The organism is Streptomyces sp. NPDC047000, from assembly GCF_040644295.1.
Taxonomy (GTDB): Bacteria; Actinomycetota; Actinomycetes; order Streptomycetales; family Streptomycetaceae; genus Streptomyces.
On sequence record NZ_JBEYWE010000001.1, the window covers coordinates 575,475 to 690,817 of the forward strand.

General features: G+C 71.8%; 90 protein-coding genes, 1 tRNA gene and 3 pseudogenes (1 of these 94 only partly in view). 50 read left to right on the plus strand and 44 right to left on the minus strand.

The annotated features are described in order from the left end of the window. A protein-coding gene (locus ABZ862_RS02320; RefSeq protein ID WP_360950809.1) for an AMP-dependent synthetase/ligase crosses the window boundary here: on the minus strand, positions 1–1,720 show its 5' portion. The gene continues 107 nt to the left of window position 1, outside the view; 1,720 of the gene's 1,827 nt are visible here — the first part of the coding sequence; the start codon lies at positions 1,718–1,720; its stop codon lies off the left edge, out of view. Positions 1,721–1,985: 265 nt separating this feature from the next. After that, the gene (locus ABZ862_RS02325; protein WP_360950812.1) at positions 1,986–2,858 is read right to left on the minus strand and encodes a LysR substrate-binding domain-containing protein; all 873 of its coding nucleotides are present in this window, start codon (positions 2,856–2,858) and stop codon (positions 1,986–1,988) included. Between the two features lie 144 nt (positions 2,859–3,002). Between ABZ862_RS02325 and ABZ862_RS02330 the strand changes: the two genes are divergently transcribed. After that, on the plus strand, positions 3,003–4,058 hold the full coding sequence (locus ABZ862_RS02330) for a bile acid:sodium symporter family protein (protein WP_360950815.1): 1,056 nt from the start codon (positions 3,003–3,005) through the stop codon (positions 4,056–4,058). Between the two features lie 45 nt (positions 4,059–4,103). On the opposite strand, the gene ABZ862_RS02335 is transcribed toward ABZ862_RS02330, so the two are convergent. From ABZ862_RS02335 to ABZ862_RS02360, 6 genes are all read right to left on the minus strand, one after another. Continuing rightward, positions 4,104–5,978: an exo-alpha-sialidase gene (locus tag ABZ862_RS02335; protein ID WP_360950817.1), complete on the minus strand. Its 1,875-nt coding sequence runs from the start codon at positions 5,976–5,978 to the stop codon at positions 4,104–4,106. Positions 5,979–6,273: 295 nt separating this feature from the next. Next, a complete protein-coding gene (gene fdhD, locus ABZ862_RS02340; protein ID WP_360950820.1) occupies positions 6,274–7,122 on the minus strand; it encodes a formate dehydrogenase accessory sulfurtransferase FdhD in 849 nt (282 codons plus the stop codon). A 7-nt stretch (positions 7,123–7,129) separates the two neighbouring features. Further along, complete coding sequence (locus tag ABZ862_RS02345) at positions 7,130–7,990, minus strand: 2Fe-2S iron-sulfur cluster-binding protein (protein ID WP_360950823.1); 861 nt, start codon at positions 7,988–7,990, stop codon at positions 7,130–7,132. Positions 7,991–8,039: 49 nt separating this feature from the next. Next, a complete protein-coding gene (locus tag ABZ862_RS02350) occupies positions 8,040–9,872 on the minus strand; it encodes an NAD(P)H-dependent oxidoreductase subunit E (protein ID WP_360951416.1) in 1,833 nt (610 codons plus the stop codon). A 5-nt stretch (positions 9,873–9,877) separates the two neighbouring features. Next, positions 9,878–11,812 carry a molybdopterin-dependent oxidoreductase gene (locus ABZ862_RS02355; RefSeq protein ID WP_360950826.1) on the minus strand — a complete coding sequence of 645 codons (1,935 nt, stop codon included), beginning with the start codon at positions 11,810–11,812 and terminating at the stop codon, positions 9,878–9,880. Then, entirely contained in the window at positions 11,809–12,780 is a 972-nt protein-coding gene (locus tag ABZ862_RS02360; protein ID WP_360950829.1) for a 2-dehydropantoate 2-reductase, read from the minus strand. The genes ABZ862_RS02355 and ABZ862_RS02360 overlap by 4 nt, the downstream gene beginning before the upstream one ends. A gap of 237 nt (positions 12,781–13,017) precedes the next feature. On the opposite strand from ABZ862_RS02360, the gene ABZ862_RS02365 reads away from it, so the two are divergent. The 4 genes from ABZ862_RS02365 (at position 13,018) to ABZ862_RS02380 (ending at position 16,453) form a co-directional block, all read left to right on the plus strand. Continuing rightward, complete coding sequence (locus ABZ862_RS02365; protein ID WP_360950832.1) at positions 13,018–14,358, plus strand: OFA family MFS transporter; 1,341 nt, start codon at positions 13,018–13,020, stop codon at positions 14,356–14,358. Continuing rightward, positions 14,327–14,461 carry a hypothetical protein gene (locus tag ABZ862_RS02370; protein ID WP_360950835.1) on the plus strand — a complete coding sequence of 45 codons (135 nt, stop codon included), beginning with the start codon at positions 14,327–14,329 and terminating at the stop codon, positions 14,459–14,461. The genes ABZ862_RS02365 and ABZ862_RS02370 overlap by 32 nt, the downstream gene beginning before the upstream one ends. Before the next feature lie 159 nt (positions 14,462–14,620). Further along, complete coding sequence (locus ABZ862_RS02375) at positions 14,621–15,568, plus strand: beta-ketoacyl-ACP synthase III (protein WP_360950838.1); 948 nt, start codon at positions 14,621–14,623, stop codon at positions 15,566–15,568. Between the two features lie 207 nt (positions 15,569–15,775). Continuing rightward, positions 15,776–16,453, plus strand: coding sequence for a GntR family transcriptional regulator (locus ABZ862_RS02380; protein WP_360950841.1), 678 nt, complete (start codon positions 15,776–15,778; stop codon positions 16,451–16,453). A gap of 103 nt (positions 16,454–16,556) precedes the next feature. On the opposite strand, the gene ABZ862_RS02385 is transcribed toward ABZ862_RS02380, so the two are convergent. The 4 genes from ABZ862_RS02385 to ABZ862_RS02400 all read right to left on the minus strand — a co-directional run bounded on the left by ABZ862_RS02385 (position 16,557) and on the right by ABZ862_RS02400 (position 23,625). Beyond that, positions 16,557–17,966, minus strand: coding sequence for an OFA family MFS transporter (locus ABZ862_RS02385; protein WP_360950844.1), 1,410 nt, complete (start codon positions 17,964–17,966; stop codon positions 16,557–16,559). 463 nt (positions 17,967–18,429) lie between these two features. After that, positions 18,430–20,586, minus strand: a complete 2,157-nt coding sequence (locus ABZ862_RS02390) for an acetate--CoA ligase family protein (protein WP_360950847.1) — start codon at positions 20,584–20,586, stop codon at positions 18,430–18,432. 4 nt (positions 20,587–20,590) lie between these two features. Then, positions 20,591–21,868, minus strand: a complete 1,278-nt coding sequence (gene frc / locus ABZ862_RS02395) for a formyl-CoA transferase (RefSeq protein ID WP_360950850.1) — start codon at positions 21,866–21,868, stop codon at positions 20,591–20,593. 11 nt (positions 21,869–21,879) lie between these two features. Beyond that, entirely contained in the window at positions 21,880–23,625 is a 1,746-nt protein-coding gene (locus ABZ862_RS02400) for a thiamine pyrophosphate-binding protein (RefSeq protein WP_360950853.1), read from the minus strand. 167 nt (positions 23,626–23,792) lie between these two features. Between ABZ862_RS02400 and sucC the strand changes: the two genes are divergently transcribed. The 4 genes from sucC to ABZ862_RS02420 all read left to right on the plus strand — a co-directional run bounded on the left by sucC (position 23,793) and on the right by ABZ862_RS02420 (position 27,724). Beyond that, positions 23,793–24,923: an ADP-forming succinate--CoA ligase subunit beta gene (gene sucC, locus ABZ862_RS02405; protein WP_360950856.1), complete on the plus strand. Its 1,131-nt coding sequence runs from the start codon at positions 23,793–23,795 to the stop codon at positions 24,921–24,923. A gap of 11 nt (positions 24,924–24,934) precedes the next feature. Next, a complete protein-coding gene (gene sucD / locus ABZ862_RS02410; RefSeq protein ID WP_360950859.1) occupies positions 24,935–25,837 on the plus strand; it encodes a succinate--CoA ligase subunit alpha in 903 nt (300 codons plus the stop codon). A 3-nt stretch (positions 25,838–25,840) separates the two neighbouring features. Further along, complete coding sequence (locus ABZ862_RS02415; protein ID WP_360950862.1) at positions 25,841–27,418, plus strand: aldehyde dehydrogenase family protein; 1,578 nt, start codon at positions 25,841–25,843, stop codon at positions 27,416–27,418. A 218-nt stretch (positions 27,419–27,636) separates the two neighbouring features. Further along, positions 27,637–27,724 (plus strand) — tRNA-Leu (locus ABZ862_RS02420). A 124-nt stretch (positions 27,725–27,848) separates the two neighbouring features. Here the strand turns inward: ABZ862_RS02420 and ABZ862_RS02425 are convergent. The 3 genes from ABZ862_RS02425 to ABZ862_RS02435 form a co-directional block, all read right to left on the minus strand. Then, the gene (locus ABZ862_RS02425) at positions 27,849–28,841 is read right to left on the minus strand and encodes a phospholipase D-like domain-containing protein (protein WP_360950864.1); all 993 of its coding nucleotides are present in this window, start codon (positions 28,839–28,841) and stop codon (positions 27,849–27,851) included. A gap of 260 nt (positions 28,842–29,101) precedes the next feature. Beyond that, positions 29,102–30,178, minus strand: a complete 1,077-nt coding sequence (locus ABZ862_RS02430; protein WP_360950867.1) for a HAMP domain-containing sensor histidine kinase — start codon at positions 30,176–30,178, stop codon at positions 29,102–29,104. Further along, a complete protein-coding gene (locus ABZ862_RS02435) occupies positions 30,168–30,833 on the minus strand; it encodes a response regulator transcription factor (RefSeq protein ID WP_360950870.1) in 666 nt (221 codons plus the stop codon). The genes ABZ862_RS02430 and ABZ862_RS02435 overlap by 11 nt, the downstream gene beginning before the upstream one ends. Positions 30,834–31,278: 445 nt before the next feature. On the opposite strand from ABZ862_RS02435, the gene ABZ862_RS02440 reads away from it, so the two are divergent. After that, positions 31,279–35,499 carry a multicopper oxidase domain-containing protein gene (locus tag ABZ862_RS02440; protein ID WP_360950873.1) on the plus strand — a complete coding sequence of 1,407 codons (4,221 nt, stop codon included), beginning with the start codon at positions 31,279–31,281 and terminating at the stop codon, positions 35,497–35,499. 91 nt (positions 35,500–35,590) lie between these two features. On the opposite strand, the gene ABZ862_RS02445 is transcribed toward ABZ862_RS02440, so the two are convergent. Continuing rightward, entirely contained in the window at positions 35,591–37,189 is a 1,599-nt protein-coding gene (locus ABZ862_RS02445; RefSeq protein WP_360950876.1) for an oleate hydratase, read from the minus strand. Positions 37,190–37,369: 180 nt separating this feature from the next. Between ABZ862_RS02445 and ABZ862_RS02450 the strand changes: the two genes are divergently transcribed. After that, the gene (locus ABZ862_RS02450; RefSeq protein WP_360950879.1) at positions 37,370–38,017 is read left to right on the plus strand and encodes a helix-turn-helix domain-containing protein; all 648 of its coding nucleotides are present in this window, start codon (positions 37,370–37,372) and stop codon (positions 38,015–38,017) included. 62 nt (positions 38,018–38,079) lie between these two features. On the opposite strand, the gene ABZ862_RS02455 is transcribed toward ABZ862_RS02450, so the two are convergent. Genes ABZ862_RS02455 through ABZ862_RS02465 form a run of 3 tightly spaced genes read right to left on the minus strand, consistent with a single transcriptional unit; the run spans position 38,080 to position 43,236 of the window. Continuing rightward, a complete protein-coding gene (locus ABZ862_RS02455; RefSeq protein ID WP_360950882.1) occupies positions 38,080–40,836 on the minus strand; it encodes a bifunctional YncE family protein/alkaline phosphatase family protein in 2,757 nt (918 codons plus the stop codon). 4 nt (positions 40,837–40,840) lie between these two features. Next, positions 40,841–42,226: an ABC transporter permease gene (locus ABZ862_RS02460; protein WP_360950885.1), complete on the minus strand. Its 1,386-nt coding sequence runs from the start codon at positions 42,224–42,226 to the stop codon at positions 40,841–40,843. Further along, on the minus strand, positions 42,223–43,236 hold the full coding sequence (locus ABZ862_RS02465) for an ABC transporter ATP-binding protein (RefSeq protein WP_360950888.1): 1,014 nt from the start codon (positions 43,234–43,236) through the stop codon (positions 42,223–42,225). The genes ABZ862_RS02460 and ABZ862_RS02465 overlap by 4 nt, the downstream gene beginning before the upstream one ends. Before the next feature lie 353 nt (positions 43,237–43,589). Between ABZ862_RS02465 and ABZ862_RS02470 the strand changes: the two genes are divergently transcribed. The 8 genes from ABZ862_RS02470 to ABZ862_RS02505 all read left to right on the plus strand — a co-directional run bounded on the left by ABZ862_RS02470 (position 43,590) and on the right by ABZ862_RS02505 (position 56,784). Further along, positions 43,590–43,967, plus strand: coding sequence for a hypothetical protein (locus ABZ862_RS02470; protein ID WP_360950891.1), 378 nt, complete (start codon positions 43,590–43,592; stop codon positions 43,965–43,967). A 282-nt stretch (positions 43,968–44,249) separates the two neighbouring features. Beyond that, the gene (locus tag ABZ862_RS02475) at positions 44,250–48,266 is read left to right on the plus strand and encodes a helix-turn-helix domain-containing protein (protein ID WP_360950894.1); all 4,017 of its coding nucleotides are present in this window, start codon (positions 44,250–44,252) and stop codon (positions 48,264–48,266) included. A 159-nt stretch (positions 48,267–48,425) separates the two neighbouring features. Further along, positions 48,426–49,295, plus strand: coding sequence for an NlpC/P60 family protein (locus ABZ862_RS02480; RefSeq protein WP_360950897.1), 870 nt, complete (start codon positions 48,426–48,428; stop codon positions 49,293–49,295). 451 nt (positions 49,296–49,746) lie between these two features. Next, positions 49,747–51,849 (plus strand): elongation factor G, encoded by a 2,103-nt coding sequence (fusA, locus tag ABZ862_RS02485; RefSeq protein WP_360950900.1) that lies wholly within the window; start codon positions 49,747–49,749, stop codon positions 51,847–51,849. Between the two features lie 292 nt (positions 51,850–52,141). After that, entirely contained in the window at positions 52,142–53,458 is a 1,317-nt protein-coding gene (locus tag ABZ862_RS02490; protein ID WP_360950903.1) for a sugar ABC transporter substrate-binding protein, read from the plus strand. Between the two features lie 11 nt (positions 53,459–53,469). Further along, complete coding sequence (locus ABZ862_RS02495; protein ID WP_360950906.1) at positions 53,470–54,462, plus strand: sugar ABC transporter permease; 993 nt, start codon at positions 53,470–53,472, stop codon at positions 54,460–54,462. 61 nt (positions 54,463–54,523) lie between these two features. After that, positions 54,524–55,363 (plus strand): carbohydrate ABC transporter permease, encoded by an 840-nt coding sequence (locus tag ABZ862_RS02500; RefSeq protein ID WP_360951419.1) that lies wholly within the window; start codon positions 54,524–54,526, stop codon positions 55,361–55,363. A gap of 53 nt (positions 55,364–55,416) precedes the next feature. Further along, positions 55,417–56,784, plus strand: coding sequence for a GH1 family beta-glucosidase (locus tag ABZ862_RS02505; RefSeq protein ID WP_360950909.1), 1,368 nt, complete (start codon positions 55,417–55,419; stop codon positions 56,782–56,784). Between the two features lie 495 nt (positions 56,785–57,279). Here the strand turns inward: ABZ862_RS02505 and ABZ862_RS02510 are convergent, their stop codons facing one another. After that, positions 57,280–58,083 carry a thioredoxin domain-containing protein gene (locus ABZ862_RS02510; protein WP_360950912.1) on the minus strand — a complete coding sequence of 268 codons (804 nt, stop codon included), beginning with the start codon at positions 58,081–58,083 and terminating at the stop codon, positions 57,280–57,282. A 250-nt stretch (positions 58,084–58,333) separates the two neighbouring features. Here ABZ862_RS02510 and ABZ862_RS02515 point away from each other — a divergent pair, with 250 nt between their 5' ends. From ABZ862_RS02515 to ABZ862_RS02530, 4 genes and pseudogenes are all read left to right on the plus strand, one after another. After that, a complete protein-coding gene (locus ABZ862_RS02515; RefSeq protein ID WP_360950915.1) occupies positions 58,334–59,044 on the plus strand; it encodes a Sua5/YciO/YrdC/YwlC family protein in 711 nt (236 codons plus the stop codon). A gap of 146 nt (positions 59,045–59,190) precedes the next feature. Continuing rightward, positions 59,191–60,186: an aldo/keto reductase gene (locus ABZ862_RS02520; RefSeq protein WP_360950918.1), complete on the plus strand. Its 996-nt coding sequence runs from the start codon at positions 59,191–59,193 to the stop codon at positions 60,184–60,186. Positions 60,187–60,380: 194 nt separating this feature from the next. After that, positions 60,381–60,524, plus strand: a pseudogene (locus ABZ862_RS02525) (IS256 family transposase); the annotation flags it as partial. After that, positions 60,521–61,102 carry a shikimate kinase gene (locus ABZ862_RS02530; protein ID WP_360950921.1) on the plus strand — a complete coding sequence of 194 codons (582 nt, stop codon included), beginning with the start codon at positions 60,521–60,523 and terminating at the stop codon, positions 61,100–61,102. The pseudogene ABZ862_RS02525 and the gene ABZ862_RS02530, both read left to right, overlap by 4 nt. 242 nt (positions 61,103–61,344) lie before the next feature. On the opposite strand, the gene ABZ862_RS02535 is transcribed toward ABZ862_RS02530, so the two are convergent. Further along, positions 61,345–62,154: a DUF6461 domain-containing protein gene (locus tag ABZ862_RS02535; RefSeq protein ID WP_360950924.1), complete on the minus strand. Its 810-nt coding sequence runs from the start codon at positions 62,152–62,154 to the stop codon at positions 61,345–61,347. A gap of 192 nt (positions 62,155–62,346) precedes the next feature. On the opposite strand from ABZ862_RS02535, the gene ABZ862_RS02540 reads away from it, so the two are divergent. Beyond that, positions 62,347–63,333, plus strand: a complete 987-nt coding sequence (locus ABZ862_RS02540) for a hypothetical protein (RefSeq protein ID WP_360950926.1) — start codon at positions 62,347–62,349, stop codon at positions 63,331–63,333. A 99-nt stretch (positions 63,334–63,432) separates the two neighbouring features. Beyond that, a pseudogene (locus ABZ862_RS02545) lies at positions 63,433–63,603 on the plus strand (transcriptional regulator); the annotation flags it as partial. Positions 63,604–63,654: 51 nt separating this feature from the next. On the opposite strand, the gene ABZ862_RS02550 reads toward ABZ862_RS02545, so the two are convergent. The 4 genes from ABZ862_RS02550 to ABZ862_RS02565 form a co-directional block, all read right to left on the minus strand. Then, the gene (locus ABZ862_RS02550) at positions 63,655–64,158 is read right to left on the minus strand and encodes a hypothetical protein (protein ID WP_360950929.1); all 504 of its coding nucleotides are present in this window, start codon (positions 64,156–64,158) and stop codon (positions 63,655–63,657) included. Positions 64,159–64,294: 136 nt separating this feature from the next. After that, positions 64,295–64,690 carry a hypothetical protein gene (locus ABZ862_RS02555; RefSeq protein ID WP_360950932.1) on the minus strand — a complete coding sequence of 132 codons (396 nt, stop codon included), beginning with the start codon at positions 64,688–64,690 and terminating at the stop codon, positions 64,295–64,297. A gap of 204 nt (positions 64,691–64,894) precedes the next feature. After that, positions 64,895–65,212: an Imm51 family immunity protein gene (locus ABZ862_RS02560; protein ID WP_360950935.1), complete on the minus strand. Its 318-nt coding sequence runs from the start codon at positions 65,210–65,212 to the stop codon at positions 64,895–64,897. Then, positions 65,209–65,661, minus strand: coding sequence for a hypothetical protein (locus ABZ862_RS02565; RefSeq protein ID WP_360950938.1), 453 nt, complete (start codon positions 65,659–65,661; stop codon positions 65,209–65,211). The genes ABZ862_RS02560 and ABZ862_RS02565 overlap by 4 nt, the downstream gene beginning before the upstream one ends. 249 nt (positions 65,662–65,910) lie before the next feature. On the opposite strand from ABZ862_RS02565, the gene ABZ862_RS02570 reads away from it, so the two are divergent. The 3 genes from ABZ862_RS02570 to ABZ862_RS02580 all read left to right on the plus strand — a co-directional run bounded on the left by ABZ862_RS02570 (position 65,911) and on the right by ABZ862_RS02580 (position 67,643). Beyond that, positions 65,911–66,786, plus strand: coding sequence for a helix-turn-helix transcriptional regulator (locus ABZ862_RS02570; protein ID WP_360950940.1), 876 nt, complete (start codon positions 65,911–65,913; stop codon positions 66,784–66,786). Further along, positions 66,783–66,968: a DUF397 domain-containing protein gene (locus tag ABZ862_RS02575; RefSeq protein WP_360950943.1), complete on the plus strand. Its 186-nt coding sequence runs from the start codon at positions 66,783–66,785 to the stop codon at positions 66,966–66,968. The genes ABZ862_RS02570 and ABZ862_RS02575 overlap by 4 nt, the downstream gene beginning before the upstream one ends. A 135-nt stretch (positions 66,969–67,103) precedes the next feature. Next, on the plus strand, positions 67,104–67,643 hold the full coding sequence (locus tag ABZ862_RS02580) for a hypothetical protein (protein ID WP_360950946.1): 540 nt from the start codon (positions 67,104–67,106) through the stop codon (positions 67,641–67,643). 19 nt (positions 67,644–67,662) lie between these two features. Here the strand turns inward: ABZ862_RS02580 and ABZ862_RS02585 are convergent, their stop codons facing one another. Both ABZ862_RS02585 and ABZ862_RS02590 read right to left on the minus strand, forming a co-directional pair. Continuing rightward, complete coding sequence (locus ABZ862_RS02585) at positions 67,663–68,055, minus strand: SCO5389 family protein (RefSeq protein WP_360950949.1); 393 nt, start codon at positions 68,053–68,055, stop codon at positions 67,663–67,665. 54 nt (positions 68,056–68,109) lie between these two features. Next, complete coding sequence (locus ABZ862_RS02590; RefSeq protein ID WP_360950952.1) at positions 68,110–69,063, minus strand: ATP-binding protein; 954 nt, start codon at positions 69,061–69,063, stop codon at positions 68,110–68,112. Between the two features lie 169 nt (positions 69,064–69,232). Here ABZ862_RS02590 and ABZ862_RS02595 point away from each other — a divergent pair, with 169 nt between their 5' ends. Beyond that, positions 69,233–69,895, plus strand: coding sequence for a hypothetical protein (locus ABZ862_RS02595; RefSeq protein WP_360950955.1), 663 nt, complete (start codon positions 69,233–69,235; stop codon positions 69,893–69,895). 39 nt (positions 69,896–69,934) lie between these two features. Further along, complete coding sequence (locus ABZ862_RS02600; RefSeq protein ID WP_360950958.1) at positions 69,935–70,723, plus strand: YcnI family protein; 789 nt, start codon at positions 69,935–69,937, stop codon at positions 70,721–70,723. 108 nt (positions 70,724–70,831) lie between these two features. Here ABZ862_RS02600 and ABZ862_RS02605 read toward each other — a convergent pair whose 3' ends face one another. Beyond that, on the minus strand, positions 70,832–71,593 hold the full coding sequence (locus tag ABZ862_RS02605; protein ID WP_360950961.1) for a CDP-alcohol phosphatidyltransferase family protein: 762 nt from the start codon (positions 71,591–71,593) through the stop codon (positions 70,832–70,834). A 120-nt stretch (positions 71,594–71,713) separates the two neighbouring features. Here ABZ862_RS02605 and ABZ862_RS02610 point away from each other — a divergent pair, with 120 nt between their 5' ends. The 5 genes and pseudogenes from ABZ862_RS02610 to ABZ862_RS02630 form a co-directional block, all read left to right on the plus strand. Beyond that, positions 71,714–72,730: a zinc-binding alcohol dehydrogenase gene (locus ABZ862_RS02610; RefSeq protein ID WP_360950964.1), complete on the plus strand. Its 1,017-nt coding sequence runs from the start codon at positions 71,714–71,716 to the stop codon at positions 72,728–72,730. A 207-nt stretch (positions 72,731–72,937) separates the two neighbouring features. Further along, positions 72,938–73,336 (plus strand): 6-carboxytetrahydropterin synthase, encoded by a 399-nt coding sequence (locus tag ABZ862_RS02615; RefSeq protein ID WP_360950967.1) that lies wholly within the window; start codon positions 72,938–72,940, stop codon positions 73,334–73,336. 125 nt (positions 73,337–73,461) lie between these two features. Beyond that, on the plus strand, positions 73,462–74,607 hold the full coding sequence (locus tag ABZ862_RS02620; RefSeq protein ID WP_360951422.1) for a glycosyltransferase family 4 protein: 1,146 nt from the start codon (positions 73,462–73,464) through the stop codon (positions 74,605–74,607). A gap of 29 nt (positions 74,608–74,636) precedes the next feature. After that, positions 74,637–75,665: a hypothetical protein gene (locus ABZ862_RS02625; RefSeq protein ID WP_360951425.1), complete on the plus strand. Its 1,029-nt coding sequence runs from the start codon at positions 74,637–74,639 to the stop codon at positions 75,663–75,665. After that, a pseudogene (locus ABZ862_RS02630) lies at positions 75,662–76,612 on the plus strand (lysylphosphatidylglycerol synthase transmembrane domain-containing protein); the annotation flags it as partial. The gene ABZ862_RS02625 and the pseudogene ABZ862_RS02630, both read left to right, overlap by 4 nt. 206 nt (positions 76,613–76,818) lie before the next feature. Here the strand turns inward: ABZ862_RS02630 and ABZ862_RS02635 are convergent. Continuing rightward, the gene (locus ABZ862_RS02635) at positions 76,819–77,616 is read right to left on the minus strand and encodes a creatininase family protein (RefSeq protein ID WP_360950970.1); all 798 of its coding nucleotides are present in this window, start codon (positions 77,614–77,616) and stop codon (positions 76,819–76,821) included. 38 nt (positions 77,617–77,654) lie between these two features. On the opposite strand from ABZ862_RS02635, the gene ribA reads away from it, so the two are divergent. Further along, positions 77,655–78,332, plus strand: a complete 678-nt coding sequence (gene ribA / locus ABZ862_RS02640) for a GTP cyclohydrolase II (RefSeq protein ID WP_360950973.1) — start codon at positions 77,655–77,657, stop codon at positions 78,330–78,332. Between the two features lie 176 nt (positions 78,333–78,508). Next, positions 78,509–79,561, plus strand: a complete 1,053-nt coding sequence (locus tag ABZ862_RS02645; protein WP_360950976.1) for a saccharopine dehydrogenase — start codon at positions 78,509–78,511, stop codon at positions 79,559–79,561. A 58-nt stretch (positions 79,562–79,619) separates the two neighbouring features. On the opposite strand, the gene ABZ862_RS02650 is transcribed toward ABZ862_RS02645, so the two are convergent. Continuing rightward, positions 79,620–80,852 carry a serine hydrolase domain-containing protein gene (locus tag ABZ862_RS02650; protein ID WP_360950979.1) on the minus strand — a complete coding sequence of 411 codons (1,233 nt, stop codon included), beginning with the start codon at positions 80,850–80,852 and terminating at the stop codon, positions 79,620–79,622. A gap of 236 nt (positions 80,853–81,088) precedes the next feature. On the opposite strand from ABZ862_RS02650, the gene ABZ862_RS02655 reads away from it, so the two are divergent. Then, positions 81,089–81,538, plus strand: a complete 450-nt coding sequence (locus tag ABZ862_RS02655) for a PPOX class F420-dependent oxidoreductase (protein WP_360950982.1) — start codon at positions 81,089–81,091, stop codon at positions 81,536–81,538. Positions 81,539–81,616: 78 nt separating this feature from the next. Here ABZ862_RS02655 and gnd read toward each other — a convergent pair whose 3' ends face one another. From gnd to ABZ862_RS02680, 5 genes are all read right to left on the minus strand, one after another. Next, the gene (gnd, locus tag ABZ862_RS02660; protein WP_360950985.1) at positions 81,617–82,492 is read right to left on the minus strand and encodes a phosphogluconate dehydrogenase (NAD(+)-dependent, decarboxylating); all 876 of its coding nucleotides are present in this window, start codon (positions 82,490–82,492) and stop codon (positions 81,617–81,619) included. 17 nt (positions 82,493–82,509) lie between these two features. Next, positions 82,510–83,442, minus strand: coding sequence for a glucose-6-phosphate dehydrogenase assembly protein OpcA (opcA, locus tag ABZ862_RS02665; protein ID WP_360950988.1), 933 nt, complete (start codon positions 83,440–83,442; stop codon positions 82,510–82,512). After that, entirely contained in the window at positions 83,439–85,064 is a 1,626-nt protein-coding gene (gene zwf, locus ABZ862_RS02670) for a glucose-6-phosphate dehydrogenase (RefSeq protein ID WP_360950991.1), read from the minus strand. The genes opcA and zwf overlap by 4 nt, the downstream gene beginning before the upstream one ends. A gap of 326 nt (positions 85,065–85,390) precedes the next feature. After that, entirely contained in the window at positions 85,391–86,788 is a 1,398-nt protein-coding gene (locus ABZ862_RS02675) for a glycoside hydrolase family 16 protein (protein WP_360950994.1), read from the minus strand. Between the two features lie 196 nt (positions 86,789–86,984). Continuing rightward, a complete protein-coding gene (locus ABZ862_RS02680) occupies positions 86,985–88,259 on the minus strand; it encodes an Ig-like domain-containing protein (RefSeq protein WP_360950997.1) in 1,275 nt (424 codons plus the stop codon). A 234-nt stretch (positions 88,260–88,493) separates the two neighbouring features. Between ABZ862_RS02680 and ABZ862_RS02685 the strand changes: the two genes are divergently transcribed. Next, positions 88,494–89,831 carry a 6-phospho-beta-glucosidase gene (locus ABZ862_RS02685; RefSeq protein WP_360951000.1) on the plus strand — a complete coding sequence of 446 codons (1,338 nt, stop codon included), beginning with the start codon at positions 88,494–88,496 and terminating at the stop codon, positions 89,829–89,831. Positions 89,832–90,151: 320 nt separating this feature from the next. Here ABZ862_RS02685 and ABZ862_RS02690 read toward each other — a convergent pair whose 3' ends face one another. Further along, a complete protein-coding gene (locus ABZ862_RS02690; RefSeq protein ID WP_360951003.1) occupies positions 90,152–91,831 on the minus strand; it encodes a carbohydrate binding domain-containing protein in 1,680 nt (559 codons plus the stop codon). 236 nt (positions 91,832–92,067) lie between these two features. Then, positions 92,068–93,252 (minus strand): ATP-grasp domain-containing protein, encoded by a 1,185-nt coding sequence (locus ABZ862_RS02695; protein WP_360951006.1) that lies wholly within the window; start codon positions 93,250–93,252, stop codon positions 92,068–92,070. Positions 93,253–93,652: 400 nt separating this feature from the next. Here ABZ862_RS02695 and ABZ862_RS02700 point away from each other — a divergent pair, with 400 nt between their 5' ends. The 3 genes from ABZ862_RS02700 (at position 93,653) to ABZ862_RS02710 (ending at position 96,588) form a co-directional block, all read left to right on the plus strand. Further along, positions 93,653–94,561, plus strand: a complete 909-nt coding sequence (locus ABZ862_RS02700) for a metallophosphoesterase (protein ID WP_360951009.1) — start codon at positions 93,653–93,655, stop codon at positions 94,559–94,561. Further along, positions 94,509–95,225, plus strand: coding sequence for a 4'-phosphopantetheinyl transferase superfamily protein (locus tag ABZ862_RS02705; RefSeq protein WP_360951012.1), 717 nt, complete (start codon positions 94,509–94,511; stop codon positions 95,223–95,225). The genes ABZ862_RS02700 and ABZ862_RS02705 overlap by 53 nt, the downstream gene beginning before the upstream one ends. A 340-nt stretch (positions 95,226–95,565) precedes the next feature. Further along, positions 95,566–96,588 carry an alpha/beta fold hydrolase gene (locus ABZ862_RS02710; protein ID WP_360951015.1) on the plus strand — a complete coding sequence of 341 codons (1,023 nt, stop codon included), beginning with the start codon at positions 95,566–95,568 and terminating at the stop codon, positions 96,586–96,588. A gap of 23 nt (positions 96,589–96,611) precedes the next feature. On the opposite strand, the gene ABZ862_RS02715 is transcribed toward ABZ862_RS02710, so the two are convergent. Both ABZ862_RS02715 and ABZ862_RS02720 read right to left on the minus strand, forming a co-directional pair. Then, positions 96,612–97,142 carry a toxin-antitoxin system, toxin component gene (locus ABZ862_RS02715; RefSeq protein ID WP_360951018.1) on the minus strand — a complete coding sequence of 177 codons (531 nt, stop codon included), beginning with the start codon at positions 97,140–97,142 and terminating at the stop codon, positions 96,612–96,614. A 50-nt stretch (positions 97,143–97,192) separates the two neighbouring features. Then, a complete protein-coding gene (locus tag ABZ862_RS02720) occupies positions 97,193–97,846 on the minus strand; it encodes a helix-turn-helix transcriptional regulator (RefSeq protein ID WP_360951021.1) in 654 nt (217 codons plus the stop codon). 223 nt (positions 97,847–98,069) lie between these two features. Here ABZ862_RS02720 and ABZ862_RS02725 point away from each other — a divergent pair, with 223 nt between their 5' ends. From ABZ862_RS02725 to ABZ862_RS02755, 7 genes are all read left to right on the plus strand, one after another. Next, entirely contained in the window at positions 98,070–98,765 is a 696-nt protein-coding gene (locus ABZ862_RS02725; protein WP_360951024.1) for a hypothetical protein, read from the plus strand. Positions 98,766–99,231: 466 nt separating this feature from the next. Then, positions 99,232–100,230 (plus strand): LacI family DNA-binding transcriptional regulator, encoded by a 999-nt coding sequence (locus ABZ862_RS02730; protein WP_360951027.1) that lies wholly within the window; start codon positions 99,232–99,234, stop codon positions 100,228–100,230. A 179-nt stretch (positions 100,231–100,409) separates the two neighbouring features. Beyond that, a complete protein-coding gene (locus tag ABZ862_RS02735) occupies positions 100,410–101,759 on the plus strand; it encodes an extracellular solute-binding protein (protein WP_360951029.1) in 1,350 nt (449 codons plus the stop codon). 5 nt (positions 101,760–101,764) lie between these two features. Beyond that, a complete protein-coding gene (locus ABZ862_RS02740; RefSeq protein WP_360951032.1) occupies positions 101,765–102,724 on the plus strand; it encodes a sugar ABC transporter permease in 960 nt (319 codons plus the stop codon). Further along, a complete protein-coding gene (locus tag ABZ862_RS02745) occupies positions 102,721–103,599 on the plus strand; it encodes a carbohydrate ABC transporter permease (RefSeq protein WP_360951035.1) in 879 nt (292 codons plus the stop codon). The genes ABZ862_RS02740 and ABZ862_RS02745 overlap by 4 nt, the downstream gene beginning before the upstream one ends. A gap of 85 nt (positions 103,600–103,684) precedes the next feature. Next, the gene (locus tag ABZ862_RS02750; RefSeq protein ID WP_360951038.1) at positions 103,685–105,268 is read left to right on the plus strand and encodes a glycoside hydrolase family 13 protein; all 1,584 of its coding nucleotides are present in this window, start codon (positions 103,685–103,687) and stop codon (positions 105,266–105,268) included. 126 nt (positions 105,269–105,394) lie between these two features. After that, positions 105,395–107,557, plus strand: coding sequence for a discoidin domain-containing protein (locus tag ABZ862_RS02755; protein WP_360951041.1), 2,163 nt, complete (start codon positions 105,395–105,397; stop codon positions 107,555–107,557). Here ABZ862_RS02755 and ABZ862_RS02760 read toward each other — a convergent pair. From ABZ862_RS02760 to ABZ862_RS02780, 5 genes are all read right to left on the minus strand, one after another. Then, positions 107,523–108,338 carry an ABC transporter ATP-binding protein gene (locus ABZ862_RS02760; protein WP_360951044.1) on the minus strand — a complete coding sequence of 272 codons (816 nt, stop codon included), beginning with the start codon at positions 108,336–108,338 and terminating at the stop codon, positions 107,523–107,525. The genes ABZ862_RS02755 and ABZ862_RS02760 overlap by 35 nt on opposite strands. Before the next feature lie 23 nt (positions 108,339–108,361). After that, a complete protein-coding gene (locus ABZ862_RS02765) occupies positions 108,362–109,171 on the minus strand; it encodes an ABC transporter permease subunit (RefSeq protein ID WP_360951047.1) in 810 nt (269 codons plus the stop codon). Beyond that, entirely contained in the window at positions 109,168–109,941 is a 774-nt protein-coding gene (locus ABZ862_RS02770) for an ABC transporter permease subunit (RefSeq protein WP_360951050.1), read from the minus strand. Before ABZ862_RS02770 ends, ABZ862_RS02765 begins: the two co-directional genes overlap by 4 nt. After that, the gene (locus tag ABZ862_RS02775; protein ID WP_360951053.1) at positions 109,938–110,915 is read right to left on the minus strand and encodes an ABC transporter substrate-binding protein; all 978 of its coding nucleotides are present in this window, start codon (positions 110,913–110,915) and stop codon (positions 109,938–109,940) included. The genes ABZ862_RS02770 and ABZ862_RS02775 overlap by 4 nt, the downstream gene beginning before the upstream one ends. A gap of 206 nt (positions 110,916–111,121) precedes the next feature. After that, a complete protein-coding gene (locus tag ABZ862_RS02780; protein ID WP_360951056.1) occupies positions 111,122–114,022 on the minus strand; it encodes a BTAD domain-containing putative transcriptional regulator in 2,901 nt (966 codons plus the stop codon). 367 nt (positions 114,023–114,389) lie between these two features. Here ABZ862_RS02780 and ABZ862_RS02785 point away from each other — a divergent pair, with 367 nt between their 5' ends. After that, positions 114,390–115,064, plus strand: coding sequence for a helix-turn-helix domain-containing protein (locus tag ABZ862_RS02785; RefSeq protein ID WP_360951059.1), 675 nt, complete (start codon positions 114,390–114,392; stop codon positions 115,062–115,064). The last annotated feature ends 279 nt before the right edge of the window (positions 115,065–115,343 follow it).

The following is a 115,343-nucleotide window of genomic DNA, read 5'->3' on the forward strand; positions in this document are numbered from 1 at the left end:
GGGCGAGGATACGGAAGGTCCGGATCGACTCGGCCTGGGAGACCAGCGTGTTGGCGGCCACCACCGCACGGCGCACCTCCGCCTCCAGGTCGGGGTCGTGGACCAGCCGGGCCGCCGGCATCGGGCGTTTGCCGCGCATCATCAGCCAGTGCTCGACGGCCTCCTGGTCCAGGGTGACCAGAGCCGCGACATAGGGGCGGTCGTTGCCCACGACGACGCACTGGCCGACCAGCGGATGGTCCCGGACCCGCTCCTCCAGCACCCCGGGCGAGACGCTCTTGCCGCCGGAGGTCACCAGGATCTCCTTCTTGCGGCCGGTGATGGTGAGGTAGCCGTCCTCGTCGAGGGAGCCGATGTCGCCGGTGGCGAGCCAGCCGTCGTGCAGCGTCGCGTCGGTCGCCTTCTGGTTGTGGAGATAGCCCTGGAAGACGTTGGGGCCGCGCAGCCAGATCTCGCCGTCGTCCGCGATGTGCACGGTGATGCCGGGGACGGGCGGTCCCACCGTGCCGTAGCGGGTGCGATCGGGAGGGTTGGCGGTCGCCGCCGCCGTGGACTCGGTCAGGCCGTAACCCTCGTAGATCTGCACGCCCGCGCCGGCGAAGAACAGCCCGAGCCGGCGGTCCATGGCCGAACCGCCCGACATGGCGTTGCGGATCCGGCCGCCCATCGCGGCGCGCAGCTTGGCGTAGACGAGCCTGTCGAAGAACTGGTGCTGCACGCGCAGCCCCGCCGAAGGGCCGGGACCAATACCCCAGGCCCTGGCCTCCACGGCCGCCGCGTAGTCCACCGCCACGTCGACGGCCTTCGCGAACGGCCCCGCCCTGCCCTCCGCCTCGGCCCTGCGGCGGGCCGAGGTGAAGACCTTCTCGAAGATGTACGGCACGGCCAGGATGAACGTCGGCCGGAAGGCGGCCAGGTCGGGCAGCAGGGCCGCCGCGTTCAGCTGCGGCTGGTGGCCGAAGCGCACCCGGCCGCGGATCGCCGCCACCTCCACCATGCGGCCGAAGACGTGCGCGAGCGGCAGGAACAGCAGCGTGGCCGCCTCGTCGCCCCGCCGGGAGTGGAACACCGGCTCCCAGCGCTCCAGGACGGTGTCCGCCTCGTACATGAAGTTGCCGTGGGTGAGGATGCAGCCCTTGGGGCGGCCGGTGGTGCCGGAGGTGTAGATGATCGTGGCGGTCGAGTCGGGGGTGACGGCCTCCCGGTGCCGGTGCACCACCTCGTCCTCCAGGTGCGCGCCCGCGTCGTACAGCTCCTGGAGGGCGCCGGTGTCCAGCTGCCACAGCTGGTGCAGGCCCGGGAGGCGGTCGATGACCGTGGCGATGGTCATGGCGTGGTCCTCGTGCTCGACCATCGCCGCGGTGACCTGGGCGTCGTGCAGCATCCAGTAGCACTGCTCGGCCGACGAGGTCGGATAGACCGGCACGACCTGGGCGCCGATCGTCCACAGCGCGAAGTCGAAGAGCGTCCACTCGTAGCGGGTCCTCGACATGATCGCGACCCGGTCCCCGAACCGCACGCCCCGCGCCAGCAGCCCCTTCGCCAGCGCCAGCACCTCGTCGCGGAACGCGGCGGCGGTCACGTCCCGCCACCGTCCCGACTCGTCCTTGCGGCCCAGCGCGATGTGCCGCGGGTCCTCCTCGGCATGCCGGAACACGCAGTCGGCCAGTCCGCCCACCGGCGGTGCCGACACCAACGGAGGGTTGGTGAACTCGCTCAAACCCGCTCCCCGCTCCCCGGCCCCCGGGGGTTCTCCTGGTCACGTTCCGGACAGCGCGGTGAAAGCTACCCCACCGGCAGGCGGTGCGGGAGGGGGTGCGAAACCGAGCATCACTCACATTCGGCCGCTCGGACACCCGGAAAATGCGCCCACATGGGGAAGGCCCGGACAGATCACCTACGGGTCGGTAGGTTTCGGCGACGGCAATCTCCACCGAATCTGTACGGCCCGATTACGCCCCTCACCCGCGCCGCGCCGCGCCCCTTCACCCCGGCTGCCGTCGCTGCAACCGGTCGCCGCCTGCCAGGATCACCGCGGCCAGGGCGTCCGCCGCCTCCTGCGCCGAGGCCCGGCGGCGCCCGTGCACCAGGACGAAGTCCACCGGGTCCAGCTCCGGCAGCCCGGCCCGCTCCGGAACCGGTGCCAGGCCCGGCGGGACCAGCCGCCGGGAGTGCGCCATCACCCCCAGCCCGGCCCGCGCCGCCGCGACCAGACCGTTGAGGCTGGTGCTGGTGCACACGATCCGCCACGGCCGGCCCTGCCGCTCCAGCGCCTCCATGGCCAGCGCCCGGGTGATCCCCGGCGGCGGGAAGACGATCAGCGGAACCGGCCGCTCCGGGTCCAGCCGCAGCCGTTCCGCGCCGATCCACACCAGCCGGTCGTGCCACACCAGGCGCCCGCGCGGATCCTGCGGGCGCCGCTTGGCCAGCACCAGGTCCAGCTTCCCGGCGGCCAGCTGCTCGTGCAGGGTGCCGGACAGCTCGACCGTCAGCTCCAGGTCGACCTCCGGATGGTCGTACCGGAAGCCCTCCAGGATCTCCGGCAGCCGGGTCAGCACGAAGTCCTCCGACGCGCCGAACCGGAGCCGGCCGCGCAGCCGCGTCCCGGTGAAGAACGCCGACGCCTGCTCGTGCACGGCCAGGATCCGCCGGGCGAAGCCGAGCATCGCCTCGCCGTCCTCCGTCAGCTCCACCGCGTGCGTGTCCCGCGTGAACAGCCGGCGCCCGGTGGCCTCCTCGAGCCGCCGTACGTGCTGGCTCACCGTCGACTGCCGCAGCCCGAGCCGCCGCGCGGCCTGCGTGAAACTGAGCGTCTGCGACACCGCGAGGAAGGTCCGCAGGTGGGAGGGGTCGTACACGCCGTCCACGATAGCCGGACAGCGCGTCGTTCATCATGAACAGCGATGACAGTCACCACGGTGTACCGGATTCCCGATCACGGCGCCGAGGAGCACCATGAGAGGGGGCACCCCTGCCCCGACAGAGGAAGCAAGTGGAGCACCGTGAAACACCTGCGTCTGCCGAAGTGGCTGCCGATCGACCCGTACATCCTGCTGCTGCTCGGGACCGTCGGCCTCGCCGCGCTGATCCCGGCGCGCGGCACCGGCGCGGACGTCGCCTCCGGTGCCTCGACCGCCGCGATCGCCCTGCTCTTCTTCCTCTACGGCGCCCGCCTCTCCACCCGTGAGGCGCTGGAGGGCCTGAAGCACTGGCGGCTGCACGTCACGGTGCTCGGCGCCACCTTCGTCGTCTTCCCGCTGCTCGGCATCGCCGCCCGCGGCCTGGTCCCGGTGTTCGTCACCCACGACCTCTACACCGGTCTCCTCTTCCTCACCCTGGTCCCCTCGACCGTCCAGTCGTCGATCGCGTTCACCTCCATCGCCCGCGGCAACGTGCCCGCCGCGATCTGCGCGGGCTCCTTCTCCTCGCTGGTCGGCATCGTCGTCACCCCGCTGCTCGCGGCCGTGCTGCTGGGCAGCAGCGGCGGCGGTTTCTCCGCCGACTCGCTGGTCAAGATCGTGCTGCAACTGCTGGTGCCGTTCGTCGCCGGGCAGGTGCTGCGCCGCTGGATCGGCGGCTTCGTGACGCGGCACAAGAAGGTCCTCGGCTACGTCGACCGGGGCTCGATCCTCCTCGTCGTCTACACCGCGTTCAGCGAGGGAATGGTCCAGGGCATCTGGCACCAGGTCAGCCCGGCCCGGCTCGGCGGCCTGCTCGCCGTCGAGGCCGTGCTGCTCGGTGTGATGCTGGCGCTCACCTGGTACGGCGCGAAGGCGATGGGGTTCGGACGGGAGGACCGCATCGCCATCCAGTTCGCCGGCTCCAAGAAGTCCCTCGCCTCCGGACTGCCGATGGCCGGTGTGCTGTTCGGCGCGCAGGCCTCCCTCGCGGTGCTGCCGCTGATGCTCTTCCACCAGATGCAGCTCATGGTGTGCGCGGTCATCGCCAAGCGCCGCGCCCGTGACCCGGAGGCCCAGGAGGACGTACGGCTCCCGGCGCCGCCCGCGCGGGGCACGGCGCCGGGAACCCCGGCCGGCACGCCGACCGTCTCCCGCTGAGCCGGGGCCCGGCCGCCCCGTACCGGGGCCCGCCGTGCCGTGGGCTCAGCCGCCGCCGCGCACCCGGTCCAGCGGCAGCCACAGCACGGTGCCCGCCGCCGACGGTTCCGTGCCGTCGGCGGACAGTTCGGCGTCGCTCAGAGCGCGGTCCCAGACGTGCACGTCGTCGATCGCGCCCGTGAAGAAGGCCCGGCTGTCCGTCCGCTGCCCGATGTGCACGCCGAACGGCGAGTTCCGGCTGACGGAACCGGGCACATCGGCGGCGGTGGCGACCTCGGCGCCGTCGACGAACAGGCTCAGCTCGCCCCCGCCGCGCCGCAGCGCCAGCCGGTGCCACGTGCCGTCGTTGTACGCCTCGCCGCCGCGCACGTACGCGGTCCGCGGCGCCGCCGCCCCGTTCCGCACGGTGATCAGGCCCTGGACGCGGTGGTTCGCGGGCTCCGCGCGCAGCCAGACCTGCGGCTGGGAGGTGCCGATCCCGCCCATCCACAGCAGCGGCTGCTCCCCGCCCGCCGCCGAGTACCGGAACCACAGCGACGCCGTGAAGTCCTTCGTCCCGAGCGGCAGCCGGTCGCTGTACGGCAGCCGTACGGCGTCGTCGGTCCCGTCGAACTCCAGCGCCCCGCCGTGCACGCCGCCGGTCTCCGCGGCGCCCCCGAGCACGGCCGCCGGACGCGCGTGCGGGGCCCGGTCGGCGGTCACCGGGTCGGGTCCGCGGCGCGGGGTGAGCCAGTCCTCGCCGAAGCGGGCGAAGCGGATCTCGTCGCGGGCGTCGGCCGCGCCGCCCTCGTAGAGCAGACCCACCGTGCCGCCGTCGATCCGGGTCAGGTCCGAGTAGCCGGACCAGTCCGTGGTGACGACGGTGCCGCGGTCCACGCTGTCCCAGGTGCGGCCGCCGTCGTAGGAGGAGCGGATCATCATGGTGCGACGCCGGTCGGGGTCGGCGGGGCAGGACAGCAGGATCCGGCCGCCGGTGCGGAGGGTGGCGCACTGCACCTGCGGGGCGTACAGGTCGGGCAGGTCGCGGAACGGGGCGGTGAAGCTGTCGCCGCCGTCCCGGCTGACCGCCTGGGTGCGGTGGCCGAGGTCGGTGCCGTCCTGCTCGCGGCCGCTGACCAGGACGGCACCGTCGGAGCGCTCGGTGAGGGTGAGTTCGGACGGCTTCTGCCGGAAGGTGCCGTCGGCGGCGATCGGCCAGGTGTCGGTGGCCCCGGCCCGCCAGTGCGCCCCGTGGTCGTCGCTGACGATCAGCGCGGCGTGGTTCGCGGTGATCCGGGTGCCGTCCCAGGTCTCGGTGTTGACACCGAACACCAGACGTCCGGCGTGCCTGCCCCGGGTGAGCTGGATGCCGTGCACCGGGCCGGTGGCGTACCAGGAGTTCCAGTCGGCGGGCAGGATCTCGTCGCTCAGATCGCGCGGCGCGGACCAGGTCAGCCCGTCGTCGTCGCTGTACTGCAGATGCGGGGTGCGGTCGCAGGGGACCGTGCAGCCGGCGCCGTCCGTGCGGCCGGTGTTGTACGTCTCGGCGAGCAGGATCCGCCCGGTCTCCCGGTCGACGACCGGCGCGGGGTTGCCGTGCGTGTCCCCGGCGCCCTCGGTGACGACGCTCAGCGGGCCCCAGGTACGGCCGCCGTCGGTGGACCGCTTGAGCACGATGTCGATGTCGGCGGCGTCCCCGCAGTTGAGGACCCGCCCTTCGGCGAAGGCGAGCAGCGTCCCGTCGTCCGTCTGCACGATCGCCGGGATGCGGAAGCAGGCGTAGCCGGGGTCCTGGGACGCCTTGAAGAGGACCTGCTGCTCGAACTCGGTTGCGGGAGAGACCTGTTGGGCATGTGCCGGGTGCGGGAGCACCAATGGCGCGGCCGCCGTGAGGACGGCGGCCAGGACGGTTCTCAGTCGTGCGCGGACGCGTAACGGCATGTGCGGGGCCTGCCCTTCACGCTTCAGGACGCAAGGACACGACGGTAGTGGGGTTCCCCGCCGCCCCACAAGGCACGTGCGCCCACCGGAGTGCGGCCCGGATCGGCCGGGTTTCGCCCCCGCCGCCCCTTCCCGTCCCGCCCCGGGGGCGCTGCCCCAGGGGCGGAAAACCCTCCCGGGTGCGCCCGGTGGTCGGCCGATCCCGCCGAAGGCGGCACGGCGGGACCCCGGTACGGCGCAGGGGGCGCTCCCCGCCGGTGGGGCCCCGCCGCCCGTGCCGCGGGGTGGGGAGCCGTCAGCCCTGGACGGCCGCGGTCCGCAGGGCGATGCGCTCCTCGCCCGCGTACACGTTCATGGAGGTGCCCCGCAGGAAGCCCACCAGCGTCAGCCCCGTCTCGGCGGCGAGGTCGACGGCGAGCGACGAGGGCGCCGAGACCGCGGCCAGCACCGGTATGCCCGCCATGACCGCCTTCTGCGCCAGTTCGAACGAGGCCCGTCCCGACACCAGCAGGACGGTCCGCGACAGCGGCAGGTCCCCGTTCTGCAGGGCCCGTCCGACCAGCTTGTCCACCGCGTTGTGCCGGCCGACGTCCTCCCGGACGTCGAGCAGTTCCCCGTCCTCGGTGAACAGCGCGGCGGCGTGCAGCCCCCCGGTCCGGTCGAAGACGCGCTGGGCCGCCCGCAGCCGGTCGGGGAGGCGGGCGAGCAGTTCGGCGTCGATCCGGACCGGGGGAGTGTCGGCGATCGGCCAGCGGGCGGTCGTCCGGACGGCGTCCAGGCTCGCCTTGCCGCACAGCCCGCACGACGAGGTGGTGTACACGTTCCGCTCCAGGGTGATGTCCGGTATCACCACACCGGGCGCGGTCCGCACGTCGACCACGTTGTACGTGTTGCCCCCGTCCACGGTGGCGCCCGCGCAGTACACGATGTTCTGCAGATCGCCCGCCGCGCCCAGCACCCCCTCGCTGACCAGGAACCCGGCGGCCAGCGCGAAGTCGTCGCCGGGGGTGCGCATGGTGATCGCGAGCGCCTTGCCGTTCAGCCGGATCTCCAGGGGCTCCTCGGCGACGAGCGTGTCGGGCCGTGTGGACACGGCACCGCCCCGGATGCGGAGCACCTTGCGTCGTTCCGTGACTCGTCCCATGTCCTGATCAGCCCCGGTTCTGTACGTGCTGGTAGCCGAATCGGCCCTTGATACACAGGTTCCCGTGGGTCACCGGGTTGTCGTGCGGGGAGGTGACCTTCACGATCTCATTGTCCTGCACGTGCAGCGTCACGTTGCAGCCCACTCCGCAGTACGCGCACACGGTCGTCGTCTCGGTCTGCGCCGACTCGTCCCACGTACCCGCCGCACGCATGTCGAACTCCGACCTGAACGACAGCGCGCCGGTCGGGCACACCTCGATGCAGTTGCCGCAGTACACGCACGCCGAGTCCGGCAGCGGGGCGTCGTGCTCGGCGGCGATCCGGGCGTCGAAGCCGCGGCCGGTGACGGAGATCGCGAAGCTGTTCTGCCACTGGTCCCCGCACGCGTCCACACACTTGTAGCAGAGGATGCACTTGCCGTAGTCGCGCACGTACAGGTCGTTGTCGACCTTGGGCTCGGCGTCCAGGCGGGCCGCGTCCGGGCCGAAGCGGCCGGGCCGCGCCCCGTACTCCTCGATCCACCCGGCCGCCCCCGGTGTCGTCGACAGGTCCACGGAGGAGGCGAGGAGCTCCAGGACGACCTTGCGGCTGTGCCGGGCGCGCTCGGTGTCCGTGTGCACCGCCATCCCGGGCTCCGCCTTGCGCGAGCAGGCCGGCACCAGGGTGCGGGCGCCCTCGACCTCGACGACGCAGACCCGGCACGCGTTCTTCGGGCGCAGGGTGTCGCCCTCGCACAGGGTCGGCACATCCGTCCCGGCCGCCCGGCAGGCGTCGAGGACCGTCGACCCCTCCGGCACCCGCACCTCCTGCCCGTCGAGGGTGAACTCCACCAGCCGGCGCGGGATCCCGAGCGGTATCGCGGTCATGTGCACCTCTCCGGAAGGTCGTTGACGGATACGGCGGCGGTCGAAACGGTCATGTGTACGCCCCCAGACGGTCGATGGCGGATTCCACGGCGTTCCACGCGGCCTGCCCCAGACCGCAGATCGAGGCGTCCCGCATGGCGCGGCCCACCTCGCGCAGGAGGGCGATGTCGTCGGCCGCGCCCGCACCGGTCCGTTCGCCGATCCGGCGCAGCGCCTCCTCCTGGCGCACCGTCCCGACCCGGCACGGCACACACTGCCCGCACGACTCGTCGCGGAAGAACTCCGCTATCCGGAGCAGGAGTCGTGGGAGCGGCACACTGTCGTCGAAGGCCATGACCACCCCCGAGCCGAGGGTGGTCCCCGCCTCCCTGGTGCCCTCGAAGGTGAGCGGGATGTCCAGCTCGTCCGCCCGGACGAAGCCCCCGGCCGCGCCGCCCAGCAGCACCGCCCGCAACCCGTCCCGCACCCCGGCCAGGGCCAGCACCTCGCCCAGCGTCGCGCCGAACGGCACCTCGTACACCCCCGGCCGCTCCACGCTGCCCGACACGCAGAACAGCTTCGGCCCGGTGGAGCCCGCCGTGCCGATCGCCGCGTACGCCGCCGCGCCCATCGTGAGCACCGGCAGCACGTTGACCAGCGTCTCCACGTTGTTCGCGACCGTCGGCCGCCCGAACAGGCCGTGCTCCACGGGGAAGGGCGGCTTGGAGCGGGGCTCGCCCCGGTAACCCTCGATGGAGTTGAACAGCGCGGTCTCCTCGCCGCAGACGTACGCGTTGGCGCCGCGCCGGATCTCGATGTCGAAGGCGTAGCCCTGGCCGAGGATGTCGTCGCCGAGGAGTCCGCGCGCCCTGGCCTGTCCGACGGCGTGCTCCATACGGGCGAGCGCGCGCGGGTACTCGCCGCGCAGATACAGGTAGCCGCGGTGCGACCCGGTGGCGAACCCGGCGATCGTCATGGCCTCGACCAGCGCGTACGGGTCCCCCTCCATGATCACCCGGTCCTTGAAGGTGCCCGGCTCGGACTCGTCCGCGTTGCACACCACGTAGTGCGTACGGCCCGGCTGGGTCGCGGTGGCCTGCCATTTGCGCCCCGTGGGGAAGGCGGCGCCGCCGCGTCCCGTCAGACCGGAGTCGGTGATCTCGCGGATGACTCCGCCCGCGCCGAGGCCGAAGGCGCGGCGCAGGGCCGCGTAGCCGCCGTGGGCGCGGTAGTCGTCCAGGCTCGCGGGGTCGGCGACGCCGATGCGGCGCAGCAGGATCAGGTCCTCGTGTCCGGGCCGCCCGGCCTGCGGGACGGCGTGGGCGGGCGGCGGCTCCTCGGGTGCCGAGCCGGGCGCGGTCGCGGCGAGGACGGCGGTCTCGGCGGTCGCCGGTGCCGAGACCGCCGTGCGCACCGGGTCGCCCGCCTTGATCGCGAGGGCGGCGGGGGCCCGTTCGCACAGGCCGAGGCAGGGGCTGCGTTCGACGGTGACCCCGCTGCCGGGACCGAGCCGGGTCTCGGCGGCGTCGCACACCGCGTCGGCGCCGGCCGCCGTGCAGGCCAGGTCGGTGCACACGTGCAGTACGGTCGCGGGCCGCGGGCGGACGGAGAACATGGCGTAGAAGGAGGCGACGCCGTACGCCTCCGCCGGCGGTACCGTCAGCCGGCGGCACAGATAGTCGAGGGCTCCCTCGCTGATCCAGCCGACCCGGTCGTTGACGGCGTGCAGCCCCGGCAGCAGCAGGTCGCGCCGGTCGCGGGCCTCCCGTCCGCCCCTGGCCCACCTGAGGTCCGTGCCGGAGCGGTCGGCGCCCTCCCAGGCGGACTCCGGGGGGCCCAGCAGGGCGTCCACGGCGGCCCGTTCGTCGTCGGTCGGTTTGCTGTCGCCGAAGCGCAGGTCCATCTGCGTCACCCCACCCAGGTCACGACGGGCAGCTTCTCGATGCGGATCGCGGAGGCCTTGAACTCCGCCGTGCCGGCGATGGGGCAGTTGGCCTCGATCGTCAGCTGGTTGGTGTCCACCTCGTCCGGGAAGTGGAACGTCATGAAGGCCAGGCCCGGCCGCAGCGCGGTGTCGATCCACACCGGCGCCCGCACCACGCCGCGCCGTGAACTGATCCGGACCTCCTCGCCGACGACGACGCCGTAGTGCTCGGCGTCCTCCGGGCTCAGCTCGAGGTACTCGCCGCGCCGCAGCGGGGAGGCGAAGCCGCCGCTCTGGACGCCGGTGTTGTAGGAGTCGAGCCGCCTGCCGGTGGTCAGCCGGATGGGGTACTCCTCGTCGGTGAGGTCGACCGGCGGATCGTGCCGCACGATCCCGAACGGCGCCGCCATGCCGCGCAGTTCCGGATCCCGCTCCCACAGTCGGCCGTGCAGATAGGCCGGTTCGAGCCGTTCGGTGCTGGTGCAGGGCCACTGGATGCCCTGGTGCTCGTTGAGGCGGGCGTACGTCATGCCGTAGTGGTCGGGGGACACGGAGCGCAGTTCGTTCCAGACGGCCTCGGCGTCGGCGTACTTCCAGTCGTGGCCGAGCCGGCCGGCGAGGTCGCAGAGGATGTCGATGTCCTCGCGCGCCTCACCGGGCGGGGTCACGGCCCGCCGCACCCGCTGGACGCGCCGTTCGCTGTTGGTGGCGGTGCCGTCGGTCTCCGCCCAGCCGGCGGTGGCGGGCAGCACGACGTCCGCCAGTTCCGCCGTGCGGGTGAGGAAGATGTCCTGCACGACGAGGAAGTCGAGGGCCGCCAGCCGCCGTACGGCCTGTTCGCTGTCCGCCTCGGACTGCGCCGGGTTCTCGCCGATGCAGTAGACGGCCCGGAGCGTGCCGTCCTCCATCGCCTCGAACATCTCCGTGAGGTTCAGTCCGTAGTGGGGTTCGATCGCGGTGTGCCAGACGGACTCGAACTTCCGCCGGGTCGCGGGGTCGAGGATGTCCTGGAAGCCGGGCAGCCGGTTGGGGATGGCGCCCATGTCGCCGCCGCCCTGCACGTTGTTCTGCCCGCGCAGCGGCTGCAGCCCCGAGCCGTAGCGGCCGACATGGCCGGTCAGCAGGGCGAGGTTGATCAGCGCGCGGACGTTGTCGGTGCCGTTGTGGTGCTCGGTGATGCCGAGGGTCCAGCACAGCTGGGCCCGCTCGGCACGGCCGTAGGCGTGCGCCAGTTCCCTGATCGCCCGCGCCGGTACGCCGGTGACCTTCTCGGCGAGGGAGAGGGTCCACGGCTCGACCAGCGCCCGGTACTCCTCGAAGCCGCTCGTCGCCCGCTCCACGAACGCCTCGTTGACCAGGCCGGCATGGATGATCTCCCGGCCGATCGCGTGCGCCATCGCGATGTCCGTGCCCACGTTCAGCCCGAGCCAGCTCTCCGCCCACTCGGCGGTGGAGGTGCGGCGCGGGTCGACGGCGTACATCCGGGCGCCGTTCCTGATCCCCTTCAGCACGTGCTGGAAGAAGATCGGGTGCGCGAAGCGGGCGTTGGAGCCCCACATCACGATCAGGTCGGTGTGCTCGGCCTCCTCGTACGACGAGGTCCCGCCGCCCGAGCCGAACGCCGCCGAGAGACCGGCGACGCTGGGCGCGTGACAGGTGCGGTTGCAGGAGTCGACGTTGTGGGTGCCCATCACGACGCGGGCGAACTTCTGCGCCACGTAGTTGGTCTCGTTGGTGGCGCGGGAGCAGGAGAACAGCCCGAACGCGCCGCGTGCCGCGTCGAGTCCGCGGGCGGTGCGGTCCAGGGCCTCCTCCCAGGTCGCCCGCCGCAGCGGCTGGTCGCGCGCGTCGCGCACCAGGGGGTGGGTGAGCCGGGTGTACGTCTTCGGCTCACGGTCGCGTTCCTGACGCTTGGTCATGCGGCGCTCCTCAGCGCGAGCAGGTCCGAGATGGCGTGCACGGTGCGCAGGGTGGGCACCTCCACGCCGGTGATCTCCGCGAGTTCGATCACTGCGGCGAGCAGTACGTCGAGCTCCAGCGGCTTGCCGCGCTCCAGGTCCTGGAGCGTGGAGGTGCGGTGGTCGCCGACGCGCTCCGCGCCCGCGAGCCGCCGCTCGACGGAGACGCCGACCTCGCAGCCGAGGGCGCCGGCGACGGAGAGGGTCTCGTGCATCATGGTCTCGATGACCTTGCGGGTGCCGCCGTGCAGGCACATCTGCCGCATGGTGGCGCGGGCCAGGGCACTGATCGGGTTGAAGGAGATGTTGCCGAGCAGCTTGACCCAGATGTCGCCCCGCAGGTCGGGCTCCACCGGGCACTTGAGGCCGCCCGCGCGCATGGCCTCGCCGAAGGCCAGACAGCGCGGCGACAGACTGCGGTCGGGCTCGCCGACGGAGAACCGGGTGCCCTCCAGGTGCCGTACGACGCCGGGGCCTTCGAGTTCGGTGGCGGCGTACACCACACAGCCGACGGCCCGTTCGGGCGCGAGCACCGCACTGACCGCGCCACCGGGGTCCACGCTCTGGAGACGGTGGCCGTCGTGGGGGCCGCCGTGCCGGTGGAAGTACCACCAGGGGATGCCGTTCTGGGCCGCCACGATCGCCGTGTCCTCGGCCAGCAGGGGCCCGATCAGCGGCCCGCACGCCGCGTACGAGTGGGCCTTGAGACCGAGGAAGACGTAGTCGACCGGGCCGATCTCGGCCGGGTCGTCGGTGGCGTGCGCGCGGGCGGTGAAGTCGCCGCGCGGGCTGCGCACCCGGACGCCGTGCTGCCTCATGGCCGCCAGATGCGGTCCACGGGCGACGAGATGCACATCGGCACCCGCGCGATGGAGCGCGGCGCCGACGTAGGCGCCGATCGCACCGGCGCCGAGGACTGCCACTTTCACGAAGGAGCTCCGTTCGGTCGAGGGTACCGAGGAACTTCGCCGAACAGTGTCGACTGAATATTGTCTACAGTATGGCGATGGGGTCGACAAGGGTCCGCGCAAAGGACGTTCGGCCCTTGACCGCCCATCAGATCGCCGTCCGCGCAAGACCGTTCACCGCAGACTGCATACCGCTCACCGCACACGGACGAGCCGGTGCTTTCCAACTCCCCGCCCGCTGCCTACCGTGCGGGAGCCATGAGCCCCCCTGTCGCCCCGCCCGGCTGGAGCCGCTGGCTGGTTCCCCCCGCCGCCCTGTCCGTCCACCTCTCCATCGGCCAGGCGTACGCCTGGAGCGTGTTCAAGCCGTCCCTCGAGTCCGCGCTCGGCCTCAGCGGCACCCAGAGCGCGCTGCCGTTCCAGCTGGCCATCGTGATGCTCGGCCTGTCCGCGGCGTTCGGCGGCACGCTCGTCGAACGGCACGGCCCGCGCCGGTCGATGGGCGTTGCCCTGGTCTGCTTCTCCTCCGGACTGCTGGTCTCCGCCCTCGGCGCCGAGACCCGGCAGTACTGGCTGATCGTCCTCGGCTACGGCTTCATCGGCGGGATCGGCCTCGGCATCGGTTACATCTCACCGGTGTCCACCCTGATCAAGTGGTTCCCCGACCGGCCCGGCATGGCGACCGGCATCGCCATCATGGGCTTCGGCGGCGGCGCGCTGATCGCCTCTCCCTGGTCGGCCCAGATGCTCGCCTCCTTCGGCTCCGGCCACTCCGGCATCGCGCTCGCCTTCCTCGTACTCGGTCTCTCCTACGCGGTGTTCATGTCGCTCGGCGTGCTGCTGGTGCGGGTGCCGCCCACCGGGGCGCCCGCCGCCGGCGGCGCGGGCCCCCGCGCGGTCACCGGCGTCCAGGTCTCCGCCCGCGACGCGGTGCGCACCCCGCAGTTCTGGTGTCTGTGGCTGGTGCTGTGCATGAACGTGACCGCGGGCATCGGCATCCTGGAGAAGGCCGCCCCCATGATCACCGACTACTTCGCGAGTTCCTCCGCACCCGTCTCCGCCTCGGCCGCCGCCGGGTTCGTCGCCCTGCTGTCGGCCGCCAACATGGCCGGACGCATCGGCTGGTCGTCCGCCTCCGACCTGATCGGCCGCAAGAACATCTACCGCCTCTACCTCGGCGCCGGCGCCCTGATGTACCTGCTGATCGCGGTGTTCGGCGACTCCTCCAAGCCGCTGTTCGTGCTCTGCGCGCTGGTGATCCTCTCCTTCTACGGCGGCGGTTTCGCCACCGTGCCCGCCTATCTGAAGGACCTGTTCGGCACCTACCAGGTCGGCGCCATCCACGGACGGCTGCTCACCGCCTGGTCCACGGCCGGTGTGCTCGGACCGCTCATCGTCAACCGGATCGCCGACCACCAGGCGGCGGCGGGCAGGCACGGCCCCGCCCTGTACGGCCTGTCGCTCCTCATCATGATCGGGCTGCTGCTCGTCGGCTTCGTGGCCAACGAGTTCGTCCGCCCCGTGCACCCCCGTCACCACGTCCCCGCACCGCCCAGGGAGGCCGCCGATGTCGCACGACAGCAGCCCGAGTCCGCCTGACCGCCGGCCCCTCGTCGTCTTCGCCTGGCTGTGGGTCGGCGCGCCGCTGGCCTACGGGGTGTACGAACTCGTGCAGAAGGCGGTCAAGTTGTTCACCGGGTGAGGTCCAGGACGTGACAGCAAGTGTTCGGGCGTCCGACGGCATGAGGGAAGCCGACAACACGGGCGCCCGTTTCCTGTGCCCTCACCTGCCGTCGTACCCGTGAGTCACTGATCAGACTGGGGCGGTCTTGCTGACCACGGCATGAGGGAGACCCCCCGGATGAACGGCTCGCGCATCACGGCTGTCGGCCACTATCAGCCCCCCAAGGTGCTCACCAACGAGGACCTGCGGGGCATGGTCGACACCAGCGACGAGTGGATCAGAAGCCGGGTCGGCATCCGCACCCGCCACATCGCGGGCCCCGACGAGCCCGTCGACGAGCTCGCCGCGCACGCCGCGGCCAAGGCGCTCGCCGCGGCGGGCCTGGCCCCCCGTGACATCGACCTGGTGCTCGTCGCCACCTCCACCGCCGTCGACCGCTCCCCGAACACCGCCGCCCGCGTCGCGGCCCGGCTCGGGGTGCCGCAGCCCGCCGCGATGGACATCAACGTGGTCTGCGCCGGCTTCACCCACGCCCTCGCCACCGCCGACCACGCCGTGCGCGCCGGTGCCGCCACCCGGGCGCTGGTCATCGGCGCCGACAAGATGTCCGAGGTCACCGACTGGACCGACCGCACCACCTGCGTCCTGGTCGGCGACGGAGCGGGCGCCGCCGTCGTCGAGGCCGCCGCCCCCGGTGAGAGCCCCGGCATCGGACCCGTGCTGTGGGGCTCCGTCCCGGAGATGGGGCACGCCGTGCGCATCGAGGGCATGCCGCCGAGGTTCGCGCAGGAGGGACAGAGCGTCTACCGCTGGGCCACCACCCGGCTGCCGCCGCTCGCCCGCCGCGCCTGCGAACTCGCCGGTACGACCCCCGAGGAGCTGGCCGCCGTGGTGCTGCACCAGGCCAACCTGCGGATCATCGAACCCCTGGCGGGGAAGATCGGCGCGGTCAACGCGATCGTGGCCCGCGACGTGGTCGAGTCCGGCAACACCTCCGCCGCCAGCATCCCGCTCGCCCTGTCCAAGCTCGTCGAACAGGGCGAGATCTCCTCCGGCGACAGGGCCCTGCTGTTCGGCTTCGGCGGGAACCTGTCGTACGCCGGACAGGTGGTGCGCTGTCCCTGAGGCTCCTGAGCCCTCCGGGCGGGGGCGTCCGGCGGGTGTGACGCGCCGGGCCTTCTGCGGCCTGCCGCCGGGGGCCGCTGCCCGTGCCTGCCCGTGCCCGCTGCACCTGTGTCCGCTGCACCTGCACCCGAGGCGCCGTAGACTGTAGACGAAAAACAATCGATACTGGTCTCACGGCCGCCCGCCCGGATCGCCCAGGAGGGGACGATGTTGTCGACAGGACTGCCGCAGGGTGCGGTGCCCAGGCTCGAACGCCCCGGCCCGCTGCGCGACCGCGTCTACGAGGCACTGCTCGAGCTCATCACCACCCGCGCCCTCCAGCCCGGCCAGCACCTCGTGGAGAGCGAACTCGCCGGACACCTCGGGGTCTCGCGCCAGCCGGTCCGTGAGGCGTTGCAGCGGCTCAACACCGAGGGCTGGGTCGATCTGCGGCCCGCGCAGGGCGCGTTCGTGCACGAGCCGACCGAGGCGGAGGCCGACCAGCTCCTCACGGTCCGTACGCTCCTGGAGGCCGAGGCCGCCCGGCTCGCCGCCGCCCACGCCGGCAGCCCCGGCATCGAGGTGCTCAAGGACCTGTGCACCCAGGGCGAGAAGGCCGTGGAGGCCGACGACGTGGAGAACGCGGTCGCCCTCAACGCCCTGTTCCACGCGAAGATCATGGAGCTGGCCGGCAACACCGTCCTCGGTGAACTCGCCGCCCAGGTCGACCGCCGGGTGCGCTGGTACTACACCCCGGTGGCCCGGCAGCGCGGCCGGCAGTCCTGGATCGAGCACCGGGGGCTGATCGCCGCCATCGCCGACCGCGACGAGCCGCTCGCCGGCCGCCTGATGCGCGAGCACACCGAACACACCCGGCGCTCCTATCACGCCCGCGGCGAGTCCTGAGTCCCCGGCGCACGCGCTCCCCCTCGCGGCCGTCGCGGACGGCCGCAAGGGGGAGCGGGGCGGCAGGGCCGGACGAAGGCCCGGCCGCTGGTGTGACGTGCCGTCAGCCCGCCGCCGCGGCCTGCCCCGTGGCGCCCGTGACACCCTTGCCGCGGCCCGGCTGGCGCAGCAGCAGGGCGATCGCCGCCGCGATCATCGACACGCCGCCGGCCAGCGCGTACGCCCCGTTGTAGCCCCACGCCGCCACCACCATGGAGCCGAGGCCGCCGCCGAACAGACCGCTGATCAGCTTGCCGCTGTAGACCAGCCCGTAGTTGGTGGCGTTGTAGTTCTCCCCGAAGTAGTCCGGGGTGAGTGCCGCGAACAGCGGGTAGAACGCGCCGCCGCCGAAGCCGGACAGGAACGCGAAGAACAGGAACAGCCACTCGCTCTTCATGTCGCCCGCCCAGATCACCCCGAACTGCGCGAGCCCCAGGATCAGGATCACGCACACCAGCGTCTTCTTGCGGCCCAGCCGGTCCGACAGCCAGCCCACGGTGGGCCGTCCGAAGCCGTTGACGACCGCCATGACACCCATCGACGAGGCCGCGACCAGCGGTCCGAAGCCGAGGTCCTTGGCGTAGTCGACCTGGAAGGAGATCCCGAAGATCGACACGCCCGCCGTCATCACGATGGAGATCCACATCAGCGGCAGCATCCCGGTCCGCAGGGCCTCCTTCGGCGTGAACTGCCGCACGGCGGGAGGGTTCTTGGCCAGCGACACGGCGTGCTCGGCGTGGTCCGCCACGGTGAGCGGGTCGATGTGCGCGGGCCACCAGTTCTTCGGCGGGTCCTTGAAGAAGAACGCGCAGGCGAACACCACGATCAGGATGTAGGCGCCGATCAGGTCCAGCACCTGGTGGTAGTTGCCGGTGTCGAAGGCGTAGTTGAAGATGAAGATGAAGGGCAGCGAGCCGTACGCGAAGCCGCCGTTGACGAACCCGGTGCGGGCACCGCGCCGTTCGGGGAACCACTTGCCGACCATGTTGATGCACGTCGCGTAGACCAGCCCGGCCCCGAGACCGCCGACGACACCGAAACCGAGGATCGCCAGCAGCACGTTGTGCAGGTGCGACAGGGCGAGGAAGCCCACCAGGCACATGCCCGAGCCGGTGAACATCGCCCGGCGCGCGGTCAGGACGCCCCGTTCCCGCAGCCAGCCGGCCGGGAAGGCCACGCCCGCCTGGAAGAACACCCAGACGCTGAGGATCCAGAAGGTGTTGCTCTGCGTCCAGCCGTGCGCGCTGGACAGGGTGTCCTCCGCCGAGCCGTACGCGTACTCGAAGACGCTGATCGCCATCATGGCGACCCACGGCAGGTACACCATGATGTTGCGCGAGTGGCCGAGGATGTCCCGGTCGGTCTCGCCGAGCCGGTAGACGCGGCCGCGCGCGTCGGTCACCTCGCGGTAGGGACGCCTCGACGCGCCGGCTCCGGTCGCCGAACTGTTCGTCGCCATGGGTTCTGCGCTCATGTCACGCCATCTCCTCGCCGAGCGGATGCGGGTGGGGGTGCGGATGGGAGTGCGGTCGGTGCGGTCGCCGGGGCGGTCCCGGGTGGGGAGCCCGGGCCCGTTCCCGGGCCGGTCCCGGGTGCCGGTGGGTCACGCCGTGCCGTACGACGTGCCGTACGCCGTGACCACCGCCCCGCGGACGCGGCTCGTGGAGCCTGTCCTCTGCCGCCGCCGACGGCTCTGCCGCTGCTGCCGCCGCTTCCTCCGCCTCGGTCACCCGCTCGGCGGGACTGCTGCCGGTCGTTGTCATTCCTGCTTGCACCCCTTGCCTCGAAAGTCCTGGCCAGCGCCCCCTGTCCGTCTTTCGATCGCCCGGTCGCCGCAGGGTGTCCCGTACCGCCCCTGCGCCTCCCTCGCGGGCGTGCGCGCGTGTTCCCGGGGACGGCCGACGCGCACCGCCGGCCGTCCCCGCGGCCCGCTCACCTCATGAACCACCCCCCGGGGCCCGTCCCAGCAGCCCCGCCGCCCGCGCCCAGCGGTACTTCGCACCGAGCACGGCCACCGGCCGCTCCGTGGTGTACGGGTACGCCACCACCCCCCGCTCGTACAGGTACTGGCTCGCCGCCTCGACCTCCACGTCACCCGCGAGCGAGGCCACCACCGGCTTCTCCACGCCGCGGGCGCGGAACTCGGCCACCACGCGCGCGGTCAGCTCCGCGAAGACCATCGGCGGGGTGACGATGGTGTGCCAGTAGCCGAGCACCAGCGCGTGGATGCGCGGGTCCTCGAGCCCGAGCCGGATCGTCGCCTCGTACGTCGACGGCGGCTCGCCCCCGGTGATGTCCACCGGATTGCCCGCGGCCCCGAACGGCGGGATGAACCTGCGGAACGCCTCGTCCAGGTCCGGCGGGATCTCCATCAGCGACAGGCCGTTGTCGGTCACCGCGTCGGACAGCAGCACCCCGCTGCCGCCCGCGCCCGTGATGATCACGACGTTGTCGCCCTTCGGCGCCGGCAGCACCGGCAGGGCCCGCGCGTACTCCAGCATGTCGGCGAGCCCCGGCGCCCTGATCACCCCGGCCTGCCGCAGGATGTCGTCGTACACCGCGTCGTCGCCGGCGAGCGCCCCGGTGTGCGACCCCGCCGCCCGCGCCCCGGCCGCCGTACGGCCGGCCTTCAGGACCACGACGGGCTTGCGCGGTACGGTCTTCCGCGCCGCCTCGACGAACGCCCGCCCGTCCTTGAGGTCCTCCAGATGCATCGCCACGCACTCGGTGTGCGGGTCCTCGCCGAACCAGGTCAGCAGGTCGTCCTCGTCCAGGTCCGACTTGTTGCCGAGGCCCACGATCGCCGACACGCCCGTCCTGGTGGTCCGTGCGAAGCCGAGGATCGCCATGCCGATGCCGCCGGACTGCGAGGTCAGCGCCACCCCGCCCCGGACGTCGTACGGTGTGCAGAACGTGGCGCACAGGTCGTGCCAGGTGGAGTAGTAGCCGTAGATGTTCGGCCCGAGCAGCCGCACCCCGTGCCGCTGCGCGATCTCCACGATCTCCGCCTGGAGCGCGTGCTCGCCGGTCTCCGCGAACCCGGACGGGATGAGCACGGCGTTGGGGATCCTCTTGCGGCCCACCTCCTCCAGCGCGGCCGCGACGAACCGGGCGGGGATCGCGAAGACCGCCACATCCACCTCGCCGGGAACGTCGGTGACACTCTTGTACGCCTTGCGGCCGAGGATGTCATCGGCCCGCGGGTTCACCGGATGGATGTCCCCGGCGTAACCGCCGTCGACGAGGTTGCGCATCACCGAGTTGCCGATCTTCCCCGCCTCGTTCGAGGCGCCGATCACGGCGATCGACGACGGCTGCATCAGCCGGCGCATCGAGGCGAGGATCTCCTCGCGGGTGTACGTCCGCCGCGGCGGCGGCAGTTCGCCGGCGAGGATGACCCGGATGTCGGCGGCGACGGCGCCGCGGGCGGTGGCGATCACCGGATTGAGGTCCACCTCGGCGATCTCCGGGAAGTCCGCGACCAGTTGGGAGACCCGCCGGATCTGCTCGGCGAGGGCCCACCGGTCCACGCCCGCCTGCCCGCGCACCCCGCGCAGCACCTCGGCCGCCCGGATCGAGTCCAGCATCGACAGCGCCTCGTCGGCGTCCACCGGCGCCAGCCGGAACGTGACGTCCTTCAGCACCTCGACCAGCACCCCGCCGAGCCCGAACGCCACGATCTTCCCGAACGTCGGGTCGGTGACCGCTCCGACGATCACCTCCTGCCCCTGCGGGAGCAGTTCCTGCACCTGGACGCCCTCGATCCGGGCGTTCGGGTCGTAGGCGCGCGCGTTCTCCACGATCCGGCAGAACGCGGCCCGTACCTCGCTCGCGCCCTCCACACCGACGACCACCCCGCCCGCGTCGGTCTTGTGCAGGATGTCCGGCGAGACGATCTTCATCACCACCGGACCGCCGAACCGCGCCGCGTACGCCACCGCCTGGTCGACGTCGGCCGCCAGCTCCTCGCCGGGTACGGCGATCCCGTAGGCGTCGGCGATCACCTTGCCCTCGGGCGCGGTGAGCGCGGTGCGCCCGGCGGCCCGCACGGAGTCGAGCAGCGCCCGCACCCTCAGCTTCCGGTCCTCGGCCATCACCTCAGATCACCCCGTTCGACTTGAGCAGGCGCAGTTCCTCGTCACCGAGGCCGAGTTCGCCCACGTAGATCTCCTCGTTGTGCTCGCCGAGCAGCGGGGAGCTCTCGACGGTGACGGGGGAGTCGGAGAGCTTGATGGGGTTGCCGACGGTGACGAACTCACCGCGCTCCGGGTGCGGGACGGTCACCACCATGCCGTTGGCGACCAGCGACTCGTCCCGGATGATCTCCTCGGTCGAGAGGATCGGCCCGCAGGGGATGTTGTGCGCGTTCAGCCGCTCCAGCACCTCCCACTTGGGCAGCGTGGCGGACCACTCCTCGATCAGCTGGAACATCTTGTTCAGCTTCGGCAGCCGCGCCTCGGGGGTGGCCCATTCGGGGTCGGCGGCCAGCTCGGGACGGCCGATGAGCTGCGTGATCGGCTGCCAGCCGACCGGCTGGACGATGACGTAGACGTAGTCGTTGGGCCCGCCGGGCGCGCACCTGACCGCCCATCCGGGCTGACCGCCGCCGGACGCGTTGCCCGAACGGGGCACCTCGGTGCCGAAGTCGTCGTTGGGGTACTCGGCGAGCGGGCCGTGCGCCAGACGCTGCTGGTCGCGCAGCTTGACCCGGCACAGGTTGAGCACGGCGTGCTGCATCGCCACGTTGACGCGCTGGCCGCGCCCGGTCCGCTCGCGCTGGAGGAGCGCGGCGAGGATGCCCGCGACGGTGTGCACGCCGGTACCGGAGTCGCCGATCTGCGCGCCGGTCGCCAGCGGCGGGCCGTCCTCGAAGCCGGTCGTCGCCATCGACCCGCCCATCGCCTGGGCGACGACCTCGTACGCCTTGAAGCCGGTGTACGGGCCGTCCCCGAAGCCCTTGATGGAGGCGTACACGATGCGGGGGTTGATCTCCTGGATGCGGTCCCAGGTGAACCCCATCCGGTCGACGGCGCCGGGGCCGAAGTTCTCGACCATCACGTCGGAGCGCCGGATCAGCTCGGTCAGCAGCTGCCTGCCGCGCTCCGTCTTCGTGTTGAGGGTGATGCTGCGCTTGTTGCAGTTGAGCATCGTGAAGTAGAGCGAGTCGGCGTCCGGGAGGTCACGCAGCTGACGGCGCGTGATGTCCCCGGTGGGCGCCTCGAGTTTGACGACGTCCGCGCCGAGCCAGGCCAGCAGCTGGGTCGCGGAGGGCCCGGACTGGACATGCGTCATGTCGAGGACGCGGATGCCGTCGAGCGCCGGGCCGCGCGGGGCCGCGCCGTCGGCCGGGTCACGCTCAAGTGCGTTGGCGGTCATGGGCGTTCACCTCACTTGTACATCGTCTGGTTCATGGTTCCGGGGGCGTACACGTCCGGGTCGACCCAGACGTTGATCAGCGACGGTTTGCCCGACTCCCGGGCGCGGCGCAGGGCGGGGCCGATGTCGGCGGGGTCGCGGACCTCCTCGCCGTGACCGCCCAGCAGTTGCGCGAACTTGTCGTAGCGCACGTCGCCGAGGGTGTTGCCGACCCGCTCGCGTTCCTTGCCGTACTTGGCGGCCTGGCCGTAACGGATCTGGTTCATCGAGGAGTTGTTGCCGACGATGCCGACGAACGGCAGGTCGTAGCGCACCAGCGTCTCGAAGTCCCAGCCGGTGAGCGAGAAGGCGCCGTCGCCGAACAGGGCGACGACCTCCTTGTCGGGGCGGGCCTGTTTGGCGGCCAGCACGAACGGGATGCCGACGCCGAGGGTGCCCAGCGGCCCCGGATCCATCCAGTGGCCGGGCGACTTGGGCTGCACGACCTGCCCGGAGAAGGTGACGATGTCGCCGCCGTCGCCGATGTAGATCGAGTCCTCGGTGAGGAAGTCGTTGATCTCGCTGACCAGCCGGTACGGATGGATCGGCGAGGCGTCCGAGCGCAGCTGCGGCAGCCGCTTGTCGAGGGCGGTCCGCTCGGCGGCGCGCAGCTCCTCCAGCCACTCCTTGCGCCGCGCCGCGCCCCCGTTCAGCCGCCCGGAGGCCGCCTCGGTGACCGACGCCAGCACCAGACCGGCGTCGCCGACGATGCCGAGGTCGATGTCGCGGTTCTTGCCGACGGTGCGGTAGTCGAGGTCGATCTGGACGACCGTCGCGTCGGGGGAGAGGCGTTTGCCGTAGCCCATGCGGAAGTCGAAGGGCGTGCCGACGATCACGATGACGTCGGCGTGGGAGAAGGCGTAGCGGCGCGAGAGCTGGAAGTGGTGGGGGTCGCCGGGCGGCAGGGTGCCGCGCGCGGCACCGTTCATGTAGGCGGGGATGTTCAGGGTGCGCACCAGCTCGACGGCGGCCTCGGTGCCCCGGGTCGTCCACACCTGGCTGCCCAGCAGGATCGCGGGCTTCTCGGCGTGCGTCAGCAGGTCCGCGAGGCGCTCGACCGCCTCGGGATCGCCGGCGGACCGGGGGGAGGCGCGGTAGCCGCCGGGCCGGGGCACCCGTGCCGTGCCGGCGGGCACCTTCGCGTCCAGGACGTCGCGCGGGATCTCCAGGAAGGACGGCCCCGGCGCACCGTGGTAGCACTCGCGGAACGCCATCGACACCATGTCCGCGGCGCGGGCGGTGTCCGGGACGGTGGCCGCGAACTTGGTGATCGGGGTCATCATGTCGACGTGCGGCAGGTCCTGCAGGGACCCCATCTTGTGCTGGGTCAGGGCCCCCTGGCCGCCGATCAGCAGCATCGGGGACTCCGCGCGGAAGGCGTTCGCGATCCCGGTGACGGCGTCGGTCGTCCCCGGGCCCGCCGTCACCACCGCACAGCCCGGCTTGCCGGTGATCCGGGCGTAGCCGTCGGCGGCGTGCGCGGCGACCTGTTCGTGGCGTACGTCGACGACCTCGATGCCCTCGTCGACGCAGCCGTCGTAGATGTCGATGATGTGGCCGCCGCACAGCGTGTAGATGCGCTCGACCCCCTCGGCCTTGAGCGCCTTGGCCACGAGATGGCCGCCGGAGATCACTTGGCCGTCAGTGCCGGGCCGGACGTCGGACGTGGCGCTGTTCCGTCCGGTGACCCTGCTGCCGTCCCTGGTGTCGTCGGGCATGGCGAAGTCCTGTCCCTTTCGTGGGGGGATGGGCGTGGTGGTGCGGGCCCTTCGGCGGGACCCTCGGTACATTGCATACAGTCGACGAATACTGTATGAAGCTTGTTATCCCGCATCCGGTGGGTGGTGTCCAGGGGGCGTGCGGCACTTTCGACTCAGGAGCCGGAATGGACCTGTACGAGCACCAGGCAAGGGAACTCTTCGCAGCACACGGCATCGTGGTGCCGAGGGCCGAGGTCACCGACTCGGCCAAGGAGGCCCGCGAGATCGCCCGCAGGCTCGGCGGACGCGTGGTCGTCAAGGCCCAGGTGAAGACCGGCGGACGCGGCAGGGCGGGCGGTGTCAAACTCGCCGCCGACCCGGCCGCCGCCGAACTCACGGCACGTCAGATCCTCGGCATGGACATCAAGGGACACCGGGTCGGCAAGGTGATGGTCGCCGAACCCGTGGACATCGACAGGGAGTTCTACGTCTCCTACGTCCTCGACCGCGCCGCCGGCGGCTTTCTCGCGATCGCCTCCGCGGAGGGCGGCACGGAGATCGAGGAGATCGCCGCGAGCCGCCCGGAGGCGGTCGCGCGCATCCCCGTCGACCCGGCGCGCGGCGTCACCTCGGCGAAGGCCGCCGAGATCGCCGAGGCGGCGGGCCTGCCGCCGCGCACCGCCGACGTACTGATCAGGCTCTGGGAGGTGGTGACGGCCGAGGACGCCCTCCTCGTCGAGGTCAACCCGCTGGTGCGCACCACCGACGGCCGCATCCTCGCCCTCGACGGCAAGGTCACCCTCGACGACAACGCCCGCTTCCGCCGGACCCGTCGGGACGACGAGGCCGACGACGCGGCCGACCCGCTGGAGGCCGCGGCCGCCGCCAGGGGCCTCAACTACGTCAAGCTGGACGGCGAGGTCGGCGTCATCGGCAACGGCGCGGGACTGGTCATGTCGACCCTCGACGTGGTCGCGGGCTGCGGAGCGCGCCCCGCGAACTTCCTCGACATCGGCGGCGGAGCCTCCGCGCAGGTCATGGCCGACGGCCTCTCCGTCATCCTCTCCGACCCCGCGGTGAGGTCGGTCCTCGTCAACGTCTTCGGCGGGATCACCGCCTGCGACACCGTCGCCGACGGCATCGTACGGGCCCTGGACACCGTCCGGCTGACCAAACCGCTGGTCGTCCGGCTCGACGGCAACAACGCGGCCCAGGGCCGCGCGGTGCTCGACGCCCGCGCGCACCCGCTGGTCGAACAGGTCACCACCATGGACGGCGCCGCCCGCCGTGCCGCCCAACTCGCCCACGCAGCCTGAGGAGCCGGGACATGGCGATCTATCTGACCAAGGAGAGCAAGGTCCTCGTCCAGGGCATGACCGGCGGCGAGGGCATGAAGCACACCCGCCGGATGCTCGCGGCCGGCACGAACGTCGTCGGCGGCGTCAACCCGCGCAAGGCGGGCCGCACCGTCGACTTCGGCGAGCGTGCCGTCCCCGTGTTCGGCTCGGTCCACGAGGGCGTGGTCCTCACGGGCGCCGACGTGTCGGTCGTCTTCGTACCGCCCGCCTTCGCCAGGGCGGCGGTGCTGGAGGCGGCCGACGCCGGGATCGGCCTGACCGCCGTCATCACGGAGGGCATCCCCGTCCACGACACCGTCGCGTTCACCGCGTACGCCAGGGCCCGCGGCACCCGCGTCATCGGCCCCAACTGCCCCGGACTCATCACGCCGGGCCAGTCGAACGCGGGCATCATCCCCGCCGACATCACCAAGCCCGGCCGGGTCGGCCTGGTGTCCAAGTCGGGCACACTGACCTACCAGCTCATGTACGAACTGCGGGACACCGGCTTCTCCACCTGCGTCGGCATCGGCGGCGACCCGGTGACCGGCACCACCCACATCGACTGCCTGGCCGCCTTCGAGGCCGACCCGGACACCGACGTCATCGTCCTGATCGGCGAGATCGGCGGCGACGCGGAGGAGCGCGCCGCGGCGTACATCCGCGACCACGTCACCAAGCCCGTCGTCGGCTACATCGCCGGGTTCACCGCCCCCGAGGGCCGCACCATGGGCCACGCCGGCGCGATCGTGTCGGGTTCGGCGGGGACGGCGCGCGCGAAACAGGCGGCACTGGAGGCGGCCGGCGTGCGGGTGGGCGGCACACCGACGCAGACGGCGGCGCTGGTGACACAGGTCCTGGCCGCCGCGGACCGCCCCCGAGAGCGGAGCTGACCCATGGCACCCACCCTCACCACCTCCGCCCCGGCCACCACCGGCCCCGCCCGCGTCCTGAAGCCGGGCAGGTCCTGGCCGGACGCCTGGCGGCGCTGCCTGGCCGCCGCCCCCGAGGCGTTCCGGGACGAGGGGGTCCTGAACCTCTGGAACGCCGGCTGGCGGGAGGGCGGCCGGGCACACCCCGCCACCACCCCGGTCGACGGCAGCCCGATCGCGGGCGCCCCGCGCCTGGACGGCGCCACGGCGCACCATGCCGTACGCGCGTCCCTGGACCAGCACCGCGCCTGGCGCCACCTCCCCCTCCCGGAGCGCCGCGCCAGGGTCGCCGCCACCCTGGACGCCCTCGCCGAACACCGCGAACTGCTCGCCCTGCTCCTGGTGTGGGAGATCGGCAAGCCGTGGCGGCTCGCGCAGGCGGACGTCGACCGGGCCGTGGACGGGGTGCGCTGGTACCTCGACGGCATCGAGCCCATGCTGGCGGGCCGCGCCCCGCTCGACGGCCCGGTGTCCAACATCGCGAGCTGGAACTACCCGATGAGCGTCCTCGTCCACGCGGTCCTCGTCCAGGCGCTCGCGGGCAACGCCGTGATCGCGAAGACACCCACCGACGGCGGGGTCGCCTGCCTGACGCTGGCCTGCGCGCTGGCGGCCCGCGAGGGCCTCCCCGTCACCCTGGTCAGCGGCAGCGGCGGCGAGCTCTCCCCGGCGCTGGTGCGGGCGCCGGAGATCGGCTGCGTGTCCTTCGTCGGCGGCCGGGACACCGGCGCCGCCGTGGCCACCGCCGTCGCCGACCTCGGCAAACGGCATGTCCTGGAGCAGGAGGGCCTGAACACCTGGGGCATCTGGAAACACACCGACTGGGACGCGCTCACCGCGGTGATCCCCAAGCTCTTCGACTACGGCAAACAGCGCTGCACGGCGTACCCGCGCTTCGTCGTCCAGCGTGAGCTGTTCGACGAGTTCCTCGCGGCCTACCTCCCGGCGGTCGCGACACTCCGGGTCGGCCACCCGCTGGCCGTGGCGCGGGACGGCGACCCCTGTCCGGAACTGGACTTCGGGCCGCTGATCAACGCGGCCAAGGCCCGGGACCTGCACGCCCAGGTGGCCGACGCGATCGACCGGGGCGCGGTGCCGCTGCACCGGGGCAGGGCGGCTCCGGAGCTCTTCCTCCCGGACCAGGACACCTCGGCCTACGTCCACCCGGTCACCCTCCTCGACCCGCCCCCGTCCTCCCCCCTCCACCACGCCGAACCCTTCGGCCCCGTCGACACGATCGTCCTGGTCGACACCGAGGCCGAGCTGCTGGCCGCCATGAACGCGTCCAACGGCGCCCTCGTCGCCACCCTCTCCACGGACGACCGGGCGGACTTCGACCGGCTGGCCCCGCAGATCCGCGCCTTCAAGGTCGGCCACGGCACGCCGCGCTCCCGGGGCGACCGCGACGAGCTGTTCGGCGGTTTCGGCGCGTCCTGGCGCGGCGCGTTCGTGGGCGGCGAACTGCTGGTCCGCGCGGTCACCCGCGGCCCGGCGGGGGAGCGTCCGCCGGGCAATTTCCCCGAGTACCAGCTCATGCCGTAGGCGGCGGCCCCGCTCCGGCCGGCGTCCCGCCCGGAGCGGGGTCCGGACCGGCCGGCACCCCGCCCCGGGGACCGCCGCCGGACCGCGCCGGGCCATGCCCGTGCGTGCCCGTGCGTGCCCGTCCGCGCACGGAAACGCAGGTGAAGGGCACGCCGAAAGCTTGGTATTGTTGTCCGTGTCGCCGCGGGGAGCATCCCCGGTCAGGCGGCGGACACCTTGTCCGGGTGGCGGAATGGCAGACGCGCTAGCTTGAGGTGCTAGTGCCCTTTAACGGGCGTGGGGGTTCAAGTCCCCCCTCGGACACCAGACGGGTCATAGCGGGACGAGGGTCGCGATCTTACGGTCGCGGCCCTCGTCCTGTTTCCACGGCCGGGCGTGTCGCCTGCTCCGTGTCTGACGAGGCCGTCGGCTCCGTCGCCCGGGGCGGGCGTCAGGCGGCGGTGCCGCCGGCGTAGTCGCTGTCGAACGTCGTCTCGATGGTGGCCGCCACCGACTGGGCCACCCCGGTCCCGGTGAGGATGATGCCCAGCTCGCGGTTGTTGTCGAGCGAGTTGCTGCTGATGTTCATGGAGCCGGCCTCGACCTGCTGGGTGGACAGGCCGTAGTCGGCGACCATCGCCTTGGCGTGGATGTAGAAGCCGTTCGGGTCGGAGTAGCCGACGACCTTGCCGCCCGCCGCCTTGATGGCGGAGACCTGGCTGGAGTAACCGGAGGGGCTCTCCAGGACGACCCGGACGGCCACGCCCGCCTTCGCCCGCGCCACGACGGCGCTGACCACCGTGCTGTCGCCGAGTTCGAGTTCCTCGACGTCGAGCCTGGCGGTCGCGCCGTTGATCACGGTGAGCAGGCGGCTGCGGGAGTCGGTGGGCGACCAGAGCAGGTGGTCGCCGTCGGTCGGGGTGATCGAGGTGCCGGCGTAGTCGGCGTTGAACACCTTCTCGATCGAGGCGACATCGCGGGTGTCGTCGTCGAAGACACCGTAGTCACGGCCGGTCGTGTAGTACTGGGAGGTCAGATTGCCGGTCAGGATCAGGGACTTGGCCGCGTCCACCGTGATGGTCTTCTGGTGGGTGTAGACGAAGGAGGACGGCGACCACACCACTCCGACCCCGGCGGCCTTCAGCGAGCTGTACGCCGAACTGTTCGCGCTCTGGTGCGCGTTGTCCAGCACGACCCGCACGGTGACGCCCTTGTTCTTCAGGGCTATGAGGTCGTTGACGGCGGTGGTGTCCTCCAGTTCGTACATGGTCATGTCGAGGGAGGTGGTGGCCGAGTTGATGAAGTCGTACACGGTGGGCTGGCTGCCGCTCTGCGAGAAGGCGAACGCGGTGTAGGTCGCGGCGTTCGCGGGGACCGCGGTGCCGAGGACGGCGGCACCGGCCGCCAGCGCGACAGCGGCCCGTCCGAGGGACTTCCACAGCATGCTTGGCTCCTGGTCGAGTTGGCACTCATCGGGGGCGAGCTAGACGTGTGCATGACACCACGCGCGTAGAACGGGAGGAAGGGTGCCTCGGTGAACAGGGTGTGACCGGCCGGGCGTCGACACCGGCAAAAGGGACCCGCCGCAGGTGGGAGGCGGTTCTGGGATTCCCCTCGGATTGGCAAAGGCTTCGTATGCGCCAGGGGACGGGCCCAGGGGACGGGCCCACGGGACGGAGACCGGGCAGGCGTCCGGGGCGGGCCTCAGCCCGCCTGTGATCCCGGCCCGGCCACCGGCGGCAGCAGGGGCAGTTCCATCCTGAGCAGCGCCCCGTCCCGCCGCCCCGGCACCACGGTGAGGGTGCCGCCGTGGCCCTCCACCACGGCGCGCACGATGGCCAGGCCGAGCCCGGTGCCGGGGCGGCCCGACGAGCGGGCCGGCCCGCCCTTGTCGCGGCCGTCCCCGTCGCCGTCCCGCGACCGGGCGAAACCGATGCCCGTGTCCTCCACCTCCACCACGGCGCCGTCGGGCGCCGTCGCGCAGCGCAGCGTGATGGCGTCGCCCTCCGCCGTGAACTTCACGGCGTTCTCCACCAGGGCGTCCAGGGCGGCCTCGAGCCGCGACTCGTCGCCCTCGACCACGACGGACGGCGCGTCCAGCAGCCAGTCCCGCTCCGAGGCCGGCCGCCACCGCTGGACCGTCCGCCGCAGCAGCGCGCCGAGGTCCACGGGGCCCCAGTCGAACCCGGCGGGCCGGTGGGCGTCGGCCAGGACGAGGAGGCGTCCGGACAGACGGCTGAGCTTGTCCAGCTCGTCCAGCACGACATCGAGGTCGTCCTTGCCCCGCGGGCCCGGCAGTTCGTCCCGCACCATCTCCGCGTAGCAGCGGGCCACCGTGATCGGCGTCCGCATCTCGTGCGAACAGGTCCGGACGAACAGCTCCTTGACCTCCTGCGCACGGCGTTCCCGTGCGGCAAGGCTCTGGACCTCCGCGAGGGCGGCGGCCCGCCGCCGCACGTGCCAGACCATGGCGAGGAACACCAGCCCCATCAGCGGTACTTCGGCGAGCTCGTCCCAGGCGGCGTGGCCACCGGCGACGAACTCGCCCAGCGCCGCCCCGGTGACCAGTGTGACCAGGGTCAGTACGACGGCCGTACGGCGGGCCGACCAGCCCTGGAGACCGTAGAGGATGGCCATGCTGATCCACACCAGGTGGAACACCACGGTCTCCAGTCCGGGCACCACGAACAGCAGCGGCTGGCTGCCCGCGGAGAGGAACGCCCAGCCGGCGAAGACGAGACGCTGCCGCCCGGCGGGGAGACGCCACCGCTCAGCCGGCACTGAACGCGTATCCGACGTTGCGCACCGTCTCGATGACCGGGCGGGACAGCTTGCCGCGGATCCGGCGGACCGTCACGTCGACGACGTTGCTGCCGGGATCGTCGGCGTAGCCCCAGACGCTGGCCAGGAGCTCGGGCCGGCTGCACACCTGACCCGCCCGCCGCATCAGATGGCCCAGCAGCATGAACTCCCGGTGGGAAAGCGGCACTTCCCTCCCGCCCACCCCGATGACCTGCCGCTCCAGATCGAGGACGGCCTCCCCGACCCGGAGCCACCGCTGCGGCACGACCGTGGACGTCGTACGGAGCCTGGTGCGGACCCGCTCCACCAGCTCCGCGGTGGCGAAGGGCTTGCCGAGGAAGTCGACGGCCCCGATCCGCAGACAGCGCACCCGCGTCGCGACGTCCATCACGGCGGACAGCACGAGGACGCGCTGGTCCGGCCGCCGGTCGAAGGCGCGCTGCATCACCTCGAAGCCGTCGAACCCCGGCAGCATGAGGTCGAGCACGACCAGGTCGAACTCGCCCTCCCGCAACCGGTCCACGGCGTCCGGACCGGATCCCGCGCTGTCGACGACGTGACCGTCGGCTCTCAGCACGCGGGTGAGATAGGCGCGCAGCCGCGCCTCGTCCTCGACGACCAGTAACCGAGCCATGACGGTCACGACCTTCCCCCACCGCGTACCGGACAACGTCCCCTGCGCTGTCATCCGCGGTTGTCCCGTGACCTTTGTAAGCGCCTTGCCCGGTGATGCGCAGGTGATCTCGAAAATGTGCAGGAATTGTGCGGTTATGAAGCCGGGTGAAGCAACTCACCGTGAGAACAGGCGAGTCGACCGGTACGCGAAGTGACGGTGCCCGTCCTTCCGGACCTGCCGGGCGGGCGTGGGGACCGGCGCACGGTCATGACAGCCGGATGAGAGCCGTGTCATCTTCGCCCCCGTCTCCCGCGGACGACCACACAGTGGTGGCGCGGCCCCGTGGATCGTGTCACCAGCCGACGGCAGCGGCTCACCCCTCGTTCCCGCTGCCGCCCGCTGGGCCGGGCGGGGCCGGACCCGCCTGCGACGGCAGGCGGGTCACCGAGGGGAGGAGAGAAGCGTGTTCACGCGACAAGCAACGAGGCCGACGGGGAAGCGAAGACGACGTGTCGTCGCACTGACCGGGGTCGCGGCGGTGGCGGCGGCCCTGCTGGGCCTGCCGCCGGCGCCCGCAGAGCAGGCACAAGCGGCACCACAGGCCCAGGCGGCCCAGGCGGCGCGGGCGGCTGCCGCCGCAGCGCCGACCAGCCCGACGGACGAGACGAAGGTCCCGCACTACTTCGGCCCCTGGCCGAACTGGGCCAACAGCCCGCTGACCCTGTCCAAGGCCAAGGTGGTCATCGGCTCCACCGGGACGGCCACCGGGACCGGCGCCGAGGCGACCGCCACGGTGGACCCGCGGACCGGCGGCATCGCGAGCATCGACGTCACCGCACCGGGCCACGGCTACACCTCCGGCGAGACCTCCGTCACCGTCGACGGCGGCACCACCGCGGCGACCGCCACCGCCACCGTCCAGACGACCGGAGGCGTGACCGCCCTCACCGTCGGCGCGGCGGGCGGCGGTTACGGCGGCTTCGCGGTCGACATCACCGGCGGTGGCGGCAGCGGGGCCGCGGCGACGGCCTCCGGCGGGGTGGACGCCGTGACGGTCACCGACGGCGGCTCCGGCTACACCATGCCGACGGTGGACTTCGACCTTCCCGACGCCCCGGACGGCACCGTGGCCAAGGGGCACGTCGAACCGGCGGACCTCGCCGCCGACGGCAGTGTCACCAAGGTGACCGTGGACGATCCCGGCAGCGGCTACAGCAGCGCTCCCGGCGTCACGATCCGCAACGGCACCCTGGCCGACCCGATTCCCGGCGCCACACCGGCGACCGCCGCCGGCAGCCTGAAACTGCTGGCGCTCACCGTCGACACCACCGGCTCCGGCTACACCGCGGCGCCCGACGTCACCGTCACGGACCCGACCCCGAAGGGCGGCTCCGGCGCCACGGCGGAGGCCGCGACGAGCGTCGGCGCGATCAGCGCGGTCTCGGTCACCGACCCGGGTGCCGGTTACCTCACGGCGGGGATGAAGAAGTTCCAGGACGAGCTGCCGACGACCTGCGACCCCGGGACGGACGGCATGGGCTGTCCCGACGTCCAGCAACTGCGGGAACCGACGACGAAGCCGGCGGAGAAGTTCATCCCCCTGGCCGTGCCCGAGTCCGTCACCACCAGCGGCAAGACCGCCGACGAATACGTCATCGGCCTCGTCCAGTACCTCACCCGGTTCTCCTCGGACCTGCCGCCGACCCTGGTGCGCGGCTACGTCCAGCTGTCGACGGACGCCGTCCCCGGGCGCAAGGTGCCCCTCTACAACGAGCTGATGGACGGCACCCGGCAGCAACTGCCCTACACGGGGGTGACGTCACCGCAGTGGATGGGCCCGATGATCGCCGCGACCAAGGACCGGCCGGTGCGCATCGTGTTCCGCAACCTGCTCCCCAAGGGCGCCGACGGCGATCTGTTCCTGCCGGTCGACAGCACCGGCATGGGCTCCGGCATGGGCCCCATGGCGATGCCCGCGCCGGCGAACGACGCCACCGTCACCGACGCGGTACGCAACCCGGCCTGCACGGACGACAAGACCGGCTGTTTCAAGGACAACCGGGCCACCCTGCACCTGCACGGCGGCATCACCCCGTGGATCAGCGACGGCACCCCGCACCAGTGGATCACCCCGGCCGGCGAGAACACGGACTGGCCGCAGGGCGTCAGCGTGCGCGACGTGCCGGACATGACGGACGGCAGCGGGGCCGAGCTCTGCGCCGCGAAGGACGACGGCTGCTCGACGTTCTACTACACCAACCAGCAGAGCGCGCGGCTGATGTTCTACCACGACCACTCCTACGGCATCACCCGGCTGAACGTGTACGCCGGTGAGGCCGCCGGCTACACCATCACCGACGACACCGAGAAGGCACTGGTCGCGGCCGGGACGATCCCCGACGCCGCCTCCACCCTCCCCCTGCTGGTCCAGGACCGCACCTTCGTGCCGGACGACACGCAGCTCAAGGACCAGAAGGACGCGAGCGGCGCCACGACCTCGTACGGCCAGGACCCCACCTGGAACGCGAAACGCTGGGGCACCAAGGGCAGTTTCTGGTACCACCACGTCTACATGCCCGCACAGAACCCGGGCGATCCCTCGGGCATGAGCTCCTACGGCCGCTGGATGTACGGGCCGTGGTTCTGGCCGCCGGCCGGGGACACCAAGTACGGGCCGATCGCGAACCCGTACTACGACCCGAAGTGCAAGCTCGACGACAAGTCGACCTGGCAGTACCAGAGCGCCCCCTACTGCGAGCCGGAGCAGATCCCCGGCACGCCCAACATCTCCATGGGCATGGAGCAGTTCAACGACACGCCCATCGTGAACGGCGTCGCCTATCCGAAGGTGACGCTCCAGCCGAAGACCTACCGGATGCGGATGCTCAACGCCGCCAACGACCGCTTCTTCAACTTCCAGTGGTACACCGCCGATCCGAAGCAGGGTGACGGCACGACCGAGGTGGCGCTGAAGCCGGCCGAACTGGCGGCGGCGCAGACCGACCCCAATGTGTCACCCACCCCGGTGGACGCCGGCAACAACGCCGCGGGACCCGACTGGATCCAGATCGCCAACGAGGGCGGTTTCCTGCCCGCCCCCGCCGTCATCGACGGCCAGCAGCCGACGACCTGGATCACCGACCCCACCCGCTTCGACGTCGGCAACGTGGACAAGCACTCACTGGCCCTCGCGCCCGCCGAACGGGCCGACGTGCTGGTGGACTTCTCCAAGTTCGCCGGCAAGACGCTCATCCTCTACAACGACGCGCCCGCGGCCTACCCGGCCCGTATCGCGTCGTACGACTACTACACGGGAGCGCCCGACCTCAGCCCGGCCGGCGCGCCCGAGATCCTTCCGGGCTACGGTCCCAACACCCGCACCGTGATGCAGGTGACCATCGCGGACACCACTCCGGCCCCGGCGTTCAACCTGACGAAGCTGCAGTCCGCCTTCAAGCACCACGCGGACGGCTCCGGCGTCTTCGAGTCGGGCCAGAACCCGGTGATCGTCGGACAGTCGGCCTACAACTCGGCGTACGGCACGGGCTTCGCGGCCAGCAGCAACTGCAACGTCGCGGGCTCCACGGTGACCACCTGCGACGGCCTGGTCCGCGTCAACGACACCACGAAGTTCGGCTTCAACACCCTCAAGTCGCCGACCGCCAAGTCGTCCGTCACCCTCCAGCCGAAGGCCATCCACGACGAGATGAACGCGACGACGTTCGACGAGTTCGGCCGGATGCAGGCCACTCTGGGCGTCGAGGCGCAACCACCCACACCGGGCGCCCAGAACGTCACGCTGTATCCGTACGTCAATCCGCAGACCGAGCTGATCGACGGCACCGGTCTGCCCAGGGGAGACGTGAAGGTGACACCCATCGCCTCCACCGCGGACGGGACACAGATCTGGCGGTTCACCCACAACGGCGTGGACACGCACCCCCTGCACTTCCATCTCTACGACGTCCAGCTCCTCAACCGGGTGACATGGGACAACATCGTCATCAAACCGGACGCCAACGAGCTGGGGTGGAAGGACACGGTGCGGATGAGTCCGCTGGAGGACACCATCGTCGCGCTGCGGCCGGTCGTGCCGACGGCACCCTTCGAGGTGCCGAACTCCGTCAGACCGCTGAACCCGGCGATGCCGGACGGCGACACGTCGATGTTCAACAACGTCGATCCGCAGGGCAACCCGACGGCGGCCGTCACCAACAAGCTGGTGAACTTCGGCTGGGAGTACGTCATCCACTGCCACATCCTCAGCCACGAGGAGATGGACATGATGCGACCCGAGTCGCTGGCGCTGCCGCCGCTGAAGGCGAGCGGGCTCACCTACAGCATCGTGGGCAATGGCACCAACGCCCAGATCCAGTTGCAGTGGCAGGACGACTCGGTCAATGAGACGTCCTTCGTCGTCCAGCGTTCGACGGACGGCACCACCTGGGACGACGTCGGCACGATCGACTCCCCGCTGGGCCAGCCCAACACCCACGGCCCGCGCACCTTCACCGACCCGACGGCCTCGGTCAAGACGTCGTACGTCTACCGGATCGCCGCACTCAACACGGTCGGTTACGGGGCCGAGTTCCCGAGCATGACGGTGAAGTCTCTCTCGGACCAGCTCCAGGTGCCCGCGTCACTGGGCGCGGCGGTGAAGAAGATGAGCGCCGGGCGCCTCTGAGCGCCCACCGGTGACGGGAGGACGGCCCGGCCGCCCTCCCGTCACCGCCCCGGCCGGGTCCGGCACGTGCCACGTGCCGGACCCGCGTTCGTCAGCCCACCAGCGCCTTGGTGGCGGCGAAGGCGGCCTTGGGGTCGAAGACACCGTGGTAGATCGGCGGGATCCGGCGGTTCACACCCAGCAGGGTGTAGATCGCGTGCATCGCGCCGTGGACGGAGTACTCGACGGTGAACACGATGTCCTCCGGCAGCTCGGTGAACTGGCCGAGGAAGGCGAAGTTGCGCGAACGGTCGGGGACGACCTTGGGCCGGTCGCCCGGTGCGCGGCAGGCGAACAGCGCCGACGCGTAGGGCATCATCACGGTGGTGATCTCGGTGGTGGCCAGGACCTCGTCGAGGATGTCGTCGAAGCCGAGCTGGCGGACCAGTTCGGTGAGGATCTCGCGGCCGGTCGCCTCGGACATCCTCTTGGGGACGTAGTCGCCCTTGTTGTCGATCTCGAAGCCGTAGCCCCACAGCGTGTACGTGTCCGGCGGCATGTCCGGGAAGTGCGGCTGTGCCGGGACGACGACCGACAGGTGCCAGCCGGAGTCGATCCACGTCATCAGCGCGCCCGTGCCGGGTTCGTTGCCCGAGTAGTCCGTGATCCGCTTCAGCAGGGTGTCGCCGTGCATGGTGAGGGTGAACGACTCCCACTTGTGCTCGTCGACGTTGCCGCAGAACGCGGTGGGACGGCCGAAGTCGGGGGCCTTGGGGGCGATCCGCTCCCACAGCGACCAGCCGTGGTCGGACCGGTCACGGACGAGCGGCGGCACGGTGTCGGCGCCGCCGTAGCGGGCGTCCGCGGTGATGGAGCCGATGGTGATGAGGGCGTACTCCTCCGGGCCGAGGCGGAGGTGCTCGGTGCCGTCGGCGGTCTCCAGGTGCAGTCCGGTCACCCGGCGCCCGGCCGCGCCGTTGTCGGTGAGGTCCACGTCCGTGACCCGGGTCGCGAAGCGTACGTCGACGCCCTGGGCGACCAGCCAGCGCTGCAACGGGACGATCATCGAGTCGTACTGGTTGTAGACGCTGCGGCGGACGTCGCTGAGGTTGTGCAGCTTCTCGAACACGTGCAGGAACCGCAGGCAGTAACGGCGCATCTCGGCGGCGGAGTGCCACTTCTGGAAGGCGAACGTGGTCCGCCAGCACCGCCAGAAGTTCGTCGTGAAGAAGTGCTCGCCGAAGATCTCGTCGATACGCCGGGAACCCAGCAGGGCCTCGGGCGTGGAGATCAGCCGGGACATCTCCACGCGGTCGCGCACCGAGAAGCCGTAGTCGCTCGCGTCGAGCACGGTGTGGTCGGCGCCGATCAGCCGGGCCCGGGCGTCGGTGCGCACCCGCTCGTTGAAGTCGAGCATCTCCTGGCGGACGCTGGTCTTGGGATCATCGAGTGACGGAATGGTGCCGAACAGGTCCCAGACACATTGATAGGCCTTCTCCTCGAACATCCGGCCGCCGCGCGTCACATAGGCCTCGGGAGCCGTCGGTGAGCCGGCGCCGTCCATGGAACCGCCGGTCAGGCCGAGTTCCTCGAGGATGTGGATGTGGGGGCCCGGCACCTTCGCGTCGCGGATCGCGAACGCGGCCGCGGCCATGCCCGCGATGCCTCCTCCCACGATCCACAGGTGCTGCCCGCTGCGGTCTGTGGCCATGACCGATTCCTCTCGCCGGTCCGGGACGGCGGGCGCCTGGCACGGTGCGGGCCGCCGGACAACTGGACTGCGCTCATAAATGAGCGTACTCCGTTTTGCTGGGCGACCAAGCGCCCGAGGGCGGAGAATGGCCCCGGACATCACCGGATCTCACCGGACCGAGGGGAAAGAGACGGCATCGTGAGCTCGACAGGAGCGGCTGCCGCCGGTACGCCGGCGGCACCAGGCCGGCGGGAGCGCAAGAAGCAGGACACCCACCGGCGGATCTTCGAGGCGGCCGACAGGCTGTTCTTCCAGAAGGGGTACGCGGCCGTCACCACCCAGGAGGTCGCCGAGGCGGCCGACGTCGGCGCGGGCACCCTCTTCCGCTACGCCCGCAACAAGGCGGAGCTGCTGATCATGGTCATGAACGACCGGCTGCGCCTGGGCGCCCAGCGCGGACTGGTGATCGCCCGGCAGGGCGGCTCGCCGTCCGAGGCGATCGTCTCCCTCGTCGAGCCGCTGTTCCAGGCGGCCCTGAGCCAGCCGGAGAACACCGCCGTCTACCAGCGCGAGGTGCTGTTCGGCGGCGACGGGCCCTACCGGGCCGAGGCCCTCGGGCGCATCCGCGAACTCGAGGAGGCGATGGTGACCGTCCTGACCCGGTACGCCGAGTCCCATGAGATCCGCGGCGGCGCCGATGTCCGGCGGGTGGCCGGCGCGGTCTTCTCGGTGCTCTACATGAAACTCGTCCGGCTCGAACTGGGCCGGGTCGCCCCCGCGGAACTGCCGCAGGTGCTGCGCTCGGACGTCGACTATCTGGTCGGGCAGATGCTGGGCACGGGCTGAACACCGAGGGCCCCGGTACGGCGACGATGTCGTACCGGGGCCCTCGGTGCGAGTGGCTCGCGTCAGCCGTCGGACTCCGACGACGGGAGGTAGGCGCCCGGCACGTCCGCCGGTGCGTAGATCCTGGACTCACCCGGATAGGGCTTCGTCCAGTTGTGGGTCTGGTACCAGGTGAAGTGGTTCATCTGCGCCGGGTTCGCGAAGTCGGGCACGGCGTTCGGCCCGGTCAGCCGCTGCTTCGACTTCCAGGTGTTCCACTCCGCCGCCAGCGACGCCTCGGCCGCGGGCACCCTCGACGCGGGCACGGGCGCGGCGGCGGGGTCCTGCGGGGCCGGGGTGTCCGTCCCGCAGGACGGCGGGGTGCTCAGACCGTCGGTCAGCGACGTCCGGTTGGGCAGCGCCGTGAACGGCGTGTAGTCCGCGTGCCGGGCGAACGCCGCGCGCATCGGGGTGGCCGCGCTGTCCTTCTGGTTCATCGGGTGGATACCGAGGATCTGCTCGATCGTCCGGATCAGCGTGATCTGCGAGTAGTAGTGGCTGTCGACGGTGCCGTGCCGGGCCCAGGGACTGATGATCTGGATCGGCGCACGGTGGCCGTCGACGTGGTCGAGACCGGCCTGGGAGTCGTCCTCGACGACGAAGACCGCCGAGTCCTTCCAGTACGTGCTGTGCGAGATCTCGTCGACGATCCTCCCGGTCGCGAGGTCGTTGTCCGCGACCTGGGCGGCGGCGCTCGCCGGACCGCCGGTGTGGTCGCTGGAGAGCCAGAACATGTTCAGGTCCGCCGGCCCGTTCTGCTCGAAGTCCCGCTTCCAGATCTGGTACCGGTAGACGTCCGGGACGCTGGTGTCGAACTTCGCGAAGCCGTGCACCGACACGTCGTCGAGCGACGGGATCGGCGAGGACGAGTTCAGGGTGTACGCGGTGTCCTGCCCGGTGGCGTCCATGTTCTTGGCGTCGCAGTACAGGTTCTGCCAGCTCGCGCCCGCCGGTTTGGTCAGGAACTGCTGGAACTCCCCGAAGTTGCGCACCGACCTGCCCACGGCCTGCGCGCCGGTCCACAGGAAACCGGTCCGCTGGTGGCCGAGCGCGTCGTCCTCGGTGTCGTAACTGCGGGCGTACTCTCCCGCCGAGGACTCGGTGTACTCCGGATCGTCGGCCTGCATCAGCCAGTTGTGGCCCTCGGCGGAGTTGGTCCCGATGTCGTACGTGTTGTCGTACAGCCCGAACTGCTCCGCCAGCGCGTGCTGGTTGGGCGTCACGTTCGCGCCGAACTGGGTCAGCGACGGGTCGCCGTTGCCCTGCGGAAGGTCGCCGAGGACCTGGTCGTAGGTCCGGTTCTCCTTGACCAGCAGGAAGACGTGCTTGATCGTCGAGGGGTCGCCGAGCCGCGCGGGGACCGGTACCGGCTTCGCGTGGCCGCGGCTCCCGGCGGTGGTGACCGAGCCGCGCGTCCAGCCGTTCTGCCGGAAGACCCTGGCCGTCTCGGACCTGATCACGCTGTCGTCCGGCAGGGTGAACCGCTGCACGCTCGACGTGGTGTCGTGGGTGGCGTGTCCCGTCGCGGTCGTGGGGCGGCGGGCGTCGATGCCACGGGTGTTGGAGACGACCACCTGGTCCCCGACGGTGGCGATCTCCGCGGGGAAGTAGTCCGTCGGGAGCAGACCGACGTAGCCGACCGGCTCCTGCGGGCTCGTGTACCGGTAGACGGCGACCGCGTTCGCGCGGCCGAGCGTCACCAGCAGCCGGCCGTCGTCGGTGAGGGTCACCGCGTCCGGCTCGTAGCCCACCGACGCCTCCGGCCACGGCTGGGTGGCGATCGTCTGCACGACCTTGCCCTTGGCGGTGTCGATGACCGACACGTCGTTGGTGGCGGTGTCCGTGACGAACACCGCGCCCTTCCCGGCGTACAGGGCGGTGGGGTGCAGACCGACGTCGATGCTGCCGACGGCGGCGGCCGGGTCCGCCGGGTCGATGACGCTGACCGTGCCGGTGGTGGTGGCACCGGTCTTCGGGTCGGCCGGCACCTGCGTGCCGTACGAGTTGAGCGTGGTGTCGCCCGCCTGCGCCGGGCGGCCGCCCTCATCGCTGACGTAGAGCCTGCCGTCCGCCTCGACCAGGTCGCGCGGGGCGTTGCCCACCGGCCAGCTGTGCCGCACGGTCCCGGTCACCGCGTCGATGGCGACCACCCGGTTCTGGCCGTTGACCGCGGAGTACACGGTGGAGCCGTCGGGCGAGAACACCGCCTCACCCACCAGCGCGTGCTTCGCGCCGTCCGCCGGGATCTTCACGGACCTGGGGTCGGTGACACTGCCGTCCGGGTTCACCGTGAAGACGGTGTAGCCGTCGGTCTGGCCCAGCCACAGCCGCGTACCGTCGGGCGAGTAGGTGGGGCCTTCCTGGCCCACGCTGTTGCTGGCGATGCGCGGGCTCGACGACGTGGCGGTGCCGACGAGCTGCTGCACCTGCCAGTCCTTCAGGTCCACGACGGCCAGCGCGCTGCCGCCGTCGGTGACCGAGGCCGCGAGGTGCGTGCCGTCCGGGCTGACCGACGACGACATGATCTTGCCGTTGTTCACGACGAGACGCTGCCCGTACGGGGCGATGTACTGATCGCTGGAGACGACCTGCCCCTGATGGGTGGTCTGGCCGACCTGGTCGGTGCCGAACCGGTGCGTCCCGGCGAAAGCGGCACCGGCGGCCGTGAGGGCGAGAGCGGTGATGCCGGCCGTCAGCAGGGGCGTACGGCGGCCGAGACGTGCGCCGAGCGAACCGGAAGGCTCTCTCCCGGCACGCCTGCGACGGCGTGTTACCTGCATGGAGTCATCCCTTCGAGTGGGAAAGCAGTTCGACGTCGCCGTCGAACTGCCACAGCGGGTTCGGCGCGTCGCCGGTCGGGGTCCGGACCAGGAAGTAGCCGTTCACCTCCTTCGGCCCGTCGCCGTCGGCCACGAACCGTCCGTCCGAGGTGATGTCGAGCTGGTAGACGGCCGTCCCCGTGGCGTCGGTGCCGGGAAGATGCCAGGAGACGACGCAGTGCCAGTCGTTGCCCGGCCCCCGGACGGGGACCCTGATGCTGCCCTTGTCGCACGCAGCCGTGGCCCTCAGCCGCGCCTCGGAGACATCGGGACGGTTGAGCTGCCGGGTCTGCATGCGGTAGAGGTGTGCGAACGCCGTGGCGACCGAGCGCTCCACCTTGGCCTGCTCGATCCCGGAACCGGTGGCCCCGGTCGCGGGGGAGAGCACCGCCGCGGTCACGGCGAGCAGCCCCGCGAGCGGCAGGACACCCAGGACGACCGCGCGGCGGCCCGGACCGTCGTGGGCCGGGTTGGTGAAGTCGCGCCGCAGGAAGAGCAGATACGCCAGCGCCGTCGCGGTCACGGCCCACGCCAGACCGACCGCGACGCCGATCAGCAGCGGGCCGTACTGCTCCGGGCTCGTGAACAGACCGTTCCAGGCGGTGAAGGCGTACCCGGGCAGGGCGAGGCGTACGGCGACGGGCAGCGGCAGCAGCTGGGCGAGCTGCATCGCGAGCGCGACGAGCGCGGGCAGCAGCAGTCCCGTGGGGGACCGCCCCAGCGTCACGGACCCGAGCAGCCCGATCGCGGCGAGGGCCAGCGTGGGGGCCAGGACGCAGACCCAGGCGAGCGCGACCTTCCCGGCGGCGTCCCCGGGTGCCAGCACATGGCCGTCGAGGCCCACCAGCGGCCGGCCACCGACCGCCACCAGCCCGCCGGCCGCGCCGGAACAGGCCAGCCCCGCCACCAGCAGCAGGATGACGGTGAGGCCGGCCAGGGCCTTCGCGGCGAAGATCCGCCGCGGCGAGCGCACCGCCACCAGCAGATGACGCCAGGTACCGAGCCGGTCCTCCGCCGCGAACACGTCTCCCGCGACGACCGACGTCAGCAGCGGAAGCGCCCAGGTGCCCGCGAAGCCGAGCACCACCAGCGGTCCGGCCCATCCGGTGGCGTGCATCCAGCGGCCGAAAAGCGTGTCACTCGGCAGGGTGCTCTGCTGCTCCACCCCGATGACGAAGAGCGCCGGGACGATCCAGCAGGCCAGGACCAGCAGCCGGATCCGCCACTGCGCGACCAGCTTGACCAGCTCGAAGCGGTAGGCGCGGGCCACCGGGACGCGGCGGGCGGCGGGGACACCGGTCTCGGCGGCGGCGGCGGGGGCGGGCGTGGGGGCGGGTGTGGCCGTGGTCATCGGCGGGCCTCCGGCTGTCCGGCCGGGTCCGGGTGCTGCTCCGGGTCCGGGTCCTGTTCCGGGTCCGGGTTTTGTTCCGGGTCCTGTTCCGTGAGGGTGAGGAACGCCGCCTCGAGGGGCGACACCACCGGGGCGAGTTCGCGTACCGCGATCCCCGCTCGCACGAGCCGTCCCACCAGTTCGTCGAGCGCGGGAACCACGGCCCGTACGACGAGGAGCCCCGTGTCCCGCGTTCGTGGATCCGGGCCGTCGACCACCCGGACCCCCGGCGTACCGGCCGCCAGGTCACGCGCACCCCGGGAGTCGGAGGTGCGTAACCGGTAGGCGAGTTCGTCATGCGCGGTGGCCAGCTTGTCCAGCGGCCCCGAGAAGACGACCCGGCCGGTGGCGAGGATGGTGACCTCGGAGCACAGCTCCTCCAGGTCGTCCATGCGGTGGCTGGAGAGCACGACGCTCGTCCCGTCCGCCGCCAGCCGGGTCAGGACACCGTGCACATGTCTCTTGCCGGCCGGGTCGAGGCCGTTGGACGGCTCGTCGAGCACCAGCAGCCGGGGCCCGGTGAGCAGGGCGGCGGCGAGCCCGAGCCGCTGACGCATCCCGAGGGAGAAACCGCGGACCCGGTCGTCCGCGACATCGGTGAGCCCGACCTGGTCGAGCATGTCGCCGACCTCCGCCGTCCGGGTGCGCCGGCCGTTCAGGGCGGCCAGCGCGGCGAGGTTCTGCCGGGCGGTCAGCGACGGATAGAGACCGGGCCCGTCCACGAACCCGGCGACCCCGTCGGGAGCCGCGAGCGCCCGGCCGGCCGGCGTGCCCAGGGTCTCCAGGCTGCCGCCGTCGGCGACGGCCAGCCCCAGCAGGAGACCGAGCAGTGTCGTCTTGCCGGCGCCGTTCCGTCCGGCCAGACCGTGGATCTGACCGCGGGCCACCTCCAGATCGACCCCGTCGAGTGCGACGACGTCACCGAAGAACTTCGTGATCCCGCGAGCCCGGACCGCTAAGGCTGCGCCCATGCATCCCCTCCTTGGCAACGGTCAAGGAGAGTAAGGATGGAGCGGAGAACCGGGGCAGGGAAGTGAGCTGAACGTTCCCGTAACGGGCGGTGGCCGAAAGCTGACCTCCCGATGCCCTGCCGCCGGTGCCGCATACGCCACGAGGTTGACCGCCTACGGCTGAAAACCCAGCTCAGCGCCGGTTTCCCTGCCGGGCCGGAGAGGGGCAACGGGAAACCCGTGGACCGTCCCGGGCGGCCGGGGCACGCTTCTGACGACCGATCGAGCACGATCTGCGGCGCCACGGACCAGGCAGACGATCCGAAGGACCTGGACGGTGTGGACGTCGCGGAAGACCCAGCAAGGGGGAAAACATGCGCAAGATCTTCCGAGGTGCCGCGGCGTTCGCCACCGCCGTCGCCGCCGTGGTGGCACTGGGCGGGGCCGCGCAGGCCAAGCCCGCCGACGAGACGCCCTGGTACGGCTGCCCCGCCGGCGCGGTCTGCATCTACGGCCAAGGCGTCGCCCCGTGGGACGACCCCCACCCGACCAACGCCTACTACAGCTACGGCGCTCACAACCTGAGCAACCAGCTGGGCGACCACTGGGTCCTCAACAACCAGTACGGCGGAGCCAGTGCCAGCCTCTGCAACGGCTACGGCGGCACCAACTGCACCGAGACCATCCCGCAGGACCAGGGCGTCTACCGCGACCTCACGCCCGTCAACTCCATCACCCTCAACAGGCCCTGAGGTCGCGACCGGGAACCGGACCCGGTACCGGACCCGGAGCGGGGCCGTGACCGGGACCGGGACCGGTGCGGTGACGCCCGTGGCACGGGGGAGTGCGGGGGAGCACTGACGGCCATCGGGCGAGAGGGGGACGGGGGAGCACTTCCGGGGCCGGCACCGCGCCGGCCTCGGAAGGCATTTTGCGCCAATCGGGTGAAAAGGCTTGGTCCGTTGTCCGATCCCCGCAGTAACCTGGGCATCCGCCGTCTCACGATGTGGGCGCGCCATGCCATGGGGGACGCCTTGGGGGAACAGCAATCCGTACGCCCTGCCGACCCGCCGGGCGACGAGTCGTACGGGCGGGCGGGCGCCGCTGCCACGGCCGCCTTCCCCGCCCAGCTCCGACGCCTGCGTCAGGAGCGCGGCCTGTCGCTGGCCGATCTGGCCCGGCACACGCACTACAGCAAGGGCTATCTGAGCAAGATCGAAACCGGTGCGAAACGGGCCACCTCCGATGTCGCACGCCGCTGCGACGCCATCCTGCGCGCCGAGGGCGCGCTGCTGCGCCTGCTGGAGGAACCACCGGCGGCGGCCGTCCCTGGCAACGATGTCGACGCCGCCGGAGAGGCCGCCTGCCCGTACCGGGGGCTCGCCTCCTTCACCCCGCAGGACGCCGGGTGGTTCTTCGGCCGGGAGCAGGCCACGGCCGATCTCGTCGAGCGGGTCTTCGAGCGGGTCGGTGCCGGGCCGCTGATGCTTGTCGCACCCTCAGGGGCGGGCAAGTCGTCCCTGCTCAACGCCGGTCTCGTGCCCGCCCTCGCCCGGCCCGGCGGCTTCCCGATGCCCGGCGCCGACCGCTGGCCGGTGGTGTCCCTGACGCCCACCGCGCACCCGCTCGACGAACTCCTCGAACGCACCGCCAAGGTCCTCGGCGGCACCCTCGACCTCACCGTCCGCCGGCTCGCGGACCAACCCCGGCTGCTCCTGGCCGCCGTCCGGGACGGGCATGCCGGGGAACCCACGGAACAGCGGCCCCCGCCACCCGTACGGCCCGTGCTGCTCGTCGACCAGTTCGAGGAGCTGTTCACCCTCTGCACCGACGACAGGGAACGGCGGGACTTCGCGCGGGTGCTCACCGCTCTCGCCGGTCCGCAGCCCGGCCACGACTCCGCCGTCGTCGTCCTCGGTGTCCGCGCCGACTTCACCGGCCGCTGCCTCGAGCTCACCGAACTGGCGTCCGTGTTCACCGAGGGGCTGTTCGTCCTGCCCCCGATGTCCGTCACCGAGCTGCGCGAGGCCGTCACCCGGCCCGCCGAACTCGCCGGCGTCACCCTCGAACCTGGGCTGGTCCCGCTCCTCCTCACCGACGCCGGACTGCGCGACGGCACCGGCGGCGGGGCGCCGTCCGTCGCCCTGCCCCTCGTCTCCCACGCCCTGCTCGCCACCTGGCAGCAGCGCGAGGACGCCACCCTCACCGTCGCCGGGTACGAGCGCACCGGCGGCATCCGCGGCGCCGTCGCCCGTACCGCCGAGGACACCTTCGCCCAGCTCTACCCGGCCGAGCAGAAGACCATCCGGCGGGTCCTGTCCCGCCTCGTGCACGTCTCCGACGACGGCACCGGCGCCACCCGCCGCCGCGCGGCCCGCGGCACCCTCCTCGACGGCACCCGGGAGGCCGGCACCGTCCCCGACGGAGCCCGGGAGACCGGTGCCCCAGGAGGCGACGGCTCCGCAGGCGACGGCCCGGGAGGCACCGGTGCGGCAGGCGCCGTCACGGGCGGCGTCGTCACGGGAGGTGCCGGTGCGGCCCTCGACGTCTTCGTGCGGGCCCGCCTCATCACCGTCGACCACGACACCGTGGAGATCACCCACGAAGCCCTGCTGCACGCCTGGCCCCGGCTGCGTGACTGGATCCATGCCGACCGGGCCGCCCTGCTCACCCATCAGCAGCTCGCCCACGCCGCCGCCGAGTGGGACCGCGAGTACCGCGACCCCTCCGCCCTCTACCGGGGCACCCGTCTGGAGACCGTACGGATCTGGGCCGACGAGTTCGACGGCCGCAGCCGTCTCGATCCCCTGGAGGCCGCCTTCCTGGCCGCCAGCCAGGCCGAGGAGGAGACCCGGCAGCGGCAGTCGAGGCGTCAGTTCCGCTTACGGCAGCTGCTGCTGGCCACCCTCGTCGTGATCCTCGGCCTGGCCGTCACCGCCGGGGCCCTCGCCTACCAGCAGCGCGCCGGCGCCCTCCGCCAGGAACGCGTCGCCCGCTCCCAGGCCCTCGCCGTACGCTCCACCTCCCTGGCCGGCGGCCAGCCCGAGGCCTCGATGCTGCTGGCCGAGGAGGCCTACCGCGCCGACCCCACCGCCGAGGCCCGCGGCGCCCTGCTCAGCACCCAGGCCCAGCCCTTCTCGGCCCGCCTCGGCGGTCACCGCGGCCCCGTCAACGCCGTCGCCTTCGCGCCCGGGCACACCGGTCTGCTGGCGACGGCCAGTTCCGACGGCACCGTACGGCTGCGCCGCACCGGCGACCACCGTACGATCGCCACGCTCACCGTTCCCGGACGGGTGCGCGCGGTGGCGTTCAGCCCCGACGGCCGCACCCTCGCCGCGACCTCCACCGACGGCCCCGTCCGCCTCTGGGACACCGCCGCCCCCCGCCACGGCACAGTCCTGCCCGCCCGCACCGACGCCGCCCGCGCCGTCGCCTTCGACCCCCGCGGCAGAACCCTCGCCGTCGCCACCGCCGACGGCACGGTGCAGCTCTGGCACACGGCAGGCAGGGACACGCCGCCCCGCCCCCTCGCCACCCTCACCGGGCACACCGGGCGCGTCAACACCCTCGCCTACGCTCCCGACGGCCGCACCCTCGCCTCCGGCGGCGCCGACCGCACCGTCCGCCTGTGGGACACCGGTGACGCGGACGGCACGGACGGCGCAGGCGGCGCCCGGCGGCTCGCCGTGCTGCGGGGGCACACCGACGAAGTGCTCGGCGTCGCGTTCGCCCCCGACGGACGGTACCTGGCCAGCGGCGGCGTCGACCGGACCGTCCGCCTGTGGGACACCGGCGCCCGCCGCACCACGGCCACCCTCACCGGGCACAGCGACGACGTCAACGCCGTCGCCTACACACCCGACGGCGCCACCGTGGTCAGCGCGGGCGGCGACGGCACCACCCGGCTCTGGGACGTCGACACCGGGCGGCCCGTCGCCACCCTCGCCGGGCACACCGACTACGTGCTGTCCGTCGCCGTCGATCCCACCGGCACCCTCCTCGCCACGGCGGGCTTCGACCAGAGCGTGGTGCTGTGGGACCTGAAGGGCGCGGTGCTGACGGCCCGTCCGTTCACCGAGGTGTCCCAGGCCGCCTACAGCCCGGACGGAGAACTGCTGGCCACCGCCGACGCCGACCACACGGTGCGGCTGTGGGACGTGGCGCGGCGCCGGGTCGTGACGACCTTCACCGGGCACCGCGAGAGCGCCACCTCCGTCGCCTTCGCCCCGGACGGACGGCTGCTCGCCTCCGCCGGTTCCGACGGGACCGTCCGCCTCTGGGACGTCCGCACCCACCGTCCCGCGGGCACCCTCACCGGCCACACCGGGGACGTGTTCGCGGTGGCGTTCGCTCCCGACGGCCGTACCCTCGCCTCCGCCGGAGCCGACCGCACCGTACGGCTGTGGGACACCGCGACACGCCGTCCGACCGGCGTGCTGCGCGGGCACACCGACTCCGCCGACGACGTCGCCTTCAGCCCCGACGGCCGCACCCTCGCCAGCGCGGGCGACGATCTGACGGTACGGCTGTGGGACGTGCGGACCCGGCGCCGGCTCGCCGTCCTCACCGGACACACCGGTGCCGTCCGGGGCGTGGCGTTCAGCCCGGACGGCCGCACGCTCGCCAGCAGCGGCAACGACGGCACCGTACGGCTGTGGGACGTGCGGCGGCGGCGCCTCGAAGCCTCCCTCGGCGGACACGCGGGCTCGGTGCGCGGCCTGGCCTTCTCACCCGACGGGCGGATGCTCGCCAGCAGCGGCAGCGACCGGACGGTACGACTGTGGGACGTGCCCGCGCGGCGGCCGTGGGCCACGCTCACCGGTCACGCCAACGCGGTGTGGGGCGTCGACTTCGCGCCGGACGGCCGCACGCTCGCCAGCGGCAGCAACGACGGCACCGTACGGCTGTGGGACCTCGACCCCGCGCACCGGCTGGCGGCGGTCTGCCGGCTGCGGGAGGGCATCGGCCCGGAGCGGCTCAGGACCCTGCTGCCGGACGGGTTGTCGTCATCGGCCTCGTCATCAGTCCCGCAGGCGTGCCCGCAGGCATGAGGGGTGTGCCGTTTCCCCTGCTCAGGGCCGGTTTCCCAAAGGTTGCCCGTTGCCTCTTGGGAGAGGACCACGGCTGACTGTCGACCGGCGCGGGCGCCCCGGGAAGGCTGGTCGGTGACCACTTCACCTTTCGCACACGCACCGAAACGGGGGTCCCGCATGATCCGTACGATCCGGCGGACCGCACTGCTCAGCACACTCCTCGGGCTGCTCGCCCTCCTCCTCTGGGCGCCGCCCGCCTCCGCCTCCCGGGCCGTCACCACCAAGGCCGCCGGCGACTGCGGCGTCCTCGCGTCCGGCGCCTCCGCCGCGGCCCAGCGGGCCGTCGCCGCCGCCTGCGCCCAGGTCGACGCGGGCACCTGGTACACCTGGGGCGGCGGCCACGGCGCCCAGCCCGGCCCCACCTACGGCACGGTGGACCCCGACGACCCGGCCAGTGAACACGACCCCGAGCGACTCGGCTTCGACTGCTCCGGCCTCGTCCGCTACGCCTACGCCGAGGCCACCGGCTCCGACATCCTCAACGGCCCTGCCGCCACCCAGTACTACACGGCCCGCGCCGCCGCACGCTTCACCGCCGCCCAGGGCACCGGCCCGCTGCTGCCCGGTGACCTGATGGCGTGGGGCACCTCCCAGGACCTGCACCACATCGCCATCTACCTCGGCCAGGGCAAGATGGTGGAGGCCCGCCAGTCCGGTACCAAGCTGATGGTGAGCGACGTCCGGCTCGGCGGCGACTACTTCGGCGCCCTGCGCGTCAACACCGGGGCCGTCACGGGCCACGTCTTCCAGACCTGGGGGACCGGCGTGTGGACCAAGACGGCACCGTCCGTCGGCGCCACCAGGGTCTACGCCTTCCCGGGGCCGACGACCGTCCGCGTGGAGTGCCAGAAGCACGCCGAGGTCGTCACCTCCGACGGCTACACCAACGACGCCTGGTCCTACCTGCCCGACTACAAGGCATGGATGACCAACATCTACATCCAGGGACCGGCCTGGCTGGACGGCGTCCCGACCTGCACGGGCTGACATCGCCTCGACGGAGCCGGGAGCGGCGCCGGAATCAATTCCGGTGCCGCCCCGGCCGGGCTTCCCTACACTCATCAGGAACCGCCCGCCGCCCGCACCGGGCGGCGCGTGTCCGTGACGAGTGAGACGAGGGGAGCCCGGCCATGTGCGTCCGCACCGCCGCAGCCGCTCCCCGCTCCCGTGCCCGTTACGAGGTGATCCTGGTGTCTTTGGCCGTCCGGTGCCCGCTGCGCGGCCGGCACCGGATGCCCGTGACGACGACCACGGACCACTGACACACCCGCAGCCCACGCCCACGCCCACCGTAGGACGACACGTCGCCCCGCCGTCCGCGCGATACCGGGTGATGCCGGGCAGCGCCACGGCGGGTGCCGTGGGCGGGTGCCGCGGAGTGGCTGGTCACGGGAGATCGCGCCGCCCCTCCTCCGGATCACCGAAAGGCATACGGGCCGTGCGCAACGACACGAACCGCACCCTCGCCATCGCGACTGCAACGCCCCTCACCCACGTCCGCAACCTCGGCGTCCTCGCCCATGTCGACGCGGGCAAGACCACTGTGACCGAGCGGATCCTCTACGCCACCGGCACCACCCACAAACGTGGTGAGGTCCACGACGGCACCACCGTCACCGACTTCGACCCCCAGGAACGCGACCGCGGCATCACCATCTTCTCCGCCGCCGTCAGCTGCACCTGGAAGGATCACCGTGTCAACCTGATCGACACCCCCGGCCACATCGACTTCGCCGACGAGGTGGAACGCTCGCTGCGGGTGCTCGACGGCGCGATCGCCGTGTTCGACGCGGTCGCGGGCGTGGAACCGCAGAGTGAGTCGGTGTGGCGCCGAGCGGACCGCTACGGCGTCCCGCGCATCGCGTTCGTGAACAAGCTGGACCGTTCGGGCGCCGATCTCGACACCGCCGTCGGCTCGATCCGCCGGCGGCTGCACCCGGCACCCCTCGTGGTGCAGTTGCCGATCGGTGCGGAGGACGGCTTCACGGGCGTCGTGGACCTGGTGCGGATGCGGTCGCTGACGTGGCCCGACGGCGACGGCGGCCCGTGTGCGCAGGCCCCGGTGCCGCCGGAGCTGCGCGAGGAGGCGCAGCGGCGCCGCCGGGCGCTGGAGGAGACGGTCGCCGAGCTGCACCCGGCGGCGCTGGAGGAGTTCTGCGCCCGCGGGGACCTGTCGACGCCGGTGCTCAAGACCGCCCTGCGCGACCTCACCCGCACCGGCGACGGCGTGGTCGTCCTGTGCGGCTCCGCCTACCGCAACCGCGGCATCGAGCCGCTGCTGGACGCGGTCGTGTCCTACCTGCCCGCGCCGGCGGACGTACCCCCGGTGCACGGCACGTACGACGGGGCCGGTCAGGAGCGGCCCGCCGATCCGCACGCCCCGTTCGCCGCGCTGGCGTTCAAGGTGACGGCGACGCCCACCGGGCGGCTGACGTTCCTGCGGGTCTATTCGGGCACGATCGAGAAGGGAGCCGTCGTGTGGGACCCGGTCGCGCGGCGCGCCGAGCGGATCGGGCGCATCCTGCGGGTCCGGGCCGACCGGCACACGGACCTGGACCGCGCGGCGGCCGGTGACATCGTCGCCGTGGCCGGGCTCAGGTCCGCCCGTCCCGGTTCGACCCTGTGCGCCCGGGACGCCCCGCTGGTCCTCGAACCGCCCCGGGTCGCCGAGCCCGTCGTCTCGGTGGCGGTCGAGGCCCGGGTGAGCACCGACACCGAACGCCTGGCGACGGCGCTGGCGCGGCTCGTCGAGGAGGACCCGTCCCTCGTCGTGCGGACCGACCCCGAGACCGGGCAGACGGTGCTGTCCGGCCTGGGCGAACTGCATCTGGAGGTCGCGGTGGAGAAGATCCGCAGGGACACCGGTCTGGTCGTCAACGTCGGCAGGCCCCGGGTCTCGTACCGGGAGACCGTCGTGCGCGGCGTGTCGGGACTGGTGTTCCGGCACGCCAGACAGGACGGCGGCCAGGGCCAGTTCGCGCACCTCGTGCTGGACGTCGAGCCTCTGGAGGCGGACGGTGCGGACACCGGCGGCGCGGCGACCGGCTTCGTCTTCCGGTCCGCCGTCACCGGCGGGCGCGTCCCGCAGGATTACGTCCGTGCCGTGTCGGCCGGCTGCCGGGACGCCCTGGCGGACGGTCCGCTGGCCGGTCATCCGGTGACGGGACTGCGGGTCACGCTCACCGACGGGGCGACCCACCCCAAGGACTCCTCCGACCTGGCGTTCCGCACCGCAGGACGGCTGGCGCTCCGGGAGGCGCTGCGCCGCAGCGGCATGGCCGTGCTGGAGCCGGTCGCCGAGGTCACGGTCACCGTGCCCGAGGAGGCGCTCGGTACCGTTCTGGGCGACCTCGCCGCACGGCGCGGCCGGGTCACCGGGTCGGTGCCGCGGGCGGGCTCGGCGGTGCTGACGGCCACGGTGCCGCTGGCGGAGCTGTTCGGGTACGCGACCCGGCTGCGCAGCCGCACCCAGGGCCGCGGCACCTTCACCTCCCGTCCGGCGGGGTACGCACGGGCGCCGGAGGGGACGGCGGCGTCGTAGAGGCCGCACGCGGTGAGCGGCAGACGCTGAGCGGTGGGCAGCGAGCCGTAGACGGTGACAAGGGTGCACCCCGGGCATCTCGCCCGGGGTGCACCCGCATCCGCCCACTTCCCTCCGCCGAATTCCGCCGGATCCCTTGACGTTCCCGCCTGAGAGGATTTAACTCACGTCGTAAATTAAGCCGTGAGGATGGCTTCAGGAGTCGAACGCAAGGGCGGTCCCGCAAGGGGCCGCGGCGCCGTTCCCGCCCCACCCTCCGGTTCTCGACTCCCGGAAAGGGACACCAGGAGCCATGCGCAGCATCCGAGCCGCCGCCGTAGGTGCCGTCACCCTGTCTCTCGCTCTCGCCGCCACCGCGTGCGGAGGCGGTTCGTCGACGGGCGGCGGGTCCGGCGACTCGCCGAAGACGCTCACCTACTGGGCCTCCAACCAGGGCGCCAGCATCGCCGTGGACAAGAAGGTCCTCGCACCCGAACTCGCCAAGTTCCAGAAGCAGACCGGCATCAAGGTCAGACTCGAGGTCGTCCCGTGGTCGGACCTCCTCAACCGCATCCTGACCGCGACCACCTCCGGCCAAGGGCCCGACGTCCTCAACATCGGCAACACCTGGAGCGCCTCCCTCCAGGCGACCGGCGGTCTGCTGCCCTGGAGCGACGCCCAGTTCGCCAAGATCGGCGGCAAGGACCGCTTCGTCGACTCCGCCCTCGGCTCCACCGGCGTCACCGGCAAGGACCCGGCCGCCGTACCGCTCTACTCGATGGCGTACGCCCTCTACTACAACAAGCAGATCTTCGCCGACGCCGGTATCTCCAAGCCCCCGGCCACCTGGGACGAACTGGTCGCCGACGGCAAGAAGATCAAGGCCAAGGGCAAGCAGGTGCTGGGCGCCGAGGGCTCCAACCTCTCGGAGAACATCCACCACGTCTTCGTCTTCGCCAAGCAGCACGGCGCCGACTTCTTCACCGCCGACGGCAAGGCGAACTTCACCAGCGACGGCGCGGTCGCCGCGATCAAGCAGTACGTCGACCTGATGGCCAAGGACAAGGCCATCCCCACCGGCAACGCCGAGTACGCGCAGAACCAGTCCGTCAGCGACTTCGCCAAGGGCAAGACGGCCATGCTGCTGTGGCAGTCCGCCTCCGCCAACCTCACGTCTCAGGGCATGAGCGACGACGCCTACGGCATCGCCCCGGTCCCCGTCCGGTCCGGCACCCCCGGCACCGGCACCCAGATCAACTCCATGGTCGCCGGCATCAACCTGGCGATCTTCAAGGACACCCACAACGCCGACGGCGCCACGAAGTTCGTGAAGTTCATGACGAGCGACGCCGAGCAGAAGATCCTCAACACCGCCTACAGCTCCATCCCGCCGGTCAAGGCCGCGCAGGAGGACACCGCCTTCAACACCCCGGCCAACGCCGTCCTGAAGAACACCCTCGCGACCAGCGCCGCCGCCCTGCCGCAGGTCGCCGACGAGTCGCAGTTCGAGACCGCGGTCGGCACGGCCGTCAAGGAACTGTTCGCCGACGCCGCCGCAGGCCGCACGATCACCACGGCCGCGGTGAAGGCCAAGCTCGAAAAGGCCCAGCAGCAGATGCCGGCGAAGTGACAGAGAGAGAAATGACGACGACCACCGTCGCGGCCGATCAGCAATCGGCCGGCCAGGCTCCCCCCGGGGCGGCGCGCAGCACGCGCCGCCCCGGGCGGGTCGGCCGTGCCACCCTGCCCTACCTGCTGCTTCTGCCCGCCCTGATCCTCGAACTCCTCGTCCACCTGGTGCCGATGGTCATCGGCATCGTGATGAGCTTCAAGGAACTCACCCAGTTCTACATCCGCGACTGGGGCACCGCGCCCTGGTCCGGCCTCGGCAACTACCGCGTCTCGGTGGACTTCGACGCACCCGTCGGCGAGGCGCTGCTCCACTCCTTCTTCGTCACCGTCGGCTTCACCCTGCTGTCGGTCGGCCTGTGCTGGTTCATCGGCACCGCCGCCGCGATCTGCATGCAGGACGAGTTCCGCGGCCGGGGCCTGCTGCGCGCCCTGTTCCTGGTGCCGTACGCGCTGCCCGTCTACGCGGCCGTCATCACCTGGGTGTTCATGTTCCAGCACGACAACGGCCTGGTGAACCACGTCCTGCACGACCAACTGCACCTCACCGACAAGCCGTCCTTCTGGCTGATCGGCGACAACAGCTTCTACGCCCTGCTCGTCGTATCGGTCTGGAAGGGCTGGCCGTTCGCCTTCCTCATCGTCATGGCGGGGCTGCAGAACATCCCCAAGGAACTCTACGAAGCCGCCGCCCTCGACGGCGCCGGGGTGTGGCAGCAGATCCGCCGCATCACCCTGCCGTCGCTGCGCCCCGTCAACCAGGTACTGATCCTGGTGCTGTTCCTGTGGACGTTCAACGACTTCAACACACCCTTCGTACTGTTCGGCCGAGCCGCTCCGGCAGCCGCCGACCTCATCTCCGTGCACATCTACCAAGCGTCCTTCGTCACCTGGAACTTCGGCACCGGCTCGGCGATGTCCGTCCTGCTGCTGCTCTTCCTGCTGCTCGTCACGGGCGTGTACCTGATCTTCACCTCCCGCGGAAAGAAGGCCGCCGATGTCTAGCACCACCTCGGCCTCCGCCACTGCGGCCCCCGCCACCCGGCTCAAGCCGCCCGTCTCGCCGATGGCGCCGCCGAAGACCTTCGTCTGGTCCCGTCGGGTCTTCCTCACCCTGCTCGCCGGCTTCGTCCTTGTGCCGGTCTACGTGATGATCTCCAGCTCGCTGAAGCCGCTGGCCGACGTCACGGGCAAGTTCCGCTGGCTGCCGAGCGGGCTCACCATCCGCCCGTACATCGACATCTGGTCGACGATCCCGCTCGCCAGGTACTTCATGAACTCCCTGATCGTGGCGGGCAGCGCGACCCTGTGCTCGGTGGTGATCGCGGTCTTCTCCGCCTACGCCGTGAGCCGCTACAACTTCCGCGGCAAGCGCGTCTTCACGGTCACCGTCCTGTCCACCCAGATGTTCCCGGGCATCCTGTTCCTCCTCCCGCTGTTCCTTCTCTACGTCAACATCGGCAACGCCACCGGCATCGCCCTGTTCGGCTCACGCGGCGGCCTGATCCTGACGTACCTGACCTTCTCCCTCCCGTTCTCGATCTGGATGCTGATCGGGTACTTCGACTCCGTCCCGCGCGACCTCGACGAGGCCGCCCTGGTGGACGGCTGCGGGCCGCTCGGCGCGCTGTTCCGGATCGTCGTACCGGCCGCCGTACCCGGCATCGTGGCCGTCGCCGTGTACGCCTTCATGACCGCCTGGGGCGAGGTCCTCTTCGCCTCGGTCATGACCAACGACACCACCCGCACCCTCGCCGTCGGCCTCCAGGGCTACTCCACCCTCAACAACGTCTACTGGAACCAGATCATGGCCGCCTCGCTGGTCGTCAGCGTCCCCGTGGTCGCCGGATTCCTGCTGCTCCAGCGCTACCTGGTCGCGGGCCTGACGGCGGGCGCGGTGAAGTGACCCGTCCCAGCCGTACCCCCCACCCGAACTCCTGTCTCTCTGAGAGGACTTCCGTGTCCGACGCCATCGACCTCGCCGCCCTCCCGCACGATTTCCTGTGGGGCACGGCCACCTCGGCGTACCAGATCGAGGGCGCCGTGGCCGAGGACGGCCGCTCCCCGTCGATCTGGGACACCTTCTCCCACACCCCCGGGAAGATCGACGGCGACGACAACGGCGACATCGCCTGCGACCACTACCACCGCTGGCGCGAGGACATCGGCCTCATGGGGCAACTGGGCCTCAACGCCTACCGGTTGTCCGTCGCCTGGCCGCGCGTCCTGCCCGGCGGCGACGGAACCCCCAACCCCAAGGGACTCGCCTTCTACGACGAGTTGATCGACGCGCTGCTCGCGGCCGGGATCACCCCGTCCGTCACCCTCTACCACTGGGACCTGCCCCAGATCCTCCAGGACCGCGGCGGCTGGCCCGAGCGCGACACCGCCGAGCACTTCGCCGCGTACGCGGCCCTCGTGGCCGCCCGCCTCGGCGACCGCGTCACCCACTGGACCACCCTCAACGAACCGCTGTGCTCGGCGTGGATCGGCCACCTCGAAGGCAAGATGGCCCCCGGTCTGACCGACCTGACCGCCGCGGTCCGCACCTCCTACCACCTCCTCCTCGGCCACGGCCTCGCCACCCAGGCGATCCGCGCCGCCGTGCCCCACGCCGAGATCGGCATCGTCAACAACCTCTCCACCGTGTACGCCGCCACCGAGAGTCCCGCGGACCAGGCGGCGGCCCGCCGCCACGACGGCCACGTCAACCGCTGGTGGCTCGACCCGGTGCACGGCCGCGGCTTCCCGGCCGACATGCGCGAGGTCTACGGCGTCGAACTCCCCGAGAAGCCCGGCGACCTGGAGACCATCGCTGCGCCGCTGGACTGGCTGGGCCTGAACTACTACATGCCGGCCACCGTCGCCGACGACCCCCGCGGTCCCGCCCCGTACACCCGCGAGGTGCGCCGCCTCGGTGTCCCGCGCACCCACATGGACTGGGAGATCGACTCCGGCGCCATCGAGACCCTCCTGCTGCGTCTCACCGACGAGTACGGCGCCCGCCGCCTCTACGTCACAGAGAACGGCTCGGCGTACCCCGACGTCGTACGCCCCGACGGCACCGTCGACGACCCCGAGCGGCAGGCCTACCTGGTGAGCCACCTCGCCGCCTGCGCCTCCGCCGCCCGCAAGGGCGCCCCGCTGGCCGGCTACTTCGCCTGGTCACTGCTGGACAACTTCGAGTGGGCGTACGGCTACGACAAGCGCTTCGGCCTGGTCCACGTGGACTACCGCACCCAGACCCGCCGCATCAAGGGCAGCGGCCACCGGTACGCCGACATCGTGCGCGCACACCGGGAGAGGGGCGGCCGCGAAGCGGCGTGAGCCGCGCGTGAGGCGTCCACCGGGCCCCGGGCCCGCCCTGGCCGACTGAGCCCGGCCGTGGGGCAGGCGCGGGCGCCGGTGCGCGGATTCCCACACGTCCCCGCGCACCGGCGCCCGCCGATCAGGAGCGGCCCGCCTCCGGGGAGGCGGCCGCGCCGGGGACCCGAAAAGCCGGGGACCCGGGAAAGGACGCGCGTACGCAAGGCCAGGGGTGAGCAGCAGCCGGGTGCCGTGTGCGCGCGACGAATCACATGGGGAAACAGGCATCACCGGACAGCCGGGAGACCGACCTGGCGGGAAGCCGGGAGGGCCGAGCGAAGCCGAGCCGGAAGCAGAGGCTCCCCGGGCTCGGTAGCCGGCGCCGTACGGCACGCGAAGTAAATCGGTGCTGTCCATCCTTCTCGCCCGTACCGGCGCCAGCCCGTTCATCGTGCCACCCGACGACGGGCCGGGGGCCCTGCCATTGGTCCCGTCCGCAGGGACCAATGACGCCCGTCACCTGGCCGCTATGGCCGCCTCGACGTTCTTGGTGAACTGCTGCTCACTCACGGTGTCCCCGGACGCGGTCAGCACGTCGACCTTCTTGCCGTTGATCTTCAGCGTGGGGGTGCCGGAGACATCGGTGGTGTTGTAGAAGGCGTCGGCGACCTTCTTCGCCCAGGGGAGGTAGGTGACCTCCTTGACGGCCTTGTTGAAGGAGGGGGAGCGCAGCCCGGGCACCTTGTCGGCGAGGTCGAGGAGGGTGGCGGTGGAGGCGAAGGGATCGTCCGTCTCCTCCTTGGGCTGGGCCGCGTAGAGGACGTCGTGGTACGCCTTGAACTTGGCCGCGCCGCCCTCGTTGAGCGCGGCGCCGAGCGCGGCGAGGGAGGTCATGGAGCCGCTGCCGCCGAGCCGCTTGTCGAGGAAGGCGGCGAGATGGTACTCGATCTTCACCTTGCCGGAGTCGGCCATGGTGGTGAGCGACTTGCCGAGGTTCTTCTCGAAGAGGCCGCAGTACGGGCAGCGCATGTCCTCGAAGACCTGCACGGTGGTCGGCGCGTCGGCCCGCCCGTAGACGACGACGGTGCCGTTGGAGCCGGTGGAGTGGGCCGGGATGACGAGCGGCGCGCCGGCCGCGGCGGAGGTCGGCGCCGCCGACGAACCGCCGTCACCGTGGACGCCGTACCCGATCCCGACCCCGGCGGCGAGGGCGACGACGGCGGCCGCCGCGCCGAGGACCAGGGCGCGCCGCTTGACGGTCTCCGCCCGCTTCTCGCTCTCGCGCAGCTCGGCGATATGCGAACGATGTGTGCTGCTCATGAGGCGAACGCTACGAAGGGGAGGACGCCCCCGGTACGGGCCTGGCGGACTCACCGCGAGGGTCGTCAGTCCCCCCGCGCCCGACCCCGGGTCCCGGGGCGGAGGGCCGTTCGGTAGGGCATCTCTTGAACGGTGCTTGACTTGATCTTTACTCTCCTTCCCCTCGCCGTCCGCCCCCGCGTCCACGGCTGCCCCGCCCCTCCTACTAGCCTGGGCCTCCCCCCGAGCACCGTCACTCATGGGAGCCCCTGTGGCCACGACCGCGCGCCCGTACGAACCCTCGCCGGGACGGTCGCCGGTGACGCTCGCGCGGGCACGGCAGGCGCTGCACGCCGGTACCGCCGTGGTGCTGCCCAACGACGCACCGCTCACCCACGTGGTCACCGCCACGCGGGCCCGCACGGTGAACGAGGCGAAGGGCCGCCCGCCGGACCAGCCCGTCGCCCTGTGGGCGCACCACCCCGACACCCTGGCCGCCCTGGACCAGATCTGGGACCTCGCCCCCGCCACGGCGGACACGGCCCGCAGGCTGCTGGCCGCGGAGCGCCTCACCGTCCTGGTACCCCTGCGGCACCCCGCCTCCGTGCCGCCCTGGCTCACACCTGCCGCCAAGGACGGCTGGACGCTCCTCTTCGGCGCCCGCCCGCACCCCCTGAGCCCCCTGCTCGACGAGCACCCGGTCCTCTACGTCAGCAGCGCCAACCGCACCGGTCACCCACCCGCGGCGACCACCGCCGACGCCCTCCGGATGTTCCCGCCCGGCGTCGCCGTCCTCGAACCACCCGACCCCGAGCCCGCTCCCGCGTCGCCCGGTCCGCCCCGGAGGGCCACCACGACGGTCCGTCTCCACCCCGACGGCCGCCTGCAACTGCACCGCCCCGGCGCCCAGGACCAGCACGCCCCCGGCCCCGACGACTACCTCCGCCACCTGCGGGAGCGGTACCCGGCCGTACACGGCTGACAGGGGGCCGGACACGGAGAAGTCGCCTTGACTTCGTGCGCGCTCGAAGTCCTAGAGTGCGGAGCGTCACACAGAGCTGTCAGTTTGCCGCATCGCCAGAGCGAATGTCTTGCCCGCGACGCCATCAAGGAAGGGCCTGCACGAAGATGAAGCAGCACACACGCACACTTCGGGACCTGAAGGTCTCACCGCTCGGCCTCGGCTGCATGGGGATGTCCGCCTTCTACGGCGCCACCGACGAGGTCGAAGGCATCAGGACCATCCAGCGCGCCCTCGAACTGGGGGTGACCTTCCTGGACAGCGCCCAGATGTACGGCCCGCTCACGAACGAATCGCTGATCGGTCGCGCGGTGAAGGGTCACCGCGACGAGTACGTCATCGCCACGAAATTCAATTACCGCATGGACGACGCCACTCCCGGCGACCCGAGCACGATCGGGCGCCAGGACGGTTCGGCGGAGCATGTGCGCAGCTCGATCGAGGGCTCCCTCACGCGGCTCGGAACCGACTACGTGGACCTCTACTACCAGCACCGCGTCGACCCGCAGGTGCCCATCGAGGAGACCGTCGGGGCGATGGCCGAACTGGTCGCGGAGGGCAAGGTGCGCCACATCGGCCTGAGCGAGGCGAGCGCGGAGACGATCCGGCGCGCCCACGCCGTGCACCCGATCACGGCGGTACAGACGGAGTACTCGCTGTGGAGCCGGGACCCGGAGACCGACGTCCTGCCCACCTGCCGCGAGCTGGGCATCGGATTCGTGCCCTACTCCCCGCTGGGTCGCGGTTTCCTCGCGGGCAGGTTCTCCTCCCCGGACGACCTCGACGAGGGCGACTACCGGCGCAGCACCCCGCGCTTCACCGGCGACAACCTCGACGCGAACCTCCGGCTCGCGGAGAAGGTGAAGGAGATCGCCTCCGAGAAGGGCGTCACGCCCGCTCAGCTCGCCATCGCATGGGTGATGGCGCAGGGCGAGGACCTGGTCCCGATCCCGGGCACCAAGCGCCGGACGTATCTGGAGCAGAACGTCGGCGCGCTGGACGTCGAACTCACGGCTGACGACCTCGGCCGCATCGACGCCGAGGTCCCCAAGGCCGCCGGCCAGCGCTACGACGCGGCAGGCATGGCGGCCGTGAACCGATAGAGACGCATCAACACCGTCACGGCGCGGGCCGGGCGACGCGAGAGGAGTCCGCAATGGCTCGCGCCGCCCAGCGCCTGGTCGGGGAGGCGAGCTCTCCTGCATCGCCTTCGTCGCGCCCGGCTGCGCGGACTTGGGCAGACAGTTCGCGCGCCCGCGCACCGAGGCCACCCGCGGAGCCGGCTCCCGTACCCGCCCTGGCCACGGTGTTCAAGCCCGTCCACTCCGCCCAGGCCCGACGGCGGGCCATGGAGACACCCCACCTCGTCGCCCTCGTCCGCGCCGGAGCCCGCTTCGAAGGCGGTCACCTCGTCGAACGCGAAGAGGTGACCGCCACGTGAGCCGGCCCGCGCCCATCGAGGCACCATGGATGGTTCTCGTCGGTCCGGCCGGCACCGGAAAGACCACCCTCGGCCGCGAGATCGCGGCAAGGACGCACAGACCGTTCGTCGATCTGGATGCCGCCGCGGACCGGTACTACGCGGAGGCGGGTTGGACCATCGACAGACTCCGCGAGCGGATCGCCGCGGCCGGGCGCCTTGCGGCCGAGACCGAGTGGGAACCGGCCCGCGCCCATGCCGTGGCCCGCGCCGTCGCCGATCACCCCGGCGCCGTCATCGCGCTGGGCGCAGGCCACACCAGCTACACCGACCACCACCACCTGGTCACCGTCCGCACTGCACTGAGCCGTTGCCCGGACGTGGTCCGTCTCCTGCCCTCCCCCGACCGCGAGATCTCACTGAGCGTCCTGCGACGACGCTGCACCGAGAGCAAAGGACGAACCTGGATCATTGACGGGCACGACTTCCTCGCCCACTGGCTCGACGACCCCGGCACCGCGCAGATCGCGACACGGACGATCCACACCCAGGACGACACACCCGCCCAGATCACGGCACGACTGCTCCGAAGCGGCTGAGCAGCGGAGCAGGAACACTCCGGATCCACAGGTGTCGCTCGATATGGCCACGAACGGCGGCGTGGGAAGCCGCCGGTACCGCCGGACGTTTCAGACCGCCGGTGAGGTCCGTCGTGGTGCCGGCCAGAGCGGCACGGCTCGTCGCGCTGTCGCTCCTGGTCGTGTCCTATGCCGCCTGGCTGTTCCAGGAGTTCCCGATCCCTACCGCACAGGGGAACCGGCGACCTGCCTGAGCCGGTTCATCAGGTGTTCGCGCCCGGGAGCCGTTCTGGTCCGCGGACGACGACCGGGGTGTTGGCCTCGGCGCGGGCACGCATCGTGGCGGCTTCGACCTCTTCGCGGGTGAATTCCCTGTAGAAGCGGTCCCCGTGGGCGTCGGTGATGTCGATGACGATGCCGGTCCATTCCTCAGCGGGCTCGTCCGGCACTTGGCCGAGCTGGTACTCGGCGTTCTGGAGCAGTTCTTCCGTCACCCGCACGCCGGTCAGCCGCTCGGTGAGGGCGAGGACCGCTGCCTTGGTGTCGACCCGCGCGCCTGCGGCGACCTCGTCGGAGAGGACAAAACCGACCTCGTGCATCAAGGAGTTCAGGTCGTCGGGGGTGCTGCCGGCCCTGGCCGTGGGCCATTCGAAAGTGGTCCGGAGTTCCCCGTTCTCGTACCAGTGGAACAGGTGGATGGGCTTGCCACCGTTGGTGGAGTGCGCCACGGCACGGCCGCCTGCCGAAAGGGCCTCCAGGAAACGGGGCCGCATCCCCGTGCCGCCGTCGAAGTGCAGGACGAGCGTCCAGTCACCGTCGGCGCCCGGCACGGTGAACGCACCCGCGACAAAGGTCTCGTCCCAGTAGTCCGTCCCGTCGCGCAGTTCCGACTCCCGCTCGATCAGCGCGTCGGACCCTGTGCACGTGCCCTGCGGCTCCGTCTCCATCACCCGCAGCACCTCCTCGGGGGAGACCGCGCGCACCAGGGTCAGCATGTACCCGGACTCGAGCGCGTGGCGGAACACAGGGGAAGAACGTATCCAGGCGTAGTCATCTGCGGTCACGGAAGCCATGCACCACAGTGTGGCCGCCACCACTGACACTCGTCGTCCGGATACACATGTACGCCGCTCGACCCCATCATCCGTCCCCGTTTGCTCCTTCCCCCTTCCGGCGACGTCTGACCGCTGGTGGTCCGCCGGGCGGCTTTCGTGATGTCCTTGGGGCGCGAGGTCCGTGGTTCGACCGGTGAGGGGTGTCGATCAGTGATCGTCGAGGTTCCGCCGCATGTGCGGGAGAGCGCGGCTCTGCTCGGTGCCGGAGTGCCCTACGCCCTGAAGGTGGTGGCCGGTCGGCTCGGTGAGGATCCGGATATGGGGCGGACCTCCGGGCTGCCCGGCATCTTCACCGTCATGGTCGACGGGGAACTGTTCGAGGACTGCCCCGCGTTGGCTGTCGGGTATCTGCGCGAACCCGATCGGGTGGAGATCCGGTACGTCACTCCGGCCTCCTTCGCCGAGCGGACCGAGCGGACCGAGCAAGCCGGTCAGGCAGGGTGGGCCGAGCAGGCCGGGGACGGTGAGAATGCCCGGGCGCGGGGTCGATCCGTCGATCCTGTCACCGCTGCGGTCACCGTCCGGGAGATCGCCGAAGCCTGGCGGCGAATCACCTGCCGGCTGAGGGACCACGCCGCCGATTCCTACGCCGCCCTCCGCCCCGGCGCCCGCCCCGCCGACCTGGCCGCCCTCGAAGACACCCTCGATGTCGTGATTCCCGTCGAGCTGTGTGCCTTGTGGACACTTGCCGCAGGTGACGACGGGGTCGACGGGCGGGGGTGTCTTCCGGGGAACTGGGTCCTGATGCCCCTGGACGTGGTCGTCGCCGTCCATCGGTGGAAGATGGAGGTCCAGGCCCGCGAGGACGTTCTGGCCGCCGACCGGCCCGACAGTGAGCGGGTCCTGGTCTGGAAGAGGACGTGGATCCCGGTGGCAGCCCGGAGCACGGCCGACCGTACGTCGGGTCTGTACCTGGACGCCGCCACCGGTCACCTCGGCCGCTGGTCTCTCTATGGCGATGACACCGACGAGGTGGTCGACACCCTCGTCACCTATCTGGAGGAGACAGCCGACATGCTCGACTCCCCGGCCCTGGCCACGCGCGACAGGCCGGGCCTGGTCGGCGGGACACTGGTGTGGCACAGCCGTATCGATCCCACGCGGGACGAAAGGTGGCAGCCGCTCACAGGAGCATGACGGTCTGTACCGCGTCCGCAGTCCGAGCCGCAAAGGCCCTTGGTTCACGGGTGCTCCGGCAGCGGGAGGAGCAGCCGGGCCCCAAGGAGCCTCACTTGGCGCCGGATGCCGGACGACTCGTTCGTCGAACGGGCGGAGGAGGCGACGGGCAACACGGGGGCGTCGCGAAAGGCCGCCCGGCATCTGACGCGGGGTGAGGTGGGGTTGGCGGCGTGGTACCGGCGGTGGGCCCGGCTGGAGCGGGATGCGGTGCGTCTGTGCGTGTATGAGTCTCCCGGGCTTCGGGTAGGCGGGCCGCATGGCGTTCGGGGTGTTCGGTGATCAGGGGGACTCGGAGGGGGTGGGTGGTGCAGTGGTGTCGGATCTGAGCTGGTGCAACCAGGCATCTGAGACCTTCTTCGGGATGTCCGCCGTCAAGCCGGTCTCCTTCGTGTAGGCGAGGTCCCGGCTGTAGCCACCGCCGCCGCAGCCGTCGGACTGGTGGAGGAGTCTCACCTTGGCGGTGTCGTCGATGAAAGGGATGGTGGCGCCCCTACGGGTGACGCGGAAGCGGACCGGGGCGGCGTCGGGGGTGACATCGGTCGGGAGCTGGATACGTGCCCGTGTGATCGACTCCTGCCTCACCTCGGCCTTGGCACAGACGCTGTGCGTGCACAGTTGCCAGGTGGCGCCTACGAGATCGGTGTATCCGTCCTGGGCGAAGTAGACGCCGACTTCGGTCACCACCTCGGCGCCGGCGCAGAGCGGAGGGGACACGCATCCGGACAGGGCCGAGAGGAGAGCGGCGGCGCCACCGAGCACGTACGCGTATCGGATCGCCCTCACCGAGGGTCCTCCCTGAGGGACCGCCGTGGACGAAGCGAGCGCCCGAGGTCGCGAACAGATGCGGGCATCGGCTTCTTGCCGTTCCTCGCGGTCGGTACGTGTCACGCGGTGCTCGTTCCTCGGGTGGCGGTGGCCGTCAGCTGTGCCGGGGCCCGGCGCGGCGGTCGTAGGGGTTCGGCCGGGTCCTGTGATCGTAGGGAACCAGCGCCCGCCGGAGCTCCGCCGCCGGGGACGAGGTGCGTTTGCTGCGGGTGAGCAGGCGGTGGTGGAAGTCGTCCAGGACGATCGCGTGTGCGGCGTGGTGGTCGATGAGGGCGGCGAGGTCCGGGGGGACGGCGACTCCATGCCGTGTCGGACGCTGCTCGGGCGCGTCGACCCGCGTCCGCACCTGAGCGAGCACGGTCTTCCGCTGCTTGCGCATGCGGACCAACTCTGACGCGAAAAGGACACCCTCGGCGAGCCCGGCAGCTTCCGACCGCTCCTCCCTCAGCGCGTCGATGTTGTCTGCGCCGTCGGCCTCAGCTTTGTCCACGGCTTCCCGTGCGTGGATCAGTGTCGCCGGTTCTCCCGGTCGAGGATGCCTCCGTGCGAGTCGCGCGACGAAGAACAGGGGGCGAGCTGTGATTCACACTCATGTACGCGTTCCGAGCCAACCCCATCGAGGCCTACGGGGGGCCGCTGCGGCAGGCCACTGCCGGCTGCGGTCTGGCCCGCCCCACCCGGCGGGGTCACGGCACTAATCGTCGAATTCGAAGCCTGAAGTCTCTGCACGGGCGATGATGCCGCGGACGGTGTCAGGGGCGGTGATGACTGATTCGACGACCGTCCTGAGTCGAGCGAGGTCGCTCGCACCACCGATCGCGCAGAACGTGCCGGCCTCGCTGTCGAAATCCAGGTGCTCGGCAATGTCCGGCCAGGCGAACCGCACGAGACCTTCCCAGAAGTACCCGTTCGGCTCGTGTCCGGCGGCGGTTACTGCGGCATCGGCGGCCAGGCCACCGGTATTCATCGTCAACGAGTGCTTGCCGTCGAAGTCATGCAGGTAGACGGTCACGACGCGGACCTCGTGCCGTCGTCGATCCGGCGCAGGACGACGCGGAGGTGCCGTGCGCGCCAGACGCTCAGCAGCCATGCCGCCGGCAACTGGAGGGTGAGCAGGGCGAAGCTCGCCGTGACGAACGCGTCGTCTACCGGTACGGCCGCCCCCTCTTTCCATGCCCAGAGACCGCTGACCAGCAGCAGAACGAGCAGGTAGGCGCCGCCGTCGACCAGAGGGACACGCCACGTCGGCAGGGGAGCGGTGTAACGGCGCGTCAGGGCGAGGGTGAGCGTGATGACGGTCAGCAGCATGTAGGACGGGAAGTTCGCCACCCACAGTGACACCCAGGTTCCGAGGCTTGCCGCGGACGCTGACCAGACGAGGCCGACCACGGCCCCTGTCGTCCAGGAACCGATGGTGACGACCAGCGCATAGGAAACGGCGCTGTACCAGGTGACAGCCATGCCCCACGCTTCCGTCGGAAGGTCGAAGGATCGCCGTACGGCGGTCCGCTCGCATCAGTCTCCCCTCGTCCCCGCGGAGCGGACGCAGCGGGGTGACGGTCCGCGGCTGCGGTCATGGGTTGATGCGCGTACGGCGTGCCACCGTACGGGGTTGTGCCGTGGTGTGTACGTCGTGTCCGCCGACACCCCCTGCCCCGGATGTCGTTGGACAACGGTCAGCGGGTGAGCAGGTACAGGAGGTGGCTGCGGATGGTGGAAGGGGTTGCTGAGATCGCCGGGTGCGCGCAGGACGAGGTGGGGGACGTGGACGAGCGGGAGCCCGTTCCCTCCGACAGCCTGCGGACCTTCGGCGCCGTCGTTCAGGCCCTGCGGGAGCATGCCGGTCTGAGCCGGACCGAGTTCGGGGAGCTCGTGCGGTACTCCAAGCACACCGTGGAATCGGTCGAGTTGGGGCGGCGCATGCCGGACGAGTCCTTCGTCGAGGGCGCGGAGGAGGCCACGGGCAACACCGGGGCCCTGCGGAAGGCGGCCAAGTTCCTCACGCGGGGCGAGGCCGGGCTGGCGGTGTGGTTCCGGCGGTGGGCCCGGCTGGAGCGGGTGGCGGTCAGCCTGTGCACATACGAGTGCCGGTTGGTTCCGGGGCTGTTGCAGTCGGAGGGGTACCTGCGCGCCCTGTGCGAGAACGACATCCCTCCCCTGTCGGACGAGGCGTTGGAAGACACCGTGCGTGCGCGTATGGAGCGCCAACTGGTGTTCCACGAGAAGCCGAGTACGGCCTTCGACTTCATTGTCGAGGAAGCGGTCTTCCTGCGACGTCTCGGCGGTCCGCGGGTCACCGCCGAGCAGTTCGACCATGTCCTCGACGTGAGTGCACTGCGCAACGTGACGGTCCAGATCATGCCGGCGAACAGTGAACACCACGCTTGTCTCGCTGGGCCGGTCAGGCTGTTGGAGATGCCGGACGGTCGCTGGCGCGCGTACTCCGAGGGACAGGAGAACGGTCGCTTGATTGCTAACCCGAAAGAGGTGAGCCGGATTCATATGCGCTATGCGAGACTTCGTTCGCAGGCACTCTCTCCGAAGGACTCCGCGAGCCTGCTGATGCAGATCAGAGGAGCGCTATGAACACGCCTGAACTCCGCTGGTTCAAGTCCACCTACAGCAGTGCCCAGGGAGACGATTGCGTTGAGGTAGCCGTCGCCGAACAGGACATACACGTGCGGGACTCCAAGGACATGACCCTCCCTCACCTCACCGTCGGTCGCGTCGGGTGGGCGCGGTTCGTGGGGTTCGCCGCGCTGCGGTGAGGCGGGGTGTCAATGGGGTGGGCGGGTGTCATTCGGACGGGTGATGTTCGGTGGGGCGGGCACGTGTGCGGTTCGCGGGCCGTTTGATCGGGTGACGGGGATCTTCCCCGCCGATCAGGCACAGCGGAGGCACACATGGGACTGCGGTTCCGGCACAACGACGACGGCACCGTCACGGGGCGCAACGAGGACACGGGATTCGCCGTGACCCTTGCCGACGAGGAAGAGGTCAAGCGGCTGCTGTACGAGGACGCCGGGTGGGCGTACTCGCCGCCGCCACCGCCGGTGCCTCCCGGGTTCCACCGGTTCGCCCTGCTGCATCAGGAGTTCGGGGACGGTGGTTTCGAGGGGGAGCGGTACGCGGAGCTGCGTGCGCATCCGCCCGCCGGGTGCACGCCGGTGGACTGGGGGTGCTTCGCGCTGGAGTGCGAGCGGCCCGGGGCCACGTTGCTGCACGCGGTGGCCGCCACCGTCGCGGAGATCCGGCGTGAGCACGGGCTCGTCATGAACAGCCTCGGGATCGAGAAGCCCGACGAGTGGCTCGGTGACGACCGGGACGGGCATGGGGCGCAGGTCGTCGCGCAGCTGGTGCTGGGGACCGTGGAGCGTGCCCGGGCGCTCGGGTACCGGCGGGTGGACCTGGTCCGGCTACTCGACGCGGCGGGCATCGAGTAGCCGGTGCGGCGGAGAGCGGTCAGCAGTCCCGGAATTCCGGGGACTGGTTCAGGACCTGGGCGCGGAGCGAGGTGAAGCGGGTGTGGGTCTCCGTGCCGGTCGACCCCGGGCGGAACGCCGCCACCCGGTGGCAGTTCTGGAAGGCCAGGGTGATGTCGAAGTGGCGTTCCAGGGAGCCGCGGATGGCGTCGCTGGCGAGAGCGCGGAGGAGCTGGCCGCGCTCCTTCTCGGAGGGGGGCGGGGTCTGGTTGTCGGCGAAGTCGGCCGTGCCCGAACGGAGTTCGGTGGCGAGGGAGGCGATCAGGTCGTAGGCGTAGGGGAGTGACGTGCGGACCGTGTCCACGAAGTCCGCCTCGCGGAGCACGCCGGCCTCGGCTTCGGCGAGGAGGGCGGGGGAGACGTCAAGAGACATGGAGGGTTCCTTTCGGGAGCGAGAGGGAGGGGCAGAAGGAGCCAGGGGCAGGGGTCAGGGGGCTGCGGGGAGTTCGCCCGGGACGTAGTCCGGGTCCACCTGGTTGGCCAGGTCCACCCCCGTCGCGGCGTTCGCCCAGGTACGGGCGTTGCGCAGATGGAAGTCCACGGCGTGGCGGTGCAGGGTCCGCCAGTCGCGGACCGTGTCGTCCACCGCCGCTCGGATCAGGGCCAGCGCGTGCTGGTTGAGGGGGTCCGGTTCGCCTCGCGGGACGCCTTGTTCCGCCGTTCTCACCCACTGGTCCTGGACCAGGTACGTCAGCAGGTCGTCGCCCGTCTGCTGCTTCAGGAAGAGGAGGTCGTCCTCGGTCGTGACCTTGTTGCCGATCACCGCCAGACGGATGCCGAAGTCACGGGCGTGGTCCCTGTACTGGCGGTACACCGACACTCCCTTGCGGGTCGGTTCCGCCACCAGGAACGTCACGTCGAAGCGGGTGAACAGGCCGGAGGCGAACGCGTCGGCGCCGGCCGTCATGTCCACCACCACGTACTCACCCGGGCCGTCGAGGAGGTGGCTCAGATAGAGCTCCACCCCGGCCAGCTTCGAGTGATAGCAGGCCACACCCAGGTCCGACTCGTCGAACTCGCCCGTCGTCATCAGCGGCACGCCGACCACGTGGCTCACATGGCGGGTGTGGATCTCGTCGTCGCCGAGGAACCGCAGATGGCGTGATCCCCTGCCGGGCGGGGTGGTTTTGATCATCTCCGCCGCGGAGTCGATCCGGGGGTTCGTGCCGCGCAGGTAGTCCTTGAGCTCCCTCACGTGCGCCGCCAGAGGCGGGGACACGGGACCGGGCTGCCCGCCCGCGGCCAGGGCCTCGGCCAGGTGCTGGTTGATGTCGCCGTCGATGGCCAGGACAGGGGCGCCCGATCGCGCCAGGTGGCGGGAGAAGAGCGCCGACAGGGTCGTCTTGCCGCTGCCGCCCTTGCCGACGAACGCGACCCGCACTACCGGGCCACCTTCTTGAAAATGAATGTCATGTCGCTAGGTTTTAGGGGGCTCAGTGATCTCTGTCAAGTCCGGTTGCTCCAGGAGGGTCAGGTGCCGGTGCTGTGAACTCCTGTGAACCACCCTGCGCCGTCACGCGTATCAGGTGTGCGTGGGAGGATCGCTCACCATGAGTGCGTCGCCGGCGGTACGGAGCCTGCGTGCCGCGGTGTTCGCCGTGGTGTGCGTGCTGCTGGCCGTCGCCGGGCACCGGCTCGGAACCGGGGTCGCCCCGCCCGTGTGGGCCGGTGGCGCCGCGTTCCTCGGTGTCTTCGGCGTCGGGTTCGTGCTCGGCGGGCGGGAGCGGTCACTCCTCGGGATCGGCGCCGCCATGCTCGGTACCCAAGGGGTCCTGCACATCGTCTTCGAGACGGTCGGGCCGTACGGCGTCCCGGGTGCGGCCGGTGACGGCATGGGCCGTGACGCCACCACCATGGGCGCTCAGAGCATGGGCCCTCACGCCATGGGTTCCGGACCGTTCACCGCCGGGGTCGTCGCGCATGTGCACGAGATGGGTACGCCCGTCACCGCCGCGCATCTGCTCGCCGCTCTCCTCGCCGCCTGGTGGCTGCGGCGCGGGGAGGCCGCCGTGTGGGGGCTTCTGCGGCACGCCGCCCGTGCGGTGCCCGCGCTCGCCGGGATGTGGCGGCTCCTGGCGGCTCCGGTCGCGCTTCCCGCGGGGCCGCCCGGGGTTCCGTGCGCCGCCGCCCGTCCCGTGCCGCTGCGGCAGTCGCTGCTCCGGCACACCGTGCGCAGGCGCGGGCCGCCGTCGTGGGTGCCGTACGTCAGCTGACCCCGACACCCACACTCCCGTACGGAGATCCACTCACCCATGTCCATCCTGCCCGCACCCCGCAGTACCCGGCCCGTCCGCACCGCCCTGCGCCGCGCCGGTGCCGTCACCGCGCTCGCCGCCGTCGGTGTCCTCGCCGCCGCCGGTGCCGCCTCCGCCCATGTCACCGTGCACCCCGGGAGCTACGCCAAGGGCGCCACCGACGGGTTGCTCACCTTCCGCGTGCCCAACGAGGAGGACAGCGCGAGCACCACGAAGGTCCAGGTCTTCCTGCCCACCGACCACCCCGTCCTCGGCGTGCTCGTCTCGCCCCGGGACGGCTGGACCGCCAAGGTGACCACCACCAAGCTCAAGACCCCGGTCAAGACCGACGACGGCACCATCACCGAGGCCGCCTCCGAGATCACCTGGACCGGTGGCAAGATCGGCGCCGGGCACTACGAGGACTTCGACGTCGCCTTCGGACAGCTGCCGGACGACACCGGTCAGCTGGTCTTCAAGACCCTCCAGACCTATTCCGACGGCAAGGTCGCCCGCTGGATCGAACAGCCCGCCGAGGGTGCCGACGAGCCGGAGAACCCGGCCCCGGCCCTCACCCTCACCGCCGAGGGCAGCGACACCGCCGAGACCGCCACGAACACCGAGGCCGGCAACGCCGAGACCCCGGCCGCCGGTTCGCAGTCCGCCGCCAAGAGTTCGACGGCTTCCGGCAGCAAGGCCAGTGACTCCACCGCCCGTGGCCTCGGTGTCGCCGGGCTCGTCGTGGGGGTCCTCGGGCTCGCCGCCGCCGCGTTCGCCGTCCTGCGGGGGCGTTCGGCACAGTCGTAGCCCGGGTCCGGGCGCGAACCCCGGAACAGGACCGACACCGAGGGCCCGGACCGGCAGCACCACCAGCGGCTGCCGGTCCGGGCCCCCAGGCCGACGGGACTCCCGGAACTACCCCGCCACCAGCTCCCGTACGGGCTCGGCGGCGAACGCCGCCGTCACCCGCGACCGCCGCCACAGCCACACCACGTCCCGGCCGAACGACCACACCAGGGACCCCAGTGCCAGCAGCACCGTGCCCAGGTTCGCCACGTACGGCAGAAGGTTCGCTCCGGCGAGCAGCAAACAGATGCCCTGGAGGGCGGCCACCGTCTTGCGGGCGGTGCTCGGCGGCAGCGCGGCGTTGAGCCACGGCCAGACGCGGGCGGCGGCGACGAAGGCGTAGCGCATCCCGCCGATCAGCAGCACCCATGGCCCGAGCCGCATGGACACGTACACGCTCAGCACCAGGATCAGGAACGCGTCCACCTCCATGTCGAAGCGGGCGCCCAGCGGCGTCGACGTGCCGGTGCGGCGGGCGACCTTGCCGTCGACACCGTCGAGGATGAGGGCCACCGCCGTCAGACCGACCAGCAGGGTCACCGGTGGTGAACTCTCGAAGGAGTCCGCGACCAGGGCCGTCACCCCGCCCACCAGGATGGCGCGGCCGAGGGTGACCCGGTTCGCGGGGCCGAAGGACCGCGGCCGGGTGCGGTGCAGGGCCCGGGAGAGCACCGCCCACGTGGCGATGGCGAAGACGAGGCCGGACACCCAGCCCGCCGGCCCCATGCCGATCGCCGTACCGAGCAGGGCCAGCAACAGGACCTGCACGCCCGCTCCCACCGCGGTCTCCTGCTGGACCAGCCTTGCGTCGTAAGTGTTGTTCAGGGCCACCGCACGTCCTCCGGCCGTATGACAGAGTCGATCAACGCCGCGTACTGTGCGCGGCCTGTGCACCTCTGGTTGCACATCTCGTTACGTGAACAAGTTCCGGATCGTTCAGGAGGACTTCAGATGGACCGCACGGCCCGCTCCCGGGAGAACCGCCCGGCGAACCGTTCCGCCCGCGCGTTCTGGCTCTCCTCCCCGGGCCGCGGCGAGATCCGTGAACTCGGCCTTCCGGAGCCGGAAGAGGGGGAGGTCCTGGTGCGCGCGCTGTACTCCGGTGTGAGCCGCGGGACCGAGACGCTCGTCTTCCGGGGCGGCGTCCCGGCCGGGCAGTACGGCGTGATGCGCGCGCCGTTCCAGGACGGCGACTTCCCGGCGCCGGTGAAGTACGGCTACCTCAGCGTCGGAGTGGTGGAGGAAGGACCCCGACGGCTGGTCGGCCGTACGGTGTTCTGCCTGTACCCGCATCAGACGCGCTACGTCGTCCCCGCCGGCGCCGTCACCCCCGTCCCCGACGCCGTGCCCGCCGGACGGGCCGTGCTCGCCGGGACCGTGGAGACCGCCGTCAACGCGCTCTGGGACGCCGCGCCCCTGGTCGGGGACCGGATCGCCGTGGTCGGCGGCGGGATGGTCGGCTGCTCGGTGGCCGCGCTGCTGGCGCGTTTCCCCGGCGTACGGCTCCAGCTGGTGGACGCCGATCCCGCCCGCGCCCGCATCGCCGCGGCCCTCGGTGTCGGCTTCGCCGCACCTGGCGACGCGCTCGGCGACTGCGACCTGGTCGTCCACGCCAGCGCCACCGAGGCAGGGCTCACCCGCTCGCTCGAACTCCTCGCCCCGGAGGGCACCGTCGTCGAACTCAGCTGGTACGGCGACCGGAAGGTGACCCTCCCGCTCGGCGAGGCGTTCCACTCCCGCCGCCTCACCGTGCGCAGCAGCCAGGTCGGCACCGTCTCCCCGCGCCGCGCGTCCCGGAGTTACGCCGACCGGCTCGCCCTCGCCCTCGACCTGCTCACCGACCCGGCCCTGGACGCGCTGATCACCGGGGAGAGCGCTTTCGAGGAGCTGCCGGACGTCATGCCCGCCCTCGCCTCCGGAGAGATCCCGGCCCTGTGCCACCGGGTGCGCTACCCGGACGCCGTCTGACACCCGGGACCGGTCCGGTGCGGCAGGGCGGGACCCTCCCGGCGGGGCGGGCGGGCGCCTGTGGCGCGGCACGTGCGCCTGACCTGAGAAAAGAGTGAGAGTGGGCTGAACGCGGGAAGACGGGAAGCCGTATTACCCGGCATCCCCCCGGCAGGATCGGTCAGGAACGGTGGGGGACCAGACGCGCCGCACCTGGAGGGTCGTCCGTTGTTCAGTGTCACCGTCCGCGATCACATCATGATCGCCCACAGCTTCCGCGGTGAGGTCTTCGGACCCGCGCAACGTCTGCACGGAGCGACGTTCCTGGTGGACGCCACGTTCCGGCGGGAGCAGCTGGACGACGACAACATCGTCGTCGACATCGGACTCGCCACCCAGGAACTCGGCGCCGTCGTGAGCGAGCTGAACTACCGCAACCTCGACGGCGAACCCGAGTTCGCCGGGGTCAACACCTCCACCGAGTTCCTGGCGAAGGTCGTCGCCGACCGGCTCGCCGAACGGATCCACAAGGGCGCGCTGGGCGAGGGCGCCAAGGGCATCGCGGGGATCAGCGTCACCCTGCACGAGTCGCACATCGCCTGGGCGAGCTACGAGCGTGCCCTGTGACCGACGTCGACATCCGTACCGCCGCGGACCCCGCCGCGCGCACCACCACACACACCGCCGCGGACACCGCCGCACGACTCGCCACCGACACCGCCGCGGACACCGACCGCGCCCGTCTCGCCTACGTGCCCGCGCAGTCCACCGCACCCAGGAACGGCGACCTCCTCCCCATGTCCCTGCGCACCGTGCACTTCGTGATGCCGGGCGGCGTCGACGACCCGGCCGCACCCAGCGGCGGCAACGCCTACGACCGGCGCGTCTGCCTCGATCTGCCCGGCTTCGGCTGGCAGGTCGACAAACTCGCCGTCCCCGGCACCTGGCCCCGTCCCGGCGACGCCGACCGTGCCGAACTCGCCCGCGTACTGCGCCGGCTGCCGGACGGCGCGGCCGTCCTGCTCGACGGCATCGTCGCCTGCGGGGTCCCGGAGATCGTCGTGCCGGAGGCGGAACGTCTCAGCCTCGCCGTCCTCGTCCACCTGCCGCTCGGGGACGAGCGCGGTCTCGACCCCGCCGTCGCCGCCGACCTGGACGCCCGCGAACGCACAGTGCTGCGCGCCGTGCCCGCCGTCATCGCCACCAGCGACTGGGCCGTACGCCGCCTGGTCTCCCACCACGGCCTCGCCCCGGAGCGGGTGCACTGCGCCACCCCCGGCGCCGACATCGCCCCGCTCGCCTCCGGCACCGACGGCGTGTCCCGGCTGCTGTGCGTGGCCACCGTGACGCCCCGCAAGGGACAGCACCGGCTCATCGAGGCGCTGGCCGGAGTGACCGACCTGCCGTGGACCTGCGCCTGCGTCGGCGGGCTCGGCGACCCCGAGTACGCCGCCCACCTGCGGTCGCTGATCCGGAAGCACGGTCTCCAGGACCGTCTCACCCTGGCCGGACCGCAGGCCGGTGCCGAACTCGACGCCACCTACGCCGCCGCCGACCTCATGGTCCTCATGTCGTACGCCGAGACGTACGGCATGGCGGTGACCGAGGCCCTCGCCCGCGGCATCCCGGTCCTGGCCACCGACGTCGGCGGGCTGCCCGAGGCGCTCGGCCGCGCCCCCGACGGCGGGGTGCCCGGCATCCTCGTCCCGCCGGAGGACCCGGCCGCCCTCGCCTCCGAACTGCGCGGCTGGTTCGGCGAGGCCGACGTACGGCGGCGCCTCAAGGCCGCCGCCCGGGGACGGCGGGCCGCGCTGGACGGCTGGGCGACCACGGCGCGCAGCCTCGCCGGCGTGCTGGGCCGGCTCCCCGCTCCCGGCGAACCCAGGAGGGCGGCATGAACGGCGGCAGCGGCACGAAGGGCACAGCGGTGAGCGACCCCGCCACCGGGACCGGACGCGCGGACGGCGCGGACGGCGGGATCCCCGCCCAGCCCGGACCACACCACGCGGTGATCCCCGGCGCCGGACCCACGGGCCGCCCCGGCGGACCGGCCACCGCCGAATCCGGCGCTCCGGCCGGCGAGCGCGCCACCGTACGGCTGCGCGAGGCCGGACCCGACGACCCGCCCCGCTACGCGCCCGAATGGCTGGCGCTGCGCGAACCCGCCGACGCCGCCGCCCGCGCGGCCGATCTGCTCGACCCGCTGCGCGTCCGGTTCGCCAACCTGCCCGGCCGCGCCTCCGGCGGCCTGGTGATCCACGACCTGGGCTGCGGCACCGGCTCCATGGGCCGCTGGCTGGCCCCCCGGCTCGACGGCGCCCAGCACTGGATCCTGCACGACCGCGACCCCTACCTCCTCCACTTCGCCGCCGTCGCCTCGCCCCGCGCCGCCGCCGACGGCAGTCGGGTCACCGTCGAGACCCGGCGCGGCGACGTGGCCAGGTTGACCCCGGACGCCCTGGCCGGTGCCTCGCTGGTGACCGCGTCCGCGCTGCTGGACGTCCTCACCCGTGAGGAGATCGACGTCCTCGCCGACGCCTGCACCGGGGCGGGCTGCCCGGCGCTGCTCACGCTCTCCGTCGCCGGACGCGTCGACCTCTTCCCGGAGCATCCGCTCGACGCCGAGATCGCCGAGGCGTTCAACGCCCATCAGCGGCGCGACGGGCTGCTCGGCCCCGACGCGGTGGCCACGGCGGTCGAGGCGTTCGGGGAACGGGGCGCGACGGTCAAGGTGCATCCCAGTGCCTGGCGGCTCGGGCCCGGCGAGGCGGCGCTGACGGCGCAGTGGCTGCGCGGCTGGGTCGGCGCGGCCGTCGAGCAGCGGCCCCGGCTGGCGGAACGGGCCGAGGGATATCTGCGGGAGCGGCTCGCCGACTGCGAGGCGGGGAAGCTGCGCGTCGTGGTCCACCACAGCGACCTGCTGGCGCTGGCCCGGCCGACGGGAGGGGAGGCATGAGCGCGCCGACGATCGGGGCGGGCCCCGGCTTCGAGACGGCGGGACGCACCCCCGTACCCCCGCTGCCCCGCACCGCCGTACCACCGGCGCCCCGCACCGCCGCACCCCCGGCGGCCGAGGCCCCCGGTTCCCGCCTCGCCCGCGCCGTCCGCACCCACTTCGGCACCGTCACCGGCGTCGCCATCCTCGCCGTGCTGCTCTGGCGGCTCGGCACCGGCGTCTTCCTGGACGGGCTGCGGCGGATCGACGGGACGACGCTGCTCGCGGCACTCGGCATCGGCCTGGTCACCACCGTGTTCAGCGCCTGGCGCTGGCAGCTGGTCGCCCGCGGGCTGCGTATCCGCCTGCCGCTCGGCGAGGCCACCGCCGACTACTACCGGGCGCTGTTCCTCAACGCGGCCCTGCCCGGCGGCGTCCTGGGCGACGTGCACCGGGCCGTGCGGCACGGGAGGAGCGCGGGTGACCTCGGGCGGTGCGTACGGGCCGTGGTGCTGGAACGGGTCGCGGGACAGATCGCGCTGACCGTCACCGGGGTGACGGTCCTGCTGACGGTGGACTCCCCGGTCCGTGCCGTGTGCCGGCACTTCGCCCCGCCGGCCGGCCTGGCCGTGCTGGGCGCCCTCGCCGTGGTCCTCGCGCTGCGCATGAACCGCCCGGCGCCCTCCGGCCGGGGACGGATGCTGCGCCGGACGCTCGGTGAGGCGCGCGAGGGGCTGCTGTCCCGGCGCAACTGGCCCGGCGTCACGCTCTCCTCGCTCGTCGTCCTCGCCGGCCACCTCCTGATGTTCGTGGTCGCCGCCCGGGTCGCGGGCGTCGGCGCCCCGGCCGTCACGCTGCTGCCGCTGGCCGTGCTCGCCCTGGTCGCCATGGGACTGCCGGTGAACATCGGCGGTTTCGGACCCCGGGAAGGCGTCACCGCCTGGGCGTTCGGCGCCGCCGGACTCGGCGAGGGCGACGGGCTGTCCGTCGCCGTCGTCTACGGCGTGCTCAGCTTCGCGGCCGCCCTGCCCGGCGCCGCCGTCCTGGTCGTCCGCTGGTACACCGGACTGCGCGCGGGAAGCGGGGACACCGGACCGGGGCCGGACAGCGGGAACACCGGTAACACCAGGAAGGACGGCGGGGCCGGCGGGGAGACCGGCCGTCCGTCCTCGGACTACGGCCGTTCCACCGGTTCCTCCGATCCCTCCGACTCCTCCGTCAGCAGCGCGGCATACGCCCCGAAGGATTCGGCGAGGCTCGCCAGCAGTGCCTTCCCCTTTTCCGCGGAACCGAGGGAGGGACGGCCGATGACGCCGGATTCCGTATAGGCGGACATTCCCGTGGTCAGGAGATGACGCCGGTCGTCCGCCGTGAAATCGGCGGATTCATAACCGGGCCGGACCACTTCGGGATGAGCGTGCAGCAGAATGGAGGTCTCGATCTCCCCCGCGTGCATGTCGGTGAGCAGCGAGGTGCGTACCCCGGCCCGCTCCCGAGCCGTCTCCCAGTCCTCCGGGGCCGGGAACAGCGCCATCCGCTCACCGCGCGCGGCGGACTCCTGGACCACATGGCCCAGCACGTAGTTCCCGCCGTGCCCGTTGACCAGCACCAGGCGCTCGATGCCCGACCGGCGCAGCGATTCCGCGATGTCCCGCACCACCGCATGAAGGGTCACGGAGGAGATGCTGACGGTTCCCGGCCACGCCGCGTGCTCGTGCGAACAGGAGACCGTCACCGGAGGAAGGAGGTGCACCGGGTACGCGGCGGCGATCTCCCGGGCGACGGCACAGGCGACCAGCGTGTCGGTCGCCAGCGGCAGAAACGGTCCGTGCTGCTCGAAACTCCCCACGGGGAGGACGGCGATCCGGGCCAAAACTCCCGCAGCCCGAATCCTCACGTCCTCCGTGGTGTCCGCAGGCACCAGAAGCGGACCGATCCCGCAGGCCGCCGTATTCGCGCCCGAACCACTCATCTTTTCCAGGCCTTTCGTCTCTGTTGAGGAATCAGATCATGACAGAAAAAGTCGGTGTACTCGGCAAGAAGTCGCCACAGCGCACGGGCCGCAAGGGCCGCACGGGCGTGGAACGTGTCGTCAGCGCACCGCTGCCCACGGTGTACGGCGAGTTCCAGGCGATCGGCTACCTGGACCACGACCGCGGTGAGGAGCAAGTGGCCCTGGTGCACGGCGAGATCGGCACCGAGAACGTGCTCACCCGGCTGCACTCGGAGTGCCTGACCGGCGACGCGTTCGGCTCCCAGCACTGCGAGTGCGGTGACCAGCTGGCGTCCGCGCTGCGTGCCGTGGTGGCGGAAGGGCGCGGCATCGTCGTCTACCTGAGGGGCCACGAGGGCCGCGGGATAGGCCTGCTCGCCAAGCTGCGCGCCATGGCGCTCCAGGCGGAGGGCCTGGACACCGTGGAGGCCAACCTCGCGCTCGGCCTGCCGGTCGACGCCCGCGACTACGGCGTCGCCGCGGAGATCCTGCACGACCTCGGGGTGGACTCCGTCCGCCTGATGTCCAACAACCCCCGTAAGCGGGAGGCGCTGCTGCGGCACGGCATCCAGGTCGCCGAGCAGGTGCCGCTGCTGATCCCGCCGTGCGAGAACAACATCACCTATCTGCGCACCAAGCGAGAGCGCCTCGACCACCATCTGCCTCATCTGGACGCGGTCGCCCACCTGTCCTGACGCGCGGGGCGGCGGGTCCCTCGGCAGGCCGCCGCCCCGACTCCCCGGCCGCGGTGCGGACCGTACGGCGAGCTGGTCGGCGACCCGGCACCGGGCCGCGTACGCTTCGGCACATCGACCCGTTGTGCGCCGGTCCCTCGGCAGGCCAGCGCCCCGCGCCCGGAGGCCCACCAGGTATGACCGAGCTCCATCTGTGGCTGCGCCACGAGGCCCGTACGACCGAGCGGCGCACGCCCGTCGCGCCCTCCGACGCCCGGCGGCTCGTCGGGAGCGGCGTGACCCTCACCGTCGAGGAGTCCCCGCAGCGGATCTTCCCGGTCGGGGAGTACGAGGCGGCCGGCTGCCGGGTCGCCCCCGCGGGCTCGTGGGTCTCGGCGCCGCCCGACGCCGTCGTCCTCGGCCTCAAGGAACTCCCCGACACACCAGCGACTCTGACGCACCGTCATGTCTATTTCGGTCACGCCTACAAACGGCAGCCCGGTGCCGCCGAGCTGCTGGGACGCTTCGCCGCCGGGGGAGGGGCGCTGCTCGACCTCGAGTACCTGGTGGACGACGACGGGCGGCGGCTCGCCGCGTTCGGCTACTGGGCGGGGTACCTGGGCGCCGCGCTCGCCGTGCTGCACGAGCGCGGACGCCTCGTCGCACCGCTCACGCCCACGGACAAGGACGCCCTCGACACGGCACTGCGGCCGGCCGCCGGAGACCCGGAGTTCACCGCCCTCGTCATCGGCGCCCTGGGGCGCAGCGGGCGCGGCGCCTGCGACGCGCTGCGCACCGCCGGCGTCGAACCCGCCCGCTGGGACCTCGCCGAGACCCGCGACCTGGACCGCCGGGCCCTGCTGGAGCACGACGTCCTGGTCAACTGCGTCCTCGCCACCGCCCCGATCCCGCCGTTCGTCCGTGAGCAGGACCTCGACGACCCCGCCCGCCGCCTGCGGGTCCTCTCCGACGTGACGTGCGACGTCGGCTCGGCCCTCAACGTGCTGCCGGTGTACGACCGTACGACCGAGTGGAGCGACCCGGTGCGGCGGCTGCGCAAGGAGCCCCCGGCCGATCTCATCGCCATCGACAACCTGCCCTCCCTGCTGCCGAGGGAGGCCAGTACCGACTTCTCGGCCGCGCTGCTGCCCCCGCTGCTGGAACTGGCCGCGTCCGGCGACGGCCAGGGGCCGTGGGGGCGGTGCCTGGCCCGGTTCCACCGGGAGAGCCGGGAACTCGGCCTCGCCTGACGGCACTTCCCCGGCTCTCCCGGTACCCGCGTGGCATCCGCCGTGCGGGGCGGGGCCGTTACTCCTCCGTCACCGCCTCGTGCACCAGCTGCCGCAGCTCGGGGAAGATCTTCAGTGAACTCCTGGGCCGGACCTGGGTCATGAACTGCACCGTCAGATCACGGGCCGGGTCCACCCAGAACGTCGTGGTCGCCACCCCGCTCCAGCCGTACGCGCCGAGGCCGGCCGGGGACTGGGTGCGCTGCGGGTCGACGACGACGGAGACGTTGAAGCCGAACCCGAGTCCCTCGTTGCCGGGCTCGTCGTGCGCGGGGCGGGCGCCGAAGGCGCGCAGGTCGGCGCCGCCGGGCAGGTGGTTGGAGGACATCAGGTCCACGGAGGCGGGGCTCAGCAGCCGGACACCGTCGAGTTCGCCGCGGCGGCGCAGCATCTCCATGAAACGGTGGTAGTCGTACGCCGACGCCGCCATGCCGCCGCTGCCCGACAGGAACCGGGGACGGCCGCGCAGCGGCAGGCCGGCGATCGGCTCGATGCCGCCGCCCTCGGTCTCGCCGTACAGCTCCGCCAGCCTGGGCAGCTGTCCGGGGGTGAGGTGGAAACCGGCGTCCGTCATACCGAGCGGGCGGAAGATCCGTTCGGCGAAGAACGCGTCGAGCGGTTGCCCCGACACCACCTCGATCAGCCGGCCCAGCACATTGGAGGCGACCGAGTAGTTCCACCGGGTGCCGGGCTCGAACTGGAGCGGCAGGCTCGCGTACACGTCGATCGTCTCGGCCAGGTCGGCACCCGGCGGGACGGACGACTCGAGACCGGCGGCGCGGTAGAGGGCGTCGACGGGGTGGGAGTGGTAGAAGGCAAAGGTGAGGCCCGCGGTGTGGGTGAGAAGATGCCGTACCCGGATCGGACCGTCCGCCGGGCGTGTCCGTACGTCGTCGCCCGAGCCGCCGGCGTACACCCGCGGCTCGGCGAAGGCCGGCAGATGGCGGTCGATCGGGTCGTCCAGCGACAGCCTGCCCTCCTCCGCCAGCAGCAGGACGGCGACCGCGGTGACCGGCTTCGTCATCGAGTAGATCCGCCACAGGGTGTCCGGCTCCACCGGCAGCCCCGCGGCCACGTCGCGGTGGCCGTACGCGGTGAGGTGCGCGACCCGGCCGCCGCGGGCCACGGACACCAGGAAGCCGGGCAGCCGCCCTATGTCGGCGTAGTGGGCGAAGTGCCGGTCGAGGCGGTCCAGTGCCCTCGCGTCCAGCCCGGCCTCACCCGGGTCGACCTCTTGCCGCAGCTCTGCCATCGCTCGCTCTCCTCCGCGTCACGCCGTGCGAGGTGCCCGTGCCGGTCCGACCGGACGGACCCAGCCCTCGTCACCGCCGTCGCCGACGACTCGGCCGTCGCCGCCGCCGTCGCCGCTGTGGTGGTTGTCGCCTGTCGCCCACATCGTCACCCAGAGACGCCTGAACGGTCCCTCGGATCGCCGACTTGTGTGATCGACGCGACGGAACGATCCGGCGGAGCGGGCATGATGGACATATGACTCAGGACACCACGCAGGACGCGCTGATCCGGCTGCTCTCCACGAGCCCGGGCGGGGTGCTGGTCACCCTCAGGCGCGACGGCCGCCCCCAGCTGTCGAACGTCATGCACCACTACTACCCCGACGAGCGGCTCATCCGGATCTCGGTCACCGAGGACCGCGCCAAGACCCGCAATCTGAGCCGTGACCCCCGGGCCTCCTACCACGTCACGACGCCGGACCGGTGGGCGTACACGGTCGCCGAGGGCACCGCCGACCTCTCGCCGGTCGCCCGGGACCCGCACGACGCGACGGTCGAGGAACTGGTCGGCCTGTACCGGGACCTCCAGGGCGAGCACCCCGACTGGGACGACTACCGCGCCGCCATGGTCCGCGACCGCCGGCTGGTGCTGCGGCTCCCCGTGGAGCGCGTGTACGGCATCCCGGCGCGCAGCGACGGAGACTGACGCGGCGTCAAGCCCGTCAGCGTGCCCGCCCGCACCCGGACCCGGGCGGGCACGGTGACAAGTGCCCCGTGAACGCAGCTACTTGGACTCGACCGCGTGCCCGCCGAACTGGTTGCGCAGCGCGGCGATCATCTTCATCTGCGGGGAGTCGTCCTGACGTGAGGCGAACCGCGCGAACAGCGACGCGGTGATCGCGGGCAGCGGCACCGCGTGGTCGAGGGCCGCCTCCACGGTCCAGCGGCCCTCGCCGGAGTCCTGCGCGTAGCCCTTGAGCTTCTCCAGGTGCTCGTCGTCGTCCAGGGCGTCCACGGCGAGGTCCAGCAGCCAGGAGCGGATCACCGTGCCCTGCTGCCAGGACCGGAACACCTCGCGGACGTTGTCCACCGCGTCGGCCTTCTCCAGCAGTTCCCAGCCCTCCGCGTAGGCCTGCATCATCGCGTACTCGATGCCGTTGTGGACCATCTTCGAGAAGTGCCCCGAGCCGACCTTGCCCGCGTGGACGTAGCCGTAGGGGCCCCGAGGCTTGAGCGCCTCGAAGAGCGGCTCGAGCCGTTCGACGTGCTCCTTGTCGCCGCCGACCATCAGGGCGTAGCCGTTCTCCAGCCCCCACACGCCGCCGGAGACACCGGCGTCGACGAAGCCGATGCCCTTCTCGGCGAGCTGCTCGGCGTGCTGCTGGTCGTCCGTCCAGCGGGAGTTGCCGCCGTCGACGACCGTGTCGCCGGGGGAGAGCAGGCCGCCCAGCTCGTCCACGACGGACTGGGTGGCGGCGCCCGCCGGGACCATCACCCAGACGGTGCGCGGCGTTTCGAGCCTGCCGACCAGCTCGGCGAGGCTGCTCACGTCGGTCAGACCGGGATCGCGGTCGTAGCCGACGACGGTGTGGCCCGCGCGGCGGATCCGCTCGCGCATGTTGCCGCCCATCCTGCCGAGACCGATGAGACCGAGCTGCATGTCAGTTCACTTCCTGTTCAGAGGGTGGGGGCGCCGTCGTGTCCGCCGCCGCGCAGGGCGATGGCGTACATCTCGTCGGCGTCGAGGCGGCGCAGTTCCTCGGCGATCAACTCGGAGGTGGTGCGGACCTTCAGGGCGAGGGTGCGGGAGGGCTGGTCCGGCAGGGACAGGGTGGCCAGCGGGCCATCGGGACGGTCGATGACGATCTCGCCGCCCGCGGTACCGAGCCGTACCGCCGTGACGAGCGGCCCCGCGGTGACGACGCGCTCCACCGTCACCTTCAGCCGCGCCTCCAGCCAGCGCGCGAGCAGTTCGGCGGCCGGGTTCTCGGCCTCCGCCTCCACGGCGGCCGAGGTCACCGCGGTCCGGGCCTGGTCCAGCGCGGCGGCCAGCATCGAGCGCCACGGGGTGAGCCGCGTCCAGGCGAGGTCGGTGTCGCCGGGCGCGTAGGAGCGCACCCGGGTCTCCAGCGCGGCGCGCGGGTTCTCCACGGCGTACAGGTCGGTGATCCTGCGCTGGGCCAGCGCGCCCAGCGGGTCCTTCGCGGGTTCCTCGGGGGCGTCCACCGGCCACCACACGACGACCGGGGCGTCCGGCAGCAGCAGCGGCAGCACCACGGAGTCGGCGTGGTCGGTGACCTCGCCGTACATCCGGAGGATCACCGTCTCGCCGGTGCCGGAGTCGGCGCCCACCCGGATCTCGGCGTCGAGGTGGGAGCGGGTGCGCTCGCGGGGGGAACGGGCGTGGCGCTTGATCACGACGAGGGTGCGGGAGGGGTGCTCGTGGGAGGCCTCCTCGGCGGCGCGGATGGCGTCGTAGGCGTTCTCCTCGTCGGTGACGATCACCATCGTCAGGACCATGCCGACGGCCGGGGTGCCGATGGCGCGGCGGCCCTGCACCAGGGCCTTGTTGATCCTGCTCGATGTGGTGTCCGTGAGGTCGATCTTCATGGCCTGCGCCAGCTCCGTCCGTCTCGTGCGAGCATCTCGTCGGCTTCGTCGGGGCCCCAGGTGCCCGCGGGGTAGCGCGCGGGTCTGCCGTGCGCCGCCCAGTACTCCTCGATCGGGTCGAGGATCCGCCAGGACTCCTCCACCTCCTGGTGGCGGGGGAAGAGGTTGGCGTCGCCGAGCAGTACGTCCAGGATGAGCCGCTCGTACGCCTCCGGGCTCGACTCCGTGAACGACTCGCCGTAGGCGAAGTCCATCGTCACGTCCCGGATCTCCATCGAGGTACCCGGCACCTTGGAGCCGAACCGCACCGTCATGCCCTCGTCGGGCTGGACACGGACCACGATGGCGTTCGCGCCGAGCTCCTCGGTGGCCGTGGCGTCGAAGGGGGAGTGCGGGGCGCGCTGGAAGACGACCGCGATCTCGGTGACGCGGCGGCCGAGCCGCTTGCCGGTGCGCAGATAGAAGGGCACGCCCGCCCAGCGGCGGTTGTCGATCTCCAGCCGGACCGCGGCGTAGGTGTCGGTGCCGGAGTCCGGGTCGATGCCGTCCTCCTCCAGATAGCCGGGCACCTGCTCGCCGCCCTGCCAGGCCGCCGCGTACTGCCCGCGCACGGTGTGCGCGCCGATGTCGTCGGGCAGCCGTACCGATTTGAGGATCTTCAGCTTCTCCGTGAGCAGGGACTCCGCGTCGAACGCGATGGGTTCCTCCATCGCGATCAGCGCCATCAGTTGCAGGAGGTGGTTCTGGATGACGTCGCGGGCGGCGCCGATGCCGTCGTAGTACCCCGCGCGGCCGCCGATGCCGATGTCCTCGGCCATGGTGATCTGCACATGGTCGACGTACGAACGGTTCCACACCGGCTCGTACATCTGGTTGGCGAAGCGCAGCGCCAGGATGTTCTGGACGGTCTCCTTGCCCAGGTAGTGGTCGATGCGGAAGACCTGGTCGGGCTCGAAGACGTCGTGCACGAGGGCGTTGAGCTCACGGGCGGTCCGCAGATCCCGTCCGAACGGCTTCTCGATGACGGCGCGGCGCCAGGAACCTTCGGGGGCGTCCGCGAGACCGTGCTTCTTCAGCTGGCGCACGACCTTCGGGAAGAACTTCGGCGGCACGGAGAGGTAGAAGGCGTAGTTGCCGCTGGTGCCGCGGGCCGAGTCCAGCTCGTCGACGGTGCGGCGCAGCGTCTTGAACGCGGTGTCGTCGTCGAAGTCGCCGGGGATGAACCGCATGCCCTCGGAGAGCTGCTGCCAGACCTCCTCGCGGAACGGGGTGCGCGAGTGCTCCCTGACGGCGTCGTGCACGACCTGCGCGAAGTCCTGGTCCTCCCAGTCGCGGCGGGCGAACCCGACGAGTGAGAAGCCCGGCGGCAGCATGCCGCGGTTGGCCAGGTCGTAGACGGCGGGCATCAGCTTCTTGCGGGAGAGGTCTCCGGTCACCCCGAAGACGACGAGCCCGGACGGCCCGGCGATCCTGGGCAGCCGGCGGTCGCGGGCGTCGTGGAGCGGGTTCTCCCACCCCGCCGGGGACCCGTCCGCGGCACCGGCGGCCGCGTGCGCCACCGCGCCGGTCCCGGTCCCCGTGCTTCCCTCCGTGCTGCCGTCGTCCGCCGCGGTCACAGTCATTGCGCGTCAACTCCCTCGCCGTCCAGGGTGTCCTTGAACGCCGGGTCCCGCACCCCGGTCGAGGCCCTCGGCCCGCTGTCGAACGTTTGCCCGATAACGGTGTTTTCCCCCGGTGATCGATCGTCTTCTATCCAGCCGTCGGGACAACCACGCGTGCCGTCCGGCGATTCCCGTGCGGAGCCGGTCACACACAAGGCCGGCACCGGCGCCGCACACGTGCGGCACCAGGCGGACACAGGGGCGGCGCCGGGGGCCGGTCCCGTGAGGGGACCGGACCGCCGGCGCCGTGGTGAGGGGTGCCCGTCCAAGGGCCGCCCCGGTGCGGGTCAGTGGGCGAAGGTGAACCAGTTCATGTTCACGAAGTCGGCCGACTGGCCGCTGGTGAAGGTCAGATACACGTCGTGCGTACCGGTCACGGCGCTGATGTTCGCCGGGACGGTCTGCCAGGTCTGCCAGCCGCCCGTGCTGCCGACGGAGAAACTGCCGACGGGTGCGTTGCTGCGGCTGTCGAGGCGCACCTCGACCAGTCCGCTGACGCCGGCGGCCGCACCGCTGGCGACCCTGGCCTTGAACTGGGTGGCCGCGGTCGAGCCGAAGTTGACGCCCTTGTAGACGGCGTAGTCGCCGTTGGCGAGGTAGCCGATGTCCTGGCCGCCGCCGGTGTCGGTGGTGGTCTCGGTGGTCACCCCGGACTGGCTGTCGTAGGACTCGGCCTGGATGGTGCCGTAGGCGTCCCGGCTGCCGGTCGGCGGGGTCGTCGTGGAGCCGCCGCCGGACTGGAGGACCTGGACGTAGTCCACGACCATGGAGTGGCCCGGCTCGGTGCCGCTGTCGAGGCCGCCGCCGAACGCGTCGGGGAAGCCGCCGCCCATCGCCACGTTGAGGATGACGAAGAAGCCGTGGTTGGTGGCGTTCGCCCAGGTGGTGGCGTCCATCTGGGCGGCCGTCACGGTGTGGTAGTTGACGCCGTCGACGTAGAAGCGGATCGCCTCGGGGCTGACGGAGCGGTCCCACTCCATGGCGTAGGTGTGGAAGCCGGACTGGCAGGTCGTGCTGGGACACGCCACGGAGTTGCCGATGCCGGTGGTCTCGTTGCAGGGGCCGCCCGGGTTGGTGCCGCAGTGCATGGTCGCCCAGACCTTGTTGAGGCCCTGGACGTTCTCCATGATGTCCAGCTCACCGACACTGGGCCAGTTCTGGTAGTTGCCGCGGTACGGCGCGCCGAGCGCCCAGAACGCCGGCCAGTAGCCCTCGGCGGCGGTGCCGGTGACGTTCGGCATCTGGATACGGGACTCGACGCGCAGTTTGCCGCCGGCCGGGGGCTGGAAGTCGGTGCGCGTGGTCTCGATACGGCCCGAGGTCCAGTTGCCCGCGGAGTCGCGGCGCGGGGTGATGAGGAGGTTGCCGCTGCCGTCCAGGGCGACGTTGCTGGTGCTCGACGTCATGGTCTCGACCTCGCCGGTGCCCCAGTTGGCGGCGCCGCCCGGGTACGAGGTACCGGTGTCGTACTGCCAGTTGGCGGTGCTGACGCCGGTGCCCGCGGCGCCGTTGAAGTCGTCGAGGAAGACCTGCGTCCAGCCCGAACCGGGCGTGGGCGCGGAGGCGTTGGCGGGAAGGGTGAACGCTGTGGCGGCGGCCGCCGCGAGACCGAGCGTCCCGACGACGGCGACGAGCGCCCGCCGCAGCGAGCGCCGTCTGCGGTGTGTGCCGGAGGTTTCACTCATGAGGGGGTGCCTCCCGGGTACGGAGTGACAAGCGCGGGTGTCTTCGACAACGCCTTGAGAGCGCTCTCAAAGTGGCCCCAATGTGCTCTCCGGCCCGGTGGCCGTCAAGTCTTAAAGCAAGGAAAGTCCTTCTGAGACAGGGGAGTTCAGTCCATGAAGGGGCAGACGTCCGGGATGTCCGACGGTCCGGTGCCGCTCAGAGGGCGCTGCCGGACTTCCACCGGGCCCATGTGAGGTTCCATCCGTTGAGTCCGTTCGACGCCGTGACGGTCCGCTCACCGGAGTTCTTGACGATCACGACGTCCCCGAGCATGGAGCTCTCGTAGAACCGGTACCCGGCGGTCGACGTGTCGCCGGCGCCCTTGCTGTCGCGCAGCCCGATGCATCCGTGGCTGGCGTTCTGGTGCCCGAACACACCTTCGGCCGCCCAGTAGTTGCCGTGGATGAAGGTCCCGGAGGTGGTCAGCCGCTGGGCGTGCGGCACATCCGAGATGTCGTACTCGTCGCCGAGACCGACGGTGGAGGACTGCATCCGCGTCTGCCGCAACCGCTCGCTGATGACCATGATCCCGGCCCAGGTGGTGTGGGAGGAGTCGCCCCCGGTGACCGGGTAGGTGGCGGTGACCTTCCCGTCCCGCCGCACCGTCATGGTCTCGCTGCCGAGATCGACGGTACTGATCTGCTCGCGCCCGATGTGGAAGGTCACGTCCTTGGACTGCACGCCGTAGACCCCGTCGGCCCCCTCGACGTCCTTGAGCCGCAGCCCGAGGGTGATCTTCGTGCCCGGCGCCCAGTAGGTCTCGGGACGGAAGTCCAGCCGGGTGTCGTCGAACCAGTGCCCGACGACCTCGACGGCGGGCTCGGCGGTCACGGTGATCGCCTTCTGCACGGCCGCGCGGTCCTTCACGGCGTGCGAGAAGGTGACCGACACCGGCATCCCGACCCCGGAGGTGGAGCCCACCTCGGGCGTGAAGTACCCGACGAAGGTGGCCCCCGGAGCCTTGGTGGTGAACGAGGTGACGGTCGCCGCCGCGGTGTCCTTCGCCTTCGCGGTCACGGTGTACCTGGTCCCGGAGTACGGATTCCCGGCCGAGGTCCACCTGGTCCTCGCGGAGTTGAACGACCCGTCGAGCGCGGACCCGTCGTTGCCGCTGACCCGGACCGACTCGAGCGTCCCGTCGGTCACGGTGACCTCGACGGGAGCGGAGAACGGCGCCTTCCGGGTCCCGTCGGCGGGCGAGACGGCGACGGCGGCCTTCCGGGCCGCGTTCTGCGCGGAGCCGCCGGCCGTGGCCGAGGGCGCGGAGCCGCCGGCCCCGGTGGCGGAGGCGCTCTTCGCGTCGTCGCCGGAGGACCCGCACCCGGCGAGCACGGCGGCGGCCGGAACCGCGCCGAGAACCGTCAGGATCCCGCGCCGGGACCACCTCCCGGGCCGCTCCCCACCCAGGTCCCCTATCTGTGCGACACCCACGACACGCCTTCCCGCTCCACCGCGCCGACCACGCTCGGCACCCGTCGGTGGGCATCCTGCGCCGTCTGTCTGGGGCGGGGCTTTGAAAGCGGGGGCGGTTGCTGAGATTGCCGTGAAGAACTGCTGTGAGAGCCGGGGACCTCCGGCACACCGGCCGGAAACATGCGGGGCGGCGGGCGCGCGGGGTCCAATGGGCCCGACGGTGTGCGTGATCACGGCAGGAAAGGTGCAGGCGTGAAGCTGACGATTCTGGGCGGCGGAGGATTCCGCGTCCCCCTCGTGTACGGCGCGCTCCTCGGTGACCACGCCGAGGGCCGGGTCACCCGGGTCGTGCTGCACGACCTGGACGCGCGCAGGCTGGCCGCGGTGACCCGGGTGCTCGCCGAGCAGGCCGCCGGGGTGCCCGACGCGCCCGAGGTGACCGCGACGACCGACCTCGACGAGGCCCTGCGTGGCGCCGATTTCGTGTTCTCGGCGATCCGGGTGGGCGGTCTGGAGGGCAGGGCCGAGGACGAGCGCGTCGCGCTGGCCGAGGGTGTCCTCGGCCAGGAGACGGTCGGCGCGGGCGGCATCGCCTACGGTCTGCGCACCGTCCCGGTCGCCGTCGGCATCGCCCGCCGGGTGGCCCGGCTGGCGCCCGACGCGTGGGTCATCAACTTCACCAATCCCGCCGGACTCGTCACCGAGGCCATGTCCCGCCACCTCGGTGACCGTGTCATCGGGATCTGCGACTCACCGGTCGGGCTCGGCCGCCGTATCGCCCGGGTGCTCGGCGCCGACCCGGGCCGGGCGTGGATCGACTACGTCGGCCTCAACCACCTCGGCTGGGTACGCGGCCTGCGCGTCGACGGCCGGGACGAACTCCCCCGCCTGCTCGCGGACCGCGCGCTGCTCGGTTCCTTCGAGGAGGGCAGGCTGTTCGGCACCGACTGGCTCCAGTCGCTGGGCGCGATCCCCAACGAGTATCTGCACTACTACTACTTCAACCGCGAGACCGTCCGTGCCTATCAGGAGGCGGACCGCACCCGCGGTGCCTTCCTCCGCGACCAGCAGGCCCGCTTCTACGAGGAGGCGGCGGACCCGGACGGCTCCGCCCTGGACCTGTGGGAGCGCACCCGGCACGAACGCGAGGCCACGTACATGGCGGAGAACCGCGAGACGGCGGGTGCCGGAGACCGTGACGCCGACGATCTCTCCGGCGGTTACGAGAAGATCGCCCTCGCGCTGATGCGGGCCGTCGCCCGGGACGAACGCACCACCCTGATCCTCAACGTCCGCAACCGCGGCATCCTCGCCGCCCTCGATCCCGAGGCCGTCATCGAGGTGCCCTGCCTGGTCGACGCCAACGGCGCCCGTCCGGTCGCCGTCGATCCGCTGCCCGGCCATGCCACCGGTCTGGTCTGCTCGGTCAAGGCCGTCGAACGCCAGGTGCTGGCCGCCGCCGAGTCCGGCTCCCGCGCCGCGGCCGTCAAGGCCTTCGCGCTGCATCCGCTGGTGGACTCGGTGAACGTGGCACGGCGGCTGATGGAGGGGTACGCGGCCGTGCATCCGGGGCTGACGTATCTGGGGTGAGGCGGTGAACTGATCGGGTCGGCCGGTCGCTCCCCGTGACCGCGACCGACCGACCCGTTCCCCCGTCCCCCGTTCCCCCGTGTCCCCCCCCGTGTTTCCCCCGTCAGGTGGTGCAGGTGGTGCCTTCCCCCGTGGTGGTGCCATGTGGTGCTGTGGTGCCGTGTGGTGCTTCCCCCGGTCGTGCCGCTGTTCCGTACTGTCATCAAGAGCGTCGTGGGCACTCCCTGATACACCCCCCGCCGAAAAAAAATCGGCGGCGGGGAACGGAAAGTCCCCCCGGCCCAGGATCCGGGGGGACGTCGGTGTGACGGCGGTGGCCGTCAGCCGGTGAATCCGGCGGTGATGGAGGTGAACTGCCAGGTGTTCTGGCTGATGCCGGAGCAGTTGCTCACCACGCCGCCGCCCGCGCAGCCGCGGTCACGGTTGACGGACCAGAAGGCGAGCCGGGCGATGTGGTGCGTGTTCGCCCAGTCGCGGATCTGGGTCCAGATCGCGGGGGTGGTGGTCTCCTGCTGGTCCGACAGACCGTTCATGCCCGAGATGCCGATATGGGCGTACGCGGTGGCGTCGTCCCAGCCGAAGGTCGACTTGAGCTTGGCCTTCAGGCCCTCGGCGGCGTTCACGGTGCTGCCGTACATGTCGGAGCCGCCGCCGAAGTCGAACGGCATGATGGTGAAGACGTCGATGCCGGCGCCGAGCGACTGCGCCTGCTCGATGAGCCGGTTGCCGTAGTAGGTCGGGCCGGTCGTCGAGGTGCCGAAGGTGACGATGGTCTTCAGGCCGGGGTTGTTGGCCTTGACCGTCTTCAGCGCGGTCAGGATCTTCGCCTGCACGGCCTCGTTCTCGAACTCGTCCGTGTTCTCGATGTCCATGTCGATCGCCTTCAGGCCGTAGGCGTCGATCACCTTCTGCATGGCCCCGGCGAGCGCGCTCGCGGAGGAGCAGTTGGCGCCGAGCTTGCTGCCCTGCCAGCCGCCGAACGACGGGACGATGTCACCGCCCGCCGAACGGATCTGGTTGATCGCGGTCTGGTCGACGCCACCGGTCAGCGACCGGCTGCCGTCCCAGGCCGGCGTGCAGCCGCCCGAGTCGAGCACGAAGGCCATCGTGAACCACTTGACGCCCGTCGAGCTCATCACGGTCGTCGGGCTCGGCGGGTCGCCCCAGCCCTCGTACAGGTACGGCGCCGCCTGCGTGAACGTCGTGCTGCCGCTGCCCGCACTCGTGGTGACGGACACGGAGTTGGACGCCGCGGAGGTGTTCCCGGCCGCGTCGCGCGCCTTCACGGTGAACGTGTACGCGGTGCTGGGCGAGAGCCCGCTCACCGTGGCGGACGTACCGGAGACGGACAGCACCTGGTTGGAGCCGCTGTAGACGTCGTACGCGGTGACGCCGACGTTGTCGGTCGAACCGGTCCACGACAGCGACACGCTGGAGGACGTCTTGGCGGTGGAGGTCAGCCCGCTCGGCGCGGTCGGCGCCTGGGTGTCGGAGCTGCCGCCGCCCGGACCGTCCAGGCTGATGTCGTCCGCGTAGTAGGCGCCCTGCGCGTACCAGCCGTGGACGTAGATGTTCGCGGTGGTCTGCGAGGCACCCGTGGTGAACGACACCGACAGCTGGCTGTACGCCGACGGGGACGTCGTCCAGGTCGAGGCACCGCCGTCGACGCCGAGGTAGACGTAGCTGCCGCGGACCCAGCCGCTGAGCGAGTACGTGGTGTTCGGCTGGACCGAGACGGTCTGGGTGCACTGGGCGTTGTCGCTGTCGGACACCGCGCCGGTGAGCGCCTTGGAACCGCCGTGCACCGGGGAGGAGACGATCGAGCCGAGGTTGCCCGAGCAGCTCCACGGGGACAGACCGCCCGACTCGAAGCCGGGGTTGGTGAGGATGTTGGCCGCCTGGGCGGTGCCCGGGAGGGCGATGGCCCCGCCGAGTGCCAGGGCCGCCGAGCCCGCGAGGGCCAGGACCCGGCGTCTGGAACGCCGGAGAGTGTTGCGCATGCGATCTCCCTGAAGGAGTGGGGGTGTTCGGGAGTGCACAGGAGTGCTGGTGATGCGCCACCAAGTTGGTATGGACCAATCCTGCTGTCAAGTGGGGAGGGCAGGATTGGTCCAGACCGGTATGAAGTTGTGGTCCCGTCCGGTGCCCGGATGCAGGCAAAGCGGAACTGAGTTACGAGGAGGGAGAGTTGGGGCAGGTTCCCGACTGCCGGGCGCCGCCGGGCTCCGTCGCCCCGTCAGGCCGGTGCGATGGCCCGGGAGGCGGACTCGGCCTGCGCCAGGGTCACCGGGCCGTCGGCCGGCTCCGCCGCCCCGGCGGCCGACAGCGACTGCTGCGGGAGCTGGGGCTGCTGTTGGGGCTGAGACTGGGGCTCCTCCATCCGCTGCTGCGGGATGGACACGGGGCGCAGGGGCCGCGGGCCGGACACCACCGCGTAGTCCTGGCCCAGGAACGGCGGCTCCAGCACCCCCGTCTCCTCGCCGAGCGCCAGCTGCACCGCCGCCCACGGCGCGTTGATCCCGCACAGCGACAGCTGGTGCAGTCCGCCCGCCGGACGGGTGTTGACGTCCAGCAGCACCGGCCGGTCGCCGTACATGCGGAACTGGATGTTCGACAGATGGTGCAGCCCGAAGCCCTCCGCGATCCGCCGCGCGGGCTCCAGCCACTGCTCGTGCAGGGTGAACCCGCGCCGGCGGCCGTGCTTCGTGCGGCCCACCGCCATCCGGACACGGTTGTCCCGCCCGGTGAGGCAGTCGACCGACACCTCCGGCTGCTCCAGACGCGGCATGACCAGCCAGTCCACCGGCTCCTCGGCCTGCGCCACCGCGTCGAGCACCAGGTCGAGGGGGACGTAGGGACTGGGGAACCCGCTGAGCTGGACCATCGAGAACGGCGAGCGCGTGATCATCCGGAAGCCCACCCCGCCCGCACCGGACGCCGGCTTGAAGCACGGCTTGTCGCCGCGCGCCTCCAGCTCCTCCACGGCGCCGAGCAGTTCGTCCGCCGTGCGGACCCGCCACCACGGCGGCACCGGCACCCCGATGCCCCGGACGGCCTCGTACGCCACCACCTTGTCCTCGAAGACGGCCACCGCCTCCGGCGTCGGCGCCAGCAGCGCCGTGCCGGCCGCCTCGAACTCGGCGCGGTGCGCGACGATCGCCGACTGGTGCAGCCGCGGCACGAACACGTCGATGCCGCGGCGCGCGCACTGGTCGAGCGCGTACTCGACGTACGCGGCGGGGGACAGGCCCTCGGGCTCCAGCTCCGCGGTGTCGGCGGCGGCCAGTACGGGGGAGTCGGGGTCGCCGTGCGTCGCATGGATCTCCACGGCCCGGTCGCTGGGATTTCTCCTCAGCTGATCCATGAAGAACACGTTCTCCGCGTACGTACGATTGAGCCAGACGCGTACGCGAGAGAGCATGCAAGCCGCCTTTCGGGGTTTTCGGGCAGGACTCAGCGGCCCGTGCCCGGGCAGGACGAATGGAGGTACACCAAACCGCCCTTCGCGAAGGGGCGTTCAAGGCGGTGGTGTTGGGGCGATCATACGGCTTCCGCGACGGTGCGGGTGCAACGCGCGTGTTACGGATTGTCCCGGGTAGGGGGAATGGGACACAAGGGCCGTTCGGGCCCCCGGGAGCGGGCGCGGTACGGCGGGGACGCCGTGCTCCGGCCGGGACCGGCGGGGCGCGGCGGGGCGGACCGGCGGGACACGTCGGCGGCCGGTCGGCGGCCGGTTGTCGTCGGTCCGGAACCCGACTTGTCCGGCGCTCCACGGGTGTGATCTCTTGGTGGACCACGGGGCGGCGGAGGAGGCCAGAGCGGTGGAGTCGACGGCCGGCGGAGGCGGGCAGCTGCTGGCCATCAGCGACCTGCACATCGGATATCCCGAGAACCGCGCCCTCGTCGAAGGCCTGCGCCCTGGCTCCGACGACGACTGGCTGATCGTCGCCGGGGACGTCGCCGAGACCTTCGCCGACATCGACTGGGCCCTCGGGACCCTCGCCGGCCGCTTCCGCAAGGTCCTCTGGTCGCCCGGCAACCACGAACTGTGGACCCACCCCCGTGACCCGGTGACCCTGCGGGGCGTGGCCCGCTACGAACATCTGGTCGCCCGCTGCCGTGAGCTGGGCGTCTGCACCCCCGAGGACCCGTATCCCGTCTGGCACGGACCCGGCGGTCCCGTCGTCGTGGCCCCGCTGTTCCTGCTGTACGACTACTCCTTCCTCCCCTCCGGCTGCACCACCAAGGACGAGGGCCTCGCCTACGCGCACGGCACCGGCGTCGTGTGCAACGACGAGTACCTGCTGCACCCCGACCCGTACCCGACCCGCGAGGCCTGGTGCCGGGACCGGGTCGCCGCGACCGGGCGCAGGCTCGCCGCGCTCCCCGAGGACCTGCCCACCGTCCTGATCAACCACTATCCGCTGGACCGGCACCCCACCGACGTGCTGTGGTACCCCGAGTTCGCCATGTGGTGCGGCACCGCCCTCACCGCCGACTGGCACCACCGGTTCCGCGTCGCCACCATGGTCTACGGCCATCTGCACATCCCGCGGACGACCTGGCACGAAGGGGTGCGGTTCGAAGAGGTGTCGGTGGGCTACCCACGCGAGTGGCGCAAACGCCCGGACCCCCCGGGCCGGCCGCGCCGCATACTCCCGACGGAGGTCGGAACAGGTGATCGAGGAGCTGCTCCCGGACCCGGTCGTGACCGTGGAGACGTTCGGTGACGACGGCTTCGGCGACGCCCCCCTGTACCCCGGGGAGGAAGCCCTCGTCAGCCGCGCGGTGACCAAGCGCCGCCGTGAGTTCGCCGCCGTCCGCGCCTGCGCCCGGCAGGCCATGGAGAAGCTCGGCGTCGCCCCGCAGCCCGTGCTGAACGGCGAGGGCGGCGCCCCGGGCTGGCCGGACGGCCTGGCGGGCAGCATGACCCACACCGACGGATACTGCGCCGCGGCCCTGGTCCGTGCCCATGACCTCGCCTCCCTCGGCATCGACGCCGAGCCCCACAGCCCGCTCCCCGACGACGTCGTCCCCTTCGTCTTCCTCCCCGACGAGGCCGGCCGGCTGCGCGGCCTCACCGAGCGGCGGCCGGAGATCCACTGGAACCGGATCCTGTTCAGCGCCAAGGAGTCCGTCTACAAGGCCTGGTACCCCCTCGCCGGGAAGTGGCTCGACTTCACCGAGGCCGACATCGTCCTCGACCCGGGGCCGGAGACCGCGCCGGGCGCGGCGGGTGCGCCGAGCGGGCGGCTGCGGGCCACGCTGCTGGTGCCGGGGCCGGTGGTCGACGGGCGAGCGGTCGGGGTGTTCGAGGGGCGGTGGCAGGTGGCGCGGGGGATCGTCACCACGGCGGTCACAGTGCCGCACACCTCCGGCGCCGCGGGAGGATGATCCCGCCCCCGCCGCCCCTTCCCGTCCCGTCCCTGGGGGCTGCGCCCCCAGACCCCCCTGTCGGCCCTGGACGGGCCTCGTCCTCAAACGCCGGACGGGCTTATATCCAGCCCCTCCGGCGTTTGAGGAGCGGGGGTACGGGGGCAGCGCCCCCGTGACGGGACGGGAAGGGGCGGCGGGGGCGAGAACCACCCGGACCCGCCCCCACGGGCTCACCCGCCCCCTTTAGCGTCAGCGAAACCTCGTCGAAACGCGCCACAAGACCGCTTCCCTACCCTGGACACTGGAGGAAACGGCTGCCGGCCGCCGTCGCTCGGCCGGGTGGACGGGAGGCGAGTGCGTGATGGACGCGAAGAGCCGGAGACCGGCACAGACCACACGGCTGCGCCCCGTGCCCGACACCGAACCGCGCCTCCACTACCGCGTCGTCCACGGCTACCGGCGCGCCTTCCGGACGGCCGGTTCCGGACCCGTCCTCGTCCTCCTGCACGGCATCGGCGACTCCTCCGCCACCTGGGCCGATCTCATCCCCGACCTGGCCCGCCACCACACCGTCATCGCTCCCGACCTCCTCGGCCACGGCGCCTCCGACAAACCCCGCGCCGACTACTCCGTCGCCGCCTACGCCAACGGTCTGCGCGACCTCCTCACCGCCCTCGGCGTCGAATCGGCCACCCTGGTCGGCCATTCCCTCGGCGGCGGAGTGGCCATGCAGTTCGCCTACCAGTTCCCCGAGCGCACCGAACGGCTCGTCCTGGTGAGCGCGGGCGGGGTGGGACGTGAGGTCAACCCGCTGCTGCGGCTGGCCTCGCTGCCCGGCGCCCAGCTCGCACTGGCCGGCCTTCAACTACCGGGGATGCGCTACCAGGTCGGATTCGCGGTGGGGCTGATGAAGCTCCTCCACCTGGACCTGGGCCGCGACGCCGCCGAACTCCTCACCGTCGTCGACGCGCTGCCCGACCGGCGGTCCCGTGACTCGTTCGTGCGCACGCTGCGCGCCGTCGTCGACTGGCGCGGGCAGGTCGTCACCATGCTCGACCGCTGCTATCTCACCCAGGGCATGCCGACCATGCTGCTGTGGGGCGACCGGGACTGCGTGGTGCCGGTCGAGCACGCCCACGGCGCCCACGAGGCCATGCCCGGGAGCCGGCTGGAGATCTTCGAGGGGGCCGGGCACTTCCCGTTCCACTTCGATCCCGGGCGGTTCGTACGGCTGATCGACGAGTTCGTCGCCGGGACCGCGCCGGCCCACTGGAGCCGGGAGCGGTGGCGGGAGCTGCTGGTCACGGGGCGGCCCGGGAGCGCCGGGGCGTGCGGCACGGAGCGGGAACTGCTGGAGGTCAGCGAGCGGAGCGCCACCTGAGGAGCCGGCCGGTCCCCCGACGCTCAGCCCTGCGGTCCCGGGTAGCCCAGGGACGCCTCGATGCGGCCCGCCACCCCGTCCCGGGCCGCCGGGCTCCGCAGTGACGAACCCGCGAGCCAGGTGCGGCACCTGGCCGCCAGCAGGAGGCCGAAACTCTCCGCCTCCTGCTCGTCCGCCAGATCGAAGCGGGTACGGGCGGCCACGCGGTGGACGGTGGCCTGGAGGACGGCGGCGTCCTCCAGCAGCCGTGCGGCGACCGTGGCGCCGTCCACCGGGTGGCCCCGGTGCCCGGCCGCCATGTGCCACAGTTCATGACCGAGGATCACCAACTGGTGCTCCGGCGGGGTGCGCTGCTCGATGACCACCAGGTCCTGGTCGGCCATGTCGAGCCACAGCCCGCTGGCCGTGCCGGGCGGGAAGGCGGCCGTGCGGTACCGGACGGGGCGGCCGCGGCGTCCGCTCATCGCGGCGCACAGGGCGCCGTACAGGTCGTCGGGACGCGCCGGGGCCGGGAGCGCCAGCTCCGCGACCAGCTCGCCGCACAGCCGGCGCATCTCCCTCCCGGCGCGCACGGTCCTGCCGGCCCGCCCGGTGCCCCGCAACATCACGACTCGGGCCGCTTGACGCTCTCCAGGAGCATGTCCAGCCACTCCGCGACCTTGTCGCGATGCTGGTCGGTGGGCAACTGCGCGGCCCGCCAGGCGATTCCGCGCACCCCGTGGTCCTGGAGCAGCCGCTCCAGCGGGTCGAGGGCCGCCTCCGCCGCCCGCTCCCGGTCGGCCAGCTTCTGCAGCAGTTCCTGCTCGACATGCTGGAGTGCGCCCGCCAGGGCCTCCGGATCCTCCGCCGTCAGGAAACCGGCGTGCACCCGGAAGAAACGCTGGAGCGCGTCGCAGTGCTCCATGGTGGGCCGCCGGTCGCCGTTGATCAGGGCGCCCGCCTGCTGCCGGGACATGCCCGCTCCGTCGGCGATCTCCTGCTGGGTGTACTTGCGGCCGTTGGGCTTCAGACGGGTACGGCGCAGCAGGTCGAGGCGCTGCAGAAAGCGTGCCTGGACGTCCGGTTCACCGGCGGGACGCCCGCTCAGCAGGGCCCGTACGACGGACTCGGGCACACCGCAGGCCACGGACAGCCGCGCCACCTCGAAGACCCTGGAGTGCGGCATTCCGAGACGGTCCGCGAGCGCGGTGACGCGGGTGACGACGGCCGGCAGCTGAGCGGTCGCCGTGGCGCCCGGAACCTCGAAGCCATCCGTCACCGACAGATCTCCTACGTCTCTCACAGGCTTCTCACAAACGGTCGCTGTGAACTTCCCGGAGAGTAGCGGTTGGTTCGAACTCACATCCAGGTCTCGCCACAACTGTGGCCTATTTCAGCCGTCAACCAGCATGAAATGCCACGATAGTTGACATGACAATGCTGCGGGCTCCAGGATCAGGACGCCGCGTGAAGGCCGCATAGGCAAGAGGGGTGACCTCCCGATGGCACATCAGGCAGGAGGGCAGCGGTCCGCACCGCGGCCCGTCCCCCAGGGCCACGACGCCCGGGCGTACCTCCAGGACTACGCCACGTTCCTGCAGGCCGTCCCCTTCCCGTCCGTCGTCATGGACCGGCGCTGGGACGTCGTTCTGACGAACAGCGCGTTCGAGACACTTTTCCGCGGCGTGGGCGCCCATCCGACGGCCATGCCCGGCGACAACTTCCTGAGGTTCGTCCTCTTCCACCCCGACGCGGCCACCGTTCTCGGCGACCACGAGTCGAGCTGGTGCCTGCCCATGCTCGCGGAGTTCAAGGCGGCGCTGGAGCATTCCGGGCACGACCACGCGCTCCAGGCGATCCGCCGCGAGATCGGCCTCGACCCCCTCATGGACGCCGCCTACCGCCAGGGGCTGCCGCACTGGATCCGTGCCGTCGGCGAGGCCGCCGTCGAGCACGACGGTGCCGTACGGCCGCTGCTCCACCCGGATCCGCGCCGCGGGGCCACGGAGTGCAGGCTGATCGTGGAGACCCCCAAGGCCCTGCGGGACATGGGCTACACGCGTCTGACCCTCGTGCCGCGCGACGAGGGGCGGAGCCGTACCGGTGGGCGCCGTCCGCCGCGGCGGCGCGGCGCGCATCACCTCAGCGTGGTTCCCGACCCGGGCGGCGACGGCGGCCGGTCCGTCCAGGAGGCATAGGCGTGGCAGTGGGCGGGGGGCGGTCCGGCCCGTGGGGCGCGTGGGCCGCATGGGACACGGGTGGCTCATGGGGACTGTGGAGCCGGTGTCGCAGACACGGGGAGCGCCCGGCCGCACGGCCCTCGTCCTGTCCGCCTCCGCCGCGGCTCCACGGGGTCGCCCGCTGCCGTCACGCACCCCGGTACCGGCGCTCGCCCGCCCGTCCCGCCTGACGGCGTCCGCCGTACCGTCCCGGCCCGAGCGGTCCGGGCGGCGACGGCTTCTCCCAGCCATCTCCCGGCCCGGCTCCGCCGGCGTTCAGGTCGCCGACGGCGCCGGGCCCCATCACGCAGGTCCGGTGCGCGCCTCTTCCCTCACCGACTCCGCGCAAGTGCCGCGGTGACACGGTCACGGCCGGCAGGGGATCCCCCGGGGGCCCCGCAACTCTACGCAAGCCGTTTGCGTATCTTGCGCTACGCTTGCGCACATGACGCGACGACTTGCGGAAGTGGCGAAGAAGGTCGGGGTCAGCGAGGCCACGGTCAGCCGGGTGCTCAACGGCAAGCCCGGCGTCTCCGAAGCCACCCGGCAGGCGGTGCTGTCCGCCCTCGACGTGCTCGGCTACGAACGGCCCACCCAGCTGCGCGGCGAACGCGCCCGGCTGGTCGGTCTCGTCCTGCCCGAACTGCAGAACCCGATCTTCCCGGCCTTCGCCGAGGTCATCGGCGGCGCGCTGGCACAGCTCGGGCTGACCCCGGTGCTGTGCACCCAGACCAAGGGCGGGGTCTCCGAGGCGGACTACGTGTCGCTGCTGCTCCAGCAGCAGGTCTCCGGTGTCGTCTTCGCCGGCGGCCTGTACGCCCAGGCCGACGCGCCCCACGACCACTACCGGCTGCTCGCCGACCGCAACATCCCGGTCGTGCTGGTCAACGCGGCCTTCGCCCGGCTGGGCTTCCCGGCCGTGTCCTGCGACGACGCGGTCGCCGTCCAGCAGGCCTGGCGTCATCTCTCCTCCCTCGGTCACGAGCGCATCGGGCTCCTCCTCGGCCCCGGCGACCATGTGCCCTCGGCGCGCAAGCTGGCGGCGGCGCGGGCGATCGTGGGGGAGCTGCCGGAGGAGTACGTGGCGCGGGCCATGTTCTCCCTGGAGGGCGGGCAGGCCGCCGCCTCCCGGCTGATCGACCGCGGCGTCACCGGCATCGTCTGCGCCAGCGACCCGCTCGCCCTGGGCGCCGTGAGAGCCGCCCGCCGCAAGGGGTACGGCGTGCCGTCCCAGGTGTCCGTGGTGGGCTACGACGACTCCGCGTTCATGAACTGCACCGAGCCCCCGCTCACCACCGTCCGCCAGCCCATCGAGGCGATGGGCCGCGCGGCCGTGGAACTGCTCAACGCGCAGATCGGCGGCACCCCCGTCCCCGCGGAGGAACTGCTGTTCGAGCCGGAACTCGTCGTCCGGGGGTCGACCGGGCAGGTGCCCCGCGGCTGAGGGGACGGCTGCCGGGACCATGGTCGTGAAGATCCGTTCTGTTGTCCAATAATTACAGATTCTGCGCGAGATCTTGCGTTCGGATGTCGGTGGTGCTTGAGTGTGCGGCGCCGACACAGTGGAGTGCGCGCAGACCGCTGCTGTGGGCCTTCCCTGTTCCGGTCCGAAGGGGTCCACCGATGAGAAGCACCGGGCTCACCCGCACCTTCGCCGCGATCGGCGTCTGTTCGCTCGCGCTCGCCGCAACCGCCTGCGGCTCCGGCGACGACGGCGGTGCGAGCGGCAAGACCCGTATCACCGTCAACTGTGAGCCGCCCACCAGCGCCAAGGTGGACCGCTCGTTCTTCCGGGCGGACATCGCCTCCTTCGAGAAGGCGAACCCCGGCATCGACGTCGTCGCCCACGACGCCTTCCCGTGCCAGGACCCGAAGACCTTCGACGCCAAACTCGCCGGCGGTCAGATGGAGGACGTGTTCTACACGTACTTCACCGATGCCGGGCACGTCGTGGACATCAAGCAGGCGGCCGACCTCACGCCGTACCTCAAGGAACTCAAGAACTACACCACCATCCAGAAGCAGCTGCGCGACATCTACACGGTCGACGGCAAGGTCTACGGCATCCCGCGCACCGGCTACTCGATGGGCCTGATCTACAACCGCGCACTCTTCGAGAAGGCCGGGCTCGACCCCGACAAGCCGCCGGCCACCTGGCCCGAGGTCCGCGCCGCCGCCAAGAAGATCGCCGCGCTCGGGAACGGCACCGTCGGCTACGCCGACTACAGCGCCCAGAACCAGGGCGGCTGGCACTTCACCGCCGAGATGTACAGCCAGGGCGGTGACGTGGTCAGCGCCGACGGCAAGAAGGCGGCCATCGACACCCCCGAGGGCCGTGCCGTCCTGCAGAACCTGCACGACATGCGCTGGAGCGACGACTCGATGGGCAGCAAGCAGCTCCTCATCATCAACGACGTCCAGCAGATGATGGGTTCGGGCAAGCTCGGCATGTACCTCTCCGCGCCCGACAACATCCCGATCCTGGTCAAGGAGAAGGGCGGCAACTACAAGGACCTCGCGCTGGCGCCGATGCCCGGTGGCAAGGGCACGCTCATCGGCGGCGACGGCTACATGTTCAACAAGCACGACACGCCCGCCCAGATCCGCGCCGGACTCAAGTGGCTCGACCACATGTTCCTCACCCCCGGCAGCGGCTTCCTCGGCGACTACGCCCGCGCCAAGAAGGCGAACGCCCCCGTGGGCCTTCCCGAGCCGCGCCTGTTCACCGGCGCCGCCGACGCCAAGGACCAGCAGATCAAGAAGGCCAACGCCAACGTCCCGGTGGAGAACTACCAGGCCTTCCTGGACGGCAACCAGCAGCTCCAGATGAAGATCGAGCCGCCCGACGCCCAGCAGATCTACTCCGTCCTCGACGGCACCGTCTCCGCCGTCCTCACCAAGAAGGACGCCGACATCGACAAGCTCCTCAAGGAAGCGTCCGGGAAGATCGACGGCATCCTGAGCCGGGGCTGACCGTCATGACCGGGACCACCGCCGCGCACCGCCCCGCAGAGACGGTCGCGCCGAGACCGGCACAGGCGCCGCCCCCGGCAGGGGACCGGAGGCGGCGCCGCCTCGCCGACCAGGCCAGGGCCTACGCCTTCCTGCTCGGCGGCGTCCTCTGCTTCGCCCTGTTCTCCTGGTACCCGGCGATCCGCGCCGTCGTCATCGCCTTCCAGAAGTACACCCCCGGCTCGTCCCCCGAATGGGTCGGCACCGCCAACTTCACCCGCGTCTGGCACGACCCGGAGTTCGCGGCGGCCTGGCGCAACACCTTCACCTTCACGGTGCTGGCCCTGCTCATCGGCTTCGCGGTCCCCTTCGTACTGGCGCTGGTCCTGAACGAACTCCGGCACGCCAAGGCGTTCTTCCGGGTGGTCGTCTATCTGCCGGTGATGATCCCGCCGGTGGTCAGCGCCCTGCTGTGGAAATGGTTCTACGACCCCGGGGCGGGCCTCGCCAACGAGACGCTGCGGTTCCTGCACCTGCCCACCTCGGACTGGTCCAACGGCACCGACACCGCCCTCGTCTCCCTGGTGATCGTGGCCACCTGGGCCAACCTCGGCGGCACCGTGCTGATCTACCTCGCCGCCCTCCAGTCCATCCCCGGCGAGCTCTACGAGGCCGCGGAGCTCGACGGCGCCGGTCTGCTTCAGCGCGTCAGACATGTGACGATCCCTCAGACACGCTTCGTGATCCTGATGCTGATGCTGCTTCAGATCATCGCGACGATGCAGGTCTTCACCGAACCCTTCGTCATCACCGGCGGCGGCCCCGAGAACGCCACCGTCACCGTCCTCTACCTGATCTACAAGTACGCCTTCCTCTACAACGACTTCGGCGGCGCCTGCGCCCTGAGCGTGATGCTCCTCGTGCTGCTCGGCGTCTTCGCGGCGATCTATCTGCGGCTGACCGGCTCCGGAGAGGACGACGCATGAGCGCCACCCGTACCCTCGTCTCCCCGTCGGCCCTCGCCCGCCCGCGCGGCAGAGCGGTCTACTGGACCGTCTTCACCACCGTCGTCGTGCTGTTCGTACTGGCCTTCCTCTTCCCGGTCTACTGGATGGTGACCGGCGCGATGAAGTCCCCGGACGAGGTCGCGAAGACCCCGCCCGGTCTGGTCCCCGAGCACTGGAGCCTCAGCGGCTACACCGACGCCTGGGACCTGATGGAACTGCCGCAGCACCTGTGGAACACGGTGGTGCAGGCGGCCGGTGCCTGGGCGTTCCAGCTGGTGTTCTGCACGGCCGCCGCCTACGCCCTGTCCCGGCTGAGGCCGGCGTTCGGCAAGGTGATCCTCGGCGGCATCCTGGCCACCCTGATGGTCCCGGCGCAGGCCCTCGTCGTACCCAAGTACCTGACCGTCGCCGATCTGCCGCTGCTGCACACCAGCCTGCTCAACGACCCGCTCGCCATCTGGCTCCCGGCCGTCGCCAACGCCTTCAACCTGTATCTGCTCAAGCGGTTCTTCGACCAGCTGCCGCGCGACGTCCTGGAGGCCGCCGAGATCGACGGCGCCGGGAAGCTGCGCACGCTGTGGTCGATCGTGCTGCCCATGTCGCGGCCGGTGCTGGGCGTGGTGTCGATCTTCGCGCTGGTCGCCGTGTGGCAGGACTTCCTGTGGCCGCTGATGGTCTTCTCCGACACCGCGAAGCAGCCCGTCAGCGTGGCGCTCGTCCAGCTCTCCCAGAACATCCAGCTCACCGTGCTCCTCGCCGCGATGGTGATCGCCAGCATCCCCATGGTCGCCCTGTTCCTGGTCTTCCAGCGGCACATCATCGCCGGGATCGGCGCCGGCGCCACGAAGGGCTGACCGCCCGGCCGGACGATCCGGTCGTCCGCGGGCCCGCCGCGGCCCGGCCCACACCGACCGGCACGACAACAGAAAGGCACGCACCGTGGGACAGCCCACCCATGCCCCCCGCGAGTGGTGGCGGTCCGCCGTCATCTACCAGGTGTACGTCCGCAGCTTCGCCGACGGCGACGGGGACGGCACCGGCGACCTCGCGGGAGTCCGCGCCCGGCTGCCGTATCTCGCCGGACTCGGCGTCGACGCGCTGTGGTTCAACCCGTGGTACCTGTCACCGATGAAGGACGGCGGCTACGACGTCGCCGACTACCGTGCCGTCGACCCGGCGTTCGGCACCCTCGCCGAGGCCGAGAAACTCATCGCCGAGGCACGGGAACTGGGCATCCGCACCATCGTCGACATCGTGCCCAACCATGTCTCCGACCAGCACCCCTGGTTCCGCGCGGCCCTCGCCGGCGGTGCCGAGCGCGCCCTGTTCCACTTCCGCCCCGGACGCGGCGAACACGGCGAACTCCCGCCCAACGACTGGACGTCCGAGTTCGGCGGCTCCGCCTGGACCCGCACCGCCGGGGGCGACTGGTACCTGCACCTCTTCGCCCCCGAGCAGCCCGACCTCAACTGGGCCCACGCCGCGGTCCGCCAGGAGCACGAGGACATCCTGCGCTTCTGGTTCGAGCGCGGGGTCGAAGGCGTGCGCATCGACTCCGCCGCCCTCCTCGCCAAGGACCCCCGCCTGCCGGACTTCACCGAGGGCCGCGACCCGCACCCGTACGTCGACCGCGACGAACTGCACGACGTGTACCGCGGCTGGCGGCGCATCGCCGACGAGTACGGCGCCGTGTTCGTCGGCGAGGTGTGGCTGCCCGACACCGAGCGCTTCACCCGCTATCTGCGCCCCGACGAACTGCACACCGCCTTCAACTTCGCCTTCATGACGTGCCCCTGGGACGCCCGGCGGCTGCGCGCGTCGATCGACGAGACGCTCGCCGAGCACGCCCCCGTGGGCGCCCCGGCCACCTGGGTGCTCTGCAACCACGACGTGACGCGCACCGTCACCCGCTACGGTCGTACGGACACCGGGTTCGACTTCGCCACCAAGGCCTTCGGCACCCCCACCGATCTGGCCCTCGGCACCCGGCGGGCCCGTGCCGCCGCCCTGCTGTCGCTGGCGCTGCCCGGCACGGTGTACCTCTACCAGGGCGAGGAACTGGGCCTGCCCGAGGCGGAGATCCCGCGTGACCGCATCGAGGACCCGATGCACGTCCGCTCCGGCGGCACCGACCCCGGCCGGGACGGCTGCCGGGTCCCGCTGCCCTGGGCGGCGGAGGAGCCGTACGCCGGTTTCGGCTCCCGCGAGGAGCCGTGGCTGCCGCAGCCGGAGGGCTGGGCGTCGTACGCGGCGGACCGCCAGTGCGAGGACCCGGGCTCGATGCTCGCCCTCTACCGTGCGGCCGTCCGGCTGCGGCCCGGTTTCGGCGACGGCCCGCTGAACTGGCTGCCCGCACCCGGCGGTGTCCTCGCCTTCACCCGGGCGCCCGGCACGGTCTGTGTGGTGAACCTGGCCGACCCGCCCGCCGAACTCCCCGCACACTCCGGCCTCCTGCTCGCCAGCGGCCCCCTGGACGACCGGGGACGGCTGCCGAAGGACACGGCGGTCTGGCTGCACAGCTGAGCCCGCGCCGCCCGCTGCCCCGCACCCCCACCACGAAGGGATCAGCACATGCACGGCACCCCGCACAGCACGCACCTGACTCCGCACGCCACCGCGCACGGCACGCCCCTCAGGAATGTCAGGCACATGACATTCCGGCTGGCCTCGGTCGGCGCGAGCGTCGCCCTCGCGGCCGGCATGCTCGTGACCCTCTCCGCCGCCACCGCCCAGGCGGCCGCCGGTGCCACCCTCCCCTTCACCTCCGTCGAGGCGGAGTCCGCCACCACCACCGGCACCAGGATCGGCCCCGACTACACCCAGGGCACCCTCGCCTCGGAGGCGTCCGGACGCCAGGCCGTCCGGCTCACCTCGGGGCAGCGGGTGGAGTTCACCGTGCCGGGCGCGGCCGACGCGGTGAACGTCTCCTACAGCGTCCCCGACGGCCAGTCCGGCACGCTGGACGTGTACGTCAACGGCACGAAGATCAGCAGGACGCTCGCCGTCACCTCCAAGTACAGCTACGTCGACACCAGCTGGATCGCCGGGGCCAAGACCCACCACTTCTTCGACAACGCCCGGCTGCTGCTCGGCCAGAACCTCCAGGCCGGCGACAAGGTCGCCTTCCAGGCCACGGGCGTCCAGGTGACCGTGGACGTCGCCGACTTCGAGCAGGTGGCGGGCGCCGCGTCGCAGCCCGCCGGTTCGGTGTCCGTCGTCTCCAAGGGCGCCGACCCGACCGGCTCCGGCGACTCCACCCAGGCGTTCCGCGACGCCATCTCCGCGGCCCAGGGCGGCACCGTGTGGATCCCGCCGGGCGACTACCGGATCACGTCCTCCCTCAGCGGCGTCCAGAGCGTCACCCTCCAGGGCGCGGGCCACTGGTACTCGGTGGTGCACACCTCCCGGTTCATCGACCAGTCCAGTTCGTCGGGCAACGTCCACATCAAGGACTTCGCCGTCATCGGCGAGGTCACTGAACGGGTCGACTCCAACCCCGACAACTTCGTCAACGGCAGCCTCGGACCGAACAGTTCGGTCTCGGGCATGTGGATCCAGCACCTCAAGTGCGGCTTCTGGCTCCAGGGCAACGACGACAACCTCGTCGTCGAGAACAACCGCATCCTCGACACCACCGCCGACGGCCTCAACCTCAACGGCACCGCCAAGGGCGTCGTCGTCCGCAACAACTTCCTGCGCAACCAGGGCGACGACTCGCTCGCGATGTGGTCGCTGTACGCGCCGGACACCGACAGCAGCTTCGAGAACAACACCATCTCGCAGCCCAACCTCGCCAACGGCATCGCGATCTACGGCGGCACGAACATCTCGGTGAAGAACAACCTGGTCTCCGACACCAACGCCCTCGGCAGCGGCATCGCGATCTCCAACCAGAAGTTCCTCGACCCCTTCAACCCGCTCGCCGGCACGATCACGGTCGCCGGCAACACCCTCGTCCGCGCCGGCGCGCTGAACCCCAACTGGAACCACCCCATGGGCGCCCTGCGCGTCGACTCCTACGACAGCGCGATCAACGCCACCGTCAACATCACCGACACCACCGTCACCGACAGCCCCTACAGCGCCTTCGAGTTCGTCTCCGGCGGCGGGCACGGCTACCGCACCGACAACGTCAACGTCACCGGGGCGACCGTACGCAACACCGGCACCGTCGTCGTCCAGGCCGAGACACCGGGCAGCGCCAGGTTCACCGACGTGCAGGCCACCGGCACCGGTTCGGCCGACATCTACAACTGCGTCTACCCGTCCGGCTCCGGCACCTTCACCCTCACCGACGGAGGCGGCAACTCCGGCCTGAGCAGCACCTGGTCGGACTGCTCCACCTGGCCGCAGCCCGGCCAGGGCAACCCCGCCCCGGACCCGGGCCGCAACCTCGCCAAGGGCATGTCGGCCACCGCGACCGGCTCCCAGGACGTCTACACCCCGGGCAAGGCGGTCGACGGCGACGCGAACACCTACTGGGAGTCCACCAACAACGCCTTCCCGCAGTCCTGGACGGTCGACCTCGGCGCCGCCTACAACGTACGGCGCCTGGTGCTGAAGCTGCCGCCGTCCACCGCCTGGGGGGCCAGGACCCAGACCGTCACCGTCTCCGGCAGCACCGACGGCTCGTCCTACGGCACGGTCGTCGCCTCGGCCGACTACCGCTTCGACCCGGCGAGCGGCAACACGGCGACCGTGGCCCTGCCCAGCAGCACGAACCTGCGCTATCTGCGGCTGACCGTCAGTGCCAACACCGGCTGGCCGGCCGGGCAGTTCAGTGAGGTGGAGGCGTATCTGACGACTTCGTGAGCCGGTCCTCGGGCGCCCCGCGCTTCGCGGCCTGGATCTGCTCGTAGACATGGGTCCGCAGGTCGGCGAAGCGCGGGGCGACGCGGGTGTGCAACTGGTCCCGCTCGTCCGGCAGATCGACCTTCAGCTGCTCCCGTACGACCGTCGGCGAGGCGGACAGCACGACCACCCGCTCACCCAGGTACACCGCCTCGTCGATGTCGTGCGTGACGAACAGGATCGTCATCCGCCGCTCCCGCCACAGCCGCCGTACCAGGTCCTCCAGATCGGCGCGGGTCTGCGCGTCCACCGCCGCGAACGGCTCGTCCATCAGCAGCACATGGGGCTCGTACGCCAGCGCCCGCGCGATGGCCACCCGCTGCTGCATACCGCCCGACAGCTGCCACGGATACGCCCCGGCGGCGTCCTCGAGACCCACCGAGTCCAGCGCGTCCCGCACCAGCTCCCGGCGCCGCTGCCTGGGCAGGTCCTTCTGCTTGAGCGGCAGTTCGACGTTCTCCCCGACCCGCATCCAGGGGAACAGACTGCGCCCGTACTCCTGGAACACGAACGCCATCCCGGGCGGCGGTCCGCTCACCCGCCTCCCCTCCAGCAGCACCTCGCCCCCGCTCGGCGTGAGCAGCCCGCCCACGCACTTCAGCAGCGTCGTCTTGCCGCAGCCCGACGGCCCGACCAGACACACCAGTTCACCGGCCTCGACGGTGAAGGTGAGGTCGCGCAGTGCCTCGACCCGGCGGCCCGAGCCGTCGTAGACCTTCCGCAGACCGCGTACGTCGAGCATGGACCGCCCTTTCCGGGACGTCGTCACGGCGAGCTCCGGTGGGACGCGCGCAGCCCGTGGTACCAGCCGAGCACCCGCCGCTCGACCAGCTGGAACAGCACCGACAGGACGAAGCCGAGCAGACCGAGGACGAGGATCCCGGTCCACATGTCGGGGATGGCGAAACTCCGCTGGAACTGCACCACGGTGAAGCCGATGCCGTTGCTGGCCGCGAACATCTCACTGATGACCATCAGGATGATGCCGATCGACAGCGCCTGCCGCAGCCCCGCGAAGATCTGCGGGCTCGCCGAGCGCAGCACCAGGTGCCGCAGCCGGGCGACACCGGTGATGCCGTAGGACCGGGCCGTCTCCGTCATCACGGAGTCCACCGCCCGCACCCCCTCGACGGTGTTGAGCAGCACCGGCCACACACAGCCGCTGGCGATCACCAGGATCTTCATCGTGTCGCCGATCCCGGCGAACAGCATGATCACCGGCACCAGCACCGGCGGCGGCACCGCGCGCAGGAACTCCAGCACGGGCTCGCAGAACGCCCGCACCCGCCGGTAGGAGCCGATCACCGTGCCGAGCCCGGTCCCGACGACGGCGGCGACCGCGAACCCGGCGGCCAGCCGCAGCAGGCTCGGCACCACGTCCGAGCGGAGCCGGGCACGGGTCCACACGTCGGGGAAGGTGGTGAGGATGGTGCGCAGGGGCGGCCAGTAGACGTTCGTCGAGCCGTCGGAGGCCAGCCACCAGAGAGCGGTCAGGAGGAGGGGCAGGCCGAGGAGGAGGACCGTGCGCAGCAGCAGCCGCCGGGCCCGGTCGGGGCGTCGCGCGGCCGGCTTCATACGACCGCCTCCCCGCGCACCGACTGGTGCCAGGCCAGCGCCCGCCGCTCCACGGCCCGCGCGCCCACGTTGATGACCAGCCCGAGCAGCCCGGACACGACGATCAGCGCGTACATCTCCGGTACCGCCTGGGAGGTCTGCGCGACGGCGATCCGCTTGCCCAGACCCGGGGCCCCGATGACCAGTTCGGCGGTGATGGCGAGGATCAGCGCCACGGCCGCCGCGAGCCGTACGCCGGTCATGACGTACGGCAGCGCCGTGGGCCACAGCACATGACGGATCCGCGCCCAGGTGCCGAGGCCGTAGGAGCGTGCCGTCTGCTCGGCGACCGGGTCGACGTCCTGGACGCCGTACAGGGTCTGGACGAGGACCTGCCAGAAGGAGGCGTACACCACCAGCAGCAGGACCGAGCGCAGTTCGGTCCCGTAGAGCAGCACGGCCAGCGGGATCAGCGCGACGGAGGGGATGGGCCGCAGGAACTCGACGGTGGAGGCGGTGGCGGCGCGCAGATACGGCACCACCGACAGGACCACCCCGGCCGCGATGCCCGCGCCGACCGCGACGGCCAGGCCCAGCGCCCAGCCGGTGAGGGTGTCGCCGAGTGCCGACCAGAAGGCGCCGTCCGTGATCTCGTGCCCCAGGGCGACGGCGACCCTGCTGGTCGGCGGGAAGTACTCCTCCTTGACGACGCCGAGCCGCGGCACCGCCTCGCCCAGGGCGAGGAAGACCGCGAGCCCGGCCGCGCCGAGCACGGCGTTCAGTCCCTTCACGGCAGCAGCTTGTCCAGGTCGGGGGCGGTCTTGAACAGCCCGTCCTGCTGCCCGAGCTTCTCCAGCGCCTCGACGGACGCGCGGTTCGCGGTGGCCGGCCACTTGGGGAGCGTGACCTTCGCCAGCACCGCCGCGGGGATCTGGGTGTACGTCGTGACGATCTGCCGTACCTCGTCGGGGTGGGCGTCGGCGTAGGCGAGGGACTCGGCCGTCGCCTCCTGGAACTTCTTGACGACGTCCGGGTGCTGCCGGGCGTACTGCGTGGAGGTGAAGTACATCGCCACGGTGAGGCCGGCGGCGACGTCCGGGTAGGGGGAGGCGATCTGGCGGCCGCCCTGGCCGACGATCGTGGCGAGCGCGGGTTCGACGACCATCGCGGCGTCGATCTGTCCCTTGTCGAGCGCGGCGGGCATCTGGTCGAAGGCCAGCTCCACGAACGTGACCTTGGCGGGGTCGCCGCCCGCCTTGCGCACCGACGCGCGGACCGCGGTCTCGTTGATGTTCTTCAGCGTGTTGACCGCGACCTTCTTGCCCTGCAGGTCGGCCGCCGACTTGACCGGGCTGTCCTTCCTCACCACGACGGCCCCGAAGTCCTTGCCCGTCGTACCGGTCGAGGCCACGCCGTTGGCGACCGCCTTGACGGGCACGTTCTGCGACTGGGCGATCATGAGGGAGGTCACGTTGCTGAAGCCGAACTGGAACTGGCCGCTGACCACACCCGGCACGATGGCGGCGCCGCCCTGCGCGGTCGTCATGCTCAGTTTCAGGCCGTGCCGGGCGAAGAAGCCCTGCTTCTGACCGAGATACAGGGGTGCGACATCGACGATGGGGATGACGCCGACCTTCACGGCGGTGGTGCCGCCGGACGACGAGGAGCCGTTCGAACCCCCTCCGCCCCCGCCCCCGGACGAGCCGCAGGCCGTCGCGGTGATCAGCAGGCTTCCGGCGGCCAGGCCGACGAGCAGACGACGCATGGCTCCTCCTGTGCGAAGAACGGTGCAGGGGTGTTCCGGCGGGCTGCGCCCAGGGCGCACAGTGGTGCGTGCTCGGTGGGCGCTCAGCGGGACGGTAGAGCGCTGACAGGTTCGGGTCAATGCTTTTTGCTCACAATATTGTTGACAGTTGACCTGGAGTGCCGGCCTGGGGTGCCGACCCCGGGTGCCGGCCCTGTCGCCCGGCCTCAGGCCGGGGCCGGACGTGACGTGGGGGCGGCGGTGCCGTCGGGAAGGAGTCCGAGCCGTTCGAGGAGCCGGGCACGCAGCGGATCGGTGTCCGGGAGACCGAGACCGGCGGTGACGGCCAGCGCCCGGGTCCACGCGGTACGGGCGGCCTGCGGCAGGCCGGTGGCGTCGTGGACGTCGCCGAGACAGACGAGACCGGCGGCCTCGCCGTGCCGGTCGCCCGTCTGGTGGAACAGGTCGACGGCCTGCCGGTAGCGGTCGACGGCCTCGGCGTGCTCGCCGAGCCGGTGCAGGATGTAGCCGAGGCTGTCCTGGATATGGGCCTGACCGTTGAGGTCCCCGGTCTCGTACGCCGGCTCCAGCGCCCGGCGGCAGTACGCCAGGGCCTGCCGGTGGTCGCCGAGCTGGGCGAGCGTCCAGCCGATGTGGTTCAGCGCGGCGGACTGCCCGGCCCGGTCGCCGGCGGCACGGTGGTGCGCGAGGCTGTCGTGGGCGTGACCGAGCGCCTGCCGGTGCCGCCCCTGGGCCTCGGACATCCGGGACAGGTGCAGATGGATACGGGCCTGCCCGGCATGGTCGCCGGCCTCGCCGAACAGCTCCAGCGCCCGCAGATAGTGCGCGCGGGCCGCGTCCGGACGGTCCAGCCGGTCCTCGGCGAGCCCGAGCCCCCTATGGGCCTCCGCCTGCCCGACGGCATCGCCCTGGCGCCGCGCGGCGTCCAGCGCCGCGGTGTGCGCGGCGATCAGCGCCCGCCGGTTGCCGTGCCGGTCGAGATACGTCGTCAGGGCCGAGGCGAGCCGCCAGGCGTGACCGGGGAGACCGGCCGCGTGCGCCTGCTCCACCACGGCGAGCAGGACCGGATGCTCGGCGGTGAACCACGCCTGCGCCTGCCGGTGGCCGGACAGTTCCTCGGCGGCGGAGCCCGGTAGGGCGGGCGGCAGGGGAACCGGGGCGGGCCGGGGGGTCAGCAGGGCGTCCGCCCGGTGCGCGGTGTGCAGGTAGTGGTCGAACATGCGGTGCGTCGCGGTGCGCCGCGCCCCCTCGCCGTCATGCGTGGCGACCAGCTCGGCCGCGTAGGCACGCAGCAGGTCGTGGAAGGCGTACCGGCCGGCGGGCTGTTCGGTGAGCAGATGGCCGCGGACCAGTTCGGCCGTCAGCGCGCGAGCGCGGGCGGCCGGCACACCGGCCAGCGCGGCGACGGCCGGGAGCCCGGCGTCCGGGCCGGGATGCAGGCCCAGCAGCCGGAAGACCCGGGCGGCCTCCGGCCCCAGCGCCCGGTACGACCAGGAGAACACCGCCCGTACCTCGCTGCTCGCCTCACCGCCGTCCAGGGCGTCCAGCCGCCGGTCGGCCCGGCGCAGTTCCCCGGCGAGGGCGGCCAGCGGCAGTTCGGGCTGCGCGGCGGCCCGGGCGGCGACGATCGCGAGCGCGAGCGGCAGGCCCGCGCACCGGCCGACGATCTCGCGGACGGCACCGGGATCGGCCGTCACCCGCTCCGCGCCCAGCCGCCGGACCAGCAGCTCCCCGGCCTCCTCCGGGGTGAGCATCCCGACGGTCAGCAGCTGGGCCCCCTCGGTGGCCGCGAGACCGGTCAGCGATCTCCGGCTGGTGATCAGCGCCAGGCACCCGGGCGCCCCGGGCAGCAGCGGGCGGACCTGCTCGGCGTCACGGGCGTTGTCCAGCACCACCAGCACCCGGCGGCCGGCGAGGAGACTTCGGTACAGGCCGGTCTGCGCCTCCAGGCTCGCCGGGACCCGGGCCGGCGGCACACCCAGCGCGTCCAGGAACCCCCGTACCGCCTCGGCGGGGCTCATCACCGATCCGCCGGGTCCGAACCCGCGCAGGTTCACGTACAACTGGCCGTGGGGGAAGACCTGCTGGGCCCGTCGTGCCCAGTGCACGGCCAGCGCGGTCTTGCCCACCCCGGCGGTGCCCGACACCGCCGTGATCACCACCGCCGACGGCTGTTCCGCCGCCGAGGCGAGGATGTCCTCCAGCCGGGAGAGCTCCCTGCCCCGCCCGACGAACCCCCTTACGTCCACCGGGAGCTGACTGGGCGTCGCACCCGGCCAGGGGGCCGTCCCGGCGGGCGGGGGAGCCGACCGGACCGGGGTAGAGGACGCCGGCCGGGCGGCGGATGCGGCCGGACCTCCCCGGAGGATCGCCTCGTGGACCTTCCGCAGTTCCGCACCCGGATCCGCGCCCAGCTCCTCGGCGAGCCGTTCGCGGAGGGCGGCGTAGCAGTCCAGCGCCTCCGCGCCGCGGCCGGCGGCGTGCAGCGCCCGCATCAGCGCCTCGGTCAGCGGCTCCACGAGCGGGTACGCGCCGAGGAGTTCGGTCAGCGGGCCGATCACGGCGGAGGGGTCACCGAGGCGCGACTCCGCGCGGGCCCAGGCGACCGCGGCGTCCACATGATGCCGCCGCCAGGTCTCGCGCACCTGCGCCGTCCACTGCCCGCCGAGCCCGGCCAGCGGCTCCCCGTGCCACAGCCCGAGAGCCTCGCGCAGCAGCGCCGCCCGCGCCTCGTCCTTCCGCCCCGTCTCCCGGGCCCGGCCCGTCAGCAGCCGGAACCGGTGGATGTCCACATGGTCCGGACGGGCCTCCAGCAGGTAACCGCCGGAGCGGCGCGCCAGACGTAACCGGGGAGGTCCCGCGTCCTCGGTCTGTTCGCACAGCCGGCGCAGCCGGGCGACATGGGCGTGCAGCGCGCGCCGTGCCCCGTCGGGCGGATCGGCACCCCACACCCGCCTGATCAGTACGTCGGCCGGGACGGGCCGGCCGGTGTCCACCGCCAGCGCGGCCAGCACGGTCCGCCGCTGAGGCGGCCCGACCTCGGCGGTCCGGCCCCGGACCGAGAGCTCCACGGGGCCGAGAAGGCGCAATTCCACCACGACGTCCACGCTCCCCCCACCACGGCCACCCGGCACACACATTTCCGTGCCGGGCGACAACCTGTCGACAACGTTCCCAGCCACACCCGGACCTCAGTCTGATGCCGCGGACTTCTCAGTCTGCGAGGGCGTGGAGTGTCCACGCACGGCGGCGCACCGCACGCGGGGAACGGCGGTACGAGCGCCGGTCGGCGGTATCCGGGGGGAGAGGGACGTGGACGGACAACGGGGAGTCACCGTCACCAGGACGACGGAACCAGCGGTGCGGCGGCCGGACCGCCCGTACGCGCCGCAGGACCGGCACACCGCACCGCACCCGCCGGCGTCTCCACATCCGGCGGCGTCTCCGCATCCGTCCGACGGCGGCGGACGCAGTGTGCTGGAGGGAGCCTTCGCCCTGCTGGGTGCGGTGGAACGGGCCGGAGAGGCCGGACCGACCAGACTCGCGGCGGAGTGCGGCCTGCCCAAGACGACCGCGTACCGTCTGCTGGAGCAACTGGTCGCCCTGGGCGCCGTCGAGCGGAGCCGCAAGGGCTACCGCATGGGGCCGCGGATCTTCCGGCTCGGACAGGGCTGGCAGCCGTACCCCGGCCTGCGCGCCGCCGCCCGCGCACCGGCCCGCCGTCTCGCGCGCGTCACGGGCGCGGCGGTGGCGCTCAACGTCCTGCGGGAGGGACAGACCCTGGTCCTGGACTGGACGCCCGGTGAGACCACCGGTGCGCCCGCCCGGCCGCTCGACGGCGGGGGCTGGCCGTGGTTCACCGCGGCGGGCAAGGTACTGGTCGCCGGGGCGGGCCCGCGGCTCCCGCTGGGCCCGCTGCCCGGGTCCTGGCAACGGCAGGCCGAGGCGATCAGGGAGCGGGGCGTCGCCTTCGACCGGGAGGAGGTGGCGGCCGGCGTGTGCTGTGTGGCCGTGCCGGTGCCAGGACCGGACGGCGTGCCGCTGGCGTCCCTGAGCGTCGTGACCGGTCCCGCGCACAGCCTGGACCGGCTGGCGGGCGTGGTGCGGCAGACGGGAAGGGTGATCGGCGCGGCCCTGCGCGGCCGGTGAGCCGGCGGGCGGCGGATGCCCGGCGCAGGCCCCGCCACCGGTTCCCGTGCCGTGGCCGGATTCAGGGGTGCGGCGGCGGTGCCGGGCGCGCCCGGCGGCTCCCGCCGGGCGGACGTGACGGCGTGAAGAGCCGGTCAGGGGCCTGTCCCGGCCATGGGTGATCACCGGTGCGGACGGAGTGCCGCGGGTCCCTGCCCGCGGGGAGCGAGTGTGATTGACTAATCCGCACGGCCCCGTCGCGGCATCCGTCCGTTCGGCTGTGACCGTCGATCCGGCCGT

What these genes read in the sequence shown, in the direction of transcription:
- ABZ862_RS02350 (WP_360951416.1), bottom strand. Translation starts at nt 9,872, where the DNA reads ATGGACCTGCGCTTCGGCGACAGCAAACCGACCGACGACGAACGGGCC.
- ABZ862_RS02655 (WP_360950982.1), top strand. Translation starts at nt 81,089, where the DNA reads ATGACTCAGGACACCACGCAGGACGCGCTGATCCGGCTGCTCTCCACG.
- ABZ862_RS02385 (WP_360950844.1), bottom strand. Translation starts at nt 17,966, where the DNA reads ATGAGCGCAGAACCCATGGCGACGAACAGTTCGGCGACCGGAGCCGGC.
- ABZ862_RS02725 (WP_360951024.1), top strand. Translation starts at nt 98,070, where the DNA reads ATGGCACATCAGGCAGGAGGGCAGCGGTCCGCACCGCGGCCCGTCCCC.
- ABZ862_RS02695 (WP_360951006.1), bottom strand. Translation starts at nt 93,252, where the DNA reads ATGCTCTCTCGCGTACGCGTCTGGCTCAATCGTACGTACGCGGAGAAC.
- ABZ862_RS02595 (WP_360950955.1), top strand. Translation starts at nt 69,233, where the DNA reads ATGAGTGCGTCGCCGGCGGTACGGAGCCTGCGTGCCGCGGTGTTCGCC.
- sucC (WP_360950856.1), top strand. Translation starts at nt 23,793, where the DNA reads ATGGACCTGTACGAGCACCAGGCAAGGGAACTCTTCGCAGCACACGGC.
- ABZ862_RS02375 (WP_360950838.1), top strand. Translation starts at nt 14,621, where the DNA reads ATGAACGGCTCGCGCATCACGGCTGTCGGCCACTATCAGCCCCCCAAG.
- ABZ862_RS02755 (WP_360951041.1), top strand. Translation starts at nt 105,395, where the DNA reads ATGACATTCCGGCTGGCCTCGGTCGGCGCGAGCGTCGCCCTCGCGGCC.
- ABZ862_RS02575 (WP_360950943.1), top strand. Translation starts at nt 66,783, where the DNA reads ATGAACACGCCTGAACTCCGCTGGTTCAAGTCCACCTACAGCAGTGCC.
- ABZ862_RS02520 (WP_360950918.1), top strand. Translation starts at nt 59,191, where the DNA reads ATGAAGCAGCACACACGCACACTTCGGGACCTGAAGGTCTCACCGCTC.
- ABZ862_RS02610 (WP_360950964.1), top strand. Translation starts at nt 71,714, where the DNA reads ATGGACCGCACGGCCCGCTCCCGGGAGAACCGCCCGGCGAACCGTTCC.
- ABZ862_RS02570 (WP_360950940.1), top strand. Translation starts at nt 65,911, where the DNA reads ATGGTGGAAGGGGTTGCTGAGATCGCCGGGTGCGCGCAGGACGAGGTG.
- ABZ862_RS02480 (WP_360950897.1), top strand. Translation starts at nt 48,426, where the DNA reads ATGATCCGTACGATCCGGCGGACCGCACTGCTCAGCACACTCCTCGGG.
- ABZ862_RS02390 (WP_360950847.1), bottom strand. Translation starts at nt 20,586, where the DNA reads ATGGCCGAGGACCGGAAGCTGAGGGTGCGGGCGCTGCTCGACTCCGTG.
- ABZ862_RS02500 (WP_360951419.1), top strand. Translation starts at nt 54,524, where the DNA reads ATGGCGCCGCCGAAGACCTTCGTCTGGTCCCGTCGGGTCTTCCTCACC.
- ABZ862_RS02495 (WP_360950906.1), top strand. Translation starts at nt 53,470, where the DNA reads ATGACGACGACCACCGTCGCGGCCGATCAGCAATCGGCCGGCCAGGCT.
- ABZ862_RS02355 (WP_360950826.1), bottom strand. Translation starts at nt 11,812, where the DNA reads ATGACCAAGCGTCAGGAACGCGACCGTGAGCCGAAGACGTACACCCGG.
- zwf (WP_360950991.1), bottom strand. Translation starts at nt 85,064, where the DNA reads ATGACTGTGACCGCGGCGGACGACGGCAGCACGGAGGGAAGCACGGGG.
- fdhD (WP_360950820.1), bottom strand. Translation starts at nt 7,122, where the DNA reads ATGGGACGAGTCACGGAACGACGCAAGGTGCTCCGCATCCGGGGCGGT.
- ABZ862_RS02675 (WP_360950994.1), bottom strand. Translation starts at nt 86,788, where the DNA reads ATGAGTGAAACCTCCGGCACACACCGCAGACGGCGCTCGCTGCGGCGG.
- ABZ862_RS02345 (WP_360950823.1), bottom strand. Translation starts at nt 7,990, where the DNA reads ATGACCGCGATACCGCTCGGGATCCCGCGCCGGCTGGTGGAGTTCACC.
- ABZ862_RS02600 (WP_360950958.1), top strand. Translation starts at nt 69,935, where the DNA reads ATGTCCATCCTGCCCGCACCCCGCAGTACCCGGCCCGTCCGCACCGCC.
- ABZ862_RS02775 (WP_360951053.1), bottom strand. Translation starts at nt 110,915, where the DNA reads ATGCGTCGTCTGCTCGTCGGCCTGGCCGCCGGAAGCCTGCTGATCACC.
- ABZ862_RS02765 (WP_360951047.1), bottom strand. Translation starts at nt 109,171, where the DNA reads ATGAAGCCGGCCGCGCGACGCCCCGACCGGGCCCGGCGGCTGCTGCTG.
- ABZ862_RS02645 (WP_360950976.1), top strand. Translation starts at nt 78,509, where the DNA reads ATGACCGAGCTCCATCTGTGGCTGCGCCACGAGGCCCGTACGACCGAG.
- ABZ862_RS02370 (WP_360950835.1), top strand. Translation starts at nt 14,327, where the DNA reads ATGTCGCACGACAGCAGCCCGAGTCCGCCTGACCGCCGGCCCCTCGTC.
- ABZ862_RS02580 (WP_360950946.1), top strand. Translation starts at nt 67,104, where the DNA reads ATGGGACTGCGGTTCCGGCACAACGACGACGGCACCGTCACGGGGCGC.
- ABZ862_RS02740 (WP_360951032.1), top strand. Translation starts at nt 101,765, where the DNA reads ATGACCGGGACCACCGCCGCGCACCGCCCCGCAGAGACGGTCGCGCCG.
- ABZ862_RS02460 (WP_360950885.1), bottom strand. Translation starts at nt 42,226, where the DNA reads ATGACCACGGCCACACCCGCCCCCACGCCCGCCCCCGCCGCCGCCGCC.
- ABZ862_RS02435 (WP_360950870.1), bottom strand. Translation starts at nt 30,833, where the DNA reads ATGGCTCGGTTACTGGTCGTCGAGGACGAGGCGCGGCTGCGCGCCTAT.
- ABZ862_RS02490 (WP_360950903.1), top strand. Translation starts at nt 52,142, where the DNA reads ATGCGCAGCATCCGAGCCGCCGCCGTAGGTGCCGTCACCCTGTCTCTC.
- ABZ862_RS02745 (WP_360951035.1), top strand. Translation starts at nt 102,721, where the DNA reads ATGAGCGCCACCCGTACCCTCGTCTCCCCGTCGGCCCTCGCCCGCCCG.
- ABZ862_RS02415 (WP_360950862.1), top strand. Translation starts at nt 25,841, where the DNA reads ATGGCACCCACCCTCACCACCTCCGCCCCGGCCACCACCGGCCCCGCC.
- ABZ862_RS02400 (WP_360950853.1), bottom strand. Translation starts at nt 23,625, where the DNA reads ATGCCCGACGACACCAGGGACGGCAGCAGGGTCACCGGACGGAACAGC.
- ABZ862_RS02425 (WP_360950864.1), bottom strand. Translation starts at nt 28,841, where the DNA reads ATGCTGTGGAAGTCCCTCGGACGGGCCGCTGTCGCGCTGGCGGCCGGT.
- ABZ862_RS02715 (WP_360951018.1), bottom strand. Translation starts at nt 97,142, where the DNA reads ATGCGCCGGCTGTGCGGCGAGCTGGTCGCGGAGCTGGCGCTCCCGGCC.
- ABZ862_RS02365 (WP_360950832.1), top strand. Translation starts at nt 13,018, where the DNA reads ATGAGCCCCCCTGTCGCCCCGCCCGGCTGGAGCCGCTGGCTGGTTCCC.
- ABZ862_RS02565 (WP_360950938.1), bottom strand. Translation starts at nt 65,661, where the DNA reads ATGGCTGTCACCTGGTACAGCGCCGTTTCCTATGCGCTGGTCGTCACC.
- ABZ862_RS02535 (WP_360950924.1), bottom strand. Translation starts at nt 62,154, where the DNA reads ATGGCTTCCGTGACCGCAGATGACTACGCCTGGATACGTTCTTCCCCT.
- ABZ862_RS02635 (WP_360950970.1), bottom strand. Translation starts at nt 77,616, where the DNA reads ATGAGTGGTTCGGGCGCGAATACGGCGGCCTGCGGGATCGGTCCGCTT.
- ribA (WP_360950973.1), top strand. Translation starts at nt 77,655, where the DNA reads ATGACAGAAAAAGTCGGTGTACTCGGCAAGAAGTCGCCACAGCGCACG.
- sucD (WP_360950859.1), top strand. Translation starts at nt 24,935, where the DNA reads ATGGCGATCTATCTGACCAAGGAGAGCAAGGTCCTCGTCCAGGGCATG.
- ABZ862_RS02585 (WP_360950949.1), bottom strand. Translation starts at nt 68,055, where the DNA reads ATGTCTCTTGACGTCTCCCCCGCCCTCCTCGCCGAAGCCGAGGCCGGC.
- ABZ862_RS02690 (WP_360951003.1), bottom strand. Translation starts at nt 91,831, where the DNA reads ATGCGCAACACTCTCCGGCGTTCCAGACGCCGGGTCCTGGCCCTCGCG.
- ABZ862_RS02380 (WP_360950841.1), top strand. Translation starts at nt 15,776, where the DNA reads ATGTTGTCGACAGGACTGCCGCAGGGTGCGGTGCCCAGGCTCGAACGC.
- ABZ862_RS02445 (WP_360950876.1), bottom strand. Translation starts at nt 37,189, where the DNA reads ATGGCCACAGACCGCAGCGGGCAGCACCTGTGGATCGTGGGAGGAGGC.
- ABZ862_RS02470 (WP_360950891.1), top strand. Translation starts at nt 43,590, where the DNA reads ATGCGCAAGATCTTCCGAGGTGCCGCGGCGTTCGCCACCGCCGTCGCC.
- opcA (WP_360950988.1), bottom strand. Translation starts at nt 83,442, where the DNA reads ATGAAGATCGACCTCACGGACACCACATCGAGCAGGATCAACAAGGCC.
- ABZ862_RS02335 (WP_360950817.1), bottom strand. Translation starts at nt 5,978, where the DNA reads ATGCCGTTACGCGTCCGCGCACGACTGAGAACCGTCCTGGCCGCCGTC.
- frc (WP_360950850.1), bottom strand. Translation starts at nt 21,868, where the DNA reads ATGACCGCCAACGCACTTGAGCGTGACCCGGCCGACGGCGCGGCCCCG.
- ABZ862_RS02730 (WP_360951027.1), top strand. Translation starts at nt 99,232, where the DNA reads ATGACGCGACGACTTGCGGAAGTGGCGAAGAAGGTCGGGGTCAGCGAG.
- ABZ862_RS02760 (WP_360951044.1), bottom strand. Translation starts at nt 108,338, where the DNA reads ATGCTCGACGTACGCGGTCTGCGGAAGGTCTACGACGGCTCGGGCCGC.
- ABZ862_RS02510 (WP_360950912.1), bottom strand. Translation starts at nt 58,083, where the DNA reads ATGAGCAGCACACATCGTTCGCATATCGCCGAGCTGCGCGAGAGCGAG.
- ABZ862_RS02650 (WP_360950979.1), bottom strand. Translation starts at nt 80,852, where the DNA reads ATGGCAGAGCTGCGGCAAGAGGTCGACCCGGGTGAGGCCGGGCTGGAC.
- gnd (WP_360950985.1), bottom strand. Translation starts at nt 82,492, where the DNA reads ATGCAGCTCGGTCTCATCGGTCTCGGCAGGATGGGCGGCAACATGCGC.
- ABZ862_RS02455 (WP_360950882.1), bottom strand. Translation starts at nt 40,836, where the DNA reads ATGCAGGTAACACGCCGTCGCAGGCGTGCCGGGAGAGAGCCTTCCGGT.
- ABZ862_RS02465 (WP_360950888.1), bottom strand. Translation starts at nt 43,236, where the DNA reads ATGGGCGCAGCCTTAGCGGTCCGGGCTCGCGGGATCACGAAGTTCTTC.
- ABZ862_RS02735 (WP_360951029.1), top strand. Translation starts at nt 100,410, where the DNA reads ATGAGAAGCACCGGGCTCACCCGCACCTTCGCCGCGATCGGCGTCTGT.